Origin of the sequence: Enterobacter sp. ENT03 (assembly GCF_019218745.1) — a bacterium.
GTDB lineage: Bacteria > Pseudomonadota > Gammaproteobacteria > Enterobacterales > Enterobacteriaceae > Enterobacter_D.
Genome location: NZ_JAHUXA010000009.1, coordinates 57,672 through 172,183 on the forward strand (window position 1 = coordinate 57,672; position 114,512 = coordinate 172,183).

The 114,512-nt window shown below is 54.3% G+C and carries 100 protein-coding genes, 2 pseudogenes, 1 riboswitch and 1 other annotated feature (1 of these 104 only partly in view); of the genes and pseudogenes, 28 read left to right on the top strand and 74 right to left on the bottom strand.

What is annotated here, in order from left to right:
- Positions 1 to 410, top strand: partial view of a hypothetical protein gene (locus KW828_RS13030; RefSeq protein ID WP_218336747.1) — the 3' portion only. It extends 205 nt beyond the left edge of the window; only the last 410 of its 615 coding nucleotides appear in the window; the start codon falls outside the window, past its left edge; its stop codon occupies positions 408 to 410.
- Positions 411 to 776: 366 nt separating this feature from the next.
- Here KW828_RS13030 and KW828_RS13035 read toward each other — a convergent pair whose 3' ends face one another.
- The 7 genes from KW828_RS13035 to fusA all read right to left on the bottom strand — a co-directional run bounded on the left by KW828_RS13035 (position 777) and on the right by fusA (position 8,947).
- Entirely contained in the window at positions 777 to 1,400 is a 624-nt protein-coding gene (locus KW828_RS13035) for a glutathione S-transferase family protein (protein WP_218336748.1), read from the bottom strand.
- Positions 1,401 to 1,508: 108 nt separating this feature from the next.
- Positions 1,509 to 2,222 carry an ABC transporter ATP-binding protein gene (locus KW828_RS13040; RefSeq protein WP_218336749.1) on the bottom strand — a complete coding sequence of 238 codons (714 nt, stop codon included), beginning with the start codon at positions 2,220 to 2,222 and terminating at the stop codon, positions 1,509 to 1,511.
- A complete protein-coding gene (locus KW828_RS13045) occupies positions 2,219 to 3,094 on the bottom strand; it encodes an ATP-binding cassette domain-containing protein (protein ID WP_218336750.1) in 876 nt (291 codons plus the stop codon). Before KW828_RS13045 ends, KW828_RS13040 begins: the two co-directional genes overlap by 4 nt.
- Positions 3,091 to 4,377: a high-affinity branched-chain amino acid ABC transporter permease LivM gene (livM, locus tag KW828_RS13050; protein ID WP_218336751.1), complete on the bottom strand. Its 1,287-nt coding sequence runs from the start codon at positions 4,375 to 4,377 to the stop codon at positions 3,091 to 3,093. The genes KW828_RS13045 and livM overlap by 4 nt, the downstream gene beginning before the upstream one ends.
- 10 nt (positions 4,378 to 4,387) lie before the next feature.
- Positions 4,388 to 5,302: a branched-chain amino acid ABC transporter permease LivH gene (locus KW828_RS13055; RefSeq protein WP_088219066.1), complete on the bottom strand. Its 915-nt coding sequence runs from the start codon at positions 5,300 to 5,302 to the stop codon at positions 4,388 to 4,390.
- Between the two features lie 73 nt (positions 5,303 to 5,375).
- A complete protein-coding gene (locus tag KW828_RS13060) occupies positions 5,376 to 6,491 on the bottom strand; it encodes a branched-chain amino acid ABC transporter substrate-binding protein (protein WP_218336752.1) in 1,116 nt (371 codons plus the stop codon).
- A gap of 356 nt (positions 6,492 to 6,847) precedes the next feature.
- Positions 6,848 to 8,947: an elongation factor G gene (gene fusA, locus KW828_RS13065; RefSeq protein ID WP_218336753.1), complete on the bottom strand. Its 2,100-nt coding sequence runs from the start codon at positions 8,945 to 8,947 to the stop codon at positions 6,848 to 6,850.
- 209 nt (positions 8,948 to 9,156) lie between these two features.
- Between fusA and KW828_RS13070 the strand changes: the two genes are divergently transcribed.
- The gene (locus KW828_RS13070) at positions 9,157 to 9,462 is read left to right on the top strand and encodes a helix-turn-helix transcriptional regulator (RefSeq protein ID WP_218336754.1); all 306 of its coding nucleotides are present in this window, start codon (positions 9,157 to 9,159) and stop codon (positions 9,460 to 9,462) included.
- Positions 9,463 to 9,514: 52 nt separating this feature from the next.
- Here KW828_RS13070 and KW828_RS13075 read toward each other — a convergent pair.
- The 7 genes and pseudogenes from KW828_RS13075 to dacD form a co-directional block, all read right to left on the bottom strand.
- Positions 9,515 to 9,613 (bottom strand): annotated as a pseudogene (locus KW828_RS13075) (transcriptional regulator); the annotation flags it as partial.
- Positions 9,600 to 9,724, bottom strand: a pseudogene (gene cobS / locus KW828_RS21920) (adenosylcobinamide-GDP ribazoletransferase); the annotation flags it as partial. The pseudogenes KW828_RS13075 and cobS, both read right to left, overlap by 14 nt.
- A 5-nt stretch (positions 9,725 to 9,729) precedes the next feature.
- Positions 9,730 to 11,265 (bottom strand): cobyric acid synthase, encoded by a 1,536-nt coding sequence (locus tag KW828_RS13080; RefSeq protein WP_218336755.1) that lies wholly within the window; start codon positions 11,263 to 11,265, stop codon positions 9,730 to 9,732.
- A gap of 223 nt (positions 11,266 to 11,488) precedes the next feature.
- On the bottom strand, positions 11,489 to 11,824 hold the full coding sequence (locus tag KW828_RS13085; protein ID WP_218336756.1) for a DUF496 family protein: 336 nt from the start codon (positions 11,822 to 11,824) through the stop codon (positions 11,489 to 11,491).
- 165 nt (positions 11,825 to 11,989) lie between these two features.
- Positions 11,990 to 13,048, bottom strand: coding sequence for an FUSC family protein (locus KW828_RS13090; protein ID WP_218336757.1), 1,059 nt, complete (start codon positions 13,046 to 13,048; stop codon positions 11,990 to 11,992).
- Between the two features lie 159 nt (positions 13,049 to 13,207).
- Positions 13,208 to 13,681 carry a DNA gyrase inhibitor SbmC gene (gene sbmC / locus KW828_RS13095; RefSeq protein ID WP_218336758.1) on the bottom strand — a complete coding sequence of 158 codons (474 nt, stop codon included), beginning with the start codon at positions 13,679 to 13,681 and terminating at the stop codon, positions 13,208 to 13,210.
- A 129-nt stretch (positions 13,682 to 13,810) separates the two neighbouring features.
- On the bottom strand, positions 13,811 to 14,968 hold the full coding sequence (dacD, locus tag KW828_RS13100) for a serine-type D-Ala-D-Ala carboxypeptidase DacD (RefSeq protein ID WP_218336759.1): 1,158 nt from the start codon (positions 14,966 to 14,968) through the stop codon (positions 13,811 to 13,813).
- Between the two features lie 208 nt (positions 14,969 to 15,176).
- Here dacD and sbcB point away from each other — a divergent pair, with 208 nt between their 5' ends.
- Positions 15,177 to 16,601 (top strand): exodeoxyribonuclease I, encoded by a 1,425-nt coding sequence (gene sbcB / locus KW828_RS13105; protein WP_218336760.1) that lies wholly within the window; start codon positions 15,177 to 15,179, stop codon positions 16,599 to 16,601.
- A gap of 87 nt (positions 16,602 to 16,688) precedes the next feature.
- On the opposite strand, the gene KW828_RS13110 is transcribed toward sbcB, so the two are convergent.
- The 4 genes from KW828_RS13110 to KW828_RS13125 form a co-directional block, all read right to left on the bottom strand.
- Positions 16,689 to 18,050, bottom strand: a complete 1,362-nt coding sequence (locus tag KW828_RS13110; protein ID WP_218336761.1) for an APC family permease — start codon at positions 18,048 to 18,050, stop codon at positions 16,689 to 16,691.
- Positions 18,040 to 18,102, bottom strand: a complete 63-nt coding sequence (yoeI, locus tag KW828_RS22140; protein WP_218336840.1) for a membrane protein YoeI — start codon at positions 18,100 to 18,102, stop codon at positions 18,040 to 18,042. The genes KW828_RS13110 and yoeI overlap by 11 nt, the downstream gene beginning before the upstream one ends.
- A gap of 211 nt (positions 18,103 to 18,313) precedes the next feature.
- Positions 18,314 to 19,237, bottom strand: coding sequence for a LysR family transcriptional regulator (locus tag KW828_RS13120; protein WP_218336762.1), 924 nt, complete (start codon positions 19,235 to 19,237; stop codon positions 18,314 to 18,316).
- A 27-nt stretch (positions 19,238 to 19,264) separates the two neighbouring features.
- On the bottom strand, positions 19,265 to 20,107 hold the full coding sequence (locus KW828_RS13125) for an SDR family oxidoreductase (protein WP_218336763.1): 843 nt from the start codon (positions 20,105 to 20,107) through the stop codon (positions 19,265 to 19,267).
- A 174-nt stretch (positions 20,108 to 20,281) separates the two neighbouring features.
- Between KW828_RS13125 and hisL the strand changes: the two genes are divergently transcribed.
- The 9 genes from hisL to hisIE all read left to right on the top strand — a co-directional run bounded on the left by hisL (position 20,282) and on the right by hisIE (position 27,485).
- Positions 20,282 to 20,329 carry a his operon leader peptide gene (gene hisL, locus KW828_RS13130; protein ID WP_100396937.1) on the top strand — a complete coding sequence of 16 codons (48 nt, stop codon included), beginning with the start codon at positions 20,282 to 20,284 and terminating at the stop codon, positions 20,327 to 20,329.
- Positions 20,305 to 20,428 (top strand) — a sequence feature (His leader region). Its footprint overlaps the gene before it by 25 nt.
- A 35-nt stretch (positions 20,429 to 20,463) precedes the next feature.
- Positions 20,464 to 21,363: an ATP phosphoribosyltransferase gene (gene hisG / locus KW828_RS13135; protein WP_218336764.1), complete on the top strand. Its 900-nt coding sequence runs from the start codon at positions 20,464 to 20,466 to the stop codon at positions 21,361 to 21,363.
- 5 nt (positions 21,364 to 21,368) lie between these two features.
- Positions 21,369 to 22,673, top strand: coding sequence for a histidinol dehydrogenase (gene hisD, locus KW828_RS13140; protein ID WP_218336765.1), 1,305 nt, complete (start codon positions 21,369 to 21,371; stop codon positions 22,671 to 22,673).
- Positions 22,670 to 23,731, top strand: a complete 1,062-nt coding sequence (gene hisC, locus KW828_RS13145; protein ID WP_218336766.1) for a histidinol-phosphate transaminase — start codon at positions 22,670 to 22,672, stop codon at positions 23,729 to 23,731. The genes hisD and hisC overlap by 4 nt, the downstream gene beginning before the upstream one ends.
- The gene (hisB, locus tag KW828_RS13150) at positions 23,728 to 24,795 is read left to right on the top strand and encodes a bifunctional histidinol-phosphatase/imidazoleglycerol-phosphate dehydratase HisB (RefSeq protein WP_218336767.1); all 1,068 of its coding nucleotides are present in this window, start codon (positions 23,728 to 23,730) and stop codon (positions 24,793 to 24,795) included. The genes hisC and hisB overlap by 4 nt, the downstream gene beginning before the upstream one ends.
- The gene (gene hisH, locus KW828_RS13155) at positions 24,795 to 25,385 is read left to right on the top strand and encodes an imidazole glycerol phosphate synthase subunit HisH (protein ID WP_088219086.1); all 591 of its coding nucleotides are present in this window, start codon (positions 24,795 to 24,797) and stop codon (positions 25,383 to 25,385) included. Before hisB ends, hisH begins: the two co-directional genes overlap by 1 nt.
- Positions 25,385 to 26,122 carry a 1-(5-phosphoribosyl)-5-[(5-phosphoribosylamino)methylideneamino]imidazole-4-carboxamide isomerase gene (gene hisA, locus KW828_RS13160; protein ID WP_218336768.1) on the top strand — a complete coding sequence of 246 codons (738 nt, stop codon included), beginning with the start codon at positions 25,385 to 25,387 and terminating at the stop codon, positions 26,120 to 26,122. The genes hisH and hisA overlap by 1 nt, the downstream gene beginning before the upstream one ends.
- The gene (hisF, locus tag KW828_RS13165) at positions 26,104 to 26,880 is read left to right on the top strand and encodes an imidazole glycerol phosphate synthase subunit HisF (RefSeq protein WP_218336769.1); all 777 of its coding nucleotides are present in this window, start codon (positions 26,104 to 26,106) and stop codon (positions 26,878 to 26,880) included. Before hisA ends, hisF begins: the two co-directional genes overlap by 19 nt.
- Complete coding sequence (gene hisIE / locus KW828_RS13170) at positions 26,874 to 27,485, top strand: bifunctional phosphoribosyl-AMP cyclohydrolase/phosphoribosyl-ATP diphosphatase HisIE (protein WP_218336770.1); 612 nt, start codon at positions 26,874 to 26,876, stop codon at positions 27,483 to 27,485. The genes hisF and hisIE overlap by 7 nt, the downstream gene beginning before the upstream one ends.
- A gap of 58 nt (positions 27,486 to 27,543) precedes the next feature.
- On the opposite strand, the gene wzzB is transcribed toward hisIE, so the two are convergent.
- The 37 genes from wzzB to KW828_RS13355 form a co-directional block, all read right to left on the bottom strand.
- A complete protein-coding gene (wzzB, locus tag KW828_RS13175; protein ID WP_218336771.1) occupies positions 27,544 to 28,524 on the bottom strand; it encodes an LPS O-antigen chain length determinant protein WzzB in 981 nt (326 codons plus the stop codon).
- A gap of 269 nt (positions 28,525 to 28,793) precedes the next feature.
- Positions 28,794 to 29,960, bottom strand: a complete 1,167-nt coding sequence (gene ugd / locus KW828_RS13180) for a UDP-glucose 6-dehydrogenase (RefSeq protein WP_218336772.1) — start codon at positions 29,958 to 29,960, stop codon at positions 28,794 to 28,796.
- Positions 29,961 to 30,217: 257 nt separating this feature from the next.
- The gene (gene gndA, locus KW828_RS13185; RefSeq protein ID WP_218336773.1) at positions 30,218 to 31,624 is read right to left on the bottom strand and encodes an NADP-dependent phosphogluconate dehydrogenase; all 1,407 of its coding nucleotides are present in this window, start codon (positions 31,622 to 31,624) and stop codon (positions 30,218 to 30,220) included.
- Between the two features lie 242 nt (positions 31,625 to 31,866).
- Positions 31,867 to 32,961, bottom strand: coding sequence for an EpsG family protein (locus KW828_RS22145; RefSeq protein ID WP_218336774.1), 1,095 nt, complete (start codon positions 32,959 to 32,961; stop codon positions 31,867 to 31,869).
- Between the two features lie 7 nt (positions 32,962 to 32,968).
- Positions 32,969 to 33,859, bottom strand: coding sequence for a hypothetical protein (locus tag KW828_RS13195; protein WP_218336775.1), 891 nt, complete (start codon positions 33,857 to 33,859; stop codon positions 32,969 to 32,971).
- On the bottom strand, positions 33,860 to 34,960 hold the full coding sequence (locus KW828_RS13200; RefSeq protein ID WP_218336776.1) for a hypothetical protein: 1,101 nt from the start codon (positions 34,958 to 34,960) through the stop codon (positions 33,860 to 33,862).
- 120 nt (positions 34,961 to 35,080) lie between these two features.
- Positions 35,081 to 36,145: a DUF1972 domain-containing protein gene (locus KW828_RS13205; RefSeq protein WP_218336777.1), complete on the bottom strand. Its 1,065-nt coding sequence runs from the start codon at positions 36,143 to 36,145 to the stop codon at positions 35,081 to 35,083.
- Complete coding sequence (gene rfbC, locus KW828_RS13210) at positions 36,142 to 36,690, bottom strand: dTDP-4-dehydrorhamnose 3,5-epimerase (RefSeq protein ID WP_218336778.1); 549 nt, start codon at positions 36,688 to 36,690, stop codon at positions 36,142 to 36,144. The genes KW828_RS13205 and rfbC overlap by 4 nt, the downstream gene beginning before the upstream one ends.
- Complete coding sequence (rfbD, locus tag KW828_RS13215) at positions 36,687 to 37,568, bottom strand: dTDP-4-dehydrorhamnose reductase (protein ID WP_218336779.1); 882 nt, start codon at positions 37,566 to 37,568, stop codon at positions 36,687 to 36,689. Before rfbD ends, rfbC begins: the two co-directional genes overlap by 4 nt.
- Complete coding sequence (gene rfbA, locus KW828_RS13220; protein ID WP_218336780.1) at positions 37,568 to 38,440, bottom strand: glucose-1-phosphate thymidylyltransferase RfbA; 873 nt, start codon at positions 38,438 to 38,440, stop codon at positions 37,568 to 37,570. Before rfbA ends, rfbD begins: the two co-directional genes overlap by 1 nt.
- 1 nt (position 38,441) lies before the next feature.
- A complete protein-coding gene (rfbB, locus tag KW828_RS13225; RefSeq protein WP_256350157.1) occupies positions 38,442 to 39,515 on the bottom strand; it encodes a dTDP-glucose 4,6-dehydratase in 1,074 nt (357 codons plus the stop codon).
- A complete protein-coding gene (locus KW828_RS13230) occupies positions 39,512 to 40,384 on the bottom strand; it encodes a glycosyltransferase (RefSeq protein WP_218336781.1) in 873 nt (290 codons plus the stop codon). The genes rfbB and KW828_RS13230 overlap by 4 nt, the downstream gene beginning before the upstream one ends.
- A 1-nt stretch (position 40,385) precedes the next feature.
- Positions 40,386 to 41,486, bottom strand: a complete 1,101-nt coding sequence (locus tag KW828_RS13235) for a DegT/DnrJ/EryC1/StrS aminotransferase family protein (RefSeq protein ID WP_218336782.1) — start codon at positions 41,484 to 41,486, stop codon at positions 40,386 to 40,388.
- A 1-nt stretch (position 41,487) separates the two neighbouring features.
- The gene (locus KW828_RS13240; protein ID WP_218336783.1) at positions 41,488 to 41,946 is read right to left on the bottom strand and encodes an acyltransferase; all 459 of its coding nucleotides are present in this window, start codon (positions 41,944 to 41,946) and stop codon (positions 41,488 to 41,490) included.
- Positions 41,947 to 42,342: an FdtA/QdtA family cupin domain-containing protein gene (locus KW828_RS13245; protein ID WP_218336784.1), complete on the bottom strand. Its 396-nt coding sequence runs from the start codon at positions 42,340 to 42,342 to the stop codon at positions 41,947 to 41,949. It lies immediately after the preceding gene.
- Between the two features lie 108 nt (positions 42,343 to 42,450).
- Positions 42,451 to 43,686, bottom strand: coding sequence for an O-antigen translocase (locus tag KW828_RS13250; protein WP_371316126.1), 1,236 nt, complete (start codon positions 43,684 to 43,686; stop codon positions 42,451 to 42,453).
- Between the two features lie 513 nt (positions 43,687 to 44,199).
- Complete coding sequence (gene galF / locus KW828_RS13255) at positions 44,200 to 45,090, bottom strand: UTP--glucose-1-phosphate uridylyltransferase GalF (RefSeq protein ID WP_218336786.1); 891 nt, start codon at positions 45,088 to 45,090, stop codon at positions 44,200 to 44,202.
- Between the two features lie 172 nt (positions 45,091 to 45,262).
- Entirely contained in the window at positions 45,263 to 46,657 is a 1,395-nt protein-coding gene (wcaM, locus tag KW828_RS13260; RefSeq protein WP_218336787.1) for a colanic acid biosynthesis protein WcaM, read from the bottom strand.
- 11 nt (positions 46,658 to 46,668) lie between these two features.
- Positions 46,669 to 47,889 carry a colanic acid biosynthesis glycosyltransferase WcaL gene (gene wcaL, locus KW828_RS13265; RefSeq protein ID WP_218336788.1) on the bottom strand — a complete coding sequence of 407 codons (1,221 nt, stop codon included), beginning with the start codon at positions 47,887 to 47,889 and terminating at the stop codon, positions 46,669 to 46,671.
- Positions 47,886 to 49,166, bottom strand: a complete 1,281-nt coding sequence (gene wcaK, locus KW828_RS13270; protein WP_218336789.1) for a colanic acid biosynthesis pyruvyl transferase WcaK — start codon at positions 49,164 to 49,166, stop codon at positions 47,886 to 47,888. The genes wcaL and wcaK overlap by 4 nt, the downstream gene beginning before the upstream one ends.
- A 45-nt stretch (positions 49,167 to 49,211) precedes the next feature.
- On the bottom strand, positions 49,212 to 50,690 hold the full coding sequence (locus tag KW828_RS13275) for an MOP flippase family protein (RefSeq protein ID WP_218336790.1): 1,479 nt from the start codon (positions 50,688 to 50,690) through the stop codon (positions 49,212 to 49,214).
- An 11-nt stretch (positions 50,691 to 50,701) separates the two neighbouring features.
- Positions 50,702 to 52,096 (bottom strand): undecaprenyl-phosphate glucose phosphotransferase, encoded by a 1,395-nt coding sequence (gene wcaJ, locus KW828_RS13280; RefSeq protein ID WP_218336791.1) that lies wholly within the window; start codon positions 52,094 to 52,096, stop codon positions 50,702 to 50,704.
- Positions 52,097 to 52,157: 61 nt separating this feature from the next.
- Positions 52,158 to 53,528, bottom strand: coding sequence for a colanic acid biosynthesis phosphomannomutase CpsG (cpsG, locus tag KW828_RS13285; RefSeq protein ID WP_218336792.1), 1,371 nt, complete (start codon positions 53,526 to 53,528; stop codon positions 52,158 to 52,160).
- 217 nt (positions 53,529 to 53,745) lie between these two features.
- Positions 53,746 to 55,182, bottom strand: a complete 1,437-nt coding sequence (gene cpsB / locus KW828_RS13290; RefSeq protein ID WP_218336793.1) for a mannose-1-phosphate guanyltransferase — start codon at positions 55,180 to 55,182, stop codon at positions 53,746 to 53,748.
- 3 nt (positions 55,183 to 55,185) lie between these two features.
- Positions 55,186 to 56,409, bottom strand: coding sequence for a colanic acid biosynthesis fucosyltransferase WcaI (gene wcaI / locus KW828_RS13295; RefSeq protein ID WP_218336794.1), 1,224 nt, complete (start codon positions 56,407 to 56,409; stop codon positions 55,186 to 55,188).
- A complete protein-coding gene (locus KW828_RS13300; protein WP_129362989.1) occupies positions 56,406 to 56,882 on the bottom strand; it encodes a GDP-mannose mannosyl hydrolase in 477 nt (158 codons plus the stop codon). The genes wcaI and KW828_RS13300 overlap by 4 nt, the downstream gene beginning before the upstream one ends.
- Before the next feature lie 2 nt (positions 56,883 to 56,884).
- A complete protein-coding gene (locus tag KW828_RS13305) occupies positions 56,885 to 57,850 on the bottom strand; it encodes a GDP-L-fucose synthase (protein WP_218336795.1) in 966 nt (321 codons plus the stop codon).
- A 2-nt stretch (positions 57,851 to 57,852) separates the two neighbouring features.
- Positions 57,853 to 58,974: a GDP-mannose 4,6-dehydratase gene (gene gmd, locus KW828_RS13310; protein WP_088219114.1), complete on the bottom strand. Its 1,122-nt coding sequence runs from the start codon at positions 58,972 to 58,974 to the stop codon at positions 57,853 to 57,855.
- A complete protein-coding gene (wcaF, locus tag KW828_RS13315) occupies positions 58,971 to 59,540 on the bottom strand; it encodes a colanic acid biosynthesis acetyltransferase WcaF (RefSeq protein ID WP_218336796.1) in 570 nt (189 codons plus the stop codon). Before wcaF ends, gmd begins: the two co-directional genes overlap by 4 nt.
- 15 nt (positions 59,541 to 59,555) lie before the next feature.
- Positions 59,556 to 60,302: a colanic acid biosynthesis glycosyltransferase WcaE gene (gene wcaE / locus KW828_RS13320; protein WP_218336797.1), complete on the bottom strand. Its 747-nt coding sequence runs from the start codon at positions 60,300 to 60,302 to the stop codon at positions 59,556 to 59,558.
- Positions 60,303 to 60,312: 10 nt separating this feature from the next.
- Positions 60,313 to 61,536, bottom strand: a complete 1,224-nt coding sequence (gene wcaD, locus KW828_RS13325) for a colanic acid polymerase WcaD (protein WP_218336798.1) — start codon at positions 61,534 to 61,536, stop codon at positions 60,313 to 60,315.
- Positions 61,511 to 62,728, bottom strand: a complete 1,218-nt coding sequence (gene wcaC, locus KW828_RS13330) for a colanic acid biosynthesis glycosyltransferase WcaC (RefSeq protein ID WP_218336799.1) — start codon at positions 62,726 to 62,728, stop codon at positions 61,511 to 61,513. Before wcaC ends, wcaD begins: the two co-directional genes overlap by 26 nt.
- Positions 62,725 to 63,216: a colanic acid biosynthesis acetyltransferase WcaB gene (gene wcaB, locus KW828_RS13335; RefSeq protein WP_218336800.1), complete on the bottom strand. Its 492-nt coding sequence runs from the start codon at positions 63,214 to 63,216 to the stop codon at positions 62,725 to 62,727. Before wcaB ends, wcaC begins: the two co-directional genes overlap by 4 nt.
- A complete protein-coding gene (gene wcaA / locus KW828_RS13340; RefSeq protein ID WP_218336801.1) occupies positions 63,216 to 64,061 on the bottom strand; it encodes a colanic acid biosynthesis glycosyltransferase WcaA in 846 nt (281 codons plus the stop codon). Before wcaA ends, wcaB begins: the two co-directional genes overlap by 1 nt.
- A gap of 190 nt (positions 64,062 to 64,251) precedes the next feature.
- Positions 64,252 to 66,414 carry a tyrosine-protein kinase Wzc gene (wzc, locus tag KW828_RS13345; protein ID WP_218336802.1) on the bottom strand — a complete coding sequence of 721 codons (2,163 nt, stop codon included), beginning with the start codon at positions 66,412 to 66,414 and terminating at the stop codon, positions 64,252 to 64,254.
- A 2-nt stretch (positions 66,415 to 66,416) separates the two neighbouring features.
- Positions 66,417 to 66,860 (bottom strand): low molecular weight protein-tyrosine-phosphatase Wzb, encoded by a 444-nt coding sequence (gene wzb / locus KW828_RS13350; protein WP_218336803.1) that lies wholly within the window; start codon positions 66,858 to 66,860, stop codon positions 66,417 to 66,419.
- 6 nt (positions 66,861 to 66,866) lie between these two features.
- Complete coding sequence (locus KW828_RS13355; RefSeq protein WP_218336804.1) at positions 66,867 to 68,006, bottom strand: polysaccharide export protein; 1,140 nt, start codon at positions 68,004 to 68,006, stop codon at positions 66,867 to 66,869.
- Between the two features lie 700 nt (positions 68,007 to 68,706).
- Here KW828_RS13355 and KW828_RS13360 point away from each other — a divergent pair.
- Entirely contained in the window at positions 68,707 to 70,290 is a 1,584-nt protein-coding gene (locus KW828_RS13360) for a TerC family protein (protein WP_218336805.1), read from the top strand.
- Between the two features lie 48 nt (positions 70,291 to 70,338).
- Here the strand turns inward: KW828_RS13360 and asmA are convergent, their stop codons facing one another.
- The 3 genes from asmA to udk form a co-directional block, all read right to left on the bottom strand.
- Positions 70,339 to 72,195, bottom strand: coding sequence for an outer membrane assembly protein AsmA (gene asmA, locus KW828_RS13365; protein WP_218336806.1), 1,857 nt, complete (start codon positions 72,193 to 72,195; stop codon positions 70,339 to 70,341).
- Between the two features lie 25 nt (positions 72,196 to 72,220).
- Positions 72,221 to 72,802 (bottom strand): dCTP deaminase, encoded by a 582-nt coding sequence (gene dcd / locus KW828_RS13370; protein WP_088219125.1) that lies wholly within the window; start codon positions 72,800 to 72,802, stop codon positions 72,221 to 72,223.
- Between the two features lie 104 nt (positions 72,803 to 72,906).
- The gene (gene udk, locus KW828_RS13375; RefSeq protein WP_218336807.1) at positions 72,907 to 73,548 is read right to left on the bottom strand and encodes a uridine kinase; all 642 of its coding nucleotides are present in this window, start codon (positions 73,546 to 73,548) and stop codon (positions 72,907 to 72,909) included.
- 344 nt (positions 73,549 to 73,892) lie between these two features.
- Here udk and KW828_RS13380 point away from each other — a divergent pair, with 344 nt between their 5' ends.
- Positions 73,893 to 77,222 (top strand): diguanylate cyclase, encoded by a 3,330-nt coding sequence (locus tag KW828_RS13380; RefSeq protein WP_218336808.1) that lies wholly within the window; start codon positions 73,893 to 73,895, stop codon positions 77,220 to 77,222.
- Here the strand turns inward: KW828_RS13380 and alkA are convergent.
- Positions 77,193 to 78,059: a DNA-3-methyladenine glycosylase 2 gene (alkA, locus tag KW828_RS13385; protein ID WP_218336809.1), complete on the bottom strand. Its 867-nt coding sequence runs from the start codon at positions 78,057 to 78,059 to the stop codon at positions 77,193 to 77,195. The two genes, KW828_RS13380 and alkA, sit on opposite strands and share 30 nt — an antisense overlap.
- A gap of 123 nt (positions 78,060 to 78,182) precedes the next feature.
- On the opposite strand from alkA, the gene yegD reads away from it, so the two are divergent.
- Positions 78,183 to 79,547, top strand: a complete 1,365-nt coding sequence (yegD, locus tag KW828_RS13390) for a molecular chaperone (RefSeq protein WP_218336810.1) — start codon at positions 78,183 to 78,185, stop codon at positions 79,545 to 79,547.
- A gap of 4 nt (positions 79,548 to 79,551) precedes the next feature.
- The gene (gene bla / locus KW828_RS13395; protein ID WP_218336842.1) at positions 79,552 to 80,406 is read left to right on the top strand and encodes a class A beta-lactamase; all 855 of its coding nucleotides are present in this window, start codon (positions 79,552 to 79,554) and stop codon (positions 80,404 to 80,406) included.
- A gap of 187 nt (positions 80,407 to 80,593) precedes the next feature.
- Here bla and KW828_RS13400 read toward each other — a convergent pair whose 3' ends face one another.
- Positions 80,594 to 82,567 carry a PhoX family phosphatase gene (locus KW828_RS13400; protein ID WP_218336811.1) on the bottom strand — a complete coding sequence of 658 codons (1,974 nt, stop codon included), beginning with the start codon at positions 82,565 to 82,567 and terminating at the stop codon, positions 80,594 to 80,596.
- Between the two features lie 216 nt (positions 82,568 to 82,783).
- Between KW828_RS13400 and KW828_RS13405 the strand changes: the two genes are divergently transcribed.
- From KW828_RS13405 to yegS, 8 genes are all read left to right on the top strand, one after another.
- The gene (locus KW828_RS13405) at positions 82,784 to 84,004 is read left to right on the top strand and encodes an MdtA/MuxA family multidrug efflux RND transporter periplasmic adaptor subunit (RefSeq protein ID WP_218336812.1); all 1,221 of its coding nucleotides are present in this window, start codon (positions 82,784 to 82,786) and stop codon (positions 84,002 to 84,004) included.
- Positions 84,004 to 87,126, top strand: coding sequence for an MdtB/MuxB family multidrug efflux RND transporter permease subunit (locus tag KW828_RS13410; RefSeq protein ID WP_218336813.1), 3,123 nt, complete (start codon positions 84,004 to 84,006; stop codon positions 87,124 to 87,126). The genes KW828_RS13405 and KW828_RS13410 overlap by 1 nt, the downstream gene beginning before the upstream one ends.
- Positions 87,127 to 90,204: a multidrug efflux RND transporter permease subunit MdtC gene (mdtC, locus tag KW828_RS13415; RefSeq protein WP_218336814.1), complete on the top strand. Its 3,078-nt coding sequence runs from the start codon at positions 87,127 to 87,129 to the stop codon at positions 90,202 to 90,204.
- Positions 90,205 to 91,614 carry an MFS transporter gene (locus tag KW828_RS13420; RefSeq protein ID WP_129363002.1) on the top strand — a complete coding sequence of 470 codons (1,410 nt, stop codon included), beginning with the start codon at positions 90,205 to 90,207 and terminating at the stop codon, positions 91,612 to 91,614. It begins immediately after the preceding gene.
- 2 nt (positions 91,615 to 91,616) lie between these two features.
- A complete protein-coding gene (gene baeS, locus KW828_RS13425; RefSeq protein ID WP_218336815.1) occupies positions 91,617 to 93,020 on the top strand; it encodes a two-component system sensor histidine kinase BaeS in 1,404 nt (467 codons plus the stop codon).
- Entirely contained in the window at positions 93,017 to 93,739 is a 723-nt protein-coding gene (gene baeR / locus KW828_RS13430; RefSeq protein ID WP_218336816.1) for a two-component system response regulator BaeR, read from the top strand. Before baeS ends, baeR begins: the two co-directional genes overlap by 4 nt.
- A 200-nt stretch (positions 93,740 to 93,939) precedes the next feature.
- Positions 93,940 to 95,301, top strand: a complete 1,362-nt coding sequence (yegQ, locus tag KW828_RS13435) for a tRNA 5-hydroxyuridine modification protein YegQ (protein WP_218336817.1) — start codon at positions 93,940 to 93,942, stop codon at positions 95,299 to 95,301.
- A gap of 244 nt (positions 95,302 to 95,545) precedes the next feature.
- Positions 95,546 to 96,445, top strand: coding sequence for a lipid kinase YegS (gene yegS / locus KW828_RS13440; RefSeq protein ID WP_218336818.1), 900 nt, complete (start codon positions 95,546 to 95,548; stop codon positions 96,443 to 96,445).
- A 123-nt stretch (positions 96,446 to 96,568) separates the two neighbouring features.
- On the opposite strand, the gene KW828_RS13445 is transcribed toward yegS, so the two are convergent.
- The 7 genes from KW828_RS13445 to fbaB all read right to left on the bottom strand — a co-directional run bounded on the left by KW828_RS13445 (position 96,569) and on the right by fbaB (position 104,381).
- The gene (locus tag KW828_RS13445; RefSeq protein WP_218336819.1) at positions 96,569 to 97,342 is read right to left on the bottom strand and encodes an ABC transporter ATP-binding protein; all 774 of its coding nucleotides are present in this window, start codon (positions 97,340 to 97,342) and stop codon (positions 96,569 to 96,571) included.
- Between the two features lie 10 nt (positions 97,343 to 97,352).
- A complete protein-coding gene (locus tag KW828_RS13450; protein ID WP_218336843.1) occupies positions 97,353 to 98,216 on the bottom strand; it encodes an ABC transporter ATP-binding protein in 864 nt (287 codons plus the stop codon).
- Entirely contained in the window at positions 98,188 to 99,093 is a 906-nt protein-coding gene (locus KW828_RS13455) for an ABC transporter permease (protein ID WP_218336820.1), read from the bottom strand. Before KW828_RS13455 ends, KW828_RS13450 begins: the two co-directional genes overlap by 29 nt.
- Positions 99,090 to 100,127: an ABC transporter permease gene (locus KW828_RS13460; protein ID WP_218336821.1), complete on the bottom strand. Its 1,038-nt coding sequence runs from the start codon at positions 100,125 to 100,127 to the stop codon at positions 99,090 to 99,092. The genes KW828_RS13455 and KW828_RS13460 overlap by 4 nt, the downstream gene beginning before the upstream one ends.
- Entirely contained in the window at positions 100,124 to 101,755 is a 1,632-nt protein-coding gene (locus tag KW828_RS13465) for an ABC transporter substrate-binding protein (RefSeq protein ID WP_218336822.1), read from the bottom strand. Before KW828_RS13465 ends, KW828_RS13460 begins: the two co-directional genes overlap by 4 nt.
- Before the next feature lie 114 nt (positions 101,756 to 101,869).
- Positions 101,870 to 103,024: a mandelate racemase family protein gene (locus KW828_RS13470; RefSeq protein WP_218336823.1), complete on the bottom strand. Its 1,155-nt coding sequence runs from the start codon at positions 103,022 to 103,024 to the stop codon at positions 101,870 to 101,872.
- 304 nt (positions 103,025 to 103,328) lie between these two features.
- Entirely contained in the window at positions 103,329 to 104,381 is a 1,053-nt protein-coding gene (fbaB, locus tag KW828_RS13475; protein WP_218336824.1) for a class I fructose-bisphosphate aldolase, read from the bottom strand.
- A gap of 212 nt (positions 104,382 to 104,593) precedes the next feature.
- Here fbaB and KW828_RS13480 point away from each other — a divergent pair, with 212 nt between their 5' ends.
- The 3 genes from KW828_RS13480 to KW828_RS13490 are packed head-to-tail and all read left to right on the top strand — an operon-like array spanning position 104,594 to position 107,840.
- Positions 104,594 to 105,883, top strand: coding sequence for a nucleoside permease (locus tag KW828_RS13480; RefSeq protein ID WP_218336825.1), 1,290 nt, complete (start codon positions 104,594 to 104,596; stop codon positions 105,881 to 105,883).
- Positions 105,880 to 106,884, top strand: coding sequence for an ADP-ribosylglycohydrolase family protein (locus KW828_RS13485; protein ID WP_218336826.1), 1,005 nt, complete (start codon positions 105,880 to 105,882; stop codon positions 106,882 to 106,884). The genes KW828_RS13480 and KW828_RS13485 overlap by 4 nt, the downstream gene beginning before the upstream one ends.
- Positions 106,881 to 107,840 carry a PfkB family carbohydrate kinase gene (locus KW828_RS13490; protein WP_218336827.1) on the top strand — a complete coding sequence of 320 codons (960 nt, stop codon included), beginning with the start codon at positions 106,881 to 106,883 and terminating at the stop codon, positions 107,838 to 107,840. Before KW828_RS13485 ends, KW828_RS13490 begins: the two co-directional genes overlap by 4 nt.
- On the opposite strand, the gene KW828_RS13495 is transcribed toward KW828_RS13490, so the two are convergent.
- Genes KW828_RS13495 through thiM form a run of 3 tightly spaced genes read right to left on the bottom strand, consistent with a single transcriptional unit; the run spans position 107,814 to position 110,184 of the window.
- Positions 107,814 to 108,560 (bottom strand): GntR family transcriptional regulator, encoded by a 747-nt coding sequence (locus KW828_RS13495; RefSeq protein ID WP_218336828.1) that lies wholly within the window; start codon positions 108,558 to 108,560, stop codon positions 107,814 to 107,816. The two genes, KW828_RS13490 and KW828_RS13495, sit on opposite strands and share 27 nt — an antisense overlap.
- Positions 108,561 to 108,595: 35 nt before the next feature.
- Positions 108,596 to 109,399: a bifunctional hydroxymethylpyrimidine kinase/phosphomethylpyrimidine kinase gene (thiD, locus tag KW828_RS13500; protein WP_218336829.1), complete on the bottom strand. Its 804-nt coding sequence runs from the start codon at positions 109,397 to 109,399 to the stop codon at positions 108,596 to 108,598.
- Positions 109,396 to 110,184, bottom strand: a complete 789-nt coding sequence (gene thiM / locus KW828_RS13505) for a hydroxyethylthiazole kinase (protein WP_218336830.1) — start codon at positions 110,182 to 110,184, stop codon at positions 109,396 to 109,398. The genes thiD and thiM overlap by 4 nt, the downstream gene beginning before the upstream one ends.
- 35 nt (positions 110,185 to 110,219) lie before the next feature.
- Positions 110,220 to 110,316: riboswitch (TPP riboswitch) on the bottom strand.
- A gap of 237 nt (positions 110,317 to 110,553) precedes the next feature.
- Between thiM and KW828_RS13510 the strand changes: the two genes are divergently transcribed.
- The gene (locus tag KW828_RS13510) at positions 110,554 to 110,994 is read left to right on the top strand and encodes a hypothetical protein (protein WP_218336831.1); all 441 of its coding nucleotides are present in this window, start codon (positions 110,554 to 110,556) and stop codon (positions 110,992 to 110,994) included.
- A gap of 18 nt (positions 110,995 to 111,012) precedes the next feature.
- Here KW828_RS13510 and KW828_RS13515 read toward each other — a convergent pair whose 3' ends face one another.
- The 4 genes from KW828_RS13515 to KW828_RS13530 all read right to left on the bottom strand — a co-directional run.
- Positions 111,013 to 111,471 carry a hypothetical protein gene (locus KW828_RS13515; RefSeq protein WP_218336832.1) on the bottom strand — a complete coding sequence of 153 codons (459 nt, stop codon included), beginning with the start codon at positions 111,469 to 111,471 and terminating at the stop codon, positions 111,013 to 111,015.
- Positions 111,472 to 111,535: 64 nt separating this feature from the next.
- Positions 111,536 to 113,398, bottom strand: a complete 1,863-nt coding sequence (locus tag KW828_RS13520) for a hypothetical protein (protein ID WP_218336833.1) — start codon at positions 113,396 to 113,398, stop codon at positions 111,536 to 111,538.
- A complete protein-coding gene (locus KW828_RS13525; RefSeq protein ID WP_218336834.1) occupies positions 113,391 to 113,591 on the bottom strand; it encodes a hypothetical protein in 201 nt (66 codons plus the stop codon). The genes KW828_RS13520 and KW828_RS13525 overlap by 8 nt, the downstream gene beginning before the upstream one ends.
- Before the next feature lie 132 nt (positions 113,592 to 113,723).
- Positions 113,724 to 114,512 (bottom strand): major capsid protein (locus KW828_RS13530; RefSeq protein ID WP_218336835.1); only part of this gene is annotated, 789 nt, incomplete at its 5' end.

A 114,512-nucleotide genomic window follows, 5' to 3' on the forward strand; every position in this document is an offset into this window, starting at 1 on the left:
CAAAGTCGATGGAAGGTCAGACTCCAGGCATCGTGACGGGGAGCAAACAGATTATGCATCTCGTATACGAAGATAAAGGAACCCGCATGCAGGTGAATTTCGAACCTCGCGTCCCTTATAACAAATCTAATCCGATGGCTGTTTCGCAGGTCCTCTATGAAATTCCATGGACGAAAGAAAATGAAGACAACATGGTAAAGGCAGCCCTGGAAAAGTACGGCCCAGTATCAACGGGTGGTGTATTCCCTGTCTGGTGTGAAAAACCAATGCCAAGTTCAGGAATGGGTTGTGAGAGCGGTACGGCAAGCCTTACTATGGGAAACACGAAAATACAATTGCTTGATCCTTCATGGCAGAATGCCGTCATAAGTTACATGGATCAACAAAAAAAGACCAAACCTAAGTTGTAAAAAATGAATCCGGATTCATTCTGATTTTATTTAGTTAGCAATTGAATCCGGATATATTAAACCACGCATCAAATACCATTAATTTATTTTTAATTATTAGACTGAATCCACTCCCGCGTTGAAACTTCCATGCTGTGTCTTTTAAAGCAAAATTATGGTCTGCAATGCTTTTTACTGTAACTTTTATTAAGTGAAAATTACTCTGAATAGGTGTACTGCTCGGGGGAGATCGGCTCGCCCAGTTTTGCAGGCGCGGCTGCACGATACCGCTTGCAGATAAAAACGGCAATATCAGGGCGTTACACATGAAAGAAATTGCGTAACGGCTCGCAGGGTTTTATGACGCAGACGGGCAAGGCCGACCGCTCACAGCATGCCGTTATTGCCGTGCCGTAAAAACGCCGGACGTTCATTAAGCCGCGCGAACCAGGCCTCAATGGCTGGCACCGCCGGCTTCGCAAACGGCGTCATTTTCCAGCGGTTCACCGACAGGCCAAGCACCACATCGGCGAGGGTAAACGTCCCGCCGGTCACCCAGTGACGGGTCCGCTGTAATTGCTGTTCGAGAATGCCGATACAGTGGTTCCACTCGTCAATGCCGGCGGCGATGGCGCGCTGATCGTTAAAATCCGGGTTCTGACGCCCCAGCGCCGGGAACACGTAGCGCCAGGCGTTGTTAAACTCCGTCGCCTGCCAGTCCATCCAGTGCTCCACCTCCGCACAGGCACGCGGTTCGCCGGGTAACAGGTCGTCACGCCCCGTTTTGCGCACCAGATAACGGCATATGGAATTCGATTCCCACAGCACAAAATCGTCGTCAATTAACACCGGCACCATGGCATTCGGGTTGAGGGCGCGAAATTCATCCGTTTCCGTCGGGGTAAATCCGCTGCCGTAATCCTCCTGCAAATAGTCCAGCCCGGCTTCTTCGCAGGTCCAGAGGACTTTGCGCACATTAATGGAGGTCGTTTTACCCAGTATTTTCAGCATGTCCGGCCCGTATTGATGAGGAAGTAATCACAAGATAAATCACTATAAGCGCCCGAAATGAAGGCTGTACAGCCCCCTGCAATGGGGAGGGATAAAACGCCATGCCCCCTATACCCCGCCCAGATAGGCCTTACGCACGTCCGGATCCACCAGCAGCGCCTGGCCGGTGCCGCTGAGGCGGATCTCGCCGTTGACCATCACGTAGGCGCGGTCGGATAACTTCAGTGCATGGTTGGCGTTCTGCTCGACGAGGAACAGAGTCATACCCTGCTGTGTTAACTCGCGCAGGATCTGGAAAATCTGTTTCACGACAATGGGGGCCAGCCCGAGGCTCGGCTCGTCCAGCAATAAAAGTTTCGGGCGACTCATCAGCGCGCGGGCGATGGCCAGCATCTGCTGTTCACCGCCGGACAGCGTCATTGCCCGCTGGCTGCGGCGCTCTTCCAGACGTGGAAACAGCGCATACATCCGCGCTTTGTCCTCTTTCTGATAGCGGTCGCCAATGGCGATAGTGCCCATCAGCAGGTTCTCTTCCACGGTCATATCCGGGAAAATGCGTCGCCCTTCCGGGGCCTGGGCAATGCCGTTGCTGGCGATAAAATGCGTGGAGCGACGACTGATGTCCTCGCCGCGAAACAAAATCTGCCCGCCCGCGATGCGCGGCTGACCGAAAATCGACATTAACAGCGTCGATTTTCCCGCGCCGTTGGCACCAATCAGCGACACGGTTTCCCCTTCGTTGACCGTCAGGGAAATGCCTTTCAGCGCGTGGATGGGGCCATAAAATACGTCCACCTCGCGAAATTCCAGCATCGGCGTCATCCGGCGATCTCCTCTTCTTCTGCGCCCAGATAGGCAGCGATGACGCTGGGGTTATGCTGGATCTCCGCCGGTTTGCCGCGGGCGATCACATCCCCGTGATCGAGCACGATCACGTGATCGGAGATCTCCATCACCATGCTCATGTCATGCTCAATTAATAGCACCGTGACGCCGTGGCGCTCGCGCAGTACGCGCACGATACTGCTCAGCGCCTCGGTTTCGACCGGGTTCAGCCCCGCCGCCGGTTCGTCGAGGCAGATCATCTCCGGCCCGGTGCACATGGCGCGGGCGATCTCCAGCCTGCGCTGCTGTCCGTAAGAAAGCGTGCCCGCCAGACGGTTGGTGCAGTCCACCAGGTTCACCACCTCCAGCCAGTAAAACGCGCGATCCAGCGCCTGCTCTTCGGCTTTGCGGTAGGCGGGCGTGTTGAAGATGCCAGCGACAAGATTACGGTTGACCTGCATGTGCTGCGCCACCAGCAGGTTTTCGATCACCGACATTTCCCGAAACAGGCGGATATTCTGGAAGGTACGCGCCAGTCCGGCGCGGTTCACCAGATGCGTGCCGCCAAACATTTTGTACCAGATGCGCGATCCCAGCAGTCGGGGTTTAACCACATCCTGAAACTGAATTTTTTGCCCCAGCACCTGGATCACGTCGGTGGTTTTACGCCGTGTAGAAAAGAGGATCGCCCCGCCGGAGGCCTGATAGAAGCCGGTCAGACAGTTAAAGACCGTGGTTTTGCCCGCACCGTTCGGGCCAATCAGCGCGGTGATGGAGCCGCGCTCAACGTCCAGATTGACATCGTTCAGCGCTTTGATGCCGCCGAAGTGCATCATCAGGTGTTCGACGCGCAAAATGCTGTCACTCATGGCGCGACTCCTTTGCGAATGGCAAAACCGGCGCGGCTGGTGCGAACCAGTCCACGGGGACGCCAGATCATCATCACCACCATCAGCACGCCAAACAGCAGCACGCGGTACTGGGCGAAGTCACGCAACAGCTCTGGCGCAACGGTCAGCACAAAGGCCGCCAGCACTACGCCGAGCGTCGATCCCATCCCACCCAGCACGACAATCGCCAGAATGAGCGCAGATTCAAAAAAGGTGAACGACGTCGGATTGACAAAACCCTGATAGGTGGCGAAAAACACCCCGGCGATGCCGGCGGTGGAGGCGCCGAGCATAAAAGCCGACAATTTTACCAGCACGTGATTTAACCCCAGCGAACGGCAGGCGATCTCATCTTCCCGCAGCGCTTCCCAGGCGCGGCCAATGGGCATTTTCGTCAGCCGGTGTTTGATAAACAGCACCAGCAGCACCACCAGGATCAGCACCGCGTAAATGAAAATGAACTTCATGTTCGGGTTGTAGCTGAGGCCAAAAAATTCATGGAACGGCACGCCGCCCTCTTTGGCGCGCCGCCCGAACTCCAGCCCGAGAAACGTGGGCGCCGGGACCGAGACGCCGTTTGGTCCGCCGGTAAAGCTCAGCCAGTTGTTCAGTACCAGGCGGATGATCTCCCCGAAGCCGAGCGTCACAATCGCCAGATAGTCGCCGTGCATACGCAGCACCGGAAAGCCGAGCAACGCCCCGGCCAGCGCCGCCATGATCGCGCCAATCGGCAGCATCGCCCAGAAACCCAGCCCCAGATACTGATACCCCAGCGCCAGCCCGTACGCGCCAATGGCGTAAAACGCCACGTAGCCCAGATCCAGCAGCCCCGCCAGGCCAACCACGATATTCAACCCAAGGCCGAGCAGCACGTAGATCAGCCCGAGGATCGCCACGGTGAGGAAATATTTGGTGGCCACGAAGGGGAAGAGAAAGGCCAGCACCAGGATCAGCGGAATGATCCAGCGCAACCGCGAACGGTAGCCCACCGGCCGCACGTAGACGCCATCATCGGCGCGTTCAAAACGCCCGGCGAACCTGCGCCCCGCCGGGGTTTGCAGCGCGAGGCTCAGCACCAGTCGTCCGGCCATTACCGCCAGCACCAGCCAGGCCACGCGCCGCGGCTCAAGGGTGAAGCTGTAGCCTTTGAGCACCACGCCGACGATGGGGCCGAATACCACCAGCGCGCACAGCCCGGCAAAGATCGTCTCCAGCAGGCACTTTTTCAGATCCAGCGCCGGTTTGCTTACTGCTTCTGTCATCGTTTATCCCTCACACCTTCGCGACCATTGGACGTCCCAGCAGCCCCTGAGGGCGAAAGATCAAAATGACCACCAGCAGGGCAAACGAAAATACGTCTTTATAATCGGAGTTCACCAGCCCGGCGAACTGCGCTTCGGCAATGCCCAGTAGCAAGCCGCCCAGCATCGCACCCGGCAGCGAACCGATGCCGCCCAGTACGGCGGCGGTGAAGGCTTTGATGCCGATAATAAATCCGGCGTAGAAATCAAAGGTGCCGTAGTTCATGGTCACCAGCACCCCGGCCAGCCCGGCCATCGCCGCGCCCATCACGAACACCAGCGAGATCACCCGGTCGGTGTTGATGCCCAGAATGGAGGCCATGCGCCGATCCTGCTGGGTGGCGCGGCAGATGCGCCCGAGACGGGTGAACTGGATGATCCAGGTGAGCAGCGCCATGCCGATCAGCGCCGCCAGCAGGATAAAGACTTTCGTCCAGGTGATCTGCACGATGCCGTCGCCGACATCCAGCCGTAGCACGCCGCTCATCAGCGTCGGAATGCCCTGCTGGTTCGGCCCCTGGCTGATCTGCACGTAGTTCTGCAAAATCAGCGACATGCCGATAGCAGAAATCAGCGGTGCCAGTCGCGTGGAGTTACGCAGCGGGCGGTAGGCAATGCGTTCGATCACCCAGCCGTACACGCCGGTGACCACAATGGTGAAAATGAGCGTGCAGAAGATCAGCAGCGGAAAAGAGTGAATACCAAAGAAGGAGAGCAGCCCGAGGCCGATGGCGCAGAGGTAGGCCGAGATCATATAGACTTCGCCATGGGCGAAATTGATCATGCCGATAATGCCATACACCATGGTGTACCCGATGGCGATCAAGCCGTAGACCGCGCCCAGCGTCAGGCCGTTAATCAGCTGTTGCAAGAAAAAAGCATCCATTTACACCGTCCCGCTATGTCAGTGTGATGTGCTCCCCCGCAGGGGAGCAGGAAGTCAGTACCGGTTGCCCGTCTCAGAGCTGGTGGTATTTGCCTTTGTCATCCCACTGATAAACCACATAGTCAGAGACTTTCAGATCGCCTTTGCCGTCCCAGGATTTCGCCCCCATCACGGTATCGACGTCGTGGCTTTTCAGCCATTCGCTGGCTTTTTCGTTGTCTTTACCCGCGCCGTTATAGGCGGCGGCGATGGCCTGGATAGAAGCATAGGCGTAGAGGGTGTAGCCTTCCGGCTCAAAACCACCGGCGCGGAATTTCTCGATCACTGCTTTGCCCGCAGGGATGGTGCGCGGATCGTTGCCGAAGGTCATTAACACGCCATTGGTGTATTGCGCGCCGCCGGCGGCGGTGACCATCTCTTCGGTCACCACGCAGTCGCCGGAGAAGAATTTCGCCGTCACGCCCTGTTCACGCATCTGGCGTACCAGCGGCCCGGCTTCCGGGTGGCAGCCGCCAAAGTAGACGACGTCCGGCTTCAGCGCGCCGATTTTGGTGACCAGCGCGTTAAAGTCTTTTTCGCCGCGCGACAGCCCTTCGTACAGCACCTCTTTGGTGCCGCGTTTTGCCAGCGCCGCTTTGGTGGCATCCGCCAGACCCTGGCCGTAGGTGTCTTTATCGTGAACAATGGCAATTTTCTTCGCTTTCAGCACGTCCAGCATGTAGTTAGCCGCCACCACGCCCTGCTGGTCGTCGCGCCCGCACATGCGGAACATACCTTTCATGCCGCGTTCGGTGATCAGCGGGTTGGTGGAGCCTGGCGTGATGGTCAGCACGCCCGCTTCGTCGTACACCTCAGAGGCCGGCATGGTGGACGATGAACAGAAATGGCCGACCACGGCAGAGACTTTGGATTCGTCCACCAGCCGGTTCGCCACGGCGACGGCCTGTTTGGGTTCGCAGGCGTCATCCCCCTGCACCAGCACGATTTTCTCACCTTTGATGCCGCCAGCGGCGTTTATATCCGCCGCCGCCTGCGACGCCCCTTTCCAGTACTGGGCGCCATAGGTGGCGTTCGGCCCGGTGAACGGCCCGGCGATGCCAATCGTCACATCGGCGTGAGCAAAAAAAGCAGTACAGAAGGTTCCGGCAACAGCGATCTGGAGCGATAACTTGGTCATTTTCAAAGACATTCGGTATTCCTCAGCACGGTTTAAAACCAGACGCCACGGTGGCGCGGGAGAAATCTCTGACTTTCGCAAACCTCAGGTAATTGGACGCGCCGCAAGCGGCTGCTTTCTGTTAAGCAAAAATCAGGCCTGATTAATGGAGTTAAGGGGAAATTATTGCCATCACGTGGCTGGCTGGGAAACGCGGTGTCCGGACCGTCCAGAAATTTAAACATAGCTGGGGCATGACGAGGCTGCGCACTCCGTTGGTGCAAAATTGCGGCGGCGATCACCCCCCGCCCCGCGCTTTCTGCACCATGGGGGCAAAAAAAACGCCCCGACCTGTTTGCGGGCCGGGGCGTGCGTAGTGCTATGAAGCGTTATTTCGAGCGGCTGGCGATAATCGCCTCTGCCACGTTGCGCGGGGCTTCGGCGTAGTGGTGGAACTCCATGCTGTACGTCGCCCGTCCTTGTGACATCGAGCGCAGCGTGGTGGCATAGCCGAACATTTCTGCCAGCGGTACATCCGCGCGGATGATTTGGCTGCCGAAACGCTCTTCCATACCCTGCACCAGACCGCGCCGCGAGCTGAGATCGCCCATAATATTACCGGCGTACTCTTCCGGGGTTTCCACCTCGACGTGCATCATCGGTTCGAGGATCGCCGGATCAGCACGCCTGGCCCCCTCTTTGAAGCCGAAAATCGCTGCCATGCGGAACGCCATCTCCGAGGAGTCAACGTCGTGATACGACCCAAAGGTCAGCGTCACTTTCACGTCCACCACCGGGTAACCCGCCAGCACGCCGCTGTTCAGCGCCTCACGGATGCCTTTTTCCACCGACGGAATGTACTCCCGCGGCACTACGCCGCCTTTGGTGGCGTCTTCAAACGCGAAGCCTTTACCCGCTTCCTGCGGTTCCAGCGTCAGCACCACATGCCCGTACTGGCCTTTGCCGCCGGACTGGCGCACGAACTTGCCTTCCACCTCTTTCACCGTTTTGCGCAGCGTTTCACGGTAGGTCACCTGCGGACGACCGATGTTCGCCTCGACGCCAAACTCGCGCTTCATGCGATCAACGATGATCTCCAGATGCAGCTCGCCCATGCCGGAAATAATGGTCTGCCCTGATTCTTCATCGGTGTGCAGACGGAACGACGGATCTTCCGAGGCCAGTCGTTGCAGCGCGATGCCCATTTTTTCCTGATCCGCTTTGGTCTTCGGCTCAATGGCCAGCGAGATCACCGGGTCCGGGAACTCCATGCGCTCAAGGGTGATCACTACCGCCGGATCGGTCAGCGTATCGCCGGTGGTCACGTCTTTCAGCCCGACACAGGCGGCGATATCGCCCGCCCGCAGCTCGTCCACTTCCAGCCGGTCGTTGGCCTGCATCTGTACGATGCGACCGATACGCTCTTTTTTGCCTTTCACCGGGTTGTACACCGCGTCGCCTTTTTTCAGCACGCCGGAATAGACGCGGATAAAGGTCAACTGCCCGACATACGGGTCGGTCATCAGCTTAAACGCCAGCGCAGAGAAGGGTTCACTGTCATCCGCGTGACGTTCGATGGTCTCGCCCTTCTCATCCACGCCTTTAATGGCGGGAATATCCAGCGGCGACGGCATCAGCTCGACCACCGCATCCAGCATTCGCTGAACGCCTTTGTTTTTAAAGGCGCTGCCGCAGAGCATCGGCTGGATCTCGCCTGCCACCGTGCGGGCGCGCAGTCCGGCAATGATCTCCGCTTCGCTGAGCTCTCCGGTTTCCAGATAGCGATCCATCAGGGTTTCGGTGGCTTCTGCCGCCGCCGAGACCATTTTTTCCCGCCACTGCTGCGCGGTTGCCAGTAAATCGTCCGGTACCGGCGCATAGCTGAAGGTCATACCCTGGGTGGCGTCATCCCACACAATGGCGCGCATGTTGATGAGATCAACCACGCCGCTGAAGTGCTCTTCGCTGCCAATAGGGATCACAATCGGCACCGGATTCGCTTTCAGGCGGTCGATCATCATCTGCACCACGCGGAAGAAATCCGCGCCGGGGCGATCCATTTTGTTCACAAAGGCCAGCCGCGGCACATGGTATTTATTGGCCTGCCGCCAGACGGTTTCCGACTGCGGCTGCACGCCACCTACCGAGTCATAGACCATGACTGCGCCATCGAGCACGCGCATGGATCGCTCGACTTCTATCGTGAAATCGACGTGCCCTGGGGTGTCGATAATATTAATGCGATGCGGTTCAAAGCTGTGATCCATACCGGGCCAGAAACAGCTGACGGCCGCGGAGGTAATGGTGATCCCGCGCTCCTGCTCCTGCGCCATCCAGTCCGTAATTGCAGCGCCATCGTGAACCTCACCCAGTTTGTGGCTCACGCCGGTGTAAAACAGGATACGTTCGGTAGTGGTGGTTTTCCCCGCATCGATATGGGCAGAAATACCAATATTACGATAGCGTTCAAGGGGGATGGGTCGGGGCATGATGCGTCCTTAGTCAGTTTGACAGTAAGCGACCGGAATGGCCGCGGGGTTAACTGGGATCATCATAGTCCAATTGTACGAGTATATTCGAACTATTTTAGCTATAGTTATAGTCGATAATCGGGTGAGCCTGACGCGTGGTATTGGCTGCGGCGTTCCAGTATATTACCCGGCCTGCCTGACCTATTGCCTGACAACGCTGGAGCACTATGATCGCCAACCACCCTGAACGTGAACAAATCCGCCTTGAAAATGTTCTTTTTGCGCTGGGCAATCCCCTGCGGCTGGACATTGTGAAAACCCTGGCTGATGAGGGCGAGCAGGCCTGCGGCGCGCTGCGCAAGGATGTGGCGAAGTCCACCATGACCCACCACTGGCGCGTATTGCGCGACAGCGGCGTGATCTGGCAGCGTCCTCAGGGGCGCGAAAATTTGATTTCCCTGCGCCGCGAGGATCTGGACGCGCGCTTTCCGGGCCTGATGGACATTTTGCTGAACGTGATGCACAAAGAATAGCGGCGTAGCTATAAGATGCCGGGCCTGACATCGCCCGGCGGCAAGCTCGCGCTCAGAGGCTGAAACCGTAATGAGAACCGTCGGGCAGCTCAATATCCAGGCGCAGTTTACCCCCCGCGGCTTCCACATAGCGCTTTGTTGCCGAGTCCTTTCTCGCGGGCATAGCGATGACTGTACATCAGGAGCACTGAACCACCGCGTCAGCGACGCAGACGGCCCTCAGTGCAGGCATGTCGCGCAAGGCCAACTCGGTGATGACCATCGTGATTATGCAGGCTCCTTATGCTCACGCATGATCTGGTAGATTTTTTCAATGTCGATATGGCTGCGCATCACGTCTGCCAACTGATCAAACTGCTGCATTTTGTGATCCTGCCAGTTGAAGGTTGATGCCAGCGGCGGCAGGTTTTTGCGCTGGCGCAGGCCGTTGATCACCGCGCGGGTAAAAGCATCACTGTCGAACAGGCCGTGCAGATAGGTGCCAAACACCAGCCCGTCGTCGCTGACAGCGCCATCCGCCACTTGCTGCCCGTGCTTGTTTAGCCACAGCGCCGGACGGCAGCCTTCATGCCGCGTGGTTTCGCCCATGTGAATTTCATAGCCGCTGAGCACGAGTCCTGCAGCGTCTGTCAGCCAGCCGGGGAGCGCATCCCCGCTGTGGGCCGCGACTCGCGTGGTGGTTTTAACCGGCGCAAAGAGGGTGTCCACCGGGAGCAAACCTAAGCCCGGCTGTCTGCCGAGGTGGGACTCGACTTCATCGATAATGGTTTCCCCGAGCATCTGGTAGCCACCGCAGATGCCGAACACCGGCACACCGGCGTGATGTAACTGCACGACCGTCTGCGCCAGCCCACTTTCCCGCAGCCAGTGCAGATCGCCCAGCGTATTTTTACTGCCCGGCAGGATCAGCAGATCGCACTCTTCCAGCTCAGCGGGATGACGCACGTACTGGACCCGCACGTCCAGCTGCGCCGCCAGCGCGTTGAAGTCGGTGAAGTTGGAGATATGCGGCAGTTGCACCACCCCGATGGTGATCTCCCGCACGCCAGTGTGCCGGTATTTGCCGCGCTGCAACGCCACGCCGTCTTCATCGTCCAGATCGAGATCCAGCCACGGCATCACACCCAGCACCGGCACGTCGGTTAAGGCTTCAATTTGTTCCAGGCCGGAGGACAGCAGCGCCACATCACCGCGAAATTTATTGATGATCACCCCTTTCACGCGCCAGCGCTCATGTTCCTGCAACAGCGCGAGGGTCCCGTAGATAGCGGCAAACACGCCGCCGCGATCGATGTCCGCCACCAGGATCACCGGGCAGTTGGCCATTTCCGCCATGCCCATGTTAACAATGTCCCGATCCCGCAAGTTGAGCTCCGCCGTGCTGCCTGCCCCTTCCAGCACCAGCACGTCGTAATCCCGCGCCAGGCTTTGATAAACGCTGATAATCTGCTCGCGCAGCTGCGGCTTGAAATCGTGATAGCTGACAGCGTCCATGTGGCTGGCGACGTTGCCCATCAGCACAATCTGCGCATGGCTATCGCCGGTAGGTTTTAACAGTATGGGGTTCATGCGCACGTCAGGCTCGATGCCCGCCGCCTCCGCCTGGAAAATCTGCGCGCGGCCCATTTCGAGGCCGTCCGGCGTGATGCCAGAATTGAGCGCCATGTTCTGCGATTTGAACGGCGCAGTGCGCAGGCCATCCTGATAAAAAATGCGGCAAAGACCGGCAACCAGCATGCTTTTACCGACGTCAGACGCAGTGCCCTGCACCATGATGGCCAGAGGTTGCGGGGAAGTATTCATAATAGTCCTCCAGAAAATGGCAGATGCACCAGCGCGAACAGCACCAGCCAGCGGTCCAGCAACCATGCGGTACACCAGGCGAGCAGCGTTATGACCGTTGCCTTACAGAAGGGAAGTTGGGTTAGTCATAGATAGCCGGTGAAAGTGGAGCGTTATCATCACCTTACACGCATGTACGACGGGGTAACAGAACGGTGAGGGACTCGCCCTCACCGCGGAGGAATTACTCAGCTTTAGGTTCCTGGGTTTTCATTTCGCCCATGGTTTTCAGCTTTTTAGAGATCTCGCGACGTTCTTTGGAGATCTCGGCATTTTTGATGATGTAATCATCAACGCGATCTTCGTAGTCGCTTTTCATGCTGGCGATGATGCCCTGAATGGCTTCAACGCTCATACCCGGCTTGATGTAGTCGCTCAGGTTGTCCAGCAGAAGAACACGTTTCTGGTTGTCACGGATCTTTTTCTCAACGTCCTGGATCTCACGCTGCAGTTTGTTTTTACGACGGAAGAGACGAACAAATTCAAGAACATCCTGAAACGAAGGCTTAATAGTTTCCATTTTTATACCCCTGCTAAGATAAGATTCGGATTCGTTAAAGCACCCACCCCGGCTCACACTACTTTCAGCGGCTGCTAATGACAATGGTTTTGTACCTGCCGGTATCATAACCCTAATTTATGCTGAATCGAAACAACACGCACGTCTACCCTGCCCAGGTGGAGCTTATTTGCGCAATGCGCGGCAGATCAGATGCGACAGCAGTTCAAGCTGACGCGCCAGTTCCATGCTTAACCATACATAGCTGTGCATCGGCGTTTCCGCCAGCGTTTCTCCCTGATGCTCCTGGATCAGCTGCCGCAGCTCGCCCACGATGTCGTTAAGCTTTTCACTGTTCGCCACGATCGGCTGCGGGTTGCCCTCGTACAGCGCATGGGCGATGGTCAGTAGCGTCTGCTGCGTCATGTTTTGCATCTCGCGCAGCGTATGGGCGTTAAGCATCACCAGGTGGCTGGCGCGCGACGCCCAGTGGGCGTTAATTTGCAGTTCCAGCATACACACCATATTGCGGCTCACCGTCTGGATCGCCTCAAAGATGGATTTTTGAATGCGTGTCTCTTTGCTGGCTGGCGTAATAAGCCCGCGCATTTTTACCACATCGTTGAGGATGGTTTGCAGGTGTTTTTCCAGCCTGGGGCGCTCCACCAGATTAGGGGAAAAGCCCGCCTGATAGACACGGTTAAACGCGGTCACGTAGTTCGCCATCTGAATACGCCAGTGGATAAACGCACGTTGCGGCCAGATACCGGTGAACAGCATTGCCAGCAGGGAACCGAGAATGACATCGCCCCCGCGCCACAGCGCCGTATGCATATCCCCGGCCGGTGCGCCCACCACCACGGCCAGCGTGATACCAATTAACAGCGCCTGATACGGCCTTTTGCCAAGGGCCAGCCAGCCGCAGAGAAACATCGCCGCCGCGCACCACACCAGCATCAATGGCAGTGAAATCAGCTCCAGTTTTAACGCCACCAGCCCCAGCACAGAGCCAAAGATAGTGCCGCCGATACGCTCCCAGGCGCGGGGCACGACGTTCCCCAGAAAGGAGATTGGCCCCATGATCACCACCAGCGTGATCAGCGGCCACGTGCCTTCCGGCACCTTTAACAAACGCACCAGTAGGAACGTAAGAACAAACGCCAGCGCAATACGGACCCCGTGGACAACACGGTAGTTGCGGTACAGGCGAATTTCAAAAGGGCTGAGTGATTTGTCAGGGCGCACACCCGTTCTCCGGCTAACATACCAAAGGCGCAATTGTAGCGGCTTTTTGGCAGGCGACATCCGCGTTATGGCCTGAATGGCGGCAAAAATGATGATTTCTTCGCCAGTCGCACCAACGATGCCTTCAGGATCAATTCTGAAGGCAAGTCAGCGATCCCCTCAGAGGGTTTTCGGCTCGACAGGAATATACATGTCGATGTCCCAGTGCCCTTCGCCGCTGTCAGCATTCAGATAGATTTCAAAGCAAGGACGCAGCGCAATCTGGTGGTTCTGATCGGCTAAAAGCGTGTCAAAGAACCCGTCCCACGCCTGCTGAAAATCTTCGTTTTCAACACGCGCACGGGCCACCGCATAGGCGCCGCCGGGCAGTTCGGTGAGCATCACGCCTTCGCTGCTTTCCGGCAGAGCAAAATCATTCGCCACGGCGATCACCACATCGGCGCGCAGCTTTTCAGCCGGGACTTCATCAGGATTGTCGTAATAGACCGCGATCCACGCCTGCGGTTGCAACTGCTTACCCTTTACCCACATGGTCAGCTGCTCAAAGCCCTGCTTAACGGTTTTTTCCCACGGGCCGACCAGATGAAAACCGGCAATCTTACGCACATCAACGTCTTTAATTTGATAGTCCATTGCTGCCTCCGACGAATTTAACTGTATGGATGTACACTATAATTAACGCCAAAATAATATACACCGCTAAGTTTGTCAGTATGCGAGCAGGCTCGCATACTCGCCAGTCGGGCAGCTGAATGCAAAAAATTAATGATGGAACCAGTCGTTAAGGCGCGAGAATACGCCGCCCTTACCAACGCTCTCCAGGGTATACAGCGGCCAGTGGGCGATCACCTTGTCGCGATCGTACAGCGCTATTTCACCCACCTGCTGATGCGCCGCTATCGGGGCCTGCAGATCTTTGTTGGTCAGCGTGTATCTGGCTTTGATGTGCGGCACTTCCGCTTTCGGCAGCGCCAGCCAGAAGTCCTGCCCGGTGCCGACGGCGACCTGTTTTTTATCACCGAACCAGATGCGCTCGCTGCCGACTTTTTGCCCCTGCCGCAACACCTGTACCGTATCGAAATTCTGCTGCCCCCAGTGCAGCAGTTTACGCGCCTGATCTTCCCGCCCTTTCGGACTGTCTGCGCCCATGATCACGGAGATTAAGCGGCGCTGGCCATCTACGGCAGAGGCAACAATATTGAATCCCGCGCCGGAGGTGTGGCCGGTTTTCAGGCCGTCCACGTTAAGGGATTTATCCCACAGCAGGCCGTTACGATTCTGCTGCGAGATGCCGTTCCACGTCAGGCTCTTCTCGCTGTACATATGATAAAACTGCGGCTCGCCGTGGATAATGGCGCGGGAGAGCACCGCCAGATCGTAGGCCGAGCTGTGCTGACCAGGCGCATCCAGGCCGTGCACCGTTTCAAAATGGGTATCGCGAAGCTGCAGCTTTTGCACATAGTCGTTCATCATCTTCACGAACTGCGGCTGGCCGCCCGCGACGTGATCCGCCAGTGCGACGCAGGCGTCATTACCGGAATCGACGATCAGCCCGCGGCTCAGATCGCGTACCGTGACGCGGTCGCCCGGTTTAATAAACATCAGCGAGGAGCCGTCAAATACCGGGTTACCTTTCGCCCAGGCGTCCGGGCCAACCGTCACGACGTCGTCGGGGGTGATATGGTGGCTGTCAATGGCGCGATCGACAACGTAGCCGGTCATCAGCTTGGTAAGGCTGGCCGGGTTGCGCTGTTGATGTTCATTGCCCGCGGTTAATACCTGGCCGGTGGTGTAATCCATTAAAACCCAGGACGCGGCCTGGATTTGCGGTGGCTGAGGGGTAACGGGTAATTCGGCAGCCAGCGCGGAATTCACGCAAACAGCAATACATGTAGCGGCAACAAACAAACGGCGTTTCAACGGTATATCCTCAGATCCTGTTAAATGGCTGACCTTTTTACGGAATTTCTTATGTCGTTACTCCGTTTAATTGCAAAGAAATGTGACAGGGGTGAAGGGATCTTTCGTCGCTGCTCGCAAAATCAGCAGCCAGATGGCATTTATTTCAAAAGAACGGGCGGGATGGTTTACCATAGACAGGTCACTTCAAAACAGGATGAACTCTCTGGTGTCTGATTCCGCCCCGCAGCCAACTTTTTTATTCCACGACTACGAAACCTTCGGCACCAGCCCGGCGCTGGATCGCCCTGCGCAGTTCGCAGCGCTCCGCACCGATGCGGATTTTAACGTCATCGGCGAGCCGGAAGTCTTTTACTGCAAACCGGCTGACGACTATCTGCCCCAGCCGCAGGCCGTGCTGATCACCGGCATCACGCCGCAGATCGCGCTGGCAAAAGGCGACAATGAGGCCGCGTTCGCCAGGCGTATCCACACGCTTTTTACCGTGCCGGAAACCTGTGTGGTGGGCTACAACAATGTCCGCTTCGACGATGAAGTGACGCGCAACATCTTCTATCGCAACTTTTACGATCCCTATGCCTGGAGCTGGCAGAATCATAACTCCCGCTGGGATCTGCTGGACGTGATGCGCGCCTGCTACGCCCTGCGTCCTGACGGCATCAACTGGCCGGAAAACAACGACGGGCTGCCGAGCTTCCGTCTGGAACACCTCACCCGCGCTAACGGCATTGAGCACAGCAATGCGCATGACGCGATGGCGGATGTTTACGCGACCATTGCCATGGCGCAACTGGTGAAGGCGAAGCAACCGAAGCTGTTCCAGTATCTTTATGAGCACCGCAGCAAACATAAATTAACGGCGCTGATAGATGTGCCGCAGATGACGCCGCTGGTGCACGTCTCCGGGATGTTTGGCGCGTGGCGCGGCAATACCAGTTGGGTGGCTCCGCTGGCGTGGCATCCTGATAACCGCAATGCGGTGATCATGGTTGACCTGGCCCTGGATATGTCGCCCCTGTTAACGCTAGAGGCCGATGCGCTGCGTGAACGGCTGTATACCGCTAAAGAGGATCTGGGGGATGACCCCGCCGTGCCGGTGAAGCTGGTGCATCTGAATAAGTGTCCGGTGCTGGCGCAGGCCAATACGCTGCGCGCCGCCGATGCTGACCGGCTTGGCATTAATCGCCAGCGCTGCCTGGATAATTTAAAACTGCTGCGTGAAAACCCCCAAGTGCGGGAAAAAGTGGTGGCGATTTTTGCCGACGCCGAGCCGTTTGTGCCGTCGGAAAACGTCGACGCTCAGTTGTATAACGGCTTTTTCAGCGATGCCGATCGGGCGGCGATGAAAATCGTGCTGGAAACCGAACCGCGTAATCTGCCCTTACTGGATATTACCTTCGCCGATAAGCGCATTGAAAAGCTGCTGTTTAACTACCGGGCGCGTAACTTCCCCGGCACGCTGGATGAAGCGGAGCAGCAGCGCTGGCATGCGCACCGGCAGAGTATCTTCACGGAGGAATTTTTGCAGGCGTGGGTGCAGGAGCTGGAAATGCTCTACAGCCAGCATGAAGGTGATGCTGAGAAACAGGCACTGCTGAAAGCGCTGTTCCAGTATGTGCAGGAGATCGTCTGACCGCCCTCTTCTGATGGCGGTGCAGAAAGCAAAAAACCGGAGGCGTTAACCTCCGGTTTTTTTTACGTCATTTGTTTATAACAGCGGTTACTGCGGAATATCTTCGTACTGCGGTACCGGATTGCGGAAGCTTCGGGTCACGCAGGCCAGGTACAGCAGACCAATGGCACCCCAGATGAGGCCCAGGATCATTGAGCTCTCTTCCAGATTCGCCCACAGTGCACCTACCGTCAGCGCGCCACACATCGGCAGCACCAGGTAGTTGAAGTGGTCTTTCAGCGTTTTGTTACGCTTTTCACGGATCCAGAACTGGGAGATCACCGACAGGTTAACGAAGGTAAAGGCCACCAGCGCACCAAAGTTAATCAGTGCCGTCGCGGTTACCAGGTCAAAGTTGATGGCCAGCAGCGCAATCGCGCCCACCAGCAACACGTTCCATGCCGGGGTGCGCCATTTCGGGTGCACGTAACCGAAGAAACGGGTCGGGAACACGCCATCACGTCCCATCACGTACATCAGACGGGATACGCCAGCGTGCGCCGCCATACCGGACGCCAGTACGGTAATGGTTGAGAAAATCAGCACGCCGAACTGGAAGGTTTTACCCGCCACGTAGAGCATGATTTCTGGCTGTGACGCATCCGGATCTTTAAAGCGGGAGATGTCCGGGAAGTACAGCTGCAGGAAGTAAGAGGCGCAGATAAACACCAGGCCGCCAATCAGCGCAGTCAGGAAAATCGCGCGCGGGATCACGCGTTCCGCGTCTTTGGTTTCTTCTGACAGCGAAGAAATACCGTCGAAGCCGAGGAACGAGAAGCACAGGATGGTCGCGCCGGTGATCATCGGCACTACGTGTGCGCCCTCAGACCAGAACGGACGGGTGCTGGTCAACGTACCTGCGCCTTCACCGTGCGCCACGCCGTAAATGATCAGGCCAACGATAGCGGTGACAATGCCCATTTGCAGGATCACAATCAGCGTGTTGAAGTTCGCCACGGATTTGATGCTGCGCAGGTTGGAGATGGTCATAAAGGCCACCAGCGCAACCACGAACAGCCATGACGGCACGTTAGGCACCAGCGCTTCGAAATAGATTTTCGCCAGCAGAATGTTGATCATCGGCATGAACAGGTAGTCCAGCAGCGATGACCAGCCCACCATAAAGCCAACAGCCGGGCTGATGGATTTCTGGGCGTAGGTATAGGCGGAGCCGGCAGACGGGAAACGACGGACCAGTTTGCCATAGCTGAGCGCGGTGAACAGGATCGCCACCAGCGCAAAGGCGTAAGCCGTCGCGACGTGACCATCAGTCAATCCAGAGACAATGCCGAACGTATCGAACAGCGTCATCGGCTGCATATAGGCAAGACCCATCATAACAACCGGAATCAACGTAAGCGTTTTACGCAATTCCACGCGAGAGGTTTTTGGAGTAACGTTATGCGACATGGTCAGCCCCCATTACGGCGAATGCCGTCGCAAATGCAAAAAATTGCCCCATCTGATTTCTTTCCTCAGCGACAACGACTGTCGGTTTTTAAATGTGTATCTATCCGGTACTAAGCCCGGCCTCTTGAATTAAATGACGTTTTTATTGCAAAAAAATAACCGACGCAGTGAACGTCGGTTAATCTCATATTTTGCAGGCGGCGTATTTTGCCCCAAAATCGTGCGCGATGACAAGACATGAGAGGCCTGTCACACGAATATTTTTACGACAACCCGCTGTGACGGGCATCAGCAAAATTATAAACGCCAGAGATAGCACTATTTGCCACTATTTCCCTACACCACCACGCGCTGGCAAGCCCTGCGGTTTGCTCATTCCACCCAAGCCACACAGGCTCGGCGGTGACCTCATCGGAGACGCGTTTTTCAATCAACGCACCGCTGTCCAGAAAGCGCTGCGCCAGATAGCGCGGCACCCAGCCACAGCCGATGCCGCCTCTCTGTAGCTCCAGTTTAGTCTTAAAATCGAAAACCGTGATTGCTTCATGATCGTCCGGCAATGACGGCGCAGTTGACGGCTTGCCGCTATCCACCACAATTGCGCGGTGGCGTTTAATTTCATGACGGGGTATGGGTTCTGGCGCTTTTGCCAGCGGATGCTGCGGGGCAACAACGAATACCTGCTCAAGACTCCCCAGATGGGTAAAACCAAAGCCGCTAAGATGCGGCGGTTCATGCAGCGCGCCGACGATAATATCAGCGTCACCGTCTATCAGCGCCTGCCAGGAGCCTGACAGCACGCCATTGATAAACTTCAGGCGGGTGACGCTGTGATCCCGATAAAACGCGTCGATAAGCGGCAGCAGCAAGGAAAACGGGAAGGTGTCGTCAACGCCAATCACCAGTTGGCTTTCCCAGCCCTGATGAAGTTTCACCGCCTGCTTTTCCAGTTCGCGCACGGCGTGCAGCACGTCGCGCCCTTTCTCCAGCAGCATCTGTCCGGTGCGGGTGAATTTCGCCCGATGCCCGCTGCGGTCGAGCAACTGAATATTGAGATCGCTCTCCAGTTTGTGCACGGTGTAGCTCAGTGCCGAGGGCGTTTTATAGAGCTTTGCTGAGGCCGCCGCAAAGCTCCCCTCTTTTTCCAGCGCATCCAGGATCACCAGCACATCCAGCAATGGTTTCATGCTCGCCCCCTCAGGGTGTGCGACCAGTCAATCCCTGCCAGTCGCCGTGTCCATCGGCATGAGCAGCGGATCGGGGTATTGATAGTCAAATCCCAGCTCTTTGGTGATGCGGCTGCCGTCGACAATTTTGCCTTTGTCATCAGCATCAGCATCATGAAACTGCGGCACGGGCAGATCCAGCTGCCGCGCCATGGCGGGATAAAATGTCGATCGCGCCGGGTGGGCAGGCGCACAGATATTATAGATGTGCCCGCCTTTTGGAGCCTGCAACAAAAGGGTGATTGCGCTGACGACATCATCCAGATGGACGAGATTGACGCCGTGCTGACCGTTTGGTGCCGTTTTACCGGCAAAGAAGCGGCCTGGATGACGCCCCGGTCCCACCAACCCCGCCAGACGCAAAATATCCACCGAGGTACCCGGCAGATTATGCAGCCAGTCTTCCAGATCTTTCAGCACGCGCCCGCTGGCGGTGACCGGATGACGCGGGGTGTCCTCTTTTACTGTCCCGGCAGCGTCGCCGTAGACCGAGGTGGAGCTGGTAAAGATGATCCGCGGGATACGGTGCGCCAGCGCGCTGTCGACAATTTCCTGTATCGCCTGCAGATAGAACTCATCCCCCGGCCCGCTACGGCGTGCGGGTAACGTAATCACCAGCGCATCGACGTTCATCAGGGCGTCCAGATCGTCGGTGTCACACACCAGCTCCGGGGTAAGTTGCAGCAAATAGCTGTCAATGCCGCACATGCGCGCGGCCTCCACGCCGTCCTGAGTTGTTTTACTGCCGGTTACCTGCCAGCCCCGCGCTGACAGCGCTAATGCCAGCGGCATCCCCAGCCAGCCCAACCCGACAATTGCCACCTTCTTCATGCCTTTCTCCTGACGTTCACGCATCTGTAACAAGGCTACGCCAGCCTGGGACAACTGACAATTCATAGAATCAATATGAAATGATTTAATGATTAAAAAAAGCCCTTGCCTTACAGGACTAAACTGGTTTAGGTTACTTGCAAGCAGTTGAATAATCATTCATCGAGAAAATTTATGACACGCGTTCAATTTAACCACCACCATCACCATCATCCTGACTAGTCTTTCAGGCGATGTGTGCTGGAAGACATTCAGATCTTCCAGTGGTGCATGAACGTATGAAAAAGCCCCCGGAAGATCATCTTCCGGGGGCTTTTTTTTGAACCAAATTCAGGCAGGAACAGAGGATAATTCGAATGTTAGACAATACCCGTTTACGCATAGCTATTCAGAAGTCCGGGCGCTTAAGTGATGATTCACGCGAACTGCTCGCCCGCTGCGGCATTAAAATTAACCTGCACACGCAGCGTCTGATTGCGCTGGCAGAAAACATGCCGATCGATATTCTGCGCGTGCGTGACGACGACATTCCGGGCCTGGTAATGGACGGCGTGGTCGATCTGGGCATTATCGGCGAGAACGTGCTGGAAGAAGAGCTGCTCACCCGCCGCGCACAGGGCGAAGATCCGCGTTACTTCACCCTGCGCCGCCTGGATTTCGGCGGTTGCCGCCTGTCACTGGCCACCGCGGTGGATGACGTGTGGGACGGCCCGGCGGCACTCAACGGTAAACGCATCGCCACCTCTTATCCGCACCTGCTCAAGCGCTATCTGGATCAGAAAGGCGTCTCCTTTAAATCCTGTTTGCTCAATGGTTCTGTCGAAGTGGCACCCCGCGCCGGTCTGGCTGATGCCATTTGTGACCTGGTCTCCACCGGTGCGACGCTGGAAGCGAATGGCCTGCGCGAAGTGGAAGTGATTTATCGCTCCAAAGCCTGCCTCATCCAGCGTGACGGCGAGATGGACGATGCCAAACAGCAGCTGATCGACAAACTGCTTACCCGTATCCAGGGCGTGATCCAGGCCCGCGAATCAAAATACATCATGATGCACGCGCCAACCGAGCGTCTTGACGAAGTGATCGCCCTGCTGCCGGGTGCGGAACGTCCGACGATTTTACCGCTGGCCGGCGATCAACAGCGCGTGGCGATGCACATGGTGAGCAGCGAAACGCTGTTCTGGGAAACCATGGAAAAACTGAAAGCGCTGGGAGCCAGTTCGATTCTGGTGCTGCCGATTGAGAAGATGATGGAGTGACGGCGATGAGCTTCAATACTGTAATCGACTGGAATAGCTGTAGCCCTGAACAACAACGCGAACTGTTGCAGCGCCCGGCGATCTCCGCCTCGGAAAGCATCAGCCGCACGGTCGCAGAGATCCTCGATAACGTGAAAGCCCGGGGTGACGACGCGCTGCGTGAATACAGTGCCAAGTTTGATAAAACCGAGGTTGGCGCGCTGAAAGTGACCGCGCAAGAAATTGACGACGCCAGCGCCCGACTGGGGGAACCGCTCAAGCAGGCAATGGCCGTGGCGGTTAACAACATCAATACTTTCCATATGGCGCAGCAGTTGCAAACCGTGGATGTCGAAACCCTGTCGGGGGTCCGTTGTCAGCAGGTAACCCGTCCGATCAATTCGGTCGGCTTGTATATTCCCGGCGGCTCCGCGCCACTGTTCTCGACAGTATTGATGCTGGCGACACCGGCGCGTATCGCCGGTTGCCGCAAAGTAGTGCTCTGTTCGCCGCCGCCGATTGCCGATGAAATTCTGTATGCCGCGAAGCTGTGCGGCGTGCAGGACGTCTATAAAGTGGGCGGCGCGCAGGCGATTGCCGCGCTGGCGTTCGGCACCGACGCGATTGCGAAAGTGGATAAAATTTTTGGCCCCGGTAACGCCTATGTGACCGAAGCCAAGCGTCAGGTCAGCCAGCGTCTTGATGGCGCGGCCATTGATATGCCTGCCGGACCGTCGGAAGTGCTGGTGATCGCCGACAGCGGCGCGACGCCGGATTTCGTGGCCTCCGATCTGCTTTCCCAGGCCGAGCATGGCCCGGACTCGCAGGTGATCCTGCTGACCCCGGACAGCGCGATGGCGGCCGCGGTGGCGAAAGCCGTTGAGCGTCAGCTGGCTGAGTTACCGCGCGCCGACACGGCCCGCCAGGCGCTGGCGTCCAGCCGTCTTATCGTCGCGCGCGACCTGGCGCAGTGCGTGGCGATCTCCAATACCTATGGCCCTGAGCACCTGATTATCCAGACCCGCGATGCGCGGGCGCTGGTTGACGACATCACCAGCGCAGGCTCGGTGTTTCTGGGGGACTGGTCACCGGAATCGGCGGGGGATTACGCCTCCGGCACCAATCACGTGCTGCCGACCTATGGCTATACCGCCACCTGCTCAAGCCTCGGGCTGGCGGATTTCCAGAAGCGCATGACCGTCCAGGAGCTGTCCCGCGATGGGTTCGCCGCCCTCGCCTCCACCATTGAAACCCTGGCCGCCGCCGAACGTCTGCACGCGCACAAAAATGCCGTTACGCTGCGCGTTAATGCCCTTAAGGAGCTAGCATGAGCATCACTGAACTCGCGCGTGAAAATGTGCGCAACCTGACGCCTTATCAGTCTGCGCGCCGTCTGGGCGGCAAGGGCGATGTCTGGCTGAATGCCAATGAATTTCCGACGCCGGTGGCGTTTCAGTTCTCACAGCAGACGCTGAACCGTTATCCAGAGTGTCAACCCAAAGCGGTGATCGAAGGCTATGCCGCCTATGCCGGTCTGAAGCCTGCGCAGGTGCTGGTAAGCCGGGGTGCCGATGAAGGTATTGAACTGCTGATCCGCGCCTTTTGTGAACCCGGCCAGGATGCGGTGCTGTTCTGCCCGCCGACCTACGGCATGTATAGCGTCAGCGCCGAAACGTTCGGCGTGGAAACGCGCACCGTGCAGGCGCTGGATGACTGGCAACTGAACGTACCGGCGATTGCTGAACAGCTTGATGGCGTGAAACTGGTGTACGTGTGCAGTCCGAACAACCCGACCGGGCAGATCATTAACCCGGACGATCTGCGTGCGCTGCTGGAGCTGACCCGCGAGAAAGCGCTGGTGATCGCCGATGAAGCCTATATTGAGTTTTGCCCGCAGGCGACGCTGACCGGCTGGCTGGCGGAATATCCGCACCTTGTCGTGCTGCGCACCCTGTCCAAAGCCTTTGCGCTGGCTGGCCTGCGCTGCGGCTTTACGCTGGCCAATGAAGACGTCATCAACCTGTTAATGAAAGTGATTGCCCCCTACCCGCTTTCCACGCCGGTTGCCGACATCGCCGCGCAGGCACTGACCCCCGCAGGCATCGAGGCGATGCGCGAACGCGTGGCGCAGATCCTCGTTGAGCGTCAGTATCTGGTGGACAGTTTGCGGGATATTCCCTGCGTCGAGCAGGTTTATGATTCAGAAACCAACTATATTCTGGTGCGCATGAAAGCCTCGAGCGCGGTGTTCAAATCACTCTGGGATCAGGGCATTATCTTACGCGATCAAAATAAACAACCCACTTTAAGCGGCTGCCTGCGCATTACCATTGGCACCCGGGAAGAAAGCCAGCGCGTCATTGACGCCTTACGTGCGGAGCAAGTATGAGCCAGAAGTACCTCTTTATTGACCGTGATGGCACGCTGATTAGCGAGCCGCCGAGCGACTTTCAGGTCGATCGTTTTGACAAGCTGGCCTTTGAGCCGGATGCCATTCCGGTGTTGTTAGCCTTACAAAAAGCCGGTTTTAAACTGGTGATGATCACCAATCAGGATGGCCTGGGCACGGCGAGCTTCCCGCAGGCTGATTTCGACGGCCCACACAATCTGATGATGCAGATCTTTACCTCTCAGGGCGTGGTATTTGACGAGGTGCTAATTTGCCCGCATCTGCCGGCGGACGAGTGCGACTGCCGCAAACCCAAAACCCGCCTGGTGGAACACTATCTGGCGGAACAGGCGCTGGATAAAGCAAACAGCTATGTTATTGGCGATCGTGCTACCGACATCACGCTTGCCGACAATATGGGCATTACCGGTCTGCGCTATAACCGCGAGACGCTAAACTGGACGATGATTGGTGAGCAACTGACGAAACGCGATCGCTACGCGCATGTTGAGCGCAACACGAAAGAGACGCAGATTGACGTCAAAGTGTGGCTGGATCGCGAAGGCAGCAGCAAGATCAATACCGGCGTCGGCTTCTTTGACCACATGCTGGATCAGATCGCCACCCATGGCGGCTTCCGCATGGAAATTGCCGTGAAAGGCGATCTCTATATTGACGATCACCACACGGTGGAAGATACCGGCCTGGCCCTCGGCGAAGCGCTGAAACTGGCGCTGGGGGATAAACGCGGTATCAACCGCTTTGGCTTCGTGCTGCCGATGGACGAATGCCTGGCGCGCTGCGCGCTGGATATTTCCGGCCGTCCGCACCTTGAATACCGCGCCGACTTTACCTATCAGCGCGTGGGCGATCTGAGCACCGAGATGGTTGAGCACTTCTTCCGTTCCCTCTCCTATACCATGGCCGTGACGCTGCACCTGAAAACCAAAGGCAAGAACGATCACCACCGTGTGGAGAGCCTGTTCAAAGCGTTTGGTCGCACGCTGCGTCAGGCCATTCGCGTGGAAGGCGATACCCTTCCGTCCTCTAAAGGGGTGCTGTGATGAACGTGGTGATCCTCGATACCGGCTGCGCCAACCTGAACTCGGTGAAATCCGCGGTAATGCGCCACGGCTATACGCCGCTGGTGAGCCGCGATCCGGATGTCGTTCTGCGCGCCGACAAACTGTTCCTGCCCGGCGTGGGCACCGCCCAGGCGGCAATGGATCAGATCCACGAGCGTGAACTGAGCGATTTGATCAAAGCCTGTACCCAGCCGGTGCTGGGGATCTGTCTGGGGATGCAGCTGCTGGGCAGCCACAGCGAGGAAAATAACGGCGTCGATCTGCTGGGCATCATTGAGCAGGACGTACCGAAAATGAAAGATGTCGGTCTGCCTTTGCCGCATATGGGCTGGAATCGCATCTACCCGAAAGCAGGCAACCGCCTGTTCCAGGGCATCGAAGACGGATCTTATTTCTACTTCGTGCACAGCTATGCGATGCCGGTCAATACCTGGACTATCGCCCAGTGCCACTACGGCGAGGCGTTTACCGCCGCGGTGCAAAAAGATAACTTTTATGGCGTGCAGTTCCACCCGGAACGCTCCGGTGCCGCCGGCGCGCAGCTGCTGAAAAACTTCCTGGAGATGTAATGATTATTCCGGCATTAGATTTGATCGACGGCACGGTAGTGCGTCTTCATCAGGGTGATTACGGTCAGCAGCGCGATTACGGTAACGATCCGCTGCCGCGTTTGCAGGAGTATGCCGCACAGGGTGCAGAGGTTCTGCATCTGGTGGATTTAACCGGCGCGAAAGATCCGCAGAAGCGGCAGATCCCGTTGATTAAATCGCTGGTGGCGGGCGTGAATGTCCCGGTGCAGGTCGGCGGCGGCGTGCGTACCGAAGATGACGTGGCTGCACTGCTGGAGGCTGGCGTGGCGCGGGTAGTCGTCGGCTCCACGGCGGTAAAATCGCCGCAAATGGTCGAACAGTGGTTCCGCCGTTTTGGGGCAGATGCGCTGGTGCTGGCGCTGGATGTGCGTATCGATGAGGCGGGCAACAAGCAGGTGGCGGTCAGCGGCTGGCAGGAAGATTCCGGCGTGTCGCTGGAAGCGCTGGTCGAGAGATACCTGCCGGCAGGCCTTAAACATGTGCTGTGTACGGATATTTCCCGCGACGGGACGCTGGCAGGCTCCAACGTCTCCTTATATGAAGAAGTCTGTGCGCGCTATCCGCAGGTGGCGTTTCAGTCCTCTGGCGGCATCGGTGGCCTTGAAGACATCGCCGCTCTGCGCGGGACCGGCGTGCGCGGCGTGATTGTCGGACGTGCGCTGCTGGAAGGTAAATTTAACGTAACGGAGGCCATCCAATGCTGGCAAAACGGATAATACCCTGCCTTGATGTGCGCGACGGCCAGGTGGTTAAGGGCGTGCAGTTCCGTAATCATGAGATTATTGGCGACATCGTCCCGCTGGCAAAACGCTATGCCGAAGAAGGCGCGGATGAGCTGGTGTTTTACGATATTACCGCGTCCAGCGATGGCCGCGTGGTGGATAAAAGCTGGGTGACGCGCGTGGCGGAAGTCATCGACATCCCCTTCTGCGTGGCAGGCGGGATCAAATCCGCAGAGGATGCGGCGCGCATTCTGACCTTTGGCGCAGATAAAATTTCCATTAACTCCCCGGCGCTGGCTGACCCGGAGCTGATCACCCGTCTGGCGGATCGCTTTGGCGTGCAGTGTATTGTGGTCGGCATTGATACCTGGTTTGATGATGCCAGCGGCAAATATCATGTTAATCAGTACACCGGCGACGAAAGCCGTACGCGCGTGACGCAGTGGGAAACGCTGGATTGGGTGCAGGAAGTGCAAAAGCGCGGCGCGGGGGAAATCGTCCTCAATATGATGAACCAGGACGGCGTGCGCAATGGTTACGATCTTGCGCAGCTGAAAAAAGTCCGAGAGGTCTGCCATGTGCCGCTGATCGCCTCGGGCGGCGCGGGCACCATGGAACACTTCCTCGAAGCCTTCCGCGACGCCGATGTGGATGGCGCGCTGGCGGCATCGGTGTTCCACAAACAGATTATTAATATTGGTGAATTAAAAGCGTACCTGGCAGGCCAGGGCGTGGAGATCAGGGTATGTTAACAGAGCAACAACTCGCCCAACTCGACTGGGAGAAAACCGACGGACTGCTGCCCGCCGTGGTGCAACATGCGGTATCCGGCGAAGTGCTGATGCTGGGCTATATGGATAACGCCGCGCTGGCGAAAACCCAGGAAACGGGCAAAGTGACGTTTTTCTCACGCACTAAGCAGCGCTTATGGACCAAAGGCGAGACTTCCGGACATTTCCTGAATGTCGTCAGTATTACTCCCGACTGCGATAACGATACCCTGCTGGTGCTGGTCAATCCCATCGGCCCCACCTGCCATAAAGGCACCTCAAGCTGCTTCGGTGAGGCGAGCCACCAGTGGCTTTTCCTCTATCAGCTTGAGCAGTTGTTAGCAGAGCGTAAAACGGCGGATCCTGAAAGCTCTTATACCGCGAAGCTTTACGCCAGCGGCACCAAACGTATTGCGCAGAAAGTGGGTGAGGAAGGCGTCGAGACGGCGCTGGCTGCCACCGTCAACGACCGCGAAGAACTGACTAACGAAGCGTCGGATTTGATGTATCACCTGCTGGTGCTGTTGCAGGATCAGGCGCTGGATTTAACGGCGGTGATTGAGAATTTGCGCAAGCGGCATAAGTAAGGCTTTAAGACGAAAAAAACCGGGCCTGAGAGGTTCCCGGTTTTTTTTCGTCGGAAGGTCAGGTTCTTGACTGGTAATTACGGAAGGCATTGCGCGCTAACACGACACTTGCCCCTACCATAGCCCCTAACAGAGCGGCAATGACCAACGCCAGCGAGCGTTTCGGGCTGTCGCGGAATAGCGGTTCAGTGGGCTTCATCACGTAACGGTAAGCATGCATGTTGGCCGGATCGGGCTTAATGCGCTGAATATCTAACAGATTCTGGCGAGTCCGGTAATAATCGGCAGAAAACACCAGGGGCCGTGTAGCTTCATTCTTAATCATCGACTCCAGCGCTTCACTGCCAAGCAGGAATAAGGTGTCCTGGGTCACATCCTGAGTTTGCTGCACTTGCGGTTGCTTAACTCCAGAATCTTTGGCAAAGGTCAGCGCCTGCGTGATCTGCTGGATACGCAGATTTTTTTGCTCCTGAGCTACTTTTTCCTGTGTTGCAAGGGAGTCCTGAAGCTCAGTAAGGCGTGATTTAATATTAGTCGCCAGGTCCAGATCAAGTTCTTCAGCAATCTGCTCATCAACTTGCTGAATGTATTTAGCCAGTACCTGCTGGGCGTTTTTCGCAGAATCTCCTTGATAGGACACTTTCAGCGGTAAAGGTTGACCTTTAACGACAGTATCAATGGTTAACTCTTCGGGTTCTTCCTGGTTTTTCAACGTTTCAGATAGAGCAGAAAATGCGCCACTGAAGCGCGTGATAACACGTTGCTGAATTTCAAGGTTATCCACCTTTGAATCACCATAAATCAGCGTCATGGCATTGGTATAGCCTGCGATTTGCCCGACATCTGGCATAGTGATCACCGCCGTTGAGGTCCATTTCTCTTTAGCGAATGTTACGTATAGCCCGGCAAGCGCGACTGCAATAACAACAAAAACGGCGATCACCCACTTTCCACGCCACAGCTGCATTAAAAGATCAATCAAATCAATTTGTTCAGAGTCATTGTTAACTCTGACAAGATTATTATCGTTGTACGTCATAGCAACCTTTAAGGAGAAGTTTCAAGTCCACGGTTAAAAAACCAGTGTAGTGTACACTTTCCAGAAAATCCTGGAATCAGAATCCGTTTAATTGGGTTAGCACTTGAAACTACAGCTAAACCTCCCCGGAGTGGTGATGCCTGTTACGCTCTCTGGGCGGCTGCATAGTCTACTGACGGCCTAAACGGCCCGACAGGATGCTTAAGTTATCTGCGTTGTTGCATGAGAATTTTATTGCATAAAAAAAGCCCTCAAATGAGGGCTTTTTATCAATCACTGCCAAACAAGTCTCGCGTGTAAATCTTCTCTGCGACATCCGCTAGTTCTTCGGCCATGCGATTGGAAATGATAATGTCTGCTTCTTTTTTGAATGCATCCAAATCACGCACCACTCGGGAATGGAAAAATTCATCTTCTTTCATGACGGGTTCATAGATGATGACCTGCACACCCTTGGCCTTAATTCGCTTCATGATCCCCTGAACTGATGAGGCTCGGAAGTTGTCTGAGCCACTTTTCATAATCAGACGATATACGCCAACGACTTTAGGCTTGTGGGAAAGGATTGAATCCGCAATAAAATCTTTGCGTGTACGGTTTGCATCAACAATGGCGGAAATTATATTGTTCGGAACAGATTGATAGTTCGCCAGCAGCTGTTTTGTGTCTTTGGGCAGGCAGTACCCGCCGTAGCCAAAGGAAGGATTGTTGTAATGGCTGCCAATACGCGGGTCAAGACAAACGCCCTCAATTATTTGACGAGTATTCAGACCCAGACTTTCAGCATAGCTGTCCAGTTCGTTGAAATAAGCCACGCGCATTGCCAGATAGGTGTTAGCGAATAATTTAATCGCTTCCGCTTCCGTTGAGTCAGTAAACAGAACCTTAATGTCTTGCTTAATAGCGCCTTCCTGCAGAAGAGAAGCAAAACGTTCAGCTCGTTCAGAACGCTCGCCGATGACAATGCGTGATGGATGCAGGTTGTCATAGAGCGCTTTCCCTTCACGGAGAAATTCCGGGGAGAAAATTACATTATCAATACCGAGGCGATCTCTGATCGACTGAGTGAAACCTACCGGCACGGTAGATTTAATGATCATCACCGCTTTCGGGTTTACCGCCACCACATCGCGGATCACGGCTTCGACGCTAGAAGTGTTAAAGTAGTTGGTTTTTGGGTCGTAGTCAGTTGGCGTGGCAATAATCACAAAGTCCGCATCACGATAGGCGTCCTGCTTATCGGTGGTAGCACGAAAATTAAGCGGTTTTGTCTGCAGATATTCCTGAATCTCTTTATCCACAATAGGAGATATTTTCTGATTGAGCATATCAACTTTGGCCTGAATGATATCCAACGCCACCACTTCATGATGTTGTGCGATCAGAATACCGTTTGAGAGACCAACGTAACCTGTACCGGAGATTGTTATTTTCATTCGCTAAGCAACTTCTTCAAGTTTAAGTTTCCGGAGTGGCGAAGCCACCTCCTATGGATTTAATAACTGAAGGTTTTTTACATCCTACCTGGAACCGGTGTCAAGCCAGCAGCCCAGGGCTTTTTGACCTCTATGGTACAAATTTAGGATTTTACGTAGCTTAACGAATAGCGATATGCCCATGGTACGCGTACTTACATAAAAAAAAAGCCCGGCTCTTAAGACCGGGCTTTAAGTTACTTTTAGTTTAAATCAGATTAATCCAGCCATTCCGTATGGAAGACACCGTCTTTATCAGTGCGCTTATAAGTATGGGCACCAAAATAATCACGCTGCGCCTGAATCAGGTTGGCTGGCAGTACGGCAGCGCGGTAGCTGTCGTAATAGGCCACTGCTGCACTAAACGTGGGCACCGGAATGCCGTTTTGTACGGCATAAGCAACCACATCACGCAGTGCTTGCTGGTAATCATCTGCAATCTGTTTGAAGTATGGTGCAAGCAGCAGGTTAGCAATCGCCGGAGTTTCAGCATAAGCATCGGTGATCTTCTGCAGGAACTGGGCGCGGATAATGCAACCCGCACGGAAAATCTTCGCGATTTCACCGTAGTTCAGATCCCAGTTGTACTCCTCAGACGCCGCGCGTAGCTGCGAGAAGCCCTGAGCATAAGAGACGATCTTACCGAGATAGAGTGCACGACGTACTTTCTCGGTAAACTCGGCTTTATCGCCAGCCGGTTTGGTTTGCGGACCGGACAGCACTTTCGATGCTGCGACACGCTGCGCTTTCAGCGAGGAAATATAGCGTGCAAACACGGATTCCGTGATCAGTGACAGCGGCTCGCCGAGATCAAGCGAGCTCTGGCTGGTCCATTTACCGGTACCTTTGTTGGCCGCTTCATCCAGAATCACATCAACCAGGTATTTCCCCTCTTCATCTTTTTTCGTGAAGATGTCTTTGGTGATGTCAATCAGGTAGCTGTTCAGCTCACCTTTGTTCCATTCAGTGAAGGTCTGGGCCAGTTCTTCATTAGAAAGGTTTAGACCGCCCTTTAACAGCGAATAAGCTTCAGCGATAAGCTGCATGTCGCCATATTCAATACCGTTGTGAACCATCTTCACGTAGTGACCCGCGCCGTCTGCACCGATGTAAGTCACACAAGGTTCGCCATCTTCAGCAACCGCAGCGATTTTAGTCAGAATTGGGGCAACCAGCTCGTAAGCGTCTTTCTGACCGCCAGGCATAATGGACGGGCCCTTCAGCGCCCCTTCTTCCCCACCTGAAACACCGGTACCAATGAAGTTAAAACCTTCTGCAGAAAGTTCACGATTACGACGAATAGTGTCATGGAAGAAGGTATTGCCACCATCAATGATGATGTCGCCTTTGTCGAGATACGGTTTCAGGGAGTTGATAGCAGCATCAGTTCCTGCGCCCGCTTGCACCATCAACAGGATACGACGAGGCGTTTCAAGTGACTCAACAAACTCCTGAACACTGTAAAAAGGAACCAGGTTTTTGCCCGGGTTTTCAGCAATCACTTCCTCAGTCTTTTCACGGGAGCGGTTGAAAACGGAAACGGTATAGCCACGGCTTTCGATGTTCAGCGCCAGGTTGCGCCCCATCACGGCCATACCAACAACGCCGATCTGCTGTTTGGACATTACATACTCCTGTCAGGTGTGGTCACCGCGACATGTGCGCGGCTTGAAATGTGTATTGAATGTTAACTCAGTACAGACAAGTGAAGATAGTGGAACATTTCCAAAATTATACAAAAGACAATTGCAATTAAACGTAGATACTAAATTAGTAAAACCACAATAAAGAAAATGATTTTAATATAGCAGTAAACTCAACTCTATATTGGATATTACACTATCAACCTTTTTTGAATTTGAAGTGATTAATCATAAAATCTACTTGCATAAAGAATGAAAAACAACCAGTACCAGCCTGTAAACATAAAGAACATTGGTAATTTATATTTTCTGGGTTTGGTTGCTAAACTGAAACAAAAAACAAATAAAATAAGGGGTTGAACGAACATAATAAGACGGTAGGAAAAAAGAAAAATCCCAAAAAAGAGCATAATTATGCAGGCAATCGTGGTTATCAGCGAACATCTATAAAGACCGCTGATAAAATCATTTTTACCGTACACATCTATACTTAACATCAGCATTATAAAACAGTATGAAATAGACGCAATAAAAAGTGATCTTGAGAAGAAAACATATAATTCTCGGCTACTATTATTTATTAGCATATCTTGTTCGACTGCAAAAAGATAATAATCGAGTTTTAAATATAGCCGGGAAAAGTAAGGATCACTCCAGTCAACCTGGAATAGAATTGCTAAAAGAGTTAAACATATGAAAAATGAAATGAACAACGACTTTTTATTAAACTTCATTTTCATTAAAACAAAGAAAAGAAGAACAATAAACCCACTACTATGCAGCATTATAACCAATGCGCTTGCAAAGAAAGCTTTGATGTACTTTGAATTATAAAAAAACCAAACAGCAAGAATAACAAAACAGGTTGAAGCAAAAGCACGAACACCATTAATAGAAAACTGATATAACATGAACCAAAAAATAAAATAGAAATATATGTCGAAACTCTTGGGGAATAATAAAGATTTTTTATAAACCCAGTATATTGCTAATGCTGGTAAAAGGGATGAAATGAAGAAGAAAAAATATGGCTTACTAAAACCTATGGTCTTTAAAAAAGAAATTAAAAAAAACCAAAGCGGTTCAATGGTAAATCCATTAACACTTTTTAATGTAAAGGAGTCAAAAGATGGCTCCAAAGCTTCATAGATACCAACGTACTGAATAGTATCATCGCCTATTGTTCTGAAACTAATAATTACGAAACCTAGGGCGAAAATAAAAAATGATACTTTGTGATCTAATTTACCACGTAAAATGAGAAGAAGTAGAATGCATACGAGTCCAAGAATAGCACCAAGATCTAAAATCCTAATCAATTAGCACCTACCCTATAATATCTGAATAATAAGACTCAGCCGTATATTTTTTTAAAAGATCGGATGAAACAGGTTGATAACGTTCAGTAATGAATGAATCTGGTATCTCAAATTCATCATTCAAAATAAGTATATTATTTTCATTGTAGAATTCATACTGTTTAATAGCAGGATTGTTTGTAATCAACTTTCTATGATAAAAAGTTGCTTCTAAAGCTCGCAACGTTAAACCGGTCTGCCCTTCACTCACAATGTCGATCACATACGTTGATTCAAGTAATTTATTAACATTTTCAAGGTAAGATATTTTCCCATGATAAAATTTAATGCCGAAGTTATATTTTTTCACCAGAGTAATATCTGGAGTAATGCCTCTCTCAGATAGCTTATCAGACAAGGCCATTAATATGGATTGTCGACCTTTATTTAACCCAAGAAAATAAGCATTGTTTTTTTGTTCAACTGACTTAAGACTATAAACACAAGGCAGATATTGGCCTTTATATATAATGTTGTATAGTTTAGCATCAGAATTATCGAAGGTATACATTTCAAAACCACAAGCTTGTAACTTGTCAATTGTGGAAGAAAATTTGATGGGTAATTTATTGCGGAATACTATTATTTTTCTTTTACAGTGAATATGCGACAATATCGAATCGTAAAAAATTATATCATCACTGAATACTATTATTTCTTCCTTGCTAAGTTTGTCGGCAATACATATTTTATAAAGGTAACCAAGAACGTTTCTATTTAAAAAAAACTTAAACAAACCTAAAATTATTCTAGTAAATTTACTCATTGATTTGTTGTGGACATTATACTTAGACCTAAGCGATCTGATCGTAGCGATGTCATAGTCGCTATACCAACCCCAAAAAATGACTTTTTTCATCTATAATTCCGAGAAATGATTAATTTCATTAATTAAAGAATTAATTTTAGTATGCTTGAATACTGGATCCTCATCCATTAACAACGTAATAAGATGTTCCTTGCTTATTGTGTTTGGAATTGCCAGATATTCAGGCTTTGTTAGTGGTGTACATAAGATATAGAAAGGGAACTTTGCCAAATAAAGATCAATAAAAACACCACTTTCGGAAAGAACGGCAACGTCAGAATTCTTAACACCCTCCACAAGGTCATCGACAAATTTAATACGAGGGTTTATTTCATAATTTTGTTTATCATCGGGATGTTTTTTTATAATTACATCAAAATCGGTTTTATCAATAATCTCTAATGATAAATCTAATAAATATTTGTTTGTTTCACTGTTATGAGCACCATTCAATAGTACAAAAATATTTCGCTCTTTATTAATTTTATTTGGGATACATAGAGTGTTTTTGAAACAGCCAAAAAGCAGTAATCGCCTTTCGTTAACGCCATTATTTATTAGATTATCTTTTGATGATTGCCCCCAACATAGCATATAGTCAGAAACAAAATTTCGGTAAACTTCTTGATTAATTGTACCGGGAGCAGATATATAATAACCATGCTGTAACGTATAAGTTATACAATGCCTTTCTAATTTATAAAATTGAGCAATCAGGTTATCTTCTGGATGAGCGTCGCAAAAAGTTATAATCTTACCATTGGCTAATTTAGTATTTTTTATAATATGGTATAAAACATTCAACTGAGATAACTGTATTAATTCAATAATCGTACATTGTTTTAGATTCATAAGTATAAATTTAATTTTGCCTAACAAATGCTGCGGCATAAATCTATACTTAAATTTAATAACTTCAGGTTTACGTTGCTTTTGACATTCAGAGATAAAATTATTCATATATTCCGTATAGTCTTTTCTCCCTTTAAGATCACAGGTATCAAAAATTACCAGATCGCAATCTGGCGACCGTCTATGATTATAATCATATGAAAATAACAATGCATGTATCAAACGTTTCCATTTTGATGCAACATATCTTCTACATTGAAGAATTTTTTTGAAATCTAATTTAAAGAATGGTCCGGTCATAGTTTTTTCTGATGTGCTGATACAATTAGTTTATCTGATATCTCTATTCAGCCATCAAAAAAGATTAGACGGCTCCTAAAATTTAGTGCATAAAAGAAAAACGTTAAGTTATAATATCAATTAGTATAAAGCTTCATAGTTTTTCGAAATGTTTTCCCATGTATACACCTTAGCAGCAATTTCATGCATACTTGTAGCATTTGCCATAAGAGAAGAGCTATCTTGTACGCTTAATAATTTGATAAGTTCATCACTGGATTTGAAATAGAAGGCCTTATTATCAGTACTGAACCGGTTGAAGTTACAATCAAATGCAAATATTGGATGTTTAAAATGCATCATTTCCACTAGAGAAGGATTGGTGCCACCTGCTGAATGCCCATGTATATAGAAACTGCAATTTTTCCTAAGAAAATATAGTTTATCAAGATCATATATAGGGTCTAACAACTCAATGTTAGAATAAGAGGAATATTTTTCTCTTAATTGCTTTCCATAGTCGCTAGATTGCCAATTTCCTACGAAGATCAACTTATTCTCAATTTGAGAAAAAGCATTCAAAATCAATGAAATATTGTTCTCTGGTTCAATGCGACACAAACCTAGTGAATAAGGCTCGTCTACATATGGTTTCTCATTTCGCTCATCGATATTACGGATAGCATGATCACCACCATAGGCTATCGTTTTACTTTCAACTTTATACTCACTGAGAACATAATCAGTAATAGCCTGATTATCACTAATAATAATATCAGAATATTTTACTGCCATTGACTCTGAAAATTTTAAAAATTTTCTTTGCCATAAACTCCACTTCTCTCTTTTCCATTCAAGCCCATCGATATTAGTAATTATTTTTGATCTACTGAGAAATCTGAAAATAGGTAGGAATATGCAGCCTGAAACGCCAAGAATCAACACAGCATCAGGTCGTTTTAAGATGCAAACGATAAGTGAAATAATGTCATAAAAAATACTACTTACGCCGTTAGCGCTTAAAGGTAGGTAAATGAGATGCGCCCCATTATGTTTTCTTTTTTTGCTTTTGTAAGCCTTTGAGGAGCAAAACACTGTGTATTTAATATCATCCGATTTGTTCAGTGTCAGATTTTCAACTAAAGATTCAAATCCGCCATAGCAAGATGGTATTCCAACAGTTCCAATTACTGCAACACTCTTCACAAATAAAACTCCATCTCAGATAATAGTTTCCCTTTTGAATCCTTAACTGATAACTGAGGCTCACCTACTAACGGCCAATCGATATTTATGGTAGGGTCGTTCCAAATAATCGAATGTTCAGCTCGCGGGTTATAATAGTCAGTACATTTATATACAAACTCAGTATCATCCTGTGTTACATAAAAACCATGTGCAAAACCTTCAGGGATCCACAACTGTTTTTTGTTTTCAGAAGAAAGATAAACTCCAACCCATTGACCAAAAGTCGGAGAGTTTTTACGTACATCAACCGCAACATCAAATACTTCGCCAGAGATAACTCTTACTAATTTACCTTGAGTATTCTCACTTTGAAAATGGAGACCACGTAGAATCCCTTTTTTAGACTTAGAATGATTATCCTGTACGAAATGTACTTCTTGTAAGGCTACTAAATCATTGAATGATTTTTGATTCCAGGTTTCCATGAAAAAACCACGCTCGTCACCGTAGACTGATGGTTCAATCACTTTGATTTCGGATAAAGCGGTATCGATCACTTTCATAATTTATCTATAAACTCATCTAATTTATTTAACGAAGACATCCAATTGCTGGGGGAAATACCGAATTTATTATAAATTTTATCAGTATTCAAAGCCGAATTTTTTGGCCGTGCTGCTGGCGTAGGGTACTCAACACTCGTGATAGCTCTTAATTCTGGTATATGCTCAACACCATGTTTTTGAGCCTCCACAAAAATTGCTTGTGCAAATTCATACCAGCTGACAGTTGGCATGCCAGAATAATGATATGTACCAAAAAGGGTGCTATCTTTTTCTTTAAAAAGAGTTTCAGTCATGCGTACTAATGTGTCTGCAATGTCGCCTGCATAGGTTGGACCGCCGCGCTGATCATGTACAATACTTAATTGAGACTTGTTTTTAGCCAGACGCAACATTGTTTTTACAAAATTATTCCCGTCTTCTGAAAACACCCATGAAGTACGTAAAATAATATGATGCGGATTAACTATCCGAATAGCTTCTTCGCCAGCAAGTTTAGATATTCCATATACACTTAATGGATCTGTTGGATCACTTTCCAGGTAAGGTTCATCAGCTAATCCTGAAAAAACATAATCAGTAGAAATATGAATAAATGTCGCTTCGATCTCATTTGCAGCTTCGGCAAGATTTCTTGTCCCATCACGATTAATAGCATACGCATGTTCAACTTCAACTTCAGCTTTATCTACCGCTGTATAAGCAGCAGCATTAATTATAAAATCGGGCTGAAAATCAGATACAACTATTTGAACATTCTTTTTGTTCGTGATGTCAAGAGTTGCCCGGTCCAAAGCCAGCAATTCTGTACAGTGATTTAAACGTTTAACCAGAGCTTGCCCCACCTGGCCTTTACATCCAGTCACCAGGACTCGCATTATTTACTCTCCTCTGCCAGGCGGATAAGATATTGACCGTAGTCGTTTTTCTTCATGGGCTCCGCAAGAGTAATCAAATCTGAAGTAGTCAACCAACCATTGCGCCATGCTATTTCTTCAAGACATGCCACTTTTAACCCTTGCACATTCTGAATAGTTTGGACGAACGAAGATGCCTCATGGAGACTTTCGTGAGTTCCTGTATCGAGCCAAGCAAAACCTCGCCCAAGTAATTCAACATTGAGCGTTCCATCATTTAAATACATTTCATTTAATGTTGTTATTTCAAGTTCACCGCGATTTGATGGTTTAACCTTCTTCGCGAAATCAATGACTCGATTATCATAGAAATATAATCCCGTGACAGCGTAGTCAGATTTTGGTTTTATCGGCTTTTCTTCAATAGAAATAGCTTTCATATGATTATCAAATTCAACCACACCAAACCGTTCTGGGTCTTTAACCTGATAACCGAAAATGGTTGCACCTACATTTCGTGCAGCAGCTTTTTTCAGCGCTCCAGAAAAATGTTGTCCATAAAAAATATTATCACCAAGAACAAGACAGCATTGATCTGTACCAACAAATTTTTCGCCAATTATAAAGGCCTGGGCCAAACCATCTGGACTAGGTTGAACGGCATAAACAATTTTGATACCAAATTGTGAACCATCACCCAATAAGCGAATAAAGCTTTCATTATCTTCGGGAGTGGTAATGATCATAACTTCATTGATGCCAGCAAGCATCAAAGTTGAAAGCGGATAATAGATCATTGGCTTATCGTAAAGAGGAAGTAGCTGTTTAGATACCCCTCTTGTAATCGGATAAAGTCGTGTCCCAGAACCGCCTGCAAGTATTATTCCTTTCATCTTATAAACCTTTATTTTTTATACCTAAGCGTTCGCCAGCGTATGAACCATCTAAAACACGTTGCCACCAGGTAGGATTTTGCAGAAACCATTGTACCGTTTTGCGAATACCTGATTCGAATGTTTCAGTTGGTTTCCATCCTAGTTCTTGTTCAATTTTAGAAGCATCGATAGCATAACGAACATCGTGCCCCGGGCGATCCTGTACAAACGTAATCAAATCTTCATATTTTTCGATTCCCTCGGGCTTTTCAGGTCTAAGTTCTTCGAGTAACTCACAAATCATTTTGACAACACTGATATTAGCTTTTTCGTTATGGCCGCCAATGTTGTAAGTTTCCCCAATCACGCCAGTAGTTGCTACGCAATACAACGCGCGCGCATGATCTTCCACATACAGCCAATCTCTTATCTGCATCCCATTACCATATACCGGTAGTGGTTTACCTTTAAGTGCATTTAAAATAGTTAATGGGATGAGTTTTTCCGGGAAATGGTAAGGTCCATAGTTATTTGAGCAATTAGTAATAACTGTCGGCAAATTGTAAGTTCTGTTCCAGGCACGGACTAAATGATCGCTGGAAGCCTTTGATGCTGAATAAGGAGAACTAGGAGCATATGGTGTATTTTCTGTGAAAAGATCATCTTCACCTTCGAGATCACCGTAAACCTCATCAGTCGAAATATGATGAAATCTAAATTTCAATTTTTTATTGTCGTTTAAACCAGACCAATATTTTCGTGATACTTCCAGAAGTTGGTAAGTGCCAATAATATTTGTCTGAATAAAATCGCCGGGGCCATCAATAGATCTATCAACATGTGACTCAGCTGCAAGATGCATAACCAAGTCAGGTTGGAATTCATTAAAAATACGAGTTAATGCATCGCTGTCACATATATCTACTTTCTCAAAGGTGTAGTTTTCATTATTCTCAACTTCTTCTAAGGATTCCAAATTACCTGCATACGTTAACTTATCGATATTTAAAACTTGATTTTCCGTGTTCTTAATTATATGACGGACAACTGCTGAACCAATAAACCCAGCACCACCTGTGACGATAATTTTCATTTTATTGATCTCGTAATCTTTTGATATGTCGTAATTAGAAATTGCTCAGGGTATTTTACAATATTTCTTACATTAGTTTTTTCTGCTCGGGAAAACATTTTTGCATAAAGTATCTTACGTTTCCAGAAAAGGCTTAATGGATAAGATTCTAATACGAACTTATAGAATTTTTTGTAATCATTACGTAGTTGAGGATTCATTTTTCCCGGAGCAGAAATACCATCCATACCATATTTTATCCCCTTGATAGGCATAAAATATATTTCAATATGATTGGTAAGTGCTTTAACATAGAAAGGATAATCTTCTAATAGGCGATATCTTTCATCGAAATAATCTAGCCTTTCTAAAGTTGATTTCCTGTATGTGGTTGCAGCACCAGAAATGAAATTTCCATGAGTAATCAAATAATTCAACAGTTTTTTAGAGTTTTTGAACAATTGCCTTTCATGAGGCAAAGGACGACTTGCTAACTCTTTCCCATTCATGACAGGAACACGTAATGTTGTTAAAATTTCAACATTAGGATCCGAAAATTTTTCTGCTATATTCGACACGACATCATGACTGTAAAATTGATCATCTGCTGATAGCGGTATGATGATGTCACCACTGCAATGCTGAATCGCATTATTGAACGATTTAACCGTTCCTACATTAGTTTGGTTTTGTACTATTTTAAAATCAAAGGGACATTTTTCTCTTAAGATTTTATTTATCAAGTCATAATCAAAATCTTCTGTTCCATCATCGACGATTATATACTCAACACTCATCGAATTATTAATCAATTGATTAGAAACTGATTCAATTGCCGTATTTAAATAGCGCCAATTTTTATATGTTAACGTTACTATAGAAATCTTCATATTAGGCAAAGTTATTAATAGCACTAATTATTTTATTAACTTCATATTCATGTAACATAGGTCCCATCGGTATACTTAGCACACAAGAATGTAATTCTTCGCTAATTGGAAAACGCATATCATTCCAGTTCCTGTAGGCATCTTGCTTATGGGGAGGGATTGGATAGTGAATAAGAGTTTGTATTCCTAACTCAGTCAAATAGGACTGCAGCGCTATACGATCCGGAGTTTTTATTACAAAAAGATGCCAAACATGTTGTTCACGATCTTTGACGGCAGGAAGCTCAATTTTATTATTTTTAATATTATTTAAATAGCTATTTGCAATAACCCGGCGTTTCTCAGTTTCGGAATCGAGATGACGCAATTTAACTCTCAGGAATGCAGCCTGCATTTCATCAAGCCGGCTATTTACACCTTGAAACTGATTTCTATATTTTTCATGTGACCCATAATTTCTTAGGGCTGTAATGACGTCAAAAAGCTCTTTATCATTAGTTACGATAGCTCCAGCATCGCCAAGTGCACCAAGATTTTTCCCCGGATAAAAACTGAAAGCTCCCGCATCGCCCCATACACCAGCTTTTTTACCTTCAATTGATGCACCATGCGACTGAGCACAATCTTCCAACACTAATAAATTATGCTCTCGAGCAAGAGACATAATATTATCCATTTCGGAAATTTGGCCGTAGAGATGTACAGGTAAAAGCACGCGTGTTTTTGAAGTGAGTTTTTCTCTAATATTATCAGCTGTAATATTAAATGTTTGAGGGTCTGGTTCCACTAATACAGGCGTTAATTTATTTTCAGTAATAGAAAGGATTGAAGCAATATAAGTGTTTGAAGGGACGATAACTTCATCCCCTTCTTTGATTCTGCCAAGCTCTTTCCATGCACGTAGTGTCAGAGTCAGAGCATCAAGTCCATTCGCCACACCAATGCAATAATCCGCATCACAATATGTTGCAAATTCAGCTTCAAAAGACTTAAGCTCATCGCCCATGATATACCAGCCGGAATCAATTACTCTGCTAGCTGCCTCTTTTAATTCATTCGCATATTGACCATTGACAGCTTTTAAATCCAGGAAAGGTATCATTCTATTCACCCATATAACGTATAATTTTTGCAGGGTTGCCCACTACAACTGCATAATCTGGAACATTTCTGGTCACCACAGCCCCTGCACCAACCATGGCTTTTTTACCTATAATCAATCCTGGAAGAATTGTTGCATTGGCTCCAATCGAGGCACCATCTTTAATTATTGTTTTTGCAAAAGCTTCAGGATATTGCTTAGATCTGGGAAATTTATCGTTAGAAAATGCAACACACGGACCAATAAAGACATCATTGCAGATAGTAATTCCATCCCATAAATAAACCCCTGATTTAATCGTAACGTTATTACCTATACATACATCATTTTCAATCATCGTATGGGCACATATATTGCAGTTAGCGCCTATTTTGGCACCTTCTAATATTACAGAAAACTGCCATACTCGCGTATTTTCGCCTATGGATTTAGATTGAACATCACTAAGCGCATGTATCATTTAGATCCCCTTTAAGAAATCGTCATAATTACGGATGTAGTCTTCTTCATCATAAAACTTACTGGCTATGACTAATAGAACGCAATCTTCGGAGAAATTATGCATTTCTCGCCATTTGTTATTATCTATATATAAACCTTTTGTCGGGTTATTTAGCAAAACCGACTCTCTATTAATTCCATCATCAATTATAAATTCGCAATGTCCACTTACGCAAATTGCAACTTGCTGTAAATCTCTATGCGCATGATATCCTCGGGATACATTTTCCTTGGTCCCAAAAATATAATATATACGTTTTATTTCGAAGGGAATGTTTTTGTTATTTTCAATAGCTACCAGGCTACCACGTTCATCGCCGAGGATATTAAAATCTATAAACTTGATCAATGACATAATCTGTCACCTCCAACAAGTGCTAAATGTATTCACTCTTTTGACCTCGGATAATCGAGAAAACTCGTGATTAAAATTACACCTATGTTTAAGTAAGTCATGTTTTAACTAGATAACTTTCTTCCACACAACTAATAAAACAACCCAAAAATATATAAAATAGTTTATTGCAAATGCATAGCTAAGTCCTTTGAAGCCAAAAAAAGACACAGCTGAAATTGAAAGAATGCAGAAACTTACAGCAAATAACACTTCTGTTATAATAAAAGATTTTGTCATTGCTTTTGCTAACATTATATATGCAATAAGCCATGATATTATTTTAATAACATCGCCTATCATTTGCCATTTAAACAAACTCAGCATTGGGCTAAAGTTTGCTGAGAATAAGATGAGCATTATATGCTCTCGCAACAGATAAATAACAAAAGCCATCAATGATACAATGGGAATTATTATCTTATATCCATTCAATAACTCAGATCTCAGTTCTTTTTTGTTATTTATTTCAGATAATCGTGGAAGGTAGTAGATCGACAATGCTGTTGTAATGACCAATAGATAGGTTGTGGAAATATAGGTCATCGCCTGCCAATATCCGGCATAATCCCATGAATAAACTTTTGCGACATAATCACGTATAACTATCTGGGATACCGGTAAACAAAATGCAGAAATCAAGGACATTAAAGAAAACTGGAGTAATTTTTTTGCTTGCTCATTTTCCCATTTTTTTCGAAAGCGAGCGAACGTTATAAGTGGATGCTTTCTAAGATACCAAAGCACTATCAAGAATATAACCGATTGATTAGTTACTAGCGCAAACAAGGCACCGTTAAGCCCAAAAAAATAGATAAGCAATGTTGTGAAAAGTAAGCTATATATGCTTTGGGTAATATTAATAGTGATAAATTTTCTTATTTCCTTTAGCCCGTTAATTACTGATAGCAATAACTGATTTAAAGAAAATAGAATTACAGTGCACCCTAATACTCGAAAAACATAGTTATAATTGGCATTGCCAAATATAAACTTTGACCATATAGTAGAACCTACTATAAGGAATAATGAGACTATGCACGAAAATAGTAGAGTAATACGTAAAGAGGTACTCCACAACTCAGTCCTTTTGCCATCATTATCAAAATATTCTGCGGTATATTTTGTGATACCAGAATTTATTCCGCCTTGTGCAATAGTACTCGTCACCATATAAAAATTTTGGAACTGTCCGATCATCGCAAGTCCACCTGGACCAATTAGAATCGCGATGGCTTTATTGATTACAAGTCCCGCTAACATTTTCACAGCTGTTGCAATGAAGCTAAGAATTGATGTCTTCACTAAATTCAATGTTGATTCCTTGGGTTCTACTAATCAAAGGCGAGATAAATATTACTTTCACAACCAATTGCCCGTGAACAAGGTTGATTTGACCCGGTATTTTCTTTCGTTTGGTCACATATTATTTGCTGAGCGAAGACTTATTGCAGGACGTTGCCCATTTCGACATTTAACAGTGCACTTTTTAATCGTAATTTGCAGAAGGCACGCTACCGCCCCTGGCTCTACAGCTACCAGTGGACTGGGTGGGGTCAGGTTGTCAGGCAATTGCGTAAAGTAACCGACTCACATCTGGTTACAACCGCTAATTGTCATCCTAATTTCACATTGAAACAAGGAAAATTCTTATAGAACACGGGCCTTCGCGTGTTTTTCAAGCCTTTGATCTACAAGAACTTGTAGTTGAAAAATAAAAAAGCAGCAGATAATCATCAGTGGCATAAATGTACCCCTGAAATCATCTACTGCTCTGTATTCACCTAGCTGTAAACCGTCTGGAACATCTTCCAACCGCTAACGTAATAGCTTAGCAATGCTTTCGCGGAATTTCTGCCCTTCTTTCAGATTACGCAGACCATAGCTGACAAATGCCTGCATATAGCCCATTTTTTTACCGCAATCGAAGCTGTCGCCAGTCATCAGCATAGCGTCAACGGACTGTTTCTCTGCCAGTTTGGCGATGGCGTCGGTCAGCTGGATACGTCCCCAGGCGCCCGGTTCGGTTTTTTCCAGTTCCTGCCAGATGTCAGCCGACAACACATATCGGCCAACGGCCATCAGATCGGTATCCAGCGTCTGCGGTTCGTCTGGTTTCTCAACGAAATTAATAATGCGGCTAACTTTGCCTTCGCTGTCCAGCGGCTCTTTGGTCTGGATGACGCCGTATTCAGACAGATCGCCCTTCATGCGTTTCGCCAGCACCTGGCTGCGACCCGTTTCATTGAAGCGCGCCACCATAGCGGCAAGGTTGTAACGCAGCGGATCGGCGCTGCTGTTATCCAGAATAATATCCGGCAACACCACCACAAACGGATTGTCGCCAACAATAGGACGCGCGCAAAGGATGGAGTGGCCCAGACCCAGCGGCTGTGCCTGACGCACGTTCATGATGGTCACGCCCGGCGGGCAAATAGACTGTACTTCCGCCAGCAGCTGACGTTTCACACGCTGTTCAAGCAGCGCTTCCAGTTCATACGACGTGTCGAAGTGGTTCTCAACCGCGTTTTTTGAAGAGTGGGTAACCAGAACGATTTCTTTGATCCCTGCAGCAACAACCTCGTCAACGATGTACTGAATCATTGGTTTGTCGACGATCGGCAGCATTTCTTTTGGAATGGCCTTGGTGGCAGGCAACATGTGCATCCCAAGTCCGGCTACCGGAATAACTGCTTTCAAATTAATCATTATTAATTCCACCTATAAATGGTTGATGAATTATAGCTATTTAGCCTGCTTTAGCCAGCAGGTTTTCACCCTCTGGTCGAGGCAAAACATGTTACGCCGGTCGAGATAGGTTTGCAGTAGATGTAATCCTAAGCTGCCCCCTGGTGCACCAGGAATGTTCGCAAACATGAGGTTACGTACGTTTATCAGGCAGACGGAAGTTCAGTTTATCGGTATTCACCACATGCTGGTCCACCCGGTCGATGTCTACCGAGCTTTGGCCTTTTTCATTAACTGCGTGAATATTAGCCAGCGACAGCAGCGTATCCTGTTTTGCCATAAAGCGACCCCGCACGTCTTTACGCAGATCAAACTGGATTTGCAGCGCCGGGCCGGTGGCGGCCTCCTGCATAACATTGATATTGCGCATGAACAGGTGCTGAGGTTTGTTATGTAACTCCAGGGAGGCGCGCTTCATGTCGAGATTGGTGATCGCCACAAACGACGTGGCATTGCCGGAGGAGATCTGGATCCCCCGCAGTTTCAGCCGACTGTTGCTGTTATCCAGTCGCACATCGTTCAGCTTAAAGTTCTGCGGAATGGAGAGGTAATTGCCTTTGATCACCCCGTAACCAATCAGCATACCGGCGCTGTTGGTCATGCTGACGTCATCAATCACAAAGTTATCGCAGCCGTAAATCGCCACGGTGGCGTTATCGATACCGGCTTTTTTGCTGTACTCCGGGGTGATATTAGTGGCTTTAATATTACGGATCACGAAGTGCTTGCCGTTCTCAACATGCACCAGCTGGCGGCAATGGCTGCCAGTAATATTCGCCACGACAAAGTTTTTCACCGACTGATGCTCAGGATAATCATTGTCATAGGTACTGCCCGCCAGACCAATACCTATGCCCCAGTTTATCTTACCGTTGGTACAGTCAATATGGTCGATGACGTGATCGGAAATCAGGATATTGCTGTCGTTGATCGCCACGTTCCACTCGATGGCGTCGCCCTGCAAATAGCTAAAGCGGCTGTTGGTGATACGCGCACCGTCGATGCGATTATGGAAGCCCTGGCGCAGGATCGCGTAGTTGGCTTTGGTGACCGTAATATCATCGATGGTCAGATTACGCATCACCCGTTTGTTCTTTCCGCCGATGTAAATCTGAGTGACCGGCCCGTAGCCGCTCATCGCCAGCCCTTTGATCACGCAGTCAGAACCCCGAACATCAAGCGTGATGTTATACAGGCTACCGCCCTGCTCGCCGATCACCTGGCTGCCATCCTGCAACACAAAACGTCCGCGTCCGTTACCCTTCAGGGCGCCACGCACCAGCAGGGTTTTCCCTTCCGGGATGAAAATACCGGTATTGATATTTTCACAGATGAGATCGGCGGGGACTTCCACCGTCTCACCGGCGGCAAACGCCTGTTTAAAGGCGGCGATCCAGTCGTTTTTCTGATAGTCACGTACATCAACCCTGGCCTTGCCTCCCTGCGCAAAAGCAGGGACTGACAACAGCGGCAGAGAGGCAAGTGCGGAACCAGCCTTGATAAAGTGTCGACGGGAGAATGCTTTCATAAAACCTCAGTTCAGAGCGTCTGGAGCAGCGTCGCCAGACGCTGATTGATTTTCTGCTGATTAAAGTCCGTTTCGACTTTTTCGCGTGCGCGGGTCACCACCGGCGCCAGCTGCTGGCCCTGCATGTTGCTAAAGGCGGCCAGTTTGTCGGCCAGCGCCTGGGGATCGTTTTCCGGTACCAGCCAGCCGGACCGGTCCGCATCGATCAGCTCCGGGATCCCACTGTGTACGGTGGAGACCACCGGAATGCCCACCGCCATCGCTTCCATGAGCGCCACCGGAATGCCCTCCATGTCACCATCCGCACCGGTCACGGACGGTAGCAGGAAGACGTCGGCCTCATCGAGCATCGCCTTCACTTCATGGCTGGGCTTAAAGCCCGGCATCTCGATCACGTCCTCAAGCTGGAACTGTTCGATCAGGGTGCGCAGGCGGCGCTCCCAGGGGCCAATACCCAAAATGCGGTAATGGAAATTGACGCCGCGCGCTTTCAGCAGGCGACAGGCTTCGATGGCCACGTGCAGCCCTTTTTTCTCCGTGAGCCTGGCGACAGAGATAATCTGTAACGGGCTACCCGGCGCTTTGACCTCACGCAGAGTAAAGCGGGACATATCCACGCCCATGCGAGAAACGGCGATTTTCTCCGGTGGGCAGCCCATATTTTTCAGGCGACCGGCCCACAGATCGCTTATCGGCAGCATCAGATCGCCGCGGCGAAATAACTGTTGATACTCCGGCGTATAGTGCGCCAGCACATCACGATGCGAGACATCAATACCGTGGAAGACGGTGGCAATTTTGCCGCGAATAACGCCCAGCTCGCGTAATTTCGCCGCGGTCACCCCGGCCGGACCAAAGTGGGCGATAAACACATCGGCACTAAAAGTGCGCGGTGCCAGGCCACAAATGGCGGCGAGGATCAGATTGCGGGCTTCATCGCCATAGCGGCGCATATTGAGCGCTTTCCAGGTAGACACCCGCCCGGCACCGCGCAGAATAGCCTGGGCACGGTAGCGCAGTTTTGCCGCTTTCCCCTGCGGCTCATCCAGCAGCCAGTGGGTTTTTTCGGCCAGCTTGTAGTCGGTATAGGCCGCATGGGTATTGCTGAGATCGCCCTTATGCAGGGCGATAATTTCCACGTCAAATCCCATATCGATAAACGCGGTGATCTGGTTTAACACGAACGTCTCGGACGACAGCGGAAACTTCAGCAGGAAGAAACTGACCTTCATTGCTTACCCCGCACTCTGTCCATCACCGATTTCACCATCTGCAAGCCGTTATGGCGTTCAGCGGCCACCGCGGTTGCCAGCTGTTGATTGATCGCCGGCAACTGGCCGAGGGTATCCGCCACCATCGAGGCGAGTGAACCGTCGAGCAGATGACGAATATCAATGGCCATTTCCGGCATCCCCAACTGCTGCATAATGCCTGCGGATTTGTGCTCATAGTTAATGGCGATAGCCGGGGTGCCGAAGTTCATGGAGATGATCGCCGAGTGCAGACGGGTGCCGACGGTCAGATCACAGGCGGCAAAAATCTTGCCCATTTCCAGATCGTTAAGCTCATCCATCACCACGTGATAGCGCGACGGATCGCTGACGTGCTGACGTAAATTCAGCGCCACCATGCGGTCATCTTTGTTGTAACTGTCGATGCCGGTACAGGTGGAGAGCGCCAGCACCTGCCAGCCCGCATCCAGAATACGGTTAACCACCTCGGCGAAGGCCTTTTCGTAGGCCTGCTGCGTCGTGCCGAGGCGCTTATCAAACGGGGCCAGCTCGCGCAGGGTAATGGCAACGGTTTTCTGTGAGGCCGCCACGTCCAGCCAGTGCTGCACCGCATAGCTGGCGGTAAAATCGGTATCGTGATGATCTACCAGCCAGGCGGTGTCCACCCCCTGCTCCACTTTATCGGTATTGATCTGGCTCTTTTGCATCAGCTCCAGACTCACGCGTTCACGCAGGATCAGCGCATCGCAATGCCCGAACACATAGTTCGCCAGCTGGTTAAACTGCGGGTCCTGGAACGGGCCGACGCTGTGGCCGATCATATACAGCGGTTTTTTCGCCATAAAGGTACAGAGGGCGTGTTCGAACTGCGGCACACCGTAGAGATCGACAAAGAAAGATCCCCCAACCTGAATAATGGCGTCATAGCCGGACAGCAGACGCACAAAATCGGTAAAGCCCTGGGCGATGGCAATGTTGCGCAGCTTGCCGCTGTCGGTCACGCGGGATAACAGCACCTGGTGCTGATAACGACGACGCAGGACTTTCTTCACCCGCCCCACCAGACCGGCGGCGGTATTGTGCTGTTTCATCTGGCTGTAGAGCGGGTCGCCCATCACCGGACGATTTAATAACCAGGAGGAGCTCACCGGATAGCGGCTCATGACATCCACTTCAGCGTCAGGCTCAAGCACAGTAATGGCATCCAGTAAGCCGCGTAAAATCGCGCTGTCACCACGGTTCCCACAGGTATGGTTACCTAAAATAAGTATTTTCATTACAGTTTCACCTGAATTATTGATGTCGTAAATTTGTGAATAAAATCAACCTGCGCGCAGCAGCATTCTTAATTTTTCATTGCGGCAAAACTGACGTTTCAGCTCCACCACCAGCGCATTACGCGACAGCACAATCATCACCGCGAACGCCAGCGCGCCTGCCAGGATCTGCACTGCCAGCAGCGTGGCGAGAGACAAATGCCCGTCCAGTGCCAGCCCCAGACCGTAGCTCACCACAAGCGTCGGCAGCGACAGGTAGAACGGCAGCCACAGGCTCAACATGTACTGGCGATAGCTGGAGCCAAGCACCGGCTTAATCATCACGAAGTAGCTCAGGATGGTGTTGATGATCTGCACCAGCAGGAAGCCCAGCGTCACGCCCAGCGCGCCGCCCAGATGCCCGCCCGCAATGATCGCCGGTACGAATAAGCAGGTTTTAAAGACGTTGAATTTAAAACTGATGTCCACGCGGGCTTTCGCCATCAGCAGCGATCCAATCGGGTTGCCCACCGCACGCAGCAGGCCGACGATACACAGCAGTTGCAGGATCGGGATGATGCTGTTCCACTTCTCGCCAAATACCAGCGGCACCACGTTATCGGACACCACCATCAGGCCGAGCAGGATCGGGAAGTTGATGATCCCCACCACCGACAGCAGCTTGTAGAAGTTCAAGCGCAGTTTTTCCGTATCGTCCTGAATTTTGGCGAACGCCGGAAACAGCACGCGCGTAATAATCGGGTTGAGTTTCATCGGCGGCACCACCGCGACGTTATACGCCAGGTTGTAACCGCCCGCGACGCTGGCCCCGAGTATTCGCGCCAGCACCAGCGTAGAGAGGTTGGTATTGACGTAGTTGATCACGCTGTCTGCCGTGAGCCACGCGCCAAAGCGCAGGTTCGAGCCAACGGACGCCAGCGAAAAACGCAGCCCCGGACGGTAAATTTTCCGGCCAAAGAAGCCGAACAGCAGCGTGCGCACTGCGGTATTCACCAGATAACCGAGGATCGCGGTCATGGCCAGCGGCCAGTACCAGGCGCTGATCACGGTAAACGTGAAGCCCGCCATCACCGACAGGGTTTCAATCATGCCGATCTTGCTGAACTCCAGCTCTTTCTGCATCAGGGCGCGGAACTGCTGACCGTGGGGGATCAGCACAAAGGCGACCGATAACGTTTTGATCAGCGGCGACAGATCCGGGTTATTGAGCACCCCGGCAATCACATCGCTTAACAAAAACATCGCCGCGCAGACCACCAGCCCCAGCCCGACGTTCAACCAGTAGAGCGTGGTCAGCTCCAGATAGCCGATCTCTTTACGCTGAATAATGGAGTTGGCGATACCAAAATCCGACAGCGTATCCGCCAGGGCGATGATCACCAGCGATACGGTCAGCAGGCCGAACTGGTGGTTGTCGATAATGCGCGCCAGCCACGTCATCTGCACCAGCCCAAGGCTGATGATGATCAAGGTGGCCATGGCTGACCACTTTGCGCCGCTGATGGTTTTTTCTCTCAGGCTCATGATGTGCTCGCTTAATACGCCGCTTTGTTCACAAAGCCTTTAAAGATGGTGAGAAACACAATCTTAATATCGAACCAGAGGCTCCACTCGCGGATGTACTCCAGATCGAACTCGATGCGTTTTTCCATTTTTTCCAGCGTGTCCGTCTCGCCGCGCCAGCCGTTGATTTGCGCCCAGCCGGTGATGCCCGGTTTCACTTTATGGCGCAGCATGTAGCCCTGGATCAGGGTGCGATACTGCTCGTTGTGCGCCACCGCATGAGGACGCGGCCCGACAATCGACATACCGCCGGTCAGCACGTTAATAAACTGCGGCAGTTCGTCGAGAGAAGTACGGCGCAGGAAGTTACCCACTTTTGTGACGCGCGGATCGTTCTGCGTCGCCTGGGTCACCACGTCGGCGTTCTCCATCACCTTCATTGAGCGGAACTTCCACACTTTGATCGGCTTACCGTCCATGCCATAGCGGGTCTGGCGGAAAATAATCGGCCCAGGCGAGCTCATTTTTACCGCCACGGCGATGCACAGCAGCACCGGGGAGATGAGCAGCAGGATCAGCGAGGAAAGCACAATATCTTCCAGACGCTTTAGCACACGGTTCATGCCGGAGAGCGGCGTGTCATACAGCGGCACCACCGGCACGCCGTTCATCTCTTCGATGCGCGAATGCAGGATATTGAAGGTAAACACATCAGGAATGAGGATCACCGAGCAGGTGGTATCCGCCAGTTCGCGCACCAGGCGCTTAATGCCGGACTCCTCGCTCATCGGCATGGCGATGTAGACGTTATGGATTTTGGCGGCTTTCGCATCTTCCAGCAGCTGGTCGTAATTACCGGCCCAGTCGGCGGTCACGCCGCCCGGTTTGGCATCGTGATACACACCCACCACTTCAAAGCCGAGCCACGGCTCATGGCGGAAACTGTCCAGCAGCACCTGGCCGACCGGCAGATCCCCTGCCACCGCCACGCGGCGCGTGTTATAGCCGTGATTGCGCAGCCAGCCCGCGAAAAAGCGGATCAGCGTGCGGCACACTACCAGCCCGACACTGCTCAGCAGATACCAGGCAAGGAAAACGGTAAACGGATTATCGAAATCGGCGTTAAACGCCATCAGCCCGGCGCTGAAAACCAGGCTCAGCGTCCAGTTTTGCAGCAGCAGCGCCAGCTCAGTCGAGATCTTCACGCCTCGCCAGGAACGGTAGAAATCGGTCATCCCGCCGATCATCTGGAACACCACCAGCGTGATCAGGGCCATCAGCAGATGCAGGTAGAAAAAGGGTAACGCGTGTAGCTTGCAGACGATCCATAGCCCACCGAACATGATGGTGATGTCTGAAAAACGCTGCACCATAGAGATTAACGATGCATTCGTTTTAGCTCGCTCGCGCTTTTTTAGATTTATCATCGTTGTTCCTGTTCTTAAGTCCCCTCGCCCCTTCCCGCGGGCGAGGAGAAACCAAGCTCGACTACTGGTTCAACAGCGCCAGAATTTCCTTTGTTCGTGCCTCCATCAGCGCCACGTCACCCCGCGATTCCACGTTGAGGCGCACAACCGGCTCGGTATTAGAGGAGCGCAGGTTAAAGCGCCATTCCGCAAACGCCATGCTGATGCCGTCGGTATGGTCGATTTCCAGCGCGCTGGCGGCATAATGCTGCTCCACGCGGGCGATGGCGGTGGCCGGATCCGCAAGCTTGCTGTTGATTTCGCCGCTCGCCGGGAACGCCGCCATACGATCGCGTACCAGCTCGGCCAGCGACTGGCCTTTCACGCAGAGCAGTTCCGCCACCAGCAGCCACGGGATCATGCCGCTGTCGCAGTAGGCAAAATCGCGGAAATAGTGATGAGCGCTCATTTCGCCGCCGTAGATGGCATCTTCTTCGCGCATACGCTCTTTAATGAACGCATGACCGGTTTTTGACATCACCGGTTGACCGCCTGCCGCTTTCACCACATCGACGGTGTTCCAGGACAGACGCGGATCGTGAATGATCTTCGCGCCAGGGTGTTTTTCGAGGAAGGCTTCCGCCAGCAGGCCAACAATGTAATAGCCTTCGATGAACTGGCCATCGCCGTCGAACAGGAAGCAGCGGTCAAAATCACCGTCGAAGGCGATCCCCATGTCGGCCTTGTGCTCGATCACCGCATTGCGGGTATCATCGCGGCACTCCGGCAGCAGCGGGTTAGGAATACCGTTCGGGAAGTTGCCGTCCGGGTTGTTGTGCACCTTGATAAAGGTCACCGGCAGGTTCAGCGCCTTAAAGCGCGCTTCGATGGCGTCCACCACCGGACCGGCCGCGCCGTTACCGGAGTTAATCACCAACTTCAGCGGCGTAATGTTAGTGGTGTCGATATAACCCAGCAGGTGATCGATATAGGCATCGCGCAGTTCAATCTGCTTGTAGCTGCCGCGTTTTTCCGGGTTCACCGGCGGAAAATCATTGGCTTCCGCCAGACGCTGCACGTCGCGCAGGCCGGTATCGCCGCTGATGGGACGCGCGCCTTTGCGCACCAGCTTCATGCCGTTGTAGTCCATCGGGTTATGGCTGGCGGTCACTTCGATACCACCGTCCACGCCGAGGTGGAAGGTGGCAAAATAGATCTCTTCGGTGCCAGACAGACCGATGTCCAGCACATCAACGCCTGCGTCCTGTAATCCCTTTGCCAGCGCCAGCTTCAACGCTTCACTGGTCAGACGCACATCACCGCCGAGCACAATAGTCTGCGGCTTCAGGTATTCGCCGTAAGCGCGGCCAATGCGCCAGGCGATGTCTTCGTTCAGCTCTTCTCCGAGCTTGCCGCGAATATCGTAGGCTTTGAAACAGGTTAATTTTTCCATGATTACCTCGTTTTCAGGCGACACACAGCCTGGGCCCGTTGGGGCAAATTTATTAGTTGTTCTTGCCCGGTGGCGCTTTGCTAACCGGGCCTGGGTGCTGATCTGAACTTCTCTTGCCCGGTGGCGCTTCGCTTACCGGGCCTACAGTCATTCACCTGACCGACATTCATTCACCTGTAGGCCCGGCAAGCCTGCGCCGCCGGGCGCTGTTCAGCCACTACACCCGACCGTAACGATCCTCAAACCGCACAATGTCATCTTCTTCCAGATACGACCCGGAACGGACTTCAATCAAATCCAGCGGGATCTTGCCGGGGTTTTCGAGGCAGTGCGTGGCACCGAGCGGGATATAAATCGACTCGTTTTCACCCAGTAACTTGATGTCATCGTTAATGGTCACTTTGGCGGTGCCCGCCACCACGATCCAATGCTCGGCGCGATGATGATGCATTTGCAGCGACAGCCCTTCGCCTGGCTTCACGGTGATGCGTTTCACCTGATAGCGTTCGCCGGAATCAATCGAATCGTATTTGCCCCACGGACGGTACACTTCACGATGAATGTGATGCTCGTGGCGGCCTTCGGCTTTGATTTGCTCGACCACTTTTTTCACGTCCTGTACCGCATTACGATCGGCGATCAGCACCGCGTCTTTGGTCTGAACCACCACCAGATCTTTCACGCCCACGGTGGTCACCAGACCAGACTCGGCATACACGTAGCTGTTTTCGGTTTTATGGCTGATGACATCGCCATGATGCACGTTGCCTTCCGGCGTATGGGCGCTGATTTCCCACAGCGACGACCAGGAACCGACATCGCTCCAGCCGGCGTCCATCGGCACCACCACCGCATCGGCGGTTTTTTCCATCACCGCGTAATCGACAGACTCTTCCGGGCAGGCGAGAAACGCCTCTTCATCCACACGGATAAAATCGAGATCCGGATCGACGCCATCCATCGCTTTACTACAGGCCTGCAAAATATCCGGACGGAATTTTTTCAGCTCCTCCAGGAAACGACCGGCGCGGAACAGGAACATCCCGCTGTTCCAGTAATACTCGCCGCTGGCGACATAAGCCTGGGCGGTATCGAGATCGGGTTTTTCAACGAACTGCGCCACTTCAAAGGCAACCGCATCGGCCTGGCCCTGGCTGACCGCACCACGGCGGATGTAGCCATACCCGGTTTCTGGCAGATCCGGCACGATGCCGAAGGTCACCAGTTTGCCGCTCTCGGCGTAGGGCATCGCTGCACGCACCGCATCGCGGAAGGCTTCTTCGTTCTGGATCACATGATCCGCCGCCAGCACCAGCATCAGCGGATCGCTGTCCGGGCTGTTACGCTGTGCCGCCAGCGCGGCAAGGGCGATGGCCGGGGCGGTGTTACGCCCGGCAGGTTCAAGAATGATGTTCTCCGTCAGCTTGTTCAGCTGGCGCAGCTGTTCAGCCACGATAAAGCGGTGCTGCTCGTTGCAGATCACCACCGGGCTTTCACACTTCACGCCGTTCAGACGATTTACCGTCGTCTGCAGCATGGTCAGATCGCCTTTCAGGCACAGAAACTGTTTTGGATAGAGTACGCGGGACAGCGGCCACAGGCGGCTGCCGGAGCCACCGGCCATTACTACCGGATAGAGCGTGGGTTGACTCATTGTTTAATCCCGAATATCTGCAATAAATTGGCTTAACACGTTCTCTTTTTCGAGCGTGCGTTCGGCATATTCACGTGCCACCGTGTTGGATTTGGGCATCAGCAGGGCCTGGCCAATGCCGTCGATCAGCGCGTCAACCGATTCCGGCTCCACGCAGACCGCGATCCCCGGACAGGTGTCGCACAGTTGCCCCAGTTCGGTGTGGCGCTCAGCGGTGATCACCGCGTTGCCGCCCACCGCAAGAATATTGGTCAGCTTCGACGGCAGTACCGCGTCAGCCGCGCCGCGTTTCTGGATCACCAGATGGCAGTCCGCCAGTTTCAGCAGCGCCGGCAGCGCGTCATAAGACTGCAACGGATGAAAAATCACGTTGCTCAGGCCACGCTCGCGGGCCATTTTTTCCAGTCGTGCTTTGCCGCCGCCCTGGCCGACAATCACGAACAGCCACGGCTTGTCGCGCAGGCGGTCAGCGGCGTCAATCACGCTCTCCAGCCCCTGCTTCTCGCCGATGTTGCCGGAATAGAGAATGATTTTTTTATCCGCTGGCAGGCCGAGTTGCTGACGAAGCGGCAAAGCCTCGGCGTCAGTGACGTCGCGAAAACGCGCCACTTCCGACCAGTTGGGGAAGAAAATCACCCGCTCAGCCGGTACGCCTTTTTCCTGCGCTTTATTCATCATCGAGCGCGAAATCGTCGAGACGTTATCGACGTTGTGCAGGCCGCTGCGCTCAAAAGCGCTGGCAAGACGGGCCACGCGCCCGCCCTGACCTTTACCGGCCATGCCGAGGCCAAGCATGGCATCGACTTCATAATCCTGAATGTGCAGCACGGTGCGGGCGCCGGAGAGTTTTGCCAGCAGGCGCATGCCCGGCGTGCAAAACAGCGTCGGCACCACGCCGATAATGCGATCCGGCTTCCAGCGACGTTGCGCCATCAGCGGAAAGAAACTGCTCAGCGCAAAGCTGCCCAGATGGATCAGGCGCTTTAAGGTGGTCGGGGTTTTGGGGACATACAGCGGGCAGCGCCAGACGGTCGCTGCCCCCTCTTCCCGACGCCAGCGCCAGGCCGAGTAAGGCTCGCCCACTTTCCATTCCGGGTAGTACGGCGGCGCGGTAATGACGCGAACGTCATGGCCCTGACGGGCCATCCATTCCACCATCTCGCCGGTGTACTTACCGATCCCGGTCAGCTCCGGCGAGTAGTTAATGCCATACACCAGGATTTTCATAAGCCCGGTACCCCGGACTTATCGGCACGGAAATAGGCGCGGCTGTTGTCGTGCACGTTCTCGCTGTTCACGATTGCGTCAGGCGTCATCCAGCGCCACGCCCCGTGCTGCTCGGCGGGCAGCGTCAGGCTGTTCTCATCCACGCGGACGCGGAAACCAAGCACGATGTAGTGCGTGGAAAAATCGCGGCCGGAGAAGTTGTCGTCATAGAAGTGCTGCCAGACGCCGTAAAACTCGCCTGCCGACATCGGCAGACGGGTTCCCAGTTCCGCAAGGGTCAGGCGCTCGAAGGCGCTGGCCAGCGGCTCATCCTTTTGTACGCGACCGCCAGGGACAAACCAGTATCCCTGGGCCGGACGGTTGGTGCGTTCTCCCAGCAGAACCTCACCGCGCGAGTTTTCCACGATCAGATCGATGGAGATCAGCGGCGTTGAGCGCACTACTGTGGCGAAGTCTTCTTGACTCAAAAACATGCTTACCCCCGGAACCGGTGCTGGTTTTCAAGGAACCACTGATAGGTGCTTGCCAGCCCCTGCTCCAGTGACACCTCGTGATACCAGCCAAGCTGATGCAGACGAGTCACATCAAGCAGCTTGCGCGGTGTACCGTCGGGTTTGCTGGCGTCGAACACCACGCGGCCTTTAAAGCCGGTGACCTGCGCAAGGGTTTGCGCCAGTTCACGAATGGTGCAGTCCACGCCGGTACCGACGTTGATGTGCGACAGCATCGGTTCGGTGTTCTCTTCCCACACTTCGCGATCCAGCTCCATCACGTGAATGCTGGCAGCCGCCATATCATCCACATGCAGGAATTCGCGCATCGGCGTACCGCTGCCCCACACCACCACATCCGTGGCGTTCTCCTGGGCCGCTTCATGGAAACGACGCAGCAGCGCCGGGATCACATGGGAGTTGCTCGGGTGGAAATTATCGTTCGGGCCATATAGGTTAGTCGGCATTACCGAACGATAATCACGTCCGTACTGGCGGTTGTAAGACTCGCACAGTTTGATCCCGGCAATCTTGGCAATCGCGTACGGCTCGTTGGTCGCTTCAAGCGTGCCCTGCAACAGCTCGCTTTCCGCCATCGGCTGCTTCGCCATTTTCGGGTAAATGCAGGATGAGCCGAGGAACAGCAACTTGTTCACGTTGTGCGTATGCGCCGCGTGAATAATATTGCTCTCGATCATCAGGTTCTCGAAAATGAACTCCGCCGGGTAGGTATTGTTCGCCACAATACCGCCCACTTTCGCCGCCGCCAGGTAAACCTGGTCAATGGACTCGGTGGCAAAGAAATCATTGACCGCACGGGCGTCCAGCAGATTGAGTTCATCACGGGTACGCAGGACGAGCTCAACGTCCCCGCGTTGCTCAAGCTGTCGTACGATGGCCGATCCCACCATTCCACGATGGCCGGCCACAAAGATACGTTGTTTGCTCATGCTTACGACTCCAGCGCGATGGCGACCTCGAAGCCATGAGCTTTCAGCAGCGAGTGTTTCTTAGCCGCTTCCAGATCCTTGGCTACCATTTCAGAGACCATCTCCTGCAGGGTAGTTTCTGGTTTCCAGCCCAGTTTTTCGTGTGCTTTGGTCGGGTCACCCAGCAGGGTTTCCACTTCCGCCGGACGGAAGTAACGCGGGTCAACAGAAACAATCACATCGCCAGGCTTCACGCCCGGTGCATCGTGACCAGTTACGGACACCACAATGCCTTTCTCGTCAACGCCAGTGCCTTCAAAGCGCAGTTTGATACCCAGCTGAGCCGCTGCCATTTCCACGAACTGACGTACGGAGTACTGCACGCCGGTTGCGATAACGAAATCTTCCGGGTGATCCTGTTGCAGCATCATCCACTGCATTTTCACGTAGTCTTTCGCATGGCCCCAGTCACGCAGGGAGTCCATGTTGCCGAGGTACAGGCAGGATTCCAGACCCTGAGCGATGTTGGCGATAGCACGGGTAATTTTACGGGTCACGAAGGTTTCGCCGCGACGCGGGGATTCGTGGTTAAACAGGATGCCGTTACAGGCATACATGCCATAGGATTCGCGGTAGTTAACGGTGATCCAGTAAGCGTACAGTTTGGCAACGGCATACGGAGAACGCGGGTAGAACGGCGTGGTCTCTTTCTGCGGGATTTCCTGCACCAGACCATAGAGTTCAGAGGTGGATGCCTGATAGAAACGGGTTTTCTTTTCCAGGCCGAGGAAACGGATCGCTTCCAGCAGACGCAGGGTACCCATGGCGTCAACATCCGCCGTGTATTCCGGGGATTCGAAGGAAACCGCAACGTGGCTCATCGCACCCAGGTTGTACACTTCATCCGGCTGCACTTCCTGCAGGATGCGCGTCAGGTTGGAGCTGTCGGTCAGATCGCCATAGTGCAGGTGGAATTTCGGGTTGCTGGTATGCGGATCCTGGTAGATATGATCCACACGCTCAGTGTTAAAAGAGGAAGCACGACGTTTGATGCCGTGAACTTCATAACCCTTCTCCAGGAGAAGTTCAGCCAGATAAGAGCCATCCTGTCCGGTTACGCCGGTGATGAGAGCAACTTTACTCATAATTTATTTTCCTCAAAAGGTGCCGTTTCGACGCGTTTGCGCGTCACCACTGCGGGATTACCCCGGCAAATCACGTTCGCCGGAAGCGTCTTAAAAACACTGCTACGGGCGCCAACTACGGTGCCGTCGCCAATCTGTACGCCGGGAGCGACGAAAACATCCGTTGCCAGCCAGCATTTATCGCCAATCACAATGGGAGTGGCATTAATATCGAAATGCGCACTCTGATAATCGTGACTGCCCGTACATAAATAACACTTTTGTGACACCACAGAATTCGCGCCGATGGTGATGTCGCCCAGCGTATATAACACCGCGTCATCACCCACCCAGCTATAATCACCGAGCGTTAATTTCCATGGATACGTAATTTTTACTGACGGGCGGATCACCACGCCTTTACCAATTTTTGCGCCAAAAAGACGCAATAAAAATGCGCGCCAGCGGTACATGACCTGCGGTGACCAGGCAAATAATGTCGCCTGCACTGCCCACCAGAGCTGAACTTTAAGCGCACTGGCCCCGCGGAAGCCGGCGGGTACCGTGAATCCGTTTAATTCCTGCATCGTATTTCCTTATATTCAGACTTTGTTATATAAGGCTTTTGTTTTACCGGTTGTGCGTTTGCGCAGCAGGTAAGAAAGCTCTGCCCAAAATGCCGGCACGCGTAATATTTTACGCTGCACATTTCTGGCATCCTGGCATAATTCCAGATTATTCGAGGTTGACACGCCGCCCATCGAAAATTCGGATACCAGTCCTTTCAGGCGCTTAAAGGCGTATCCCGCTTTATACATACGGGCGGCCAGCGCATAATCGGAAGAGACTTTATATTGTAAATCGTAGGGGTAGGTTTTTAGACCGCTCACCGGGAAGAATATAGCCTGATGGCTGGCCGGTAAGCTGTGGTAGATATACCATCCATGTTTCGCGCCGCGGCGAATTTTTTTTCCGTCGCCAAAATCAAGCAACGCATCGCCAATAACCATGGCGCTTTCCGGGGCGTTTTCCAGCTGGCGTACCACGTTGGCGGCGTCCGGGTGGAAAATATCACCGGAATTCAGGAACAGGGCAAAGCGCCCTTCCGCCATCGCGATGCCTTTATTCATTGCATCGTAAATGCCTTTATCTTTCTCGCTGATATAACGTAAGTTGTACTGACCGTTAAGGTTTTCCAGAAATTCTGCGGTGCCATCCTGGGAGCCACCGTCCACCACGATCCATTCGAAGGTGATGTCATGTGCCTGTGCCAGATGCGCCAGTGACGCATAAGTTTTCGCCACGCCGTCATAATTTCGAAACGCGACAGTAATGACACTTAGGAGCATGTAAACCACCTCATCTTGAATGCGTAATATTCAGCGCTTTGCGCAAAATAAAAGGGCAGACGATTAAAAAAGCATATTCTGGACTGAAAATCGAACCGGTGAAAAACAATGACACCGGGGTAAAAAGAAAAAGTTGAACGCGATAATTCTGATTATTACCAAACGCGTTAATCATCATTTTTACCACTTTCGACATGTACCATATCGTCAGTAACACTGCGAACCATGAGAAATAAATGATCAGCAGATACAGCCCATTGTCTATTGTTTTCCCGACGTCCGCACCGTTAAAGATTCCGAATGATGCAACATATTCATAAAGCGAACCGAAGCGCACTACGCCGTCGATATTGGTTAATGAATAGCCCACCATCGCCAGCGGCCCGATGATACGGTAATAAGAAGATGAGCCTTCTGTACCCAAATCACCCAGACGTTCCGAAATATAAGGAAATGCGAATACTACGCCGACCATAAACACGGCGAGTGAAATTATTGCCAGGGGCAGCTTTTTCTTAATCGCCTCTTTATTCAGATACTGGAATGCCCATTCCAGCAGGTAAAACAGGATAAATGTCATTACTCCGGAGAACGATCCTGAGAGAACTATCCCTGCCAGAATCATAGCATCGGTCTTGGGCGTTTTGATACCAAACTGTTTGATGCTGAGCCAAATTGAGATTAACGCCAGAGCGAAGAACGCTGGCTCGAAATACATAGCAGTGGTTCGTTTACCACCAAACTTAATGAAATTCAGAACATAGCTGTTACTGTAAATCAGATATTTCGAAATATTCTCCATCAGGCTACTGCCACCGCTGAGAATAATCTGCGCCATTTCAGCCGCGGCGAGCATGACGACAAAACCCACCACCAGCCAGAAGAAACGCAAAATCTTGAGATAGTTGTGCGGCGAAATCGTTTTAAAGCGAATACTCCACACCATGCCGATAATGATCACCAGATAGACAAACAGCAGCGTCGAGGTGACATACTTTCCGGCATTCAGCGACTGACCGAAAATGTAGTTGAACAGGGTCAGCCCCGCGCCGATGCCCAGCGCAATCATCAGCTTCTTGATGCTGATCTTATCGACATACAGCAGCAGCATGACCGGTAAAAACGTGACGATGGTTATCGGGAAGCTCTCCCCTATCTGGGCGATCTTAACGTTCACCAGCAGATAGATGAGCGGCAACAGCAGATAACTACAGACTCTGATAGAACGAGACATACTCCTCCAGCATCTGTTCGCCGCTGTACGCCTGGCGGCTGCGCGCGCGGAACGCGTCCAGCGTAGTGCCAAACACCGCCTGGGCAATATCCGCTTTCGGGCGCTGCACCAGGGAAACCACCTCCGATTCGGCAAAGGTTTTGCCGCCGGATTTATACAGCACTTCCTGCGCCGCATCGCTGTGGGTCGCAATGACCGGCACGCCGATGGACAGCGCTTCGCAGAGGATCAGCGGGTAGTTATCCACCCGCGAGCTGAACACCAGCGCATCCATCTGATTAAGCTCGCTCATCAACTGGCGTTTATCCGTCATAAACCCGTGGTTCACCACGTTCGCGCCTTCAAAGGGTGAAAACTTGCCGAAGGTATGCAGTTCGATTTTGTCACCGAGCGCCATCATGTCGCGCACCAGACGCTGATTAGTTTTACCGTCGTAGCGCAAATCGTGAGCCACAATGGCGATTTTCGGCACGCCAGCGGTTTCGCTTACCGGCGTCAGTTCGGCGAGGATCGCCTCGGTCGCCACATCAATGCCGTTATTGATAATGCGGCAGCGCCCTTCGCCGTAAATACGGTTGAAAGCATCGGCGACGTGCTGGCTCGGAGAGATAAAAGTGCAGCCGATCGCCAGCATCGCGTTAAACAACTGGCGTTTGCCCGCCACCAGCTGGTGCGCGCGGTCAATTTTTACCGGCGGATAGTTGTCCAGCGTAGGGCACTTCTGACAGTTGGTTTTCCAGCCTTCGCAGCCGTCGGTAAAAGCACAGCGCCCGGTCACGCTCCAGTGATCGTGCAGCGTCCAGACGAAGGTCACGTCCGGCTTGTGGGCGTTGACTTTCTGGCAAAACGCCACCAGGTCACTTAAGTTCAGCCAGTAGCTGTGCATGACGTGAAAGTGCAGCACCACCGGGCCAGGTGTGCGGGTGACGGTGCGGTACAAACTGTTCAGGTTGCCAAAAACATCACGGTTAAACAGCCGAAACAGCGCCAGGTTGGCCATCGACGTCAGGCGGGGGGTCTGTTTGATCACCTGCGGATAGTCGTTATGGCTGACGCTGTTTTTGCCGCCTTTGCCGTAGCCGTACACAAAACGGGAAGGCAGTCCCTTTTGCAGCGCGCGCTGGTGCAGATCCAGCGCCACGCCCGCTGCGCCGCCCTCGGCGAGACGCACATTAAATTGCAGAATGTTCATTTCATTACCTTCACGCGCGCTTTCTCACCCACCACCAGCGCGTTATCCGGCACACTGTCCAGCACCACACTGCCCGCGCCAATGGTGACGTTGTTGCCGATGGTGATGTCACCGATCATCACCACGTTGGCACCCAGCTCGACGCCGTTACCAATCACCGGACAGGCCAGGCTGTCCGCGCCGCGGTTACCGATGGTGACGCCGTGACGGATGGAGAAATCATCCCCCGCCACGACGTTTTTGTTGATCACCACGGCATAGCCGTGATGAATGGTGAAACGCCGTCCGATGGTCGCCGCCGCCTGGATCTCGTAGCCAAACAGGCATTCGGTTATAAAGCGGTACAGCACCAGTACCGGTGCGGCCCAGATATTGTTGAGGACATTTTTTTTACGCCACACTGAGCAGAAATGCGCGATGCGGTAAGCCATCACCATGCAGCATGGACGCAGGCTCCAGTGGTTAGCGCGAAAATCTTCCAGTCGCATTATTTCCCCCGCAGCCCGTCAGCGAGGCGTTTGCCGTTCCGCACAGACAGCAGTGTTAACAATGTGCGCCAGGTCATGCGCTTATTGCGGATCTGGTACAGCGTGAACAGCTGATACTTTTTGCTGGCCCGGTCGAATTTGTCTTTGTGCTTGCGGTAAAAGTGAAAATAGCCGGAGAACTTTTTCGGCGATAACGTGATCTGCATTTCGCCATGATTGATGTGCAGGATCTGCGTGGCCTCTTCGACTTTCCACGGCTCACCATATTCCACCACCATGCGCAGGAAAATATCGTAATCCTGCGCGGCCTTCAGTTCGGTATCGAACAGGCACTCTTTAAACCGCCAGGCCCAGGTAAAGACCTGGTTGCCGATGATATTGCGTTTGTAGAACAGCTTGCGGGAATAGGGTGATTTCGGGTACAGCGGCAGACTGGCTGGCTGGGCGTAAACTTCCCCTTCGCAGATATAGTCGTTGGCGTATAAAAACGCGTGTGTCACCAGCTGATGTTTGTGCGCCAGGAAGACCGACAGGCGGTTTGGCGTCCATTCGTCATCATCGTCGATACCGGTAATGTACTCACCGTTAGCCTGCATGATGGCCTGGTTGCGCACCGCGCAGGCACCGGAGTTGATCTCGTTATGGGTATAGCGCACGCGCGGATCGTTAAGGCCGTCGACAAACTGTTGTAACTGCTCAAAAGACGAGGAGCAGTCATCGACGATGATCATCTCCCAGTTGCTGTAATCCTGGCGCAGCACCGATTTAATCGCCCGGATCGCCAGTTGCTGCCTGTTCCAGGTTGGCATGTAAATTGAAATTAATGGGCGGTCTGTTGTGCTCATTGTCCGTTCCCTTTCGTTGATGTTATTCATCAGCTCGGTAGTTCCCCCCCTCACCCCGGCCCTCTCCCCATGGGAGAGGGTGGATGCGTCGGGCTCAATCTCTCCCCTCTCCCCATGGGAGAGGGTGGATGCGTCGGGCACGATCTCTCCCCTCTCCCTTAGGGAGAGGGTTAGGGTGAGGGGAATACTGTTATTTTGAATCAGACTTGTACTCGTACTCGTAGTACCCGTAATCCTGATAGCCCGTCGCACGGCGGAAGATGGAGTTGAGGATCACCCCTTTCACCTCGATGCCGTTCTGATGCAGACGGCTCAGGCTGGTTTCCACCTCTTTGATGGTATTCACCGCGTAGCGTGCCACCATCAGCGTGGTACCGGCATGGCGACCCACAATGGCGGCGTCGGTCACCGCGAGGATTGGTGGGGTGTCGATCAGCACCAGGTCATAGTTTTTGCTCGCCCAGGTAATCAGCTGACTGAAGCGCTCGCTCATCAGCAGTTCAGACGGGTTCGGCGGCACCTGACCCCGTGGCACCAGGTCAAAGTTCGGCACAGAGGTCGGTTTTGCACAGGCGGCAATGTCACCGGTACTGGAGAGCACGTTCGACAGACCGTTCACGTTGTCGGTGCCGAGCAGTTCATGGGCGTAACCTTTACGCATATCACAGTCGATCAGCAGCACGCGCTTGTTGGTCTGGCTGACCACCGCCGCGAGGTTGGCGCACACAAAGGTTTTACCGATCGACGGGCTAACACCGGTCATCATCAGCACATTGTTGTTGGCCTGCATCATGGCGAAGTGCAGACTGGTGCGCAGACTACGAATGGCTTCAATGGCAAGGTCAGTCGGGTTACCCACCGCCAGCAGCTGGCTCTGCTTATAGCGTTTCGTGCCTTTGACGGTTTTGACCTGGTCGCGGGATTTCTGCCATTCAGACAGCGGAATGCTGGCGTAGACGTTGATGCCATGCTCTTCCAGCACCTGCGGGCTTTCGATGCCGCGATTAAACAGCGAGCGCAGCAGCACGCCGACAATCGACAACATCAGGCCGAGGATAATGCTGCCAAGAATAATCAGCGCTTTCTTCGGTTTCAGCACGCCAGGTTGGGTGATCGCCGGGTCAACAATACGCACATCGCCGACGGTACTGGCTTCGGTGATCTTCAGCTCCTGCTGTTTGTTGAGCAGCGCCATGTACACCTGCTGGCCGGATTCTACATCGCGGGTCAGACGCACAATTTCCTGCTGGGTTTTTGGCATCGCCGTAACGCGCCCGTTCAGCCTGGATTTTTCATCTTCCAGCGCTTTACGTTTTTCCAGCAGCGTGCGGTAGGCCGGGTGCGCTTTGGTATAGAGTTTGGAAATCTCCGCCTCTTTAAAGGTCAGCTCGTTTAACTGCGCGTCGATGTTAACCATCGAGTCCAGCACGGCTTTCGCTTCCAGCGGTAAATCCACCGAGTCCTTGTCCTGACGGAAGGCGTTCAGTTTGTTTTCCGCCTGATCCAGATTACGGCGAACCTCCGGCAGCTGTTTAGCGAGGAAGGCGAGGCTTTTCGCCGCTTCTTCCGATTTACGCGCCACGTTCTGCTCAAGGTAGTTGCGGGTAATGCTGTTCAGGATGGCACGGATCTGCTCGCGATCTTCCCCGGTAAACGACAGGCTGAGCACGCCGGTGTCTTTCCCGTTTTCGGTGACGGTGAGGTTGTTTTGCAGATTGTTGATCATGCCGAGCGTGGAAAACTTAGTCACGGTGAATTCGCTGTCGGTGGACGCCTGGATCGCGCTCACTTCCAGCATCACGCCGTCTTTTTCCAGCCGCTTGCCCACTTCGCCTTTGGCGCTGAAACCGGCGTCGCTGGTCAGCTGGTACTGGGTCGGGCTAAGTACGCGCAGCGTGAACACCTGATCGCCCGCCCCTTTCGGCAGGGTAAACGCGGTGACCTTTACCGTTTCATTCTGACGCCCCATCAGCCGTTCCCAGCCGTCGCCGATAATCGGCAGGGTGTTTTTGGTCACGGCAATATCTAAATCAAGTTCGTCAACGGTTTTGCCCAGCACCATTCGCGATTTGATCAGCTGAATTTCCGCATCGGACGCCGGCGGTTTATTCGACAACGCGCTGTTAATGTTCTGCACCAGCGAGTTGCCGGAATCCTGCTCGATTTGCACCAGCGCATCGGCACTGTAAATCGGCGTGGCGAACAGGGTATAGATCACCGCCGCCACCGCAAAGACGGCGGTAATGCCGAGCACCCACCAGCGTGCCTCAACCACCGTCCCAATCAGGCGTCCGATGTCGATTTCATCGCTGCCTGTCTGGGAGGCGGCAGAATGCTGTAGTTTTTCTGTCATTGTTATCCCTGCTGAACGTTCAATGCCTGCGCCCACTGGCGGGCAGACCTTTCGAGTAAGGTGTAAACGGCTTCAAAAGCTTCACGGCTTTTGCGATACGGATCGGGGATGTCCCGCTCATTATCCCAGTGACCAAACAGCATCACTTTGCCGCGCATTTCCGGTGCGATGTCGCACAGCGAAGCAATGTGACGCTTTTCCATCACCAGGATCAGATCGTATTCGCGACACATGCGCGACGTGATCTGGCGGGCGCTGTGGCCCGCAAGCGAAATGTCATGCTGTTCCGCCACGCTGCTTGCCGTGGCGTCAGCCCCTTTTCCCACCAGCGCGCCCAGTCCCGCCGAATCGACGGTCAGGCCCGGCTGAAATGCCCGTAATAACCGTTCCGCCGTCGGGGAGCGGCAGATATTCCCTACGCAAACCACCAGAATTTTGTTAAACATCGCGTTTTACCAGGTATGCAAGTCGCTGGCCGTGTCGGTCATGTAGCGAACGCCACTGATGGTCGGCAACAGCTGGTTGATCAGACGGTTCCAGCGAGCGACCGGTGCGGTCGTGACGTAAACCACGTCGTACGGCTGGAGGCGGAATTCCGTCGCCATCACCAGAGAGGTGGCGTCAGACATATCAAGCTGGTAAATGTTGGCGATCTTGCCGTCGCGTCCCTTCTCGCCTTTCAGCGGACGGATCACGAAGATACCGCTGGCATTGGACGTGCTCAGATCCAGACCTTCTGCCTGACCCAGCGCTTCGGTCAGCGTCATGCCGCTGAAGTCCATTTTGAGGGTGCTCTGTTTTTTCACTTCGCCCATCACGAACACTTTCAGATCGTCGTTGCGCGGCACAAAGAGGATGTCGCCCGGATAGAGCAGGCGGTTCTGGCTCAGGTCGCCGTTTTGCATCAGCGCCTGCAAAGAAATGCGTTGTTCGCGGCCTTCGTGGGTCAAGACCACATTGCGCCAGTCGGCGTTATCGGTCAGACCACCGGCGGCGTTGATGGCATCCAGCACCGTCAGCGGTACGTTGGTGATCGCCTGCTGACCGGATTTATTTACCTGGCCGGAGATATAGGCTTTCTGCGAGCGGAAGCCAGCGATATTAACGTCCACCTGCGGGTCAGCAATGTACTGCGCTAAACGGCCGGTAATATCACTACGGATTTCCGCGAGGGTTTTGCCCACTACGTGGACTTTACCGATATACGGATAGAACATCGTGCCGTCCGGCTGCACCCAGTTACCGGCTTCGCTTGAGCTACGATACTGGCCTGCTGGCGTGGTCAGTTCCGGGTGATCCCAGACGGTGACGTTCAGGACATCGCCAGGACCGACACGGTACTGATAATTCGCGATTTCCTGATCCAGCGACATATTAGGTTGAGCGACATTCGGACGGGGACGTAACTGTTCGACCAGTCGGGGGGTCAAAGGATAAACATTCACCATGCGGTCAAGATCGAAGTCAGCATCTTGCTGTTTAATGACATCCTTGCCCATGGTCGACATATTGCTGCCGGGAAAAACCGTACAACCACTCATCAAGGTCACAGACACCAATAATGGCATCAATTTCATTTTGGATTTCATCATTGATTATTTATCACTTTGGCAGAGTAATTATCCTGTGCGGTATAAATAAGCGCGTAGCCTGTTCCCATTTAGCATGCAGTTAAAGGCTGCTAAATATAACTGGCATCAGTCCTAAAAATCGCTTATTCAAACGCGGTGCGTTGACAGAATAATCGGAGCTGATTCACACGCGTCCGGGCACGCTACCGCCCCTGGCTTCCAGTTACCAATTCACTGATAAAACAGTAAGTTATTGATTGCACCCTGTATCTGTACATTATTGAGAAGAAATAATGTACGTCTCTATAGTGGCTATCAGATAAAGAAGAACTTAACCCATCATGCCGCCAAAAATATGACATACAAAAGAACGCCATGATGCGCTGGAAGAATTGTTGCAGCTAACGTAATAGCAGGCAAGGTAACTTGTCCGGGGTAAGGTCTTTTTAAGATTAATATTAACCTCAAATTTATAAGCTTTTAGGAATTTCTTCATATTGACAACTTATATATATAGCTTCGCGAATACGATAATTCCTAACTTATCCGATGTAATGGCTTACTAAATATAAGTACATATCGCTCCGCCGATCGCGAAATATCATTTAAACCTATGGTGCGATTATTCGGATAAATCGCAGGGGAATATTGCATTTTGGGCGCAATGTACCCATGATCAAAACGTGACAATCGTCATATTACACAAGGTACGACACTTACTATGGAATGGATTGCCGATCCCTCTATCTGGGCGGGACTGTTTACTCTGATCGTTATCGAGCTGGTGCTCGGCATAGATAACCTGGTCTTTATTGCTATCCTCGCGGAAAAACTTCCGCCTGCGCAGCGCGACCGCGCGCGCGTCACGGGCCTTATCCTGGCGATGCTGATGCGTCTGGTGCTGCTGGCCTCAATATCCTGGCTGGTGACCCTCACCACCCCGCTGTTCAGCGTGCGCAGCCTGAGCTTCAGCGCGCGCGACCTGATCATGCTGTTTGGGGGTTTCTTCTTGCTGTTCAAAGCCACGGTCGAGCTTAACGAACGGCTGGAGGGGAAAGACAGCGACAACCCGACGCAGCGGCGCGGGGCAAAATTCTGGGCGGTGGTGACGCAGATCGTCATTCTCGATGCCGTGTTCTCGCTGGACTCGGTGATCACCGCCGTGGGTATGGTCGATCACCTCGCCGTGATGATGGCAGCCGTTATCATCGCCATTTCACTGATGCTGCTGGCCAGTAAAGCGCTCACCCGCTTTGTGAATAACCATCCGACTATCGTTATTCTCTGTCTTAGCTTCCTGCTGATGATTGGTTTTAGCCTGATCGCCGAAGGCTTTGGCTACCACATCCCGAAAGGCTACCTGTACGCCGCCATCGGCTTCTCGGTATTGATTGAATCGCTCAACCAGCTGGCGATCTTCAACCGCCGCCGTTTCCTGTTCGCGGATAACACGCTGCGTCAGCGCACAACCGAAGCAGTGATGCGCCTGCTCAGCGGCCGCAAAGAAGATGCCGAGCTGGATGTTGAAACCGCCTCCATGCTGGCTGACCATGATAATACGCAGATCTTCAAACCCCAGGAACGGCTGATGATCGAACGGGTGCTGAATCTGAATCAGCGTACGGTCAGCAGCATCATGACCTCCCGCCATGACATTGAACATATCGACCTGACCGCGCCGGAAGAGGTGATCCGCGAGCTACTGGACAAGAACCAGCATACCCGCGTGGTGGTCACCGGCGGCGATATGCAAGAAGATCTGCTGGGCGTGGTGCATATTCTCGATCTGCTGCAACAGGCGCTGCGCGGCGAACCGCTGAACCTCAACGTGCTGGTGCGCCAGCCGCTGGTGTTCCCGGAAGGGCTGCCGCTGTTACAGGCGCTGGAACAGTTCCGTAACGCCCGCACTCACTTTGCTTTTGTGGTGGATGAATTTGGTTCGGTGGAAGGTGTGGTGACGCTCAGTGACGTGATGGAAACCATCGCCGGTAACCTGCCGAACGAAGTGGAAGAGATCGACGCCCGCCACGATATTCAGAAAAACGCCGACGGAAGCTGGACGGCGAACGGGCATATGCCGCTGGAAGATCTGGTGCAATTTGTGCCGCTGCCGCTGGACGAGAAGCGTGAATATCACACTATCGCAGGCTTGCTGATGGAGAATTTGCAGCGCATTCCGCAGGTGGGTGAAGAAGTGCAGGTGGGGGATTTCCGGCTCATCACGCTACAGGTTGAGAGCCATCGCGTGCAGAAAGTACAGATTGTGCCGTTACGCAAAGAGAGCGAAATGGATTACGAAGTCTGATCCCGCAACCTGTCCCCGGCTTTCGCCCGGGGACAGGTTTATCAGCCGCTACATTTTCTCCAGCAGCTTTTTCACATCTTCGCTGTATTTACTGTCTTTATTACGATCCGCCCACTTATTCAGGCGACGTTTCGCCTCACCCTGGAGATGGTCGCGCAGCACCTGGTCTATTTTCAGGTTGTACTGCAACGCATCCCATTTGCCGTAAACGCTGATTGGGATTGGCGTTTTGCGCAGGAAGGTAATCAACTCGCTGTTGCCGCCATTCCAGCCGGAGAGCACACGCACGTTAAACTGGGTGTCGCTCTCTTCGTTGACCAGATCCAGCGTGCCCTGCCCGTCGAGCGCTATCAGCGGTGAGCTGCCCTGTAAATCGCTCAGAGTGACGGTGCCGTGATCCAGTTCCAGATCGGTGCTCAGCGCATCCAGTCGGGTGGTGTTGTCGTAATCCTGCTCCACTTTCACGTCGCTACTGCGCGCTACGGCCTGCTGGATCAGCTGCTGGAAATTAAGCCCTTCCATTTGCACGTTCGCCATTTCAAGGTGCGCGCTGCCCTGCCAGTCATGGCGAAACGCCATGGCATCAACCTGATTGCCGGTGAAGTCACTGTTCATCGAGATGGCCCCGGTCAGGGCAATGGGATAATCGAAGGCTTTCAGAATGGTGCCAATCTCGACGTTTTCGAGCGTCGGCTTAAAGGCGCTTTTCGGCGTTCTGCCGCGCACATCAAGGCGGCCCGGCAGAGAAAGCGTGCCGTTGCCCATTTTGCCCTGGAGCGTGGAGAGGGTTAACAGCCCTGCCTGGTTGGTCATTTCGCTGCTGACGTCGGTGAAATCCATCCCGCGCCAGCGGATCTGTCCGGCGGTCAGTGCCACCCTGGCAGTAAAGCCGCGCAGGCTGGTGTATTCCGGTTCGCTGCTGTCGCTGGCAATAACCGGACGCGGTAACAGCTTAGCCTGCGCCTGGCCTTTCTGCGCGGCATCGCTGCTGGCATCCGTCATCGTCTGGCCGCTCAGTAAATTTTCCAGATTGAGCTTGTCAAAGTGCAGATCGAGCGCCCAGTCCGGGGTGTCATTCAGCACCACGCTACCCTGCCCGCTCAGCGTGCTGTCGTTAGCGGTAACGTTCAGATTGCTGAACGAGATGCGCTTTTGCGCTTCCTGCCACCTGGCGTTAAGCGTCGCCGTGCCGCTGATGCCCTGCGGGGCGACATCGCCGCCTTTAAGCTGCCAGTCGAACTGTTCAATAGCGGCGTCCAGGTTGTGGGGATAATCCGCGGCGTCGATATTTGCTTTCATCGCCAGCGTCAGATCGCGCTGGTTACGATTGATGCGCCCGGAAAAATCGACAACGGCGTGATACGAGGCATCCTGTTCCATGTTCAGACGGATGTCGCGCACCGTGACCTGTTCTTCATTTTCGTGCTGGAACACCAACACGCTGTCGGCAACCTGAAGACGGGAAATGGCGTAGGACCAGCCGCGATCGGCATCCACCTGCGGCATAGGATTGTCGTCCGGCGCAACCGGCGCATCGGGTTTGCGCGCGGCTTTGGTTTGCGGCGTTAACTGGATCACCGCGCCTTTCAGCATCACCTGCTTCACATGCAACTGATGCGAAAGCAGCGGCCAGAGTTCCACATCCAGCCGCATGTTCGCCGCCGACACCAGCGGCGTGGACGCGCCCGGCGCGGTTAACGACATGCGCCCGGAGAGAATGCTGAGCTGCGGCCAGACATGCCAGCGCAACGGCTCATCGAGCTGCAACTGATAACCGCTACGCGCCTCAACCTGCTGCACCATATAGGCACGAAAATCGTTCGGGTTGACCAGCAGTACCAACGCAGAGATGCCGGCAACAAGCACGACAAGCAAAATCATCAGCGTGGTTAACACTCTTCTCATGGCATCCTCAGCGAGCGATTAATACTCAATCTTTATCAATACGACTGGCAACCGCGCCCTGCTGGTCACGGTATTTCGCGTCCTGCCGACGGTTATACGGACGGGCTGCCGGGCCGGAAAGCGGTTCAAAGCTCAGCGCACCAATCAGCATACCCGGACGCAGCGCCAGCGGCAGTTTGCCTGAATTATAGAACTCCAGCACGATGCAGCCTGACCAGCCCGGATCGATACGGTGCGCCGTGACGTGTACCATCAGCCCCAGACGCGCCAGTGACGAGCGGCCGTCCAGCCAGCCCACCAGATCGGCGGGTAAGGTCACGGATTCATAGGTGACCGCCAGTGCCAGTTCGCCGGGATGCAGGAAAAAGGCATCCCCTTCCGGCAGGACAATTTCATCGCTCATTACGCGCTCAAGGGAGGCGGCGACTTCATCCTTCGGCCCACTCAGATCGATAAACGCCGCGGTGTGTCCGCGAAACGTGCGGAATTTATTCCCCAGACGGACATCGACGGTGGCGCCATTGATGCGTTCAACCGGTGGACGCGGGGTAATAGACAGACGGCCTTCATCCAGCCAGGCTTCAATATCTCGGTCACACAAACGCATGCGTTTTCTCCTTAGATACAGCATCCCCCGGCAAGTGCTCTTGTCGGGGGTTAAGCATACTGCGTCGAACGGTACACAATTCGCGCAGATTATTCAAAAGCAGACTATTCAAAGAACTGGCTAATTTTGGCTTTCAGAATGTCGATCGCAATTCGGTTCTTGCCACCGCGCGGCACGATGATGTCGGCATACTGCTTAGACGGCTCGATAAACTGCAGGAACATCGGACGTACCGTCTTCTGATACTGTGCCATCACCGAATCCATCGAGCGACCGCGTTCATTCACATCGCGCTTAATACGGCGCATCAGGCAGATGTCCAGCGGGGTATCAACGAAAATAGAGAAATTCAGCGAATCGCGCAGGCGGGCGTCGGTCAGCAACAGGATCCCTTCGAGGATAATCACTTTCTTGGGCTGAATATGAATGGTTTCCTGCGTGCGGGTATGTTCTACATAACTGTAGACCGGCAATTCAATGGGGCTGCCATTTTTTAAGGTTTGCAGGTGCTGGAACAGCAGGCTGTGATCCATCGCGCTCGGATGGTCGTAATTGGTCTTTACCCGTTCTTCCATGGACAGATGACTTTGATCTTTGTAATAGCTGTCTTCCGGGATGACGCCAATATGCTCATCGCCCACCTGATCGCGCAGTTCGCGATAGAGGGTACTGGCGATGAGACTTTTACCTGAAGCGGATGCACCGGCGATGCCGATAATGACGCACTGATGAGACTTATCAGTCATAAATTTTTGCGACCTGGTTAACCTGGATGTTAAGGAAGGACGACGCCGAAACGCCAAACGCGGCAATTATAGGGATTTCGCCGTCGTGATACCAGTTGATTAGGTCACAGAGACAGACTCACGCTGTGAATGGATGGTATCGCCTTTACGCAAATTTAAATGCTCACTTTTGCGGCGACTCAGGGGGAAATGGCATCAGGTAAGTAATTAATAACACTGTGATGTCAAATTATGAGCGCCCAAGATAGGAATTGTAAATTGTTTGTACTAGCATAATCCAAATTTCAAATTCAACTCGCCCGGTGAATATTCCGGGCCGATCAGGGTCTGCGGATAACGTGGTAATGAATAAACAATACCAGCGCGTTTTGGTGACAACACCGAATCCTTTACTGCGGTTACTCAGTTTAGGACTGGTCACTTTTATCTTTACCCTCTTCGCGCTGGAATTAACCCGCTTCGGCACGCTTCTGGCCCCGCTGTGGTTTTCCACCTCGATCATGATGGTGGCTTTTTACCGCCACGCGGGCCGCATGTGGCCCGGCATCGCCGCGGCCTGTACGCTCGGCACGCTTGGCGCATCACTGGTATTTTTCCCTGCCGAAAAAGTCAGTTTCTGGTATGCCGGGGTAAACCTTATTGAAGCGCTGATCGGCGCGGTACTGCTGCGTAAAATGCTGCCGTGGTATAACCCGCTGCAAAACCTGAATGACTGGATCCGTCTGACCATCGGCAGCGCCGTCATTCCTCCGCTCATCGGCGGCCTGTTGGTCATTTTTCTGGTCGACAACGAAAACCCCCTGCGCGCGTTTATGCTGTGGACGTTGTCGGAATCCATTGGCGCAATGGCGCTGATCCCGCTGGGGCTGCTGTTTAAAAGTCACTATCTGCTGCGTCATCGCAAACCCCAGCTGCTGCTCGAAACGCTGGTGACGCTGGTGATCACCCTGGCATTGAGCTGGTTGTCGATAAAATTTCTGCCGTGGCCGTTTACCGCCGTGATTGTGCTGCTGATGTGGAGCGCGGTGCGCCTGCCACGGCTGGAAGCCTTTCTGATCTTCCTCACTACCGTGATGATGGTGTCACTGATGGTGGCGGCCGATCCCTCGGCCCTGACGCCACAAAACTCCTCTGTCATGCTCAACGTGCCCTGGCTGCCGTTTATCATGATGCTGCTGCCCGCCTACGTGATGACCATGGTGATGTACGCCTTTCGTACTGAACGCAAACACATTACCGAGAGCGAAGCGCGGTTTCGCAACGCCATGGAGTATTCCGCCATCGGCATGGCGCTGGTCGGCACCGAAGGCGAGTGGTTACAGGCGAATAAAGCGCTGTGTAAATTTCTCGGCTATACCCAGGAGGAGCTGCGGTCGCTTACCTTTCAGCAAGTGACCTGGCCTGAAGATCTCAACAGCGACCTTGAACAGCTGGAACGCCTGGTGCGCGGCGAGATCAACAGCTATTCGATGGAGAAGCGTTACTACACGCGCAATGGCGATGTGGTCTGGGCGCTGCTGGCGGTATCGCTGGTGCGTCATGGTGACGGCACGCCGCTCTATTTCATCTCGCAAATCGAAGACATCAACGATCTTAAGCAAACGGAATGGGTCAATAAGCGCCTGATGGAGCGCATCACGCTCGCCAATGAAGCGGGCGGCATCGGCATCTGGGAGTGGGAGCTGGCGACGGACATCATCAGCTGGGATAAACGGATGTTTGAGCTTTACGAGATCCCGCCACACGTCAAGCCCACCTGGCAGCTGTGGTATGACTGCGTGGTGCCGGAAGATCGCGCCATGACCGAGCAGGTGGTGCGCGATTCGCTGGTGTCGCGGCTGCCGTTTAAGCTGGAATTCCGTGTGCATGTGAAAGACGGCGTGCGCCATATTCGTACCCTGGCCAACCGGGTGCTGAATAAAAATGGCGAAGTGGAACGCCTGCTCGGCATCAATATGGACATGACCGAGGTGAAACAGCTGAACGAAGCGCTGTTCCAGGAAAAAGAGCGGCTGCACATTACGCTGGACTCCATCGGTGAAGCGGTGCTCTGTACCGACGTCAACATGAACATCACCTTTATGAACCCGGTGGCGGAGAAAATGAGCGGCTGGCCGCAGGAGCAGGCAATGGGCCAGGCGCTGCTGAACGTGCTGCGCATTACCTTTGGCGATAACGGCCCGCTGATGGAAAACATTCACAGCGGCGATATGTCCCGTTCCGCCATCGAGCAGGATGTGGTGCTGCACTGCCGCAGTGGCGGCACCTACGATATTCACTACAGCGTAACGCCACTCAGCACGCTGGACGGGCAAAATATCGGCTTTGTGCTGGTGATCCAGGACGTGACCGAATCGCGCAAAATGCTGCGCCAGCTCAGCTACAGCGCGTCCCACGATGCCCTTACCCATCTGGCCAACCGCGTCAGTTTTGAAAACCATCTCAAACGCCTGTTACAGGGCGTGCAGGAAACCCACCAGCGTCACGCGCTGGTCTATATCGATCTCGATCGCTTTAAGGCGGTGAACGACTCCGCCGGCCATGCCGCGGGGGATGCGCTGCTGCGGGAAATCTCCTCGCTGATGCTCAGTATGCTGCGCACCACCGATATTCTGGCGCGTCTGGGCGGCGATGAATTTGGTCTGCTGCTGCCGGACTGCAACATCGAAAGCGCGCGCTATATCTCCGGGCGCTTGATCCACGCCATCAACGATTACCAGTTTATGTGGGAAGGCCGTTTACACCGCATTGGTGCCAGCGCCGGGATCACGCTTATCGACGAAACCAACTATCTGGCCTCTGAAGTGATGTCACAGGCGGATATTGCCTGTTATGCCTCGAAAAACGGCGGGCGCGGCATGGTCACGGTGTATGAGCCTGAACAGGATGACATGCATCAGATCCGCTTGCAGATGTCGGCGGAGGAGCAGGCGCGGATGATCAACGACAACCCGCTGCTGCTGATTGCCCGCGGCGTCGCCTCGCCCCGCGTGCCGGAATCCTGCAACTTCTGGTTGCTGTCGCTGCGCCTGTGGACCAGCAATGGCGATGTCATGGAAGAGCATGCATTTCGCGCGTCCCTGAGCGATCACAAACTGATCCGCGCCCTTGACCGTCGCGTGTTCCAGGAGTTTTTCCGCAACAGCGCCGCCGCCGTCACCCGCAAAGGGTTAAGCGTCGCGCTGCCCCTTTCCACCACCGGCCTTGCCAGCAAAACCCTGGTGAAAGAGCTGCTGGAAAGCCTGCACCAGAGCGAGATGCCTGCGCGCCTGCTGCATCTGGTCATTGAGGCCGATGCGCTGATGCGCGACGACGCCAGCATTGCTGACGGGCTGCATAAACTGCGCGAAGCAGGCTGTCAGGTGATCTTAAGCCACGTCGGGCGCGACCTGGAACTCTTCAACCACCTCACGCCTTACGTCGCCGATTATATTCTGCTCGATCAGGATCTGGTGAGTAACGTCCACGGCAACCTGATGGACGAAATGATGGTCACGATTGTGCAGGGCCACGCTCAGCGGCTGGGGATGAAAAGCATCGCCGGGCCGACCCACCAGCCGATAGTGATGGACACGCTTTCCGGCATCGGCATCGACTATATCTATGGCGATACCATTTCCCCGCCACAGCCGCTGGATCTGATGCTAAACACCAGCTATTTCGCCATCAACTGACGGTTGCCAGCCGTCGGTATACCAGATGTGCAGCAGCGCGTAAGAGCGCCACGGCTGCCAGCGGGCGGCGTACTGACGGATCTGTGCGGGCGTCATGCCGCTAAAGCGCTGCTTGATCAGATAATCATCCGCCAGAAACACATCTTTCGCCTGCCAGCCGCGCAGCGCCAGATAGTTCGCCGTCCAGCGCCCGATCCCCGGAAAAGTCTGCAAATCCTTTACGCCCTGCGCCACATCCGCCGGGGCAGTGAGTGGAAAACGCCCGTCGAGCGTCGCCCTGGCAAACTGCACGATGGCTTCCCCGCGCTTAATTGGCATACCCAGCGTTTTTAACTCTGCCGGGTCAGCCTCCGCCAGCGCCTCCGGGCGCGGAAAACAGACAAAGTCCGGTTCGCCCTCCAGCGGCTCACCGTAGCGCGTTGCCACATAACCGGTGAGTTTGGCTGCCATCGCCACGCTCACCAGCTGGCCTAAAATCGCGCGGATCCCCTGCTCGAAAGCATCCACTGAACCCGGCAGTCGCAGCCCCGGACGGGCGGCGCCCAGATCGCCCAGTGCGCCATTGATAATGTGCGGATCGCAGGCGAGATCGAACAGCCGCCCGATGCGCGCCAGACACTCATCCGCCACCGGCAGCAGGCCATCGCTCAGCGTCACGCGCAGGGTATGGCTCTTCTCATCCGGTTCAACTGCGATCAGCCCCCGGTGTTCGCCAAGGGCCAGGCTGCGCACGTAGCGTCCCTCGCTCACCACTTCCACCCCGCTCACAGCACGGGCACGCAGAAAACCCAGCATCCACGCCCAGTCATAGGGCGGCTGCCAGTGAAGTGTATACATAGCCTCTCCTGATGGAATTAACTTTCTCATAACAGACTACCTGCACCGGGCACTTTTTGCTTTGCTTTCAAATCCCATTCCGCTAAAGTCGCCCCCCTTCTGCACCGGCCCGGGGAATTCAACATGTTTATTGGTTTTGACTATGGCACCGCCAACTGCTCTGTGGCAGTGATGCGTGACGGCTCACCGCAGCTGTTAAAAATGGAAAACAATAGCGCGCTGCTGCCCTCAATGCTGTGCGCCCCGACGCGCGAAGCGGTCAGCGAATGGCTGCACCGTCACCACGCTGTTCCGGCGACAGAGGGAGAAACCCAGGCGCTGCTGCGCCGGGCGATGAATTACAACCGCGATGAAGACATCGAGGTGCTGCCGGGCAGCGTCCAGTTCGGCCTCAGTTCCCTGCATCAGTACGTGCAGGATCCGGAAGAGGTGTACTTTGTTAAATCGCCGAAATCCTTCCTCGGAGCCAGTGGCCTGAAGCCGCAGCAGATCGCGCTGTTTGAAGATCTGGTGTGCGCCATGATGCTGCATATCCGTTTACAGGCGCAGACACAGCTGCCGGAGCCGATCGACCAGGCGGTGATTGGCCGTCCGATCAACTTCCAGGGCCTCGGCGGCGATGAGGCTAACGCCCAGGCGCAGGGGATCCTTGCGCGCGCGGCAAAACGCGCCGGGTTCCGCGACGTGGTGTTTCAGTATGAGCCGGTGGCGGCGGGGCTGGATTTTGAAGCGACGCTCAGTGAAGAAAAACGGGTGCTGGTGGTGGACATCGGCGGCGGAACGACCGACTGTTCACTGCTGCTGATGGGGCCGCAGTGGCATCACCGCAGCGACCGCGACTCCAGCCTGCTCGGGCACAGCGGCTGCCGCGTCGGCGGTAACGATCTGGACATCGCGCTGGCGTTTAAAAACCTGATGCCGTTGCTCGGCATGGGGGGGCAGACCGAAAAAGGTATCGCCCTGCCGATCCTGCCGTGGTGGAACGCCGTGGCGATCAACGATGTTCCGGCACAAAGCGATTTCTACAGCACCGCCAACGGTCGCCTGTTAAACGATCTGGTGCGCGATGCCCGCGACGGCGATAAAGTGGCGCTGCTGAGCAAAGTCTGGCGTCAGCGCCTGAGCTACCGTCTGGTGCGCAGCGCCGAAGAGAGCAAAATCGCCCTCTCAGACGCCAATGACGTCACCGCCCGTCTGCCGTTTATCAGCGAGGATCTGGCGACCGCCATCACCCGCGACGGCCTGGAAGCGGCGCTCAGCCAGCCGCTGACGCGCATTCTGGAACAGGTGCAGCTGGCGCTGGATAACAGCAATGAAACGCCGGACGTGATTTACCTCACCGGCGGCAGCGCTCGTTCACCGCTGATCAAGCGCGCGCTGGCAGAAAAGTTGCCGGGCATTCCCATCGCCGGTGGCGATGATTTCGGCTCGGTGACCGCAGGGCTTGCGCGCTGGGCACAGGTACAGTTCGGTACGACGGGGAAATAACATGATGAAATGCGTTGGTCTGATCGTCATGCCGCTGTTAGCGGCCCTTGCGCTGGCGGGATCCGCCCGCGCCGACACGCTTTCTGCCGTCAAACAGGCGGAAACTACGCTGGCGGCACGCGCAGGCTACACGGAGCTGGATCTGGCTTCCGGTAACGTGTTGGGCAGCTACCGCGGGAATGAACGTTTTCCGATGATGAGCACCTTTAAAGTGCTGCTGTGTGGCGCGGTGCTGGCGCGCGTTGATGCCGGACAGGAACAGCTGGATCGCCGCCTTCACTGGCAGAAAGCCGATCTCATTACGTACTCGCCGGTGACCGAAAAGCATCTGGCAGACGGCATGACGGTGGCGGAACTGTGTGACGCGGCGATTACCCTGAGCGATAACACCGCGGCCAATTTACTGCTCTCCACGCTGGGCGGCCCGCAAAAGCTGACGGCGTTTCTGCGCAAAACCGGCGATGCGGTGACACGTCTGGATCGCGTGGAGCCGGCGCTGAACGAAGCCCTGCCGGGGGATGTGCGTGACACCACCACTCCTGAGGCGATGGCGAAAACCCTGCGCCAGCTGTTAACCGGCAACACGCTGACCGCGGCCTCGCGGCAGCAGTTAGTGCGCTGGATGGAAGAGGATAAAGTCGCCGGGCCGCTGGTGCGCTCGGTCCTGCCGGCGGGCTGGTATATAGCCGACAAAACCGGGGCCGGTGAACGCGGATCGCGCGGTATTGTTGCAGCGCTGGGGCCAGACGGCACGCCGTCGCGCATCCTGGTGATTTACGTCACAGGCAGCAACACCACCCTGGATGAACGCAACAAACAGATCGCGGCCATTGGCGAGGCGGTGATTAAGCAGTGGTAATATGCCGATTGCCTATTGCCCATTGCCTATTGACCATTGCCCGGCGGCGCTACGCTTGCCGGGCCTACAACGACAACCTAATGATACGCAGGCCGGGTGAGCGTTAGCGCCACCCCCACCCGACAAAATCGCCAACATCGTAGGCCGGGTAAGGCGCAGCCGCCACCCGGCAAAAACAATGACTCACTTACGATCCGATAATCCCGCCATCCGCTTTGGTGATCACCACCGTGGACGAGCGCGGGCGTCCATCCGGTCGGTTATCCGGCCAGTTCGACACCGCGCGCGGGTTCGCTGGATCGGTCACATCATCCCCGCCCTCCCCCGGATGCTGAATATTAATAAACAGCGTGCGGTTGTCCGGCGTAAAGGCGATACCGGTGATCTCACAGCCCCGCGGCCCGGTCAGGAAACGGCGATAATCGTTGCTGCCGGGAATGGTCGCCAGCATCTGGTTATTACCCATCCCGTCATACGCTTTCTGATTGATGGTGCTGGAAGAGACGTCCGTCTGGATCCACAGCACGCCCTGATGGTCGAATGACAGGCCGTCCGGGCTGCCGAACGCTGCGCCCTGCATAGTGCCTTTCGCCTCCGGCTTATCGCCATCGTTACGCCCGGCGAGCACCAGAATATCCCAGCTAAAGCGTGCCGCCGCCGGATCGGCGTTATCTTCCCGCCAGTGCATAATGTGACCATACACATTGTTAGCGCGCGGGTTCGCCGCATCCACCGGCGCTTTGCCCTCTTTGCCGCGATCGCTGTTATTGGTGAGCGTGCAATAGACGCTGCCAGCCGCGTGAGGATCGACGGCGATCCACTCCGGACGGTCCATTTTCGTCGCTCCCACCGCATCCGCCGCCAGACGGGTTTTGATCAGCACATCACCCTGATTTTCAAAGCCCTTGCTGTGATCAAGTCCGTTCTGCCCGAACACCAGCGGCAGCCAGTCGCCGCTGCCGTCTTCATTAAAGCGGGCGACATACAGCGTGCCGGACGCCAGCAACTGCATACTGGCGTCGCGGTTGCCTGCGTCATAGTGTTTATCCGAGACAAATTTATAGATGTATTCGAATTTTTGATCGTCGCCCATATAGACCACCACGCGCTTATCCGCCGCCAGCGTCACCGCGGCCCCTTCGTGCTTGAAGCGGCCCAGCGCCGTGTGTTTACGCGGCGTGGCGTTGGGATCGTAGGGGTCAATTTCCACTACCCAGCCAAAGCGGTTGGGTTCGTTCGGGGTTTTATCCACGCTAAAGCGCGCATCCACTTCGCTCCAGCGGTAGGACTCGTCACTCTCGGCAATGCCATACCGTTTTTCCAGCGCGTTACGCTCGCCTTGCTTAACGAAAATATCGGACCAGTTTTCTTCACAGGTCAGGTAAGTTCCCCACGGCGTATGGCCGTTGGCGCAGTTCTGCATGGTACCAAGCACCCGCTCACCCTGCGGATCGGCGGCGGTTTTCATCAGCGGGTGATGGCGTGCCGGGCCGGACAGTTCCATAGGCGTGTTGACGGTGATACGGCGGGCATAGTTTGACGGGCGCACCACCTGCCAGTCGCTGCCGCTTTTTTTCACCTCAATCACCGAGACGCCCATGGCGTTTTGCCCTTTACGCACCTTGTCGGCATTCCAGTTGGCGGTGCCGTCTTTAAACAGCATGCCGTTATCGATGTATTCGTGGTTCATCGCCAGCAGACCGTGGGCGGCATTGTCTTCACCGCGCGGCAGGCTGAACCAGGCCATGCCGTCGTGGTGCATCCCCGCCTGCGCCGCCTGCTCGTCGGTGGTATTGCTGGCATCAAATTTGAATTCCGGCATCACGCCTTTAATCCCGGTGGCATCGCCCCAGCGGTAAAACGGACGCGCGATATAGCCCTCCGGCACCGTCACGGTATCGGCAGTTGAAACCGGAATGCTGGTAAAGCCCAGCGATACCGCTTTTGCCAGCGCCGTCGGCTGGGTCATCGCCGCAAAGGCGCTTTCTGCGCGCATTAATGCCGGGAACGACACGGCAGCGCCCGCCACCGCGCCCATCTGTAAAAAACGACGCCGCGAGAGAAAAACGTCCTTCACGTCCGAAAACACCGGGTTGGCGCTGCGGTTGCTGATCTCATCGCTGTGTTCTTGTTTGAATACGGATTTTAGTGGCCTGCTCATATCGACTTCCTGTTTCCAGAGGACGGGAAAATAACCATGCGGAGCAGTCTATAAACTTTTTATTACATTTTTATAACAAGGCCAGCGACCACGTTAGTCTGTGCGCCATTCGGACAATTCCCGACAGTGTTTCATATTTCCTCCATTTTTCCGCGGCATAGCATTACTAAACTAGTATCATTCTGCTTAATGTTTCAGGAAGAGATACGAATAACCATGAAAGGCCGTAACAACACCCGCTGGATGATCCTTGCAGGGCTGGTGATCGCCGGACTTGCCGCTGCCTGGTACTGGCACTCCACCTCCGCCGCGCCCGCCGGGCAGCAGCGCCAGGCCGGAGCCGGACGTCACGGCGCGGGCATGCGTGGCGGCCCTTCCCTCGCGCCGGTACAGGCGGCCACCGCCACCCGCGAAGCCGTACCCCGTTATCTGAGCGGCCTTGGCACCATTACGGCCGCGAATACCGTTACCGTGCGCAGCCGCGTTGATGGTCAGCTGCTGGCGGTGCATTTCCAGGAGGGCCAGCAGGTGAAGAAAGGCGATCTGCTCGCCGAAATCGATCCCAGCCAGTTTAAGGTTGCCCTCGCCCAGGCGCAGGGACAGCTGGCGCGCGACAAGGCGACGCTGGCGAACGCCCGCCGCGATCTGGCCCGCTATCAGCAGCTGGTGAAAACCAATCTTGTCTCCCGTCAGGAGCTGGACGCCCAGCAGGCGCTGGTCAGTGAAAGCGAAGGGACGCTGAAAGCGGATGAAGCCGCCGTGGCCAGCGCGCAGTTACAGCTCGACTGGAGCCGCATCACTGCGCCGATTGATGGTCGCGTTGGCTTAAAACAGGTGGATGCCGGTAACCAGATCTCCAGCGGCGACACCAGCGGAATTGTGGTGATCACCCAGACGCACCCTGTCGATCTGATCTTCACCCTGCCGGAAAACAACATCGCCACGATTGTGAAAGCGCGCAATGCCGGGCAAACGCTGAGCGTCGAAGCCTGGGACCGCACCAACACGCAGAAGCTGAGCACCGGCAGCCTGCTGAGTCTCGATAACCAGATCGATGCCACTACCGGCACCATCAAGTTAAAAGCCCGCTTTGAAAATCAGGACGACGCCCTGTTCCCCAACCAGTTCGTCAATGCGCGCATGCTGGTGGATACCGAGCAGGACGCGGTGGTGATCCCGGCGGCGGCGCTGCAAATGGGCAACGAGGGCAATTTCGTCTGGGTGCTTAACGATCAGAATATCGTCAGTAAACACACCGTCACGCCAGGCATTCAGGACAGCCAGAAAGTGGTGATCGCCGCCGGGCTTTCCGCGGGCGATCGCGTGGTCACCGACGGCATCGACCGTCTGACCGAAGGGGCGAAAGTGGAAGTGGTGGACGCGCATGACGCCAGCGCTGCACCAGTGAAGGAACGCGCTAAAGGAGCGAAATCCTGATGCAGGTGCTACCGCCCAGCCGTACCGGCGGCCCGTCCCGCCTGTTTATTTTGCGTCCGGTCGCCACCACGCTGTTGATGGTGGCGATTTTACTCGCCGGGATCATCGGCTACCGTTTTTTACCCGTCTCCGCCCTGCCGGAAGTGGATTACCCGACCATTCAGGTGGTGACGCTCTACCCTGGCGCCAGCCCGGATGTGATGACCTCTGCGGTCACCGCGCCCCTTGAACGCCAGTTCGGGCAGATGTCCGGCTTAAAACAGATGTCGTCGCAAAGCTCCGGCGGCGCGTCGGTGGTGACGTTACAGTTCCAGCTTTCGCTGCCGCTGGATGTCGCCGAGCAGGAGGTGCAGGCCGCCATCAACGCCGCCACTAATCTGCTGCCGTCGGATCTGCCGAACCCACCGGTGTACAACAAAGTGAACCCTGCGGATCCGCCGATCATGACGCTGGCGGTGACCTCCAGCGCCATGCCGATGACGCAGGTGGAAGACATGGTGGAAACCCGTGTCGCACAGAAAATATCTCAGGTGTCCGGCGTCGGTCTGGTGACCCTCTCCGGCGGCCAGCGCCCTGCGGTGCGGGTGAAGCTCAACGCCCAGGCGATTGCCGCCCTCGGCCTGACCAGTGAAACCATTCGTACCGCCATCACCAGCGCTAACGTTAACTCCGCCAAAGGCAGCCTCGACGGCCCGACGCGGGCGGTGACGCTGTCAGCCAACGACCAGATGCAGTCTGCGGAAGAGTACCGCAAGCTGATCGTCGCGTATCAAAACGGCGCGCCGATCCGCTTAGGGGATGTCGCCACCATCGAACAGGGGGCGGAAAACCGCTGGCTGGGTGCCTGGGCCAATAAAGAGCCGGCGATTGTGATGAACGTGCAGCGCCAGCCGGGGGCGAATATTCTCGATACCGCCGACAGCATCCGCGCCATGCTGCCGCAGTTAACCGCCAGCCTGCCGAAATCGGTGGAGGTCAACGTCCTTTCCGATCGCACCACCAATATTCGCGCCTCGGTGTCCGACACCCAGTTTGAGCTGATGCTGGCGATTGCGCTGGTGGTGATGATCATCTATGTGTTTTTGCGTAACGTCCCGGCGACAGTTATTCCCGGCGTCGCGGTGCCGCTGTCGCTCATCGGCACCTTTGCGGTGATGGTGTTTCTGGATTTCTCGATCAATAACCTGACGCTGATGGCACTGACCATCGCCACCGGCTTTGTGGTGGACGATGCGATTGTGGTGATCGAAAACATCTCCCGCTATATCGAAAAAGGCGAAAAGCCGCTGGCGGCGGCGCTCAAGGGCGCGGGGGAAATTGGCTTCACCATTATTTCCTTAACCCTGTCGCTGATTGCGGTGCTGATCCCGCTGCTGTTTATGGGGGACATCGTCGGGCGGCTGTTCCGCGAGTTTGCCGTCACGCTGGCGGTGGCGATTTTGATTTCCGCCGTGGTGTCGCTGACGTTAACGCCGATGATGTGCGCCCGCATGTTGAGCGCCGAATCGCTGCGCAAACAGAACCGCTTCTCCCGCGCCTCCGAGCGCTTTTTTGAACGGGTGATCGCCGCGTACGGGCGCGGGCTGGCGAAAGTGCTTAACCATCCGTGGCTGACGCTGGGGGTCGCGTTTGCCACCCTGCTGCTGTCGGTGTTGCTGTGGGTGATGATCCCGAAAGGCTTCTTCCCGGTGCAGGATAACGGCATTATTCAGGGCACCTTACAGGCGCCGCAGTCGGCATCGTTTGCCAGCATGGCCGAACGTCAGCGCCAGGTGAGCGATATTGTGTTGAAGGATCCGGCGGTGGAAAGCCTGACGGCGTTTGTCGGCGTGGACGGCACGAACCCGGCGCTGAACAGCGCACGTCTGCAAATTAACCTTAAACCGCTCGACGATCGCGATGACCGCGTTCCGGCGGTGACCGAACGGCTGCAAAACGCGGTGGCAAAAGTGCCCGGCGTGGCGCTCTATCTGCAACCGACCCAGGATCTGACCATCGACACCACCGTCAGCCGCACGCAGTATCAGTTTACCCTGCGGGCCTCGTCGCTGGAGTCGCTCAGCACCTGGGTGCCGCAACTGATGAACAAATTGCAGGCGCGGCCGGAGCTGGCAGACGTCAGCAGCGACTGGCAGGACAAAGGGCTGGCGGCCTGGATCAATGTCGATCGCGACAGCGCCAGCCGGCTCGGTATCAGCATGGCGGATGTCGATAACGCCCTGTATAACGCTTTTGGTCAGCGGCTGATCTCCACCATTTACACCCAGGCGAATCAGTACCGCGTGGTGCTGGAGCATGACACCACCAGCACGCCAGGACTGGCGGCGCTGGACACCGTGCGTCTGACCGGCAGCGACGGCGGCGTGGTGCCGCTCAGCGCCATTGCGAAAGTGGAGCAGCGCTTTACGCCGCTGTCGATCAACCACCTCGATCAGTTCCCGTCCACCACCATCTCCTTTAACGTGCAGGACGGTTACGCGCTGGGCGAGGCGGTGCAGGCGATCCTCGACACGGAAAAAACCATCAGCTTCCCGACGGACATCACCACCGAGTTTCAGGGCAGCACGCTGGCCTTCCAGGACGCCCTCGGCAGCACGGTGTGGCTGATTGTCGCGGCGGTGGTGGCGATGTACATCGTGCTTGGCGTGCTGTACGAAAGCTTTATCCACCCGATCACCATCCTCTCCACGTTACCCACGGCGGGTGTTGGTGCGCTGATGGCGCTGATGCTCGCAGGGGCGGAACTGGATGTGATCGCCATTATCGGCATTATTTTGCTGATCGGCATCGTCAAGAAAAACGCCATCATGATGATCGACTTTGCGCTGGCCGCTGAGCGCGAGCAGGGCATGTCGCCGCGGGAGGCGATTTATCAGGCCTGTCTGCTGCGTTTCAGGCCGATCCTGATGACCACCCTCGCCGCCCTGCTCGGCGCGCTGCCGCTGATGCTCAGTACCGGCGTCGGCGCGGAGCTACGCCGTCCACTGGGCATCGGCATGGTGGGCGGTCTGCTGGTAAGCCAGGTGCTGACGCTGTTTACCACGCCGGTGATCTATCTGCTGTTTGACCGCCTGGCGCTGTCGCTGCGCCGCCGTTTCCCGGCCCGCCATGAGGAGGCGTAAGTGAAGTTTTTCGCCCTCTTCATTTATCGTCCGGTGGCGACCATCCTGATTTCGCTGGCCATCACCCTGTGCGGCATTCTCGGCTTTCGCATGCTGCCAGTCGCGCCGCTGCCGCAGGTGGATTATCCGGTGATCATGGTCAGCGCCTCGCTGCCAGGCGCGTCGCCGGAAACCATGGCTTCGTCGGTGGCGACGCCGCTGGAGCGCGCGCTGGGCCGCATTGCCGGGGTCAACGAAATGACCTCCTCCAGTTCACTGGGCAGTACGCGCATTATTCTGGAATTTAAATTCGACCGTGACATCAACGGCGCGGCGCGGGACGTGCAGGCAGCGATCAACGCTGCGCAAAGCCTGCTGCCGAGCGGTATGCCCAGCCGCCCGACTTATCGCAAAGCGAACCCGTCTGATGCGCCGATCATGATCCTGACGCTGACCTCAGACACCTGGTCCCAGGGGCAGCTGTATGACTTCGCCTCCACCCAGCTGGCGCAGAATATCGCGCAGATAGAGGGCGTGGGCGATGTCGACGTGGGCGGCAGTTCGCTGCCTGCGGTGCGCGTTGGGCTTAATCCGCAGGCGCTGTTTAATCAGGGCGTATCGCTCGACGATGTACGCACCGCCATCAGCAATGCCAACGTGCGTCGCCCGCAGGGGGCCGTGGAAGATGGCACCCATCGCTGGCAGTTGCAGACCAACGACGAGCTGAAAACCGCGGCGGAATACCAGCCGCTGATCGTCCATTACCACAATGGCGCGGCGGTGCGCCTTGGCGACGTCGCCAGCGTCACCGACTCGGTGGAGAACGTGCGTAACGCCGGGATGACCAACGCCAAACCGGCGATTTTGCTGATGATCCGCAAGCTGCCGGAAGCCAATATTATCCAGACCGTTGACAGTATTCGCGCGCAGTTGCCACTGATGCAGAAAAGCATTCCCGCCGCCATTGATTTGCAGATCGCCCAGGATCGCTCCCCGACTATTCGCGCGTCGCTGGAAGAAGTGGAGCAGACGCTGATTATTTCGGTGGCGCTGGTGATCCTCGTGGTGTTCCTGTTCCTGCGCTCCGGGCGCGCGACACTTATCCCGGCGGTGGCGGTGCCGGTGTCGCTGATCGGCACCTTCGCCGCCATGTACCTGTGCGGGTTCAGCCTCAATAATCTGTCGCTGATGGCGCTGACCATCGCCACCGGTTTTGTGGTGGATGACGCGATCGTGGTGCTGGAAAATATCTCCCGCCATCTGGAAGCGGGCATGAAGCCGTTACAGGCGGCGCTCCAGGGGACGCGGGAAGTGGGCTTTACCGTGCTGTCGATGAGCCTGTCACTGGTGGCGGTGTTCCTGCCGCTGCTGCTGATGGACGGGCTGCCGGGCCGCCTGTTGCGTGAATTCGCCGTGACGCTGTCGGTGGCGATTGGTATTTCGCTGGTGGTGTCGCTGACCCTGACGCCGATGATGTGCGGCTGGTTGCTGAAAAGCGCGACACCGCGTAGCCGCCCGCGCGAACGTGGTTTTGGTCGGCTGCTGGTAGCCATGCAGCAGGGTTATGGCCGCTCGCTGAAATGGGTGCTCAGGCATACCCGGCTGGTGGGCGTGGTGCTGCTCGGCACTATCGTGCTTAACGTCTGGCTCTATATCTCCATCCCGAAAACCTTCTTCCCGGAGCAGGATACCGGGGTGCTGATGGGCGGTATTCAGGCGGATCAGAGTATTTCGTTTCAGGCGATGCGCGGCAAGCTGGAAGATTTCATGAAGATTATCCGTGACGATCCGGCGGTGGATAACGTCACCGGCTTTACCGGCGGATCGCGCGTCAACAGCGGCATGATGTTTATCACCCTTAAACCGCGGGATGAGCGTCATGAGAGCGCCCAGCAGATCATTGACCGCCTGCGCGTGAAGCTGGCGAAAGAGCCGGGGGCGAGTCTGTTTTTGATGGCGGTGCAGGATATTCGCGTCGGCGGACGCCAGTCCAACGCCAGCTACCAGTACGCGCTCTTGTCAGATGATTTGAGCGCCCTGCGCGAGTGGGAACCCAAAATTCGTAAAGCGCTGGCGGCATTGCCGCAGCTGGCAGACGTGAATTCAGATCAGCAGGATAACGGCGCGGAAATGAGCCTGACCTACGATCGTGAAAGCATGTCGCGGCTTGGCATCAGCGTGCAGGCGGCCAACAGTCTGCTGAATAACGCTTTCGGCCAGCGGCAGATTTCCACCATCTATCAGCCGCTGAACCAGTACAAAGTGGTGATGGAGGTCGATCCGCGCTACACCCAGGACATCAGCGCCCTGGATAAAATGTTCGTCATTAATAACGACGGCAAGGCCATTCCGCTGTCCTATTTCGCGAAATGGCAGCCTGCCAATGCGCCGCTGTCGGTGAACCACCAGGGGCTGTCGGCGGCGTCAACCATCGCCTTTAACCTGCCGGCGGGCGTAGCGTTGTCGGACGCGAGCGATGCCATTAACCGCACCATGACGCAGCTCGGCGTGCCTGCCTCGGTGCGCGGCAGCTTTGCGGGAACGGCGCAGGTGTTCCAGGACACCATGAGCTCGCAGGTGATCCTGATCCTTGCCGCCATTGCCACGGTGTATATCGTGCTGGGCGTACTCTATGAGAGCTATATTCACCCGCTGACGATTTTATCGACGTTGCCCTCCGCCGGGGTCGGGGCGCTGCTGGCGCTGGAGCTGTTCGGCGCGCCCTTCAGCCTGATCGCGCTGATTGGTATTATGCTGCTGATCGGCATCGTGAAGAAAAACGCCATTATGATGGTGGATTTCGCCCTTGAGGCCCAGCGCAACGGCAACATGACGCCGGACGAGGCGATTTTCCAGGCCTGCCTGCTGCGATTTCGCCCGATCATGATGACCACCCTGGCGGCACTGTTCGGCGCACTGCCGCTGGTGATCTCCGCCGGGGATGGTTCGGAACTGCGCCAGCCGCTCGGCATCACCATCGTCGGCGGGCTGGTGATGAGCCAGTTGCTGACGCTGTACACCACGCCGGTGGTGTATCTGTTCTTTGATCGTCTGCGGCTGCGCTTTACGCGTAAAAACCAACAGTTGATAAGTGAGTAAATGACTGACCTGTCCAGAAATGTACGCTGGCAATTGTGGATCGTCGCCGTGGGCTTTTTCATGCAGGCGCTGGATACCACTATTGTGAATACCGCCCTTCCCTCGATGGCGCAAAGTCTCGGGGAGAGTCCGCTGCATATGCATATGGTGATCGTCGCCTATGTGCTGACGGTGGCGGTGATGCTGCCTGCCAGCGGCTGGCTGGCGGATAAGGTCGGCGTGCGAAATGTATTTTTCAGCGCCATCGTGCTGTTCACGCTTGGCTCGCTGTTTTGCGCCCGCGCCGCCACGCTGGACGAACTGGTCATGGCCCGCGTGCTACAGGGCGTCGGCGGGGCAATGATGGTGCCAGTCGGACGACTGACGGTGATGAAGATCGTGCCGCGCGCGCAGTATATGGCGGCGATGACCTTCGTCACCCTGCCCGGTCAGGTCGGTCCGCTGTTAGGCCCGGCTCTCGGCGGCGTGCTGGTGGAATACGCCTCCTGGCACTGGATCTTTTTGATTAACCTGCCGGTGGGCATTATCGGTGCGATCGCTACGCTGTGGCTGATGCCGAATTACACCCTGCAAACCCGCCGTTTCGATATGTGGGGGTTTGTGCTGCTGGCACTGGGCATGGCGGCGCTGACGCTGGCGCTGGACGGACAAAAAGCAGACGGGCAATCTCCGCTGCTGCCGGTGGTGCTGGTGGCGGCGGGCGTGGTGGCGCTGCTGCTCTATCTGCGTCACGCCAGAGACAACGAGCGCGCGCTGTTCCGGCTGACGCTGTTTCACACCCGCAGTTTTTCCCTCGGCCTGCTCGGCAGCTTCGCCGGACGTATCGGCAGCGGCATGCTGCCCTTTATGACGCCGGTCTTTTTGCAGATTGGCCTCGGGTTTTCGCCGTTTCACGCGGGGCTGATGATGATCCCGATGGTGCTCGGCAGCATGGGCATGAAGCGGATTGTGGTGCAGGTCGTGAACCATTTCGGCTATCGCCGGGTGCTGGTCGGCAGTACGCTGGGGCTGGCGCTGGTCAGCCTGCTGTTTATGACGACCGCGCTGCTCGGCTGGTATTACCTGCTGCCGGTGGTGCTGTTTTTGCAGGGCATGATCAACTCGATGCGCTTTTCGTCGATGAATACCCTGACGCTGAAAGATCTGCCCGATGACCTGGCGAGCAGCGGCAATAGTCTGCTGTCGATGGTGATGCAGCTGTCGATGAGCGTCGGGGTATCCGTCGCCGGGCTGCTGCTCGGCCTGTTTGGTCAGCACCATCTGGCAGCAGACAGCGGCATGGCGCACCAGGTCTTTATCTATACCTGGCTGTGCATGGCGGCGATCATCGCCCTGCCCGCGCTGGTGTTTGCCCGCGTCCCCAATGACGCCAGTAAAAACGTGGTGCTTGCCCGCCGCAAAAGGAGATAACGATGAAACTGTGGCGGCCGGGTATTACCGGCAAACTGTTCCTCGCCATTTTTGCCACCTGTATTGTGCTGCTGATCAGCATGCACTGGGCGGTACGGGTCAGCTTTGAGCGCGGCTTTATTGACTACATCAAGAATGGCAATGAGCAGCGGCTCCAGATGCTGAGCGATGCGCTGGGCGAGCAGTATCAGTTGCACGGCGACTGGCGTTTTTTGCGCAATAACGACCGCTTTGTGTTCCAGATCCTGCGCTCCTTTGAACATGAGAACGACGATGACCGCCCAGGCCCCGGTATGCCGCCCCACGGCTGGCGCACCCAGTTCTGGGTTATCGATCAGGACCGGCATGTGCTGGTCGGCCCGCGCTCGCCGGTGCCACGGGAAGGTACGCGCCGGGCGATCGTGGTGAACGGCGCGAACGTCGGCTGGGTGGTGGCCTCACCCGTTGAACGGCTGACGCGCAATACCGACATTAACTTTGATCGCCAGCAGCGGCGCACCAGCTGGCTGATCGTCGGCCTCGCCACTCTGCTGGCGGCGCTGGCGACTTTTTTACTGGCCCGCGGCCTGCTGGCGCCGGTCAAACGACTGGTGGAAGGCACGCACAAACTGGCCGCCGGGGATTTCTCCACCCGCGTTACCCCCACCAGCCCCGACGAGCTGGGCAAACTGGCGCACGACTTCAACCAGCTCGCCAGCACGCTGGAGAAAAACCAGCAGATGCGGCGGGATTTTATGGCGGATATTTCCCACGAACTGCGCACGCCGCTGGCGGTACTGCGCGGCGAGCTGGAGGCGATCCAGGACGGCGTGCGCCAGTTTACGCCGGAGTCAGTGGCCTCGTTGCAGGCAGAAGTGGGCACCCTGACCAAACTGGTTAACGATCTGCATCAGCTGTCGATGTCCGATGAAGGGGCGCTGGCGTATCAGAAAGCGCCGGTCGACGTCATCACCCTGCTGGAGATGGCAGCGGGCGTGTTCCGTGAACGCTTCGCCAGCCGTCAGTTATCCCTCAACGCCTCGTTAACCGAATCTGCCACCGTGTTCGGCGACCGCGACCGGCTGATGCAGCTGTTTAATAATCTGCTGGAAAACAGCCTGCGCTATACCGACGCGGGCGGGCAGTTGTTGATCAGCGCCCGCACCCAGGGCAATACCGTGCTGCTGACCTTTGCCGACAGCGGGCCGGGCGTCACCGATGAACAGCTGGCCCGTCTGTTTGAACGTTTTTACCGCACCGAAGGCTCCCGCAACCGCACCAGCGGCGGCTCGGGCCTGGGGCTGGCGATCTGCGTAAACATCGTCGAAGCCCACGGCGGCACGCTCCATGCTGCCCATTCGCCTTTTGGTGGGGTAAGCATTACAGTTGAACTACCGCTGGAACGCGACAAAACGAGAGATGTATGACTGAGTTACCGATTGACGAAAACACCCCGCGCATTCTGATTGTCGAAGACGAGCCGAAGCTCGGCCAGTTACTGATTGATTACCTGCGGGCTGCGGGCTACGCGCCGACACTGATAAGTCATGGCGACCAGGTACTGGCTTACGTGCGCCAGACGCCACCGGATCTGATGCTGCTGGATCTGATGCTGCCGGGCACCGACGGTCTGACCCTGTGTCGCGAGATCCGCCGTTTTTCCGATCTGCCGATGGTGATGGTGACCGCACGCATCGAAGAGATCGACCGTCTGCTGGGGCTGGAGATCGGCGCGGATGACTATATCTGCAAACCTTACAGCCCGCGGGAAGTGGTGGCGCGGGTGAAAACCATTCTGCGCCGCTGTAAGCCGCAGCGTGAATTACAAACGCTGGATGCGCAAAGCCCGCTGGTGGTCGACGAAGGCCGTTTTCAGGCCAGCTGGCACGGCAAAATGCTGGATCTGACGCCAGCCGAGTTCCGCCTGCTGAAAACCCTCTCCGGCGAGCCGGGGAAAGTGTTTTCCCGCGAGCAGTTGCTGAACCACCTGTATGACGATTACCGCGTGGTGACGGATCGCACCATCGACAGCCATATCAAGAATCTGCGCCGCAAGCTGGAGGCGCTGGACGAAGAGCAGTCGTTTATCCGCGCGGTGTATGGTGTCGGCTATCGCTGGGAAGCGGATATGTGCCGCGTGGCGTAATTTTCCCCTCTCCCCCACAAATCGCGCACGGACTCGCTTCTCTCCCTCTCCCCTGGGAGAGGGCCGGGATGCGGGGCGACTTAACACACCGGTTTACTCCCCCGCCCCACAGCGCTACAATTCCCGCCCTAAAATTAAGGGATCTCCCCAACCGTCTCACCCCGTGAGCGGATCTGACCTGTCATCAGAACGAGAAAATCATGTTTAAACCGGAACTCCTCTCCCCGGCGGGAACGCTGAAAAATATGCGTTACGCCTTTGCCTATGGTGCCGATGCGGTATATGCGGGCCAGCCGCGCTACTCCCTGCGCGTGCGTAATAACGAATTCAACCACGAGAATTTACAGCTGGGCATCAATGAAGCCCATGCACTTGGTAAAAAATTCTACGTGGTGGTGAATATTGCGCCGCACAACGCGAAGCTGAAAACCTTTATTCGCGATCTGAAACCGGTGGTGGAGATGGGGCCGGACGCGCTGATCATGTCCGATCCGGGGTTAATCATGCTGGTGCGTGAACACTTCCCGCAGATGGATATTCACCTGTCGGTACAGGCAAACGCCGTGAACTGGGCGACGGTGAAGTTCTGGAAAAGCATGGGCCTGACGCGGGTGATTTTGTCGCGCGAACTGTCGCTGGATGAAATCGCCGAGATCCGCGCGCAGGTGCCGGACATGGAACTGGAAATCTTCGTGCACGGCGCGCTGTGCATGGCGTACTCCGGCCGCTGCCTGCTGTCGGGCTATATCAATAAACGCGATCCAAATCAGGGCACCTGCACCAACGCCTGCCGCTGGGAATATAACGTTCAGGAAGGCAAAGAAGACGACGTGGGGAATATCGTGCATGTGCATGAGCCGATCCCGGTGAAAAACGTCGAGCCGACGCTGGGCATCGGCGCGCCGACCGACAGCGTGTTTATGATCGAAGAAGCCAAACGTCCGGGCGAATATATGACCGCCTTCGAAGACGAGCACGGCACCTACATCATGAACTCGAAAGATCTGCGGGCTATCGCTCACGTGCCGCGCCTGACGGAAATGGGCGTGCACTCGCTGAAAATCGAAGGCCGTACCAAATCCTATTACTACTGCGCGCGCACCGCGCAGGTGTACCGCAAAGCCATTGATGACGCGGCCGCCGGACTGCCGTTCGACGAAAGTCTGATGGACACGCTGGAAGGTCTGGCGCATCGCGGTTATACCGAAGGCTTCCTGCGCCGTCATACCCATGATGATTACCAGAATTACGAGTACGGTTTTTCCGTCTCCGAACGCCAGCAGTTTGTTGGCGAATTTACCGGCGAGCGCAACGGCCATCTTGCTGCCGTACAGGTGAAAAATAAATTCAGCGTTGGTGACAGCCTGGAATTAATGACGCCGAAAGGTAACGTTAATTTCACGCTGGAGCATATGGAAAATGCCAAAGGCGACGCGATGCCGGTCGCGCCTGGCGATGGCTATACCGTCTGGCTGCCGGTGCCGGAAGATGTGGTGCTGGACTATGCGCTCTTGATGCGTAATTTCAACGGCGAAAATACGCGCGCACCGCACGGTAATTAATTGAGCCGCGTGATTTTTTCAGGAGATTAGAATCGGATCACATACCGCTTCGTTCTTTATGGGTACTATCCCGCCTGCTGAAAAACATAAACCATAAATGCTAGCTGTACCAGGAACCACCTCCTTAGCCTGCGTAATCTCCCTTACGCAGGCTTATTTTTTTCCCCGCCTTTCAGTTTCTTCTTACGCGCTCTGCTTCCGCCTGAGATACACTTCTTTCATTGGTTCTGTTTGAGGCATCAGGATGAGCACCTATCCTTCCAGTTTGATGATTTTAAATGGCAAAAGCGCCGGTAACGATCCGCTGCGCGACGCCATCCTGTTACTGCGCGACGAAGGCATAGATATTCAGGTGCGCGTCACCTGGGAGAAAGGCGATGCGGAGCGTTATGTGCAGGAGGCGGTGCAGCTTGGTGTAGAGACGGTGATCGCCGGCGGCGGCGATGGCACCATCAACGAAGTGGCGACCGCACTGTATAAAAACGGCGGTGAAAACGCGCCAGCGCTGGGCATTTTGCCGCTCGGCACGGCAAACGATTTCGCTACCAGCGCCGCCATTCCCGAATCGCTGGATAAAGCGTTACAGCTGGCGATTGTCGGCAAAGCGGTGCCGGTGGATATTGCTCAGGTCAACGACGACACCTGTTTTATCAATATGGCGACCGGCGGCTTTGGCACACGCATTACCACCGAAACGCCGGAAAAACTGAAAGCCGCGCTTGGCGGCGTCTCCTACCTGATCCACGGTCTGATGCGGATGGACACGCTAAAACCGGACCGTTGCGAAATCAAAGGCGATCATTTTCAGTGGCAAGGGGATGCGCTGGTTATTGGCATTGGCAACGGGCGTCAGGCGGGCGGCGGGCAGCAGCTTTGCCCCGACGCGCTGATCAACGACGGTCAGCTGCAGCTGCGGATCTTTACCGGCGATGAACTGCTGCCAGCGCTGGTGACGACGCTCACGCAGCCGGAAGACAGCCCGAATATTATCGACGGTAAATCCGCATGGTTTGAAGTGACCGCCCCGCACGAGATCACCTTTAACCTCGACGGCGAGCCGCTGAGTGGACAGCATTTCCGCATTGAAGTGTTGCCCGGCGCATTGAAATGCCGTTTGCCGCCGGACTGTCCGTTGTTACGTTGATGGCGTTGATCATGCCGGGTGGCGGCTGCGCCTTACCCGGCCTACAGCGCGAATCGCGAGTAGCGAATAACGACCAGGCCCGGCAAGCGGAGCGCCGCCGGGCAAAGAGCAAACAACAAACCACTAATACGCCGCCACTTCCCGCGCCATCTCCCGGCTGTACTGCTGGCTGGCACTGACCAGCATCTGCGTATAGTCAGTTTTCGCCCCGCCGCTCACCAGTTCATCCACCGTCAGAGTTTCGAGGATCTTACCGTACTGCATCACCGCCACTTTCTGGCACAGATGGGCGATCACCCCCAGATCATGCGTCACCATCAGATAGGTCAGCTTCGACTCCTGATGCAATTCCGCCAGCAGATTGAGAATTTCCGCCTGCACCGACACATCCAGCGCCGAGGTGGGTTCATCGAGCAACAGCACCTGCGGCTCCAGAATCAGCGCCCTGGCAATCGCCACGCGCTGGCGCTGACCGCCGGAAAGCTGATGCGGATACCGGTCACGAAACGCACGGTTCAGCCCCACTTTATCGAGCAGCGTATTAATGCGCCGGTCGCGATCGGGGATGCCGTGGATTTGCAGCGGCTCCTCCAGAATATCGCCGATGGTGTGCCGCGGATGCAGCGAACCATATGGGTCCTGAAACACCATCTGCACCAGCCGACAGCGCTGCTGATTGATACGGTGATCGAGCGGCTGACCGTTAATCGCAAGCTCCCCTTGCCAGTGGGTAAACAGCCCTGCCAGGCATTTCAGCACCGTGGTTTTACCGGAGCCGGACTCCCCCACCAGGCCGTAGATTTCCCCTGGCTGCACGCTGAAATTAACGTCAAACAGCACCTGATTGCGCTTGTCGCCCTCGCCGAACTCCAGACTTAAGTTTCTGACATCGATCATAATGGGTCCCTTATTCGTGAAGCCAGCTGGCCTGGCGCTGCAACACCGGCAGCACCGGTCGGCGATGATGAATTTCCGGCAGCGCGTTGATTAAGCCCTGGGTGTAAGGATGCTGCGCCTGATCGAGATCTTTCGCGGCGATAGACTCCACCACCCGTCCGGCGTACATCACCAGCACGCGATCGCAGAAGCTGCGCACCAGGTTGATGTCATGGCTGATAAAAATCAGCCCCAGACCGCGCGAGGCCACCAGATCGTCGAGCAGCCCGAGCACCTGCAAGCGCACCGACACGTCCAGCGCCGAGGTCGGCTCGTCGGCGATCACCAGTTCCGGATCGGTGATCAGCATCATGGCGATCATAATGCGCTGCCCCTGGCCGCCGGAAATCTCATGGGGATAGAGGTTGTAAACCCGCTCCGGCTGGCGGATGCGTACTACATCGAGCATCTCCATCACCTTTACTTTCGCCTCGGCTTTGCGCCCCGGATGGTGCGTCAGCCAGGCTTCGGCAATCTGATCCCCGACGCACACCACCGGGTTGAGGGAGTATTTCGGATCCTGCATGATCATCGAAATACGTTTGCCGCGCACAGTGCGCATCTGCGCTTCGCTGACGTTACGCAGATCAATATCACCAAAATGCATCCGTTCGGCGGTGATGCGCGCTTTCGCCGGATGCAGGCGCATTAACGCACGTCCGACGGTGGATTTACCGGAGCCGGATTCGCCAACAATCGCCAGCTTTTCCCGGCCGAGCTGGAAGGAGACGCCGCGCACCGCGTTGGTCACTGTGCGCCCGTTGACAAAATCGACGTGCAGATCGCGCACGTCGAGCAGGGGTGAATTATTCGCTGCGAGGATCGAGGATGTCACGTAGGCCATCTCCTAAGAAGTTGAACGCCAGGCTGTTGATCAAAATCGCCAGCCCCGGAATAGTCACCACCCACCAGCACTCCATCATGTAAGTGCGACCGCTGGAGATCATCGCGCCCCACTCCGGCTCCGGCGGCTGTGCGCCAAGCCCAAGGAATCCCAGACCGGCGGCGGTCAGAATGATGCCCGCCATGTTCATGGTGATACGGATGATCACCGACGGCAGGCACAGCGGCACCACATGACGCCAGAGTACACGCGCCGGCGAGGCGCCCTGCAAACGTACCGCCGAGATAAAATCGGCCTGCCGCAGCGACAGCGTTTCGGCACGCGCCAGACGGGCAATCGGCGGCCAGGCGGTGAGCGTAATGGCGATCACCACATGCTCAAGTCCCGGACCGAGGGCGGCGACAAACGCCAGCGCCAGCACCAGGCTCGGGAAAGAGATGAAAATATCGGTCACGCGCATCAGCACCATATCTACCTTGCCGCCGAAATAGCCGGCGCAGACGCCGAGCAGCAGCCCGAGGGGGCCAACGGTGACGGAGACCAGCAGCACGATATACAGCGTGATACGCGAGCCGTACACCAGACGGCTGAAAATATCGCGGCCAAACTCGTCGGTGCCGAACCAGTGCTGCGCCCCCGGCGGTTGCAGGGCGTTGTTCAGATCCTGCACCAGCGGATGATACGGCGCGATCCACGGCGCAAAGGTCGCCACCACCAGCAGCAGGAAGATGATGCCGCCGCCGATAGCGGTGAGCGGGTTACGCGCCATTTTGCCAATAAAGCCCCCGGTGCGGCTCAGTAGACGTTTGACGCGCGCGCCCTGCTCGTGGGGCTTGCCACTGACAGGCGGATCCAGATAAACGGTCATGATTTCGTCCTCGGATCAAAGAGTTGATACAGCATGTCGGAGAGCAGGTTCAGCATCACGAAGATCACGCCGACCACTAACACGCAGCCCATTACCGCATTCATGTCCCCCAGCAACAGGCTGCTGGTGAGGTAAGAGCCGAAGCCCGGCCAGGAGAAGACGGTTTCAATCAGCACGGCCCCTTCCAGCAGCGAACCATAGGCCAGCGCCACCACCGTCAGCAGCTGCACGAGAATATTGCGGAAGGCGTGATTCCAGATCACCTGCCGTTCGGTTAAGCCTTTTACCCGCGCGGTGATGATGAACTCCTGGGAGAGCTGCGCCAGCATAAAGCTGCGGGTCATCCGGCTGATGTAGGCCAGCGAATGAAACCCGAGCAGTGACGCCGGTAACACCAGGTGATTAAGGGCATTCCAGAACACCTGCATGTTACCTGCCAGCAGTGCGTCAATGGTCATCAGCCCGGTGCGCCGCGGCACAATGCCGTCCAGCCCCAGATCAAGGCGTCCAGCACCGCCGACCCAGCCAAGCCAGGCGTAGAACAGCAGCAAGCCCATCATGCCGACCCAGAAAATCGGTGTGGAATACCCGGCAAGGCTGATAATGCGCACCACGTAATCAGAGACGCTATTACGTCGCGCCGCCGCCAGCACGCCCAGCGGAATGCCGAGGCCCGCACCGACGATAATCGCCATGGTCGCCAGCTCCAGGGTGGCCGGGAAGACGCGGATAATGTCATCCAGCACCGGCTTGCCGGTCAGCAGCGCATTGCCCAGATCGCCATGCAGCAGATTGCTGAAGTAGATGCCGAACTGCGACAACAGCGATTTATCAAAGCCCAGTTGCTGATAGACCTGGTTATAGGTGCTCTGGTCGGCATCCGGACCGACAATCGCCAGCACCGGATCGATGGGCATCACGCGGCCAATAAAAAAGGTCAGCAGCAGCAGGCCGAACAGCGTGATCAGCACCTGGGTCAGGCGTTTTGAGAAGCGACGGGCGCGGGAGCCGGGCGCTAAAATTGCCGTACTCATCCTTTCTCTCCTTCGCTTTTCAACGGGGCTTTCCAGACTTCCCGCAGATGGGTGGTGGCGGAGGGATGCGACTGGAAGTTTTTGACTTCATTACGCACCACCACCGAATCCACCATCTGGGAAATCGGCATCAGGGCTGGGATCAATTCGTCGTAACGGGTCTGAATGGCCTGGTACTCCGCTTTTTGCTTCTGCGGATCGCGCTCCAGCAGGGCGCGGTCGATCATCTCGTTCAGCGGTTTGTCATAGAAGCCGGTGCGCCAGCCCTGGAAGTTGGTCAGCCGCGCTTCATCGCTGTTGTCCGGGTTGTAGACCAGTGCGCGCAGGCTGGAGTGCGGATGCGGCTCGACGCCGCTGCCGCCGCGTCCGACCAGGATGTCGAACTTACGCTCGCGCATCGCGCCGTAGATTTGGTTGCCGGTGCCGGTGATGATTTTGGCATTAATGCCCGCCTGCATCAGCGTGGACTGCACGGCGATGGCGATATTCAGGAACGGCTGGTCGGCGAGCACCCGCAGGGTGGTGTTAAAGCCGTCAGGATAGCCCGCTTCCGCCAGCAGCTTTTTCGCCCGCGGCACGTCGAGCTTATAGCCCGGATCTGGCAGCGTGGACGGCATTCCCGCTTTGATAGGTCGCTGGTGCAGCACGCCGTAGCCCGGCATCAGCGCTTTGTTAATGCCCTGATAATCCACCAGATAGCGCACGGCTTCGCGCACTTTCGGATTGGCGAAGTGCGGCTCTTTCATGCTCATCGCCACGTAATAGACGGTGCCCTTCTGCACCGCTTCGACGGTGACATCGGGATCCTTGCGCAGCGCGTTGATGTCCGACACCGCCATGTTATTGGCAATATCCAGATCGCCTTTGGCGATCATCAGGCGCAGGGTTTGCGACTCCTGGAAGTGGCGCAGCACCACGCGGTTCATCTTCGCCGCCTCGCGCCAGTAATCCGGGTTACGCTTCATGCGCAGCACGTCTTTGGCCTGCCAGGTTTCCAGGGAAAACGGCCCGGAACCGGCTTCATTGGTGGTCAGCCAGCGGTTGCCCCAGTCGTTATTCACTTCGTGGCTTTGCACGGTTTTGCGATCCAGCACGCCGAGATTGCCAAGCGCGCCAAGGGAGTAAATCACCAGCTGCGGATCGTTAGCTTTTGGCAGCCGCAGTTGCACGGTGTAGTCGTCCGGCGCGCTCACCTGCGCATCGATATTCTTCTTGCTGAAGCCGTAGGATTTCCATACCGACGCCTGCGCCAGGTTAAGGTGCAGCAGGCGACGCATCGACCACACTACGTCCTCGGCGGTCAGCGGGTTGCCGGAGTGAAATTTGACGTTTTTGCGCAGATGGAAGGTGAGCGTTTTGCCGTCCGGGCTGATGTCCCAGGACTCCGCCAGCGCCGGTTTGACGTTGGTCAGCTGATTGGGATCCAGCTCGACCAGCGAATCATAAAGATTCACCACAATGCCCACCACCTCGTTGCCGGTCATCGCCGCCGGATCGAGGCTCAGCAGGTTATTCATATTCATGCCGATGATGAGCTGATCGGGGGGCGTTTGCGCTATGGCTGCCCCGCTCCCCATCAGCAGCGAAAGCGCCAGCAGGCACGCTCCCGCCAGTGAGTTTCTTTTCATGTATATATCGCCTGTAGGGTACGTTTTGCCGGATGGCGGCGCTAATGCCTTATCCGGCCTACGGGTTTACGCAGGACCGGTAAGCGCAGCGCTATCGGGCATTGTTGTTATGAGTCAGTCGTGGCTGACGGTATTGGCTTCGATATACGCAAAATTAATGTCTTCACCCAGGCCCGGCCCTTGTGGCAGATGAACAAATCCCTCTTCATCCATCGGATCGACAATGCTGTGCAGATACGCCGCGGGGACGTCGTAATCAAGGAACGGATGCAGCAGGCCGCGCTCATACCAGCGGCAGTTTTTGATCGCTCCTACTACCGCCAGACTGGCCGCGCCGTTGCCGTGTACTTCGCAGTCCATGCCGAAGGATTCTGCGAGGCTGGCAACTTTCATGGTCGGCCAGATGCCGCCGACGCCGTTCGATCCGGCGCGCAGAATGTCGCAGGCTCCCGCTTTCACCCAGTCGGCGCGGCTGTGGTGTTTACCGCCGAGGCTTTCCGGCCCGACAATCGGAATGGAGAGGTTTTCTGCCAGCCACGCGTAAGAGGCCATGCTCTCTTCTTCCATCGGCTCTTCGAACCAGGCGAAGTTGAGTTTTTCCAGTTCTTTACCGATGTAAAGCGCTTCGCTGCGGCTGTACCAGTGGTAGCCGTCAATCATAAGATCGATGTCCGGGCCAACCGCTTCCCGCACCGCGGCGCAGGCTTTGACATCCATTTTCGGGTTCGGCGCAAACGACACCGGCGGCATCCAGGTGTGCAGCTTGATCGCCTTATAACCGCGCGCCACCAGCTTTTCGGCAAAGTCGGCATACTCCTGCGGCGTGGAGAGGCCGCCGTCCAGATCGTCGCCGCACATGGTGCTGCCATAGGCGGGCACTTTGTCACGAAAACCGCCAAGCAGCTTGTACACCGGCATGTTGAGTTTGCGGCCCATTAAGTCCCACAGCGCCTGCTCCACAAAAGAGAGGGCGCGCTCGGTGAGCTGGTGCGCGCTGCCGCGCTGCCAGTGCGCCAGATCCTGCCAGATACGCTCCCGGTTAAAGGCGTCCTGACCAATCATCACCTTGCGGAAAAAGGTGTTCACCACAAAGGGGCGCACCACTTCCGGCGGCGCGAACGAATACCCTTTGGTGCCATCGTCTGCGGTGATGGTCAGCATCGCCATTTTCGCCAGACTTTCCGGCCCCGGATGTGAATGCCCGGCGGCATCGGAAACCCGACGCGTGGGATACTGAAAGACGGTGACGTTTACGGATTCAATTTTCATGACAAGTCCTTGAGGCAAAGGTGAAGTAAGCTTTTGAAAAGCTGTTTCAGTAATCAATGTATGCAGAAAAAACAGCCAGTGCCTCAGACAAATTACGTTAAGAAGGCGTTAAATGTTGTGCATGTGCACGAAGGGATGTGACGTTTTCCACAAAAGACAGGGGAAGTGTGAAGTGGATCTCCCCTCACCCTAACCCTCTCCCCAGGGAGAGGGAACGGTCCGCGTTCGCCCTCCAGCACCGGGAGAGGGATGGGTCCGCATTCTCCCTCTCCCGCCGGGAGAGGGCCGGGGTGAGGGGCGGTTATCAGGCGATAGTGACCTTGCTGTCGAGATAAACATCCTGCACGGCATTAATCAGCTTCACGCCGTCGGCCATGGATTTCTTAAAGGCTTTACGGCCCAGGATCAGCCCCATCCCGCCCGCGCGTTTGTTGATCACCGCCGTGCGAACCGCATCGCTCAGGTCAGTGTCGCCCCCAGACGCACCGCCGGAGTTGATCAGCCCGGCGCGGCCCATGTAGCAGTTCGCCAGCTGGTAGCGCACCAGATCGATTGGGTTATCGCTGGTCAATTTGGTGTAGACCCGCTCGTCGGTATAGCCGTATTTCACCGCGTTATAGCCGCCGTTATTTTCCGCCATTTTCTGCTTCACAATATCGGCGCCGATGGTCGCCGCCAGATGGTTCGCCTGGCCGGTTAAATCGGCAGAAGCATGATAATCAACCCCGTCTTTCTTAAAGCCGCTGTTGCGCAGATACGCCCACAGCACCGTCACCATGCCCAGTTCGTGAGCGCGCTCAAAGGCGGCGGAGATCTCTTCAATCTGGCGACGGGATTCCGGCGAACCAAAATAGATAGTCGCGCCGACCGCCACCGCACCGAGGTTAAACGCCTGCTCCACGCTGGCATACAGCGTCTGGTCATAGGTATTCGGGTAGCTCAGGGTTTCATTGTGGTTAATTTTCACCAGGAACGGAATGCGGTGCGCGTAGCGGCGGGAAACCGACGCCAGCACGCCATAAGTGGACGCCACGCAGTTACAGCCCGCCTCGATGGCCAGCTCAACAATATTCTTCGGATCGAAATAGAGCGGGTTGGCGGCAAACGACGCGCCTGCGGAGTGCTCCACGCCCTGATCGACTGGCAGGATAGATAAGTAGCCGGTGCCCGCGAGGCGTCCGGTGTTATAGAGGGTCTGCATGTTACGCAGTACCGCAGGGGGACGGTTATTGTCCATCATCACGCGGTCAACAAAGTCGTGTCCAGGAAGGTAAAGCTGATCGGCCGGAATGGTCATACAACGATGTTGCAACAGGCTGTCGGCGTCTTTGCCCAGCAATTGCGTAATATCAGTCATAGCGATGCTCCCGTAAGTTGATAAGCAAGGTAAGCCTGGTACTGACCTGAGCGTAATGCCACCTGCGGTTATTTTTTCAGCACAATCTGATGGCACGATCGATAAGTAAAAAAAATGTTATGCTGATCAAAGATCCAGCACAAAGGTATCTAAAAGGTATTATTAACTGGTATGGTCATGCCGTACCCTCTGTTTGTCATGAAGGAAGACCGATGAAAACAACTGCTAAGCTGTCGTTCATGATGTTTGTGGAATGGTTTATCTGGGGAGCGTGGTTTGTTCCGCTGTGGCTGTGGTTAAGTAAAAGTGGCTTCACCGCCGGGGAGATTGGCTGGTCGTACGCCTGTACCGCCATTGCCGCGATCCTGTCGCCTATTCTCGTCGGGTCGCTGACGGACCGCTTCTTTGCAGCGCAGAAAGTGCTGGCGCTCCTGATGTTCGCCGGGGCGATCCTGATTTACTTCGCCGCGCAACAAACGGAGTTCCGCTACTTCTTCCCGCTGCTGCTGGCCTACTCCCTGACCTATATGCCAACCATTGCGCTGACCAATAGTATAGCTTTCTCGCATGTGAAAGACGTTGAGGCTGACTTTCCGCGCATCCGCGTGATGGGCACCATTGGCTGGATCGCCTCAGGCCTGGCCTGCGGCTTCCTGCCGGAAATGCTCGGCTACGCGGATATTTCCCCGACCAATATTCCGCTGCTGATCACCGCCGCCAGTTCGCTGGTACTGGGGGTCTTCGCTCTGATGCTGCCGAACACGCCGCCGAAAAGTACTGGCAAGCTGGATGTGAAAGTTATGCTCGGGCTGGATGCGCTGGTGCTGCTGCGCGATCGCAACTTCCTCGTCTTTTTCTTCTGCTCGTTCCTGTTTGCCATGCCGCTGGCGTTCTATTACATCTTCGCCAACGGGTATCTCACCGAAGTGGGCATGAAAAACGCCACCGGCTGGATGACGCTCGGCCAGTTCTCAGAAATCTTCTTTATGCTGGCGCTGCCGTTCTTTACTAAGCGCTTTGGTATCAAAAAAGTGCTGCTGCTGGGCTTACTGACCGCCGCCATTCGCTATGCGTTTTTTGTTTACGGCGGGGTGGATCACTACTTTACCTATGGTCTGCTGTTCCTCGGCATTTTGCTGCACGGCGTCAGCTACGACTTCTACTACGTGACCGCTTATATCTATGTCGACAAGAAAGCCCCGGTGCATATGCGCACCGCGGCGCAGGGTCTCATCACCCTCTGCTGTCAGGGCTTTGGCAGCCTGCTGGGTTACCGTCTTGGCGGCGTAATGATGGAAAAAATGTATGCCTATAAAGAGCCGGTAAACGGTCTGACCTTCGACTGGGCGGGCATGTGGGCATTTGGCGGCATTATGATCGCTGTGATCGCGGTGCTGTTTATGCTGTTCTTCCGCGAATCGGATAAAGAAATTACCGCAATTGTGGTGGACAACGGCACGCTGCCCGCCCGCGGTGAGGCTCATCAAGGAGAGGTAAAATGAAATCAGAACGTATTCTCGGTGCGTTATATGGCCAGACGTTGGGCGACGCGATGGGAATGCCGTCGGAGCTGTGGCCCCGGTCACGGGTGAAAGCGCATTTCGGCTGGATCGACCGCTTCCTGCCAGGTCCGCCGGAAAACAACGCCGCCTGCTATTTTGATTGCGGCCAGTTCACCGATGATACGTCGATGGCCTTGTGCCTCGCGGATGCCATTTTTGAGTGTCACGGCAAGATTGACGCCGAGGTTATTGGTCAGCACATCCTGCGCTGGGCCGAGGATTTTGATGCGTTTAATAAGAACGTGCTCGGCCCGACCTCGAAAATTGCGCTGAAGGCGATCCGCGACGGTCTCCCGGTGAGCGAGCTGGAAAATAATGGCGTCACCAACGGCGCGGCGATGCGCGCCTCCCCGCTGGGTTGCCTGCTGCCAACGCATTCGCTCGATCACTTTATTGATGAGGTGGCGCTGGCTTCCAGTCCGACTCACAAATCCGATCTGGCGATTGCCGGGGCGGTGGTGATTGCCTGGGCGATTTCCCGCGCAATTGATGGCGATCGGTGGCAGGATATTGCCGATGCCCTGCCCGCCGTGGCCCGTCATGCGCAGGAAAAGCGCATTACGACCTTTAGCGCCTCGCTGGCGGCCCGTCTCGAACTGGCGTTAAATGTGGCACGTAACGCCACCGGCGTGGAGTCGGCCAGCGAGCAGATTTATCAGCTGGTCGGCGCCGGCACCAGCACCATTGAATCGGTGCCCGCCGCCATTGCGATGGTGGAGCTGGCACAAACTGACCCGAACCGCTGTGCGATCCTGTGTGCGAATCTGGGCGGTGATACGGATACCATCGGTGCGATGGCGACTGCTATTTGCGGTGCGCTGCACGGGGTTTCCGCCATCAATGCCGCCTTTAAGCAGCAGCTGGATGACGTCAATCAGCTCGATTTTACGCACTACAGTGAAAAGCTCCGGGCGTATCGTCAGGAGCGGGAGGAAGCATGAAACCAGGACATATCGTCAGCCTTCTGCATCAACTTGAAACCCGGCGTCCGGTGACGGTGCTGGGGGGCGCGGTGATCGATGTGATCGCCAACGCCTCTTCACTGCCGTTTCGCGGCTGTGACCTTGAATTAAAACAGCAGAGCGTCAACATCGGCGGCTGTGGTCTGAACATCGCCGTGGCGCTGCACCGGCTGGGCATGATCTCGCAAAATGTACTGCCGGTCGGTCACGGCGTCTGGGCCGATATGGTCAGCACGGCACTGAAAAGCCACGGCGTAGAGAGCGTGCTGAAGGTCGAAGGCGGTGATAACGGCTGGTGTCTGGCGCTGGTGGAGCCGGACGGCGAGCGCACCTTTATGACCTTTTCCGGCGTCGAAACCCGCTGGGCGGCGTCGTGGCTGACGCCGCTGCACGTACCGCCAGGCAGTCTGCTTTCGCTGTCGGGGTATCAGCTTGCCGCCGCCTGCGGTGAAGTGCTGGTTAACTGGCTGGAAACGCTGCACGACGTCACGCCTTATATCGATTTCGGGCCACGCATTGAAGACATTGATCCGGCCTTACTGTCGCGCATTCTGGCGCTGAAACCGATCATCACCTTAAATCGTCGTGAAGCGGAAATCGCCGCGCAGCTGCTGGACGTGGAGCCTGAACATTTAGGCCCGGCGTGGCAGCAGGCGTACGGCGCACCGCTGATTATTCGTCACGATCGCGACGGGGCCTGGTTCTATGATGGTGATGAGCACGGCTTTGTTCCGCCGTTCCCGGCGACCATGGTGGACACCATCGGCGCGGGAGACAGCCATGCGGGCGGCGTGCTGGCGGGGTTATCCTCTGGCCTGTCGCTGGCGGACGCCGTGAGCCTGGGGAACGCCATTGCCGCGATGGTAGTCAGCAAGCGCGGCGGCGACTGCGCACCGACGCGCGAGGAATTACTCCTCACATACAAAGACGTATAAATCGCTGCGACAGGTACTGATGCTGTACTCAATCGGCCGGTTTTGTTGATCAAAAGCCACCTGGCTTATCACCAGCACCGGCACTGTGTTTTCCATCTGAATATGCGTCTGAAACTCAGCGTCCGGCATCCGGGCGCTGACGCGCGACCGGGTGCGCTGCGGGTAAATCCGCTGACTGCGGAAATAGTCGTACAGCGACACGCCAATGGCATCGACATCCTTGATCAGCGGCGCTGGCACCCAGGACTCCTCAATGGAGACGGCGTCATCATCCGCATAACGAATGCGCTTGAGCAGGAACACGTCGGAATCGGTGTCGATGGCGAGTTTTTCCGCCACCTCCGCCGGACAGGCCACGATGCGCTTGTTCACCCATAAGGTATCCGGCTTCTTGCCGCGCAGCACCACCTGCTGGGAAAATCCGCGCGCTTCTTTCAGCGAATATTCAAAGATGTTGTTGATTTGCGTGCCATAACCGCGTGATCGCGTCACCACGCCTTCATCTTCCAGCGTTTGCATCGCCTTGCGCACCGTGATGCGCGAAATCCCTGTTAATCCGCTGAAATCGCGCTCACCCGGCAGAATATTGCCGTGCGCCAGCAGCCCGTTACGCACGGCGTTTTTCACCGTTTCGGCAAACTTCAGGTACAGCGGCATATTATCCGCTGCGGCAATCCGCTCTTTCAGCTGTTCGATAAGCTGGATATGCGCTTGTTCCATTTCGGGTGTCCTGGCAAAAAAGTCCGGTGGTTATACTACCACCACTCATGGAAATGATGCACCGGCCCGATCCCCTCCCCCACTTCCAGCGTATCGGCCTGCGACAGCGCCGCGCTAAGCCAGCGTTTAGCGTGGTCAACGGTGGCGGCCCAGTCAGCATGCCGGGGGCGCAACGCCGCCAGCGCCGCCGACAACGTACAGCCGGTGCCGTGAGTATTTTTCGTATGAATACGTGGCGTGGTAAAGCGCGTGGCGCCGTCACGGGTAAACAGCCAGTCAGGACTTTCAGCATTATCCAGATGCCCGCCCTTCATCAGCACCGCCTCACAGCCCAGCGCCAGTAAGGCGCGGCCCTGCTCGTGCATCTCCTGCTCATTGCGGGCATGGGGGGCATCGAGCAGCGCGGCGGCCTCCGGCAGATTGGGCGTAATGAGGGACACCTGCGGCAGCAGATGTTCACGCAGAGCGTGAACGGCATCGGGGGAGAGCAGCGGATCGCCGCTTTTGGCGAGCATCACCGTATCCAGCACCACGTTCTGCACCTGGTAGCGCCGCAGCCGCTCAGCGACGGCTTCCACAATATCGGTTTCCGCCAGCATGCCGATTTTCGTGGTGTCGATACGCACATCACTGAACACCGAGTCCAGTTGCGCGGCGACAAAATCCGGCGCGATGCGGTACACCGACTGCACGCCGCGGGTATTTTGCGCCACCAACGCGGTGATCACCGAACAGCCATAGGCCCCGAGTGCCGAGAAGGTTTTCAGATCCGCCTGGATACCCGCACCGCCGCTGGGATCGGTGCCGGCAATGGTCAGCGCATTGATACGTGTCTTCATCCTCGCGCCTCCTCGTCCAGCCGATACAGCGCGTCGAGAAATGCCGGAATAAAAGAGCCCGGTCCCTGGCTTGCCGCCACCGCCTGTCTGCCCGCCTGCGCCATGATCAGGCAGGCCGACGCCACGTTGGTCAGGCGATCGCCGGGCAGCGCACAACTCGCCGCCACGACCGCCGAGAGCGCGCAGCCGGTGCCGACCACCCGCGTCATCAGTGGATCGCCCCCGGTCACTGCAAGAAGGCGCTGGCCGTCAGTGATATGATCCACCTCCCCGCTTACCGCCACGACAGCGCCGGTCTGACGCGCCAGCGCCACGGCGGCAGGCAGCGCCGCACTGATGTTATCGGTGCTGTCGACGCCACGTCCACCCGCCTGCATACCTGCCAGGGCGAGGATCTCCGAGGCGTTACCGCGAATGGCCGCCGGATGCAGGGCCAGCAGTTCCTGGCAAAAATCGGTGCGGAACGTCAGGCCGCCAACGGCCACGGGATCGAGTGTCCAGGGTTTTCCCGCCTTGCTGGCGCTGATAACGGCGCCGCGCATCGCTCCGGCGCGCTCGGCTGTCAACGTGCCGACGTTAATCAGCAGCGCGTCGGCAATAGCGCTGAACTGCAAGGCCTCATCAGGCTCGATGACCATCGCCGGGGATGCGCCCAGCGCCAGCAGTACGTTGGCGGTAAAGGATTGCACCACGTCGTTGGTCATACAGTGAACAAGGGGAGAACGGCTGCGGAAATGCTGTAATACGGTGGCGGCATGCGCCCGGTTTAGCAGGTCAGGTTGCATTTTTTGCTCCTGCCAGGCTGTGAAGAAGGGACGCCGGCAGAGGCATCTGACTTCCCTACGCTGGCATTATCCAGATCAGGTGGTACGGGTATTTCTCAGCCCATCAGCGATGGGGCACCCCGAGTCATGAAGATTGAATCTCTATACTTTTTGCCAGCTTAGGGGAAGTTGCTTGCTGGCGCAAGCTTGCCCTTCCGTGTATCGCTTCTTCACCTTGAAAAATGCACCTGACCCCTTTTTTGACCCCCACCCCAGAAACGAAAAAAGGGTATGAGCCCCTTTATAAGGTCAGTAGTTGGATCAATGAGTGTTAGTTCTGATTGTGTAGAATGAAAACACATAAGACTGAGAAAAACTGAGGGTTGATCAATGAGTGCTCGTGAAGCCTATCGCCAATACCGACAAGCAGTGACCGCTTGCAAAAGTATTTTCGCGCGGGGTGGGAATGTTACTGGTGATTATGGCGAACATCTCGTACAGCAACTTTATGGCGGGACGCTACTTCCAAACTCTCATAAAAGCGCCGATGTAAGGCTGGACGATGGCACATTGTTGCAGGTTAAAACTAGAGTTAATAAAACTCAGTTAGGCGGGATTCGTTCATGGGATTTCGACTACCTAATCGGCATTCAGCTTGATGAAGATGCCGAAGTGTTATTGGCGGTTCGTGTTCCTGTCGATGTTTGCCGCCAGATTGCAGGGTATGCCAGTCACGATAATAAGTTCGTAATCCATCTTAACGGCATACTTCTCAAAGTACCTGGCGTAGAGAACGTCACCGAAGAATTTCGACAATTACAAGCCATCTAAGGGGCGTAAGCCCCTTTGTTAATCTTCTTGTTTGTCGAGGAGGTGTATTGCTTTCCAACATAAAAACATTGTGGCAATACTTGCCCCCTCGCCAATACTTTTTTCACATGCCACAGCAAATGCTTTATTCTGAATGTCTTCCCAATTAAATTTGAAAGCATTCAATTCTTCAAGGGTGACTTTGTAATCATGCTTATGCGCATAGTTATTTCTAACTTTGTTAATCGCTTTGAATGCAGAGTAGTATTTATTATTAAGCAATCCCATAGCAAAGGCCAAATCTACTTTTAAATCATAAGAACGGGTAGACCTGAAAAATACCTTAGGCTCAACAAGATTTCTTGAAATTAATGTTTCAAGAACTTTCTCAATAAATAGATGCCCCTTTAGGATAGGAGATAATTCCTCCTCTTCAAATACGAGGCGATCCATAACATGCTGATCAAGTTCATCAGAAGACAAATCATCAAAGTTCAAGATCAATTCCTTTAATTGAAATTTGGCTTGGGTATTTTATCATAACCTTGATTCAGTATCATACTCATCCACCTGTAGATGATTGACCGCTCAAAGTAGACAACGTGAGCGATTGCATGAAGCTGGCTTGTGAGGCTTTAGCCGTGAAATCGACATAATCCGCAAGTCTGCTCGAATCGCTGGCGATAGTAAGCGGTACGGATGCCTCAAGATTCAGATTGAATGTAGGATTCAGCGTGTACGCTGGAGCATTGCCACCACTAAGAAACATTGCAGACTCACGCAGAGAGCCACCAGACAGGCTGTATTGGCTGGCTGCTGTGCCAGCATTCCCGCCACCAACGCCCAACCAATCCATGATCGCTGGCCCCACTGAACGGGTATCAAAGCCTGTTTTATCCTGAATCCAATTGGCTGCACTGTTGGCGCTATCAGACGTTACTTTGTGATAGAGCGCATCTTCCGGTGTTTGGTTAGGATCAGAGTACAGTGAAGGGAATGTTTCTTTCATCCAGCCGTTAAACTTGCTGAGGTCATCAGTGATTTCCTTCGTGAAGCCTGTCACTTGTGCTAACAGGTTTCCAAGCCCAGATCCTAATGATTTTGCTGTCTCGTTCAGGGCAGCGGTGTTCTCCGCTAAATCCTTACCAGCGTTACCAAACCCTTCGAGGAAGCCGGAAGTAAGATTCTGGTTAAAGCCATTGTTAACCGCTTGCAACGTGGTGCTGAGGTCGCCCCAGGCATAGGTTTCCTGAATTTGCTGATCATTTAGAGTCTGTCCGGTACTCACTAACATTTTGAGGGTACTATTGAACGCCTCACCGTTATTCTTGAGCACTGGCACCAAATAGGACATGTCATTACCGAGGTCTTCCAATAGGTGGCCTATGGACGCATCACTCATCCCTCTACGCTGCCCTTCATTGGTAACGGCTTGCACGAAGTCTAACGGGTTATCCTGGTATTGTGCGATCTGCTGCTTGTTCCATCCGAATAAATTCATGATGTTATCAATCGCCCCATTCCCGCCTTTGAATTTTCCAGACTTCTGATCGAAAGTGGTGTTAGTAACGGACTCGCCCAGGCGCTCACGCACATCTTTGAAATTATCGCTGACGGTATCAAAGTTTGAATCAATACCACGTTGACGGTTTGCAGTGACTATGGTTTTGATCGCGTTTGGGTTGACCGCCACGGCTTTACTTTTGCGGATCAGGTTCAAATTATCGTCAGCAGTTTCACGGATACGGGACAAAATGCCAGCCCCGGCAGCTAAAGCCGCTGTACCAGCAATAAAGCCAGCGCCACCGCCGATCACGTTCAGCCCCTTCTCTTTAATGCCTTTTGCAGCCCCTGCGTAATCCGTGCGTTTGGCATGTTTCAGTGCTGCGGCCTGTTGCTGTGTACTGGTAGTGATCCTGTTTTGCAATGCAGCCTCACGGCGCATGAGGGCGATTCTTTCACGTAGTTCATAGTTCATCTTCTGGCTACTGATCTGACCGTTACGGAAAAGCTCTGTCTGCTCGTGAGCAAACTTTGCAAACTGGTATTGCTTCGCCGGATCAATGCCGTATTTCCCAGCTATGCCTTTCATTTGTAGAACGGCTGAGCGCCCTTTCAGGGTCGCCGTTTCCTCCCTTTTGGCTATCTTAGCCGCTTCCATGGCTTGCGCCTTCCCTGCTTTTTCAGCTTGGCGTTGCTGCTTTAAGTCATTGGACGTTTTAGGCAACGCCGCTTTAGCATCTGCCACCTGTTCACGCGCTTTCTGTCTACGTTGCTTCTGAGCCTGAAAACGAATCTTAGGGTTAGCGAGTTTCTCAAAGTGTTTTTGGAGGTTATTTGCTGCGGCTTTCGCTTCGGCAATGCTTTGTTTATCAACGGTAAATGTAACTGTGTTGACGATTTTAGACGTGTTGATCTCAAGCATCACCACCGCCTTTCTGATCAAGGAAGTGATGAATTGCCGCTTCGACGGTTTCACCACGGAAAATACGCGCTCTAACGCCCGTATACGAAATCTCTAATAGTTCGCAAAGCTGGCTCACCTTGAGAAGCCCCTCTGCATCATCTGCTTTCAGTCGGACGTGCAAGCCACGACTTGATTTTAAAATCATCTCCATTTGGTTTTTCCTCTTGTTTTATGGAAATAAAAAAGGGATGCCACCAGAGCCACAATTGCGCTGTGGATTAGTAAGCATCCCTCATTAAAACGCCTGATTATTTTCCAGCGGCCCAGGCTCCCGCTTTGCTCATTAAGCTGTGATGGTGATCTTCACCTGCATACCCAGACAGTGATTCACACATAACGCCGAATTTTCGTGCATAACGTGGTACGCATCGCCTCGTTCACTCAGGTAGCCCCAAGAATAGTATTCAGCAGGTGCAGCATCGATCAGTGCGAAGTTGCCAGAGGCAGCGCCGTAGATGTTCTGATAAGCATTTGTGCCTTTACTGAACACAGGAACCGCCACCATGTCGGCATCGTCCGGCATCTGTGCCAGGATCAGCGGATCTGTCACTTTAACAATGTCGATAGGCGCACCAGGCAGGCTAAAGGTTGAAACACCAGGTAAAAGTTCGTGACGCTGGTAGAACAGGTTACGCTCATCGTATGGCGCTACGTAGGTGAATGCCTTAGCCATGCTGTCAGAGAATCGAATCTGGCTGAATGCGGTAGGCTTGGCAAATACGATCACTCGTTCAATCTGACCAGCCAATCCACCTGCGGCAGCCTGAACTTTGTCTAAGATGGCATCAAAATCTTGTGCCGCTGTCGCTGTGCTCACGCTGGCGGTCATTGGCACAACGCCAAACAATTCAGCATAAGAGATCAGCAGGTCATCGGTTGCAGGGGTTGCCACTTCACCTTTGAACAGGCAACGGGCCAGGTATGATTCTCGGGTACGAAGGTAAGCAATTTTATGCTTTCCAGTGTACTCGGTGTACAGGTCGGTAACGGTTTGCTCGTAGTCCGTGCCTTGCACTCTACGGCCTTGTACGTCTACAGGCTTGAATTCATCTTCCCTTGCAAACCAAGGGAT

What these genes read in the sequence shown, in the direction of transcription:
- KW828_RS13035 (WP_218336748.1), bottom strand. Translation starts at nt 1,400, where the DNA reads ATGCTGAAAATACTGGGTAAAACGACCTCCATTAATGTGCGCAAAGTC.
- KW828_RS13040 (WP_218336749.1), bottom strand. Translation starts at nt 2,222, where the DNA reads ATGACGCCGATGCTGGAATTTCGCGAGGTGGACGTATTTTATGGCCCC.
- KW828_RS13045 (WP_218336750.1), bottom strand. Translation starts at nt 3,094, where the DNA reads ATGAGTGACAGCATTTTGCGCGTCGAACACCTGATGATGCACTTCGGC.
- livM (WP_218336751.1), bottom strand. Translation starts at nt 4,377, where the DNA reads ATGACAGAAGCAGTAAGCAAACCGGCGCTGGATCTGAAAAAGTGCCTG.
- KW828_RS13055 (WP_088219066.1), bottom strand. Translation starts at nt 5,302, where the DNA reads ATGGATGCTTTTTTCTTGCAACAGCTGATTAACGGCCTGACGCTGGGC.
- KW828_RS13060 (WP_218336752.1), bottom strand. Translation starts at nt 6,491, where the DNA reads ATGTCTTTGAAAATGACCAAGTTATCGCTCCAGATCGCTGTTGCCGGA.
- fusA (WP_218336753.1), bottom strand. Translation starts at nt 8,947, where the DNA reads ATGCCCCGACCCATCCCCCTTGAACGCTATCGTAATATTGGTATTTCT.
- KW828_RS13070 (WP_218336754.1), top strand. Translation starts at nt 9,157, where the DNA reads ATGATCGCCAACCACCCTGAACGTGAACAAATCCGCCTTGAAAATGTT.
- KW828_RS13080 (WP_218336755.1), bottom strand. Translation starts at nt 11,265, where the DNA reads ATGAATACTTCCCCGCAACCTCTGGCCATCATGGTGCAGGGCACTGCG.
- KW828_RS13085 (WP_218336756.1), bottom strand. Translation starts at nt 11,824, where the DNA reads ATGGAAACTATTAAGCCTTCGTTTCAGGATGTTCTTGAATTTGTTCGT.
- sbmC (WP_218336758.1), bottom strand. Translation starts at nt 13,681, where the DNA reads ATGGACTATCAAATTAAAGACGTTGATGTGCGTAAGATTGCCGGTTTT.
- KW828_RS13110 (WP_218336761.1), bottom strand. Translation starts at nt 18,050, where the DNA reads ATGTCGCATAACGTTACTCCAAAAACCTCTCGCGTGGAATTGCGTAAA.
- KW828_RS13120 (WP_218336762.1), bottom strand. Translation starts at nt 19,237, where the DNA reads ATGAAACCATTGCTGGATGTGCTGGTGATCCTGGATGCGCTGGAAAAA.
- KW828_RS13125 (WP_218336763.1), bottom strand. Translation starts at nt 20,107, where the DNA reads ATGAAGAAGGTGGCAATTGTCGGGTTGGGCTGGCTGGGGATGCCGCTG.
- hisG (WP_218336764.1), top strand. Translation starts at nt 20,464, where the DNA reads ATGTTAGACAATACCCGTTTACGCATAGCTATTCAGAAGTCCGGGCGC.
- hisD (WP_218336765.1), top strand. Translation starts at nt 21,369, where the DNA reads ATGAGCTTCAATACTGTAATCGACTGGAATAGCTGTAGCCCTGAACAA.
- hisC (WP_218336766.1), top strand. Translation starts at nt 22,670, where the DNA reads ATGAGCATCACTGAACTCGCGCGTGAAAATGTGCGCAACCTGACGCCT.
- hisB (WP_218336767.1), top strand. Translation starts at nt 23,728, where the DNA reads ATGAGCCAGAAGTACCTCTTTATTGACCGTGATGGCACGCTGATTAGC.
- hisH (WP_088219086.1), top strand. Translation starts at nt 24,795, where the DNA reads ATGAACGTGGTGATCCTCGATACCGGCTGCGCCAACCTGAACTCGGTG.
- hisA (WP_218336768.1), top strand. Translation starts at nt 25,385, where the DNA reads ATGATTATTCCGGCATTAGATTTGATCGACGGCACGGTAGTGCGTCTT.
- hisF (WP_218336769.1), top strand. Translation starts at nt 26,104, where the DNA reads ATGCTGGCAAAACGGATAATACCCTGCCTTGATGTGCGCGACGGCCAG.
- hisIE (WP_218336770.1), top strand. Translation starts at nt 26,874, where the DNA reads ATGTTAACAGAGCAACAACTCGCCCAACTCGACTGGGAGAAAACCGAC.
- wzzB (WP_218336771.1), bottom strand. Translation starts at nt 28,524, where the DNA reads ATGACGTACAACGATAATAATCTTGTCAGAGTTAACAATGACTCTGAA.
- ugd (WP_218336772.1), bottom strand. Translation starts at nt 29,960, where the DNA reads ATGAAAATAACAATCTCCGGTACAGGTTACGTTGGTCTCTCAAACGGT.
- gndA (WP_218336773.1), bottom strand. Translation starts at nt 31,624, where the DNA reads ATGTCCAAACAGCAGATCGGCGTTGTTGGTATGGCCGTGATGGGGCGC.
- KW828_RS13195 (WP_218336775.1), bottom strand. Translation starts at nt 33,859, where the DNA reads ATGAAAAAAGTCATTTTTTGGGGTTGGTATAGCGACTATGACATCGCT.
- KW828_RS13200 (WP_218336776.1), bottom strand. Translation starts at nt 34,960, where the DNA reads ATGACCGGACCATTCTTTAAATTAGATTTCAAAAAAATTCTTCAATGT.
- rfbC (WP_218336778.1), bottom strand. Translation starts at nt 36,690, where the DNA reads ATGAAAGTGATCGATACCGCTTTATCCGAAATCAAAGTGATTGAACCA.
- rfbD (WP_218336779.1), bottom strand. Translation starts at nt 37,568, where the DNA reads ATGCGAGTCCTGGTGACTGGATGTAAAGGCCAGGTGGGGCAAGCTCTG.
- rfbA (WP_218336780.1), bottom strand. Translation starts at nt 38,440, where the DNA reads ATGAAAGGAATAATACTTGCAGGCGGTTCTGGGACACGACTTTATCCG.
- rfbB (WP_256350157.1), bottom strand. Translation starts at nt 39,515, where the DNA reads ATGAAAATTATCGTCACAGGTGGTGCTGGGTTTATTGGTTCAGCAGTT.
- KW828_RS13230 (WP_218336781.1), bottom strand. Translation starts at nt 40,384, where the DNA reads ATGAAGATTTCTATAGTAACGTTAACATATAAAAATTGGCGCTATTTA.
- KW828_RS13235 (WP_218336782.1), bottom strand. Translation starts at nt 41,486, where the DNA reads ATGATACCTTTCCTGGATTTAAAAGCTGTCAATGGTCAATATGCGAAT.
- KW828_RS13240 (WP_218336783.1), bottom strand. Translation starts at nt 41,946, where the DNA reads ATGATACATGCGCTTAGTGATGTTCAATCTAAATCCATAGGCGAAAAT.
- KW828_RS13245 (WP_218336784.1), bottom strand. Translation starts at nt 42,342, where the DNA reads ATGTCATTGATCAAGTTTATAGATTTTAATATCCTCGGCGATGAACGT.
- galF (WP_218336786.1), bottom strand. Translation starts at nt 45,090, where the DNA reads ATGATTAATTTGAAAGCAGTTATTCCGGTAGCCGGACTTGGGATGCAC.
- wcaM (WP_218336787.1), bottom strand. Translation starts at nt 46,657, where the DNA reads ATGAAAGCATTCTCCCGTCGACACTTTATCAAGGCTGGTTCCGCACTT.
- wcaL (WP_218336788.1), bottom strand. Translation starts at nt 47,889, where the DNA reads ATGAAGGTCAGTTTCTTCCTGCTGAAGTTTCCGCTGTCGTCCGAGACG.
- wcaK (WP_218336789.1), bottom strand. Translation starts at nt 49,166, where the DNA reads ATGAAAATACTTATTTTAGGTAACCATACCTGTGGGAACCGTGGTGAC.
- KW828_RS13275 (WP_218336790.1), bottom strand. Translation starts at nt 50,690, where the DNA reads ATGAGCCTGAGAGAAAAAACCATCAGCGGCGCAAAGTGGTCAGCCATG.
- wcaJ (WP_218336791.1), bottom strand. Translation starts at nt 52,096, where the DNA reads ATGATAAATCTAAAAAAGCGCGAGCGAGCTAAAACGAATGCATCGTTA.
- cpsG (WP_218336792.1), bottom strand. Translation starts at nt 53,528, where the DNA reads ATGGAAAAATTAACCTGTTTCAAAGCCTACGATATTCGCGGCAAGCTC.
- cpsB (WP_218336793.1), bottom strand. Translation starts at nt 55,182, where the DNA reads ATGAGTCAACCCACGCTCTATCCGGTAGTAATGGCCGGTGGCTCCGGC.
- wcaI (WP_218336794.1), bottom strand. Translation starts at nt 56,409, where the DNA reads ATGAAAATCCTGGTGTATGGCATTAACTACTCGCCGGAGCTGACCGGG.
- KW828_RS13300 (WP_129362989.1), bottom strand. Translation starts at nt 56,882, where the DNA reads ATGTTTTTGAGTCAAGAAGACTTCGCCACAGTAGTGCGCTCAACGCCG.
- KW828_RS13305 (WP_218336795.1), bottom strand. Translation starts at nt 57,850, where the DNA reads ATGAGCAAACAACGTATCTTTGTGGCCGGCCATCGTGGAATGGTGGGA.
- gmd (WP_088219114.1), bottom strand. Translation starts at nt 58,974, where the DNA reads ATGAGTAAAGTTGCTCTCATCACCGGCGTAACCGGACAGGATGGCTCT.
- wcaF (WP_218336796.1), bottom strand. Translation starts at nt 59,540, where the DNA reads ATGCAGGAATTAAACGGATTCACGGTACCCGCCGGCTTCCGCGGGGCC.
- wcaE (WP_218336797.1), bottom strand. Translation starts at nt 60,302, where the DNA reads ATGCTCCTAAGTGTCATTACTGTCGCGTTTCGAAATTATGACGGCGTG.
- wcaD (WP_218336798.1), bottom strand. Translation starts at nt 61,536, where the DNA reads ATGTCTCGTTCTATCAGAGTCTGTAGTTATCTGCTGTTGCCGCTCATC.
- wcaC (WP_218336799.1), bottom strand. Translation starts at nt 62,728, where the DNA reads ATGAACATTCTGCAATTTAATGTGCGTCTCGCCGAGGGCGGCGCAGCG.
- wcaB (WP_218336800.1), bottom strand. Translation starts at nt 63,216, where the DNA reads ATGCGACTGGAAGATTTTCGCGCTAACCACTGGAGCCTGCGTCCATGC.
- wcaA (WP_218336801.1), bottom strand. Translation starts at nt 64,061, where the DNA reads ATGAGCACAACAGACCGCCCATTAATTTCAATTTACATGCCAACCTGG.
- wzc (WP_218336802.1), bottom strand. Translation starts at nt 66,414, where the DNA reads ATGACAGAAAAACTACAGCATTCTGCCGCCTCCCAGACAGGCAGCGAT.
- wzb (WP_218336803.1), bottom strand. Translation starts at nt 66,860, where the DNA reads ATGTTTAACAAAATTCTGGTGGTTTGCGTAGGGAATATCTGCCGCTCC.
- KW828_RS13355 (WP_218336804.1), bottom strand. Translation starts at nt 68,006, where the DNA reads ATGATGAAATCCAAAATGAAATTGATGCCATTATTGGTGTCTGTGACC.
- KW828_RS13360 (WP_218336805.1), top strand. Translation starts at nt 68,707, where the DNA reads ATGGAATGGATTGCCGATCCCTCTATCTGGGCGGGACTGTTTACTCTG.
- asmA (WP_218336806.1), bottom strand. Translation starts at nt 72,195, where the DNA reads ATGAGAAGAGTGTTAACCACGCTGATGATTTTGCTTGTCGTGCTTGTT.
- dcd (WP_088219125.1), bottom strand. Translation starts at nt 72,802, where the DNA reads ATGCGTTTGTGTGACCGAGATATTGAAGCCTGGCTGGATGAAGGCCGT.
- udk (WP_218336807.1), bottom strand. Translation starts at nt 73,548, where the DNA reads ATGACTGATAAGTCTCATCAGTGCGTCATTATCGGCATCGCCGGTGCA.
- KW828_RS13380 (WP_218336808.1), top strand. Translation starts at nt 73,893, where the DNA reads ATGAATAAACAATACCAGCGCGTTTTGGTGACAACACCGAATCCTTTA.
- alkA (WP_218336809.1), bottom strand. Translation starts at nt 78,059, where the DNA reads ATGTATACACTTCACTGGCAGCCGCCCTATGACTGGGCGTGGATGCTG.
- yegD (WP_218336810.1), top strand. Translation starts at nt 78,183, where the DNA reads ATGTTTATTGGTTTTGACTATGGCACCGCCAACTGCTCTGTGGCAGTG.
- bla (WP_218336842.1), top strand. Translation starts at nt 79,552, where the DNA reads ATGAAATGCGTTGGTCTGATCGTCATGCCGCTGTTAGCGGCCCTTGCG.
- KW828_RS13400 (WP_218336811.1), bottom strand. Translation starts at nt 82,567, where the DNA reads ATGAGCAGGCCACTAAAATCCGTATTCAAACAAGAACACAGCGATGAG.
- KW828_RS13405 (WP_218336812.1), top strand. Translation starts at nt 82,784, where the DNA reads ATGAAAGGCCGTAACAACACCCGCTGGATGATCCTTGCAGGGCTGGTG.
- KW828_RS13410 (WP_218336813.1), top strand. Translation starts at nt 84,004, where the DNA reads ATGCAGGTGCTACCGCCCAGCCGTACCGGCGGCCCGTCCCGCCTGTTT.
- KW828_RS13420 (WP_129363002.1), top strand. Translation starts at nt 90,205, where the DNA reads ATGACTGACCTGTCCAGAAATGTACGCTGGCAATTGTGGATCGTCGCC.
- baeS (WP_218336815.1), top strand. Translation starts at nt 91,617, where the DNA reads ATGAAACTGTGGCGGCCGGGTATTACCGGCAAACTGTTCCTCGCCATT.
- baeR (WP_218336816.1), top strand. Translation starts at nt 93,017, where the DNA reads ATGACTGAGTTACCGATTGACGAAAACACCCCGCGCATTCTGATTGTC.
- yegQ (WP_218336817.1), top strand. Translation starts at nt 93,940, where the DNA reads ATGTTTAAACCGGAACTCCTCTCCCCGGCGGGAACGCTGAAAAATATG.
- yegS (WP_218336818.1), top strand. Translation starts at nt 95,546, where the DNA reads ATGAGCACCTATCCTTCCAGTTTGATGATTTTAAATGGCAAAAGCGCC.
- KW828_RS13445 (WP_218336819.1), bottom strand. Translation starts at nt 97,342, where the DNA reads ATGATCGATGTCAGAAACTTAAGTCTGGAGTTCGGCGAGGGCGACAAG.
- KW828_RS13455 (WP_218336820.1), bottom strand. Translation starts at nt 99,093, where the DNA reads ATGACCGTTTATCTGGATCCGCCTGTCAGTGGCAAGCCCCACGAGCAG.
- KW828_RS13460 (WP_218336821.1), bottom strand. Translation starts at nt 100,127, where the DNA reads ATGAGTACGGCAATTTTAGCGCCCGGCTCCCGCGCCCGTCGCTTCTCA.
- KW828_RS13465 (WP_218336822.1), bottom strand. Translation starts at nt 101,755, where the DNA reads ATGAAAAGAAACTCACTGGCGGGAGCGTGCCTGCTGGCGCTTTCGCTG.
- KW828_RS13470 (WP_218336823.1), bottom strand. Translation starts at nt 103,024, where the DNA reads ATGAAAATTGAATCCGTAAACGTCACCGTCTTTCAGTATCCCACGCGT.
- fbaB (WP_218336824.1), bottom strand. Translation starts at nt 104,381, where the DNA reads ATGACTGATATTACGCAATTGCTGGGCAAAGACGCCGACAGCCTGTTG.
- KW828_RS13480 (WP_218336825.1), top strand. Translation starts at nt 104,594, where the DNA reads ATGAAAACAACTGCTAAGCTGTCGTTCATGATGTTTGTGGAATGGTTT.
- KW828_RS13485 (WP_218336826.1), top strand. Translation starts at nt 105,880, where the DNA reads ATGAAATCAGAACGTATTCTCGGTGCGTTATATGGCCAGACGTTGGGC.
- KW828_RS13490 (WP_218336827.1), top strand. Translation starts at nt 106,881, where the DNA reads ATGAAACCAGGACATATCGTCAGCCTTCTGCATCAACTTGAAACCCGG.
- KW828_RS13495 (WP_218336828.1), bottom strand. Translation starts at nt 108,560, where the DNA reads ATGGAACAAGCGCATATCCAGCTTATCGAACAGCTGAAAGAGCGGATT.
- thiD (WP_218336829.1), bottom strand. Translation starts at nt 109,399, where the DNA reads ATGAAGACACGTATCAATGCGCTGACCATTGCCGGCACCGATCCCAGC.
- thiM (WP_218336830.1), bottom strand. Translation starts at nt 110,184, where the DNA reads ATGCAACCTGACCTGCTAAACCGGGCGCATGCCGCCACCGTATTACAG.
- KW828_RS13510 (WP_218336831.1), top strand. Translation starts at nt 110,554, where the DNA reads ATGAGTGCTCGTGAAGCCTATCGCCAATACCGACAAGCAGTGACCGCT.
- KW828_RS13520 (WP_218336833.1), bottom strand. Translation starts at nt 113,398, where the DNA reads ATGCTTGAGATCAACACGTCTAAAATCGTCAACACAGTTACATTTACC.
- KW828_RS13525 (WP_218336834.1), bottom strand. Translation starts at nt 113,591, where the DNA reads ATGGAGATGATTTTAAAATCAAGTCGTGGCTTGCACGTCCGACTGAAA.